Source organism: Pseudomonas sp. Ors-4-3C (genome assembly GCF_055755035.1).
This window is the reverse complement of sequence record NZ_CM146900.1, coordinates 2,534,100-2,640,882: the sequence shown is the minus strand read 5'-3', so window position 1 is coordinate 2,640,882 and position 106,783 is coordinate 2,534,100. Positions and strand designations below refer to the sequence as shown.

Genomic DNA, 106,783 nt, shown 5'->3' with positions numbered 1-106,783 from the left:
GCGACTTGCTCGGCCAGTTCGGACCAGGTCAGTTGTTCGCGCTGGCCGTTTTCCGCCACGGCAATCACCGCGACTGCATCGTCACGACGGCGCAGCAGGTGCTCGGCAAAATTCAGGGTCGCACCGGGAAACCATTCGGCACTGGGCATTTGCGCGCCTTCACGCAGGACGGCGTCGGGCTGGGTGTGGAACCGGATGTCGAAAAAGTCGACGATCGCCTGCCAGAACGCCTCGCGCTGATCCACGCTCCAGCGGTGCAGGTCGGTGTAGCTGCTCAGGGCCAGACCATGACGCTGATTGATATCGCGGCGGAAATTGTCCATGCGCGATTGGGCGATACGCTCGGCATCGGGTTGCCAGAGGATGTCGGACATTGGTTTGCCTCTTGTTGTGTTGTTCAAGCACGCAGGCCAGGGTGCAGCACTTAATTCTGTGGCGAGGGAGCTTGCTCCCGATCGGCTGCGCAGCAGTCGTAAATTGTCGGGGGCGGCTTCGCCACCCAGCGGGAGCGAGCTCCCTCGCCACAGGGGGCCTGCGCTACCTATTGCGCCAACCACCCCCCATCAATATTCCACGCCGCCCCCCGCACCTGACTTCCAGCCTCGCTGCACAGAAACAACACCAATTCCCCCAGATGCTGCGGCGTGACGAACTCCAGCGACGGCTGCTTCTCCGCCAGCAGATCATGCTGCGCCTGCTGCGGGTCGACCCCTTTGGCAGCACGATCATCGATCTGTTTCTGCACCAGCGGCGTCAGCACCCAGCCCGGGCAGATCGCGTTGCAGGTGACATTGCTGGTGGCTGTCTCGAGGCCGACCACTTTGGTCAAACCAATCACCCCATGCTTGGCCGCAACATACGCGGCCTTGCCGGTCGAGCCGACCTGGCCATGCACCGAGGCAATGTTGACAATCCGCCCCCAGCCTTTGGCACGCATGCCCGGCAAGCTGAGGCGGGTGCTGTGGAACACCGATGACAGGTTGATCGCGATGATCGAGTCCCAGCGCTCTACCGGGAACTCCTCCACGGCGGCCACGTGCTGAATTCCGGCGTTGTTGACCAGAATGTCGACGCCGCCAAATTCACGCTCGGCGTAAGCGATCATCTCGGCGATCTGCGCCGGATCGCTGACATCGGCTGGGTGGTGACCGACCTTGCCGCCGAACTGGCCGACTTCGGCGATCACGCTCGACGCATCGCCAAAACCGTTGAGAATCAGATTGGCGCCGGCCTTGGCCAGGCTCAGGGCGATGCCCAGACCGATGCCGCTGGTGGAGCCGGTGACCAGTGCGGTCTTGCCCGAAAGAGTCGTCATGAATACCTCACACAATGCCAGTGGCGTAGAAAGTGCCGATCACTACGAAGACCGCCAGGGTCTTGATCAGCGTAATACAGAAAATGTCTTTATAGGCTTCGCGGTGGGTCAGGCCGGTAACCGCCAGCAGGGTGATCACCGCGCCGTTGTGCGGCAGAGTGTCCATGCCGCCGCTGGCCATCGCGGCCACGCGGTGCAGCACTTCCAGCGGAATGTTCGCCGCGTGCGCCGCCGCAATGAACTGCTCGGACATCGCCGCCAGCGCGATGCTCATGCCGCCCGACGCCGAACCGGTGATACCCGCCAGCAGGGTGACGGTAATCGCTTCGTTGACCAATGGATTGGGGATTTGCTTGAGCCAGTCGGCCAGCACCAGAAAGCCTGGCAACGAAGCGATTACCGCACCGAAGCCGTATTCCGAAGCGGTGTTCATCGCCGCCAGCAACGCACCGCTGACCGCACTTTTGCTGCCCTCGGCGAGTTTGCTGCGGATCGCCTTGAAGCCGAACACCAGCACCATCAGGATGCCGATCAGCAACGCCGCTTGCACCGCCCAGATCGCCGTGAGCTTGGCGATTTCCGTGGTCACCGGCGCGGCCATCCCCGGCAGCGCCAGGCTGTGGGTCTTGCCGTACCACTGCGGAATCCACTGGGTGAACAGCAGGTTCATGATGCCCACCGCCAGCAGTGGCGACAGGGCGATCCATGGATTCGGCAGCTGCAGATCTTCGGCCGTTTCCGGCTCGTTACGCAGTTCGGTGCCGTAGCCTTCACCCGCGCGCTGCGCCTTGTTGCGCTGGCGCTGCAGGAACAGCATGCCGGCGCAGAACACGAAGATCGTGCCGATCACCCCCAGCCACGGCGCGGCCCACGCGGTGGTGTTGAAGAAGGTGCTGGGGATGATGTTCTGGATCTGCGGAGTGCCGGGCAGGGCGTCCATGGTGAAGGAGAACGCGCCGAGGGCGATGGTCGCCGGAATCAGCCGCTTGGGAATGTTGCTCTGGCGGAACATCTCGGCGGCAAACGGATACACCGCAAACACCACCACGAACAGCGATACGCCGCCGTAGGTGAGCAGGGCGCAGACCAGCACGATCACCAGCATCGCCTGTCGGGTGCCGAGCAAGCCAATCGCCGCAGCCACGATCGAACGGGAGAACCCCGACAATTCGATCAACTTGCCGAACACGGCGCCGAGCAGGAATACCGGGAAATACAGTTTGATGAAGCCGACCATTTTCTCCATGAACACCCCGGTGAAGGCAGGGGCGACGGCGGATGGATCGGTGAGCAGGACAGCGCCGAGGGCGGCTATCGGGGCGAAGAGGATAACGCTGTAGCCACGGTAGGCGGCGAGCATCAGCAGCGCGAGGGCTGCCAAGGCAATGATCACACTCATGGTGTGTCTCCAGGGATTGTTATTTTTGTGGGTGAAGCGGGTGTGGGGAGGGCTTTAGCGAGATCTGTGCCAGATATTCAAATCATTGAAATGTAAGGGTTTTATAGGTTTCAGCGTGTTGAGAGTTGAAGGGTTGTCTCTTTCTGGAGATTTTTGTTGAGAGGGCTGACGCCTTCGCGAGCAAGCCCGCTCCCACATTTGGAATGCGTACCCCCCTGTGGGAGCGGGCTTGCTCGCGAAGCTCCTGCTGTTGTCTTTTTTTGGAGACTTAAGTCTCTTTATTGAGACTCGGCAATACCCAGAGCCAGCATCTTCTTGTACAGCGTCGAGCGTCCCAGCCCCAGTCGAGCCGCCGCCTCCGGCACTTTGCCCGCACATTGCGCGAGGGCAGACTGGATCAACTGCCGGTCAAACCGCTGCCGTGCCTCGGCGAATGTCTCCTCGGCCAACGGTTCCAGCGTCGAAACCGACGGACGCTCAACCGGGGTAAACGTGCCGATGGCTGCACGAATATCCTCTTCAGTGAGGATCAGGTCATCGCTGAGCAGCGCCGCGCGCTCCAGCACGTTGCGCAATTCACGAATGTTCCCCGGCCAAGCATGTTGTCCGAGCAGTTCCAACGCCGCGCGGCTGAGTTCATGCTGGCTACGCAACTCTTCAAGGATCGCTTCGCTGAGCGCCGGCAAATCGTCGAGACGCTCGCGCAGCGGCGGAACCTGGATCGGCAGCACGTTGAGGCGGTAATACAGATCGGCGCGGAACTCACCGCGCTTGATCGCGGCTTGCAGATCGGTCGAAGTCGCCGCGATCACTCGCACATCGCTCTGAATCACGTCGTTGGAGCCAACCGGTTCGAATTCCTTTTCCTGCAGCACCCGCAGCAGTTTGCTCTGCAGCGGCAACGGCATGTCACCGATCTCATCGAGAAACAACGTGCCGCCCTGCGCGATCTGCAACTTGCCGGTCCGACCCTTGCGGTCAGCGCCGGTAAACGCACCGGGCGCGGTGCCGAAAAACTCGGCTTCCAGCAGCGCTTCGGGAATCGCCGCACTGTTGATGCTGACGAAGGCTTTGTGCGCCCGGGGCGAAGCGCTGTGAATCGCCTGGGCCAGCAATTCCTTGCCGGTGCCGGTTTCGCCGAGCAGCAACACGGGTGAATCGGTGCTCGCACTGCGGCGGGCGCGGCGTTTGACTTCGAGGCTGGCGCTGCTGGTGCCGATGAAATGGGCGAAGTTGTATTTGGTCTGCCGCGCCCGCAGCAGCGAGCGGGTCGAGGCCAGTTCTTCCTGCATGCTCAGGTAGCGCTTGAGCATCGGTGACAGGCTGCGCAATTCGTCGAACAGGGCAAACCCGATGGCGCCGATCACCGCGCCGGCGTCGTCGTGGATCGGCAGACGCATCACCACCAGCGGCTCTTTCGGCGTGTCCTGCATGTCCAGCAGAATGGGGCGGCCGGTGCGCACCACTTCACGCAGCAGGCTACCGGGGATCACGCTTTCGCAGGGTTTGCCGATGGCTTTTTTCGCCGATTCAAGACCAAAACGCCGTGCATAGCGCTCGTTCATCCAGACGATGTTCGCGTCACGATCGACAATCACCGTGCCTTCGCTGGACTGCTCAATGATCTCGAACAGCGAGCGGATCGCCAGCGTGCGAACGCGTTGGTAGTCCTTGAGGCTTTCGGTGGTGTTCATGCGTGGGTTGATCCGGAGTTTGGGTTGTCTGTAAGGCCCTCTTCGCGAGCAAGCCCGCTCCCACAGGTTTCTCTGGGGTACCCAATATTTGGGTACAACCCGAATCCCTGTGGGAGCGGGCTTGCTCGCGAAGGCCGCGACTCGGTTTCAAGTCAAACAGTGATCATGCCTACCCCGGATGCGCCGCCGCCAACAGCTCCTTGGTGTAAGGATGCTGCGGCGAATCGAACACCTCATGGCTGGCACCGCGTTCAACCACTTTGCCGTCCTTGATCACGATCATGTCATGCGCCAGCGCCCGTACCACCGCCAGGTCGTGGCTGATGAACAGGTAGGTCAGGCCGTGTTTTTCCTGAAGGTCGCGGAGCAGGGCGACCACTTGTTTCTGCACGGTACGGTCAAGGGCCGAAGTCGGTTCGTCGAGCAGGATCAGCGCCGGTTTCAGCACCAGCGCCCGGGCGATGGCGATGCGCTGGCGCTGACCTCCGGAAAATTCGTGCGGGTAGCGATGACGACTCTCCGGGTCCAGGCCAACCTCCTTGAGCACGCGGATCACCTGTGCATCGCACTCTTCGGCGCTGGACTGGCAATGCACCTCCAGCCCTTCACTGATGATTTGCGCCACGGACATCCGTGGACTGAGACTGCCGAACGGGTCCTGAAACACCACCTGCATCTGCCGACGCCACGGCCGCAACTGCTTCTGATCGAGACCGTCGAGGGTCGCGCCCTGGAAGCGGATGCTGCCCTCGGAGTCGAGCAGCCGCAGAATCGCCTGGCCCAGGGTCGATTTACCCGAACCGGACTCGCCGACGATGCCCAGGGTTTTGCCGCGCTGGATATTCAGGCTGATGCCGTCCACCGCCCGCAAATATTGTTTGCGCTGGAACAGCCCGCCACCGACAACGAACTCGACCCGTAGATCATCCACCTCCAGCACGTTCTCGCGCTCGTCCCGGGGCAGGGCTTCGCCCTCCGGTTCGGCATTCAGCAGCACGCAGCTGTAAGGGTGCTTCGGTTCGGTAAACAGGGTTTCGCACGGCGCCTGCTCGACGATCTCGCCAGCCTTCATCACGCACACCCGTTGCGCGATGCTGCGCACCAGATTGAGGTCGTGACTGATCAGCAGCAGCGACATGCCCAGGCGTTGTTGCAAGGACTTGAGCAGCAGCAGGATCTTGCGCTGCACCGTCACATCCAGCGCCGTGGTCGGTTCATCGGCGATCAGCAGTTCCGGCTCGCAAGCCAGGGCCATGGCGATCATCACCCGTTGCCGCTGGCCGCCGGACAGTTGATGCGGATAGGCCTTGAGGCGTTCTTCGGGCTTTTGAATACCCACCAGTTCCAGCAGTTCAAGGATGCGCTGTTGCGCCGCTTTACCGCCCAGTCCTCGATGCACCAGCAGGGTTTCGCCGATCTGCTTTTCGATGGTGTGCAGCGGATTGAGCGAGGTCATCGGCTCCTGGAAGATCATCGCGATGCGGTTGCCACGCAGTTCACGCAAGACCTTGGGGTCGGCGCCGAGCAGTTCCTGACCGCGATAGCGAATGCTGCCGCTGGTTTGCGCATCGCCTTCGGGGAGCAATTGCAGGATCGAATGCGCGGTTACCGACTTGCCCGAGCCCGACTCGCCGACCAGGGCCAGGCACTCGCCGGGGCGGATGTCCAGGCACAGGTTGCGCACCGCCGGCTGGCCATGGAAGGCGACATTCAGGTCACGGATTTCGATCAGGTTATCAGTCATGGTCACACTTCAGGATCGAGGGTCGAACGCGTCACGTAACGCTTCGCCGATGAACACCAGTAAAGAAAGAATCAGCGCCAAAGTGAAAAACGCCGTCAGCCCGAGCCATGGCGCTTGCAGGTTTTGTTTGCCCTGACCGATCAGTTCGCCCAGCGAAGCACTGCCGGCGGGCATGCCGAAACCAAGGAAGTCGAGGGCGGTGAGAGTGGAAATCGCCCCGGTCAGAATGAACGGCAAGTAACTCAGCGTCGCGTTCATCGCATTGGGCAGGATGTGCCGGAAAATCACTTTGCGGTCAGTCAGGCCCAACGCGCGAGCCGCTTTGACATATTCCAGGTTACGTCCGCGCAGAAACTCCGCGCGCACCACATCCACCAGTGCCAGCCACGAAAACAGCGCCATGATCCCCAGCAGCCACCAGAAATTCGGCTCGACGAAACCGGACAGAATGATCAGCAGATACAGCACCGGCAATCCGCTCCAGACCTCCAGCACGCGTTGCCCGAGCAGATCGACCCAGCCGCCGTAATAACCTTGCAGAGCGCCGGCGGCGATGCCAATCAACGCGCTGATAGCGGTCAGCATCAGGGCAAACAGGATCGACACCCGGGCGCCGAAAATCACCCGCGCCAACACATCGCGCGCCTGATCGTCGGTGCCCAGCCAGTTGACCCTGGAGGGCGGGCTCGGCGCGGGTTGGTTGAGATCGTAGTTGGGGGTGTCCTCGCTGAACGGGATCGGCGGGAACAGCAGCCAGCCACCGTCCTTGCGGATCAGGTTCTGCACATACTCACTGCGGTAATCGGCCTGGAACGGCAGTTGCCCGCCAAACTCCTGCTCGGTGTAGCGCTTGAAAACCGGGAAGTAGAGTTGGTTTTGATAGCTGACGACCAGCGGTTTGTCGTTGGCGATCAGTTCACCACCAAGGCTGAGCAGGAACAGGCCGATAAACAGCCACAACGACCACCAGCCTCGGCGGTTTTTCTTGAATCGTGCAAAACGGCGACGGCCCAGAGGCGAGAGCTTGAACATCAGGCGTTCCTCGCGGCGAAGTCGATACGTGGGTCGACCAGGGTGTAGCACAAGTCGCCGATCAGTTTTATCAGCAGGCCGAACAGGGTGAAGATGAACAGCGAGCCGAACACCACCGGATAGTCCCGGGAAACCGCCGCTTCGTAGCTCATGCGGCCGAGGCCGTCGAGGGAAAAGATCACTTCGATCAGCAGCGAACCGGCAAAAAACACGCTGATAAACGCCTGCGGAATTCCCGAAACCACCAGCAGCATCGCGTTGCGGAACACGTGGCCGTAAAGCACACGGCGTTCGCTCAAGCCTTTGGCGCGTGCGGTGACCACATATTGTCGGGTGATTTCATTGAGGAACGAGTTCTTGGTGAGGATCGTCAGCGTGGCGAAACCACCGATGACCAGTGCCGTCACCGGCAACACCAGATGCCAGAAGTAATCGGCGATCTTGCCCAGGGTCGACAGCGATTCGAAGTTGTCGGAGACCAGCCCGCGCACCGGAAACCAGTTCAATGATGTGCCACCGGCAAACACCACGATCAGGAACATCGCGAACAGAAACGCCGGCATCGCGTAGCCAATGATGATCGCAGTGCTGCTCCAGATATCGAAATGGCTGCCGTGATGCACCGCCTTGCGGATGCCCAGCGGGATCGACACCAGATAGGTGATCAGCGTCGCCCACAGGCCGAGGGAAATGGTCACCGGCATTTTTTCCAGAATCAGGTCGGTGACCGTCGCGCCGCGGAAAAAGCTTTTGCCAAAATCCAGCTGCGCGTAGTTCTTGAGCATCAGCCACAGGCGTTCATGCGCCGGTTTGTCGAAACCGTACTGTTTTTCGATGTCCTTGATCAGTTGCGGATCGAGGCCACGGCTGGCACGCGAGGTGCTGCTCATGGTCTCGCTGGAACTGCCGCCGACACTGGCACCGCCGATCCCTTGCAGATGAGCGATGGCCTGTTCGACCGGGCCGCCGGGTGCCGCTTGAATGATCACGAAATTGACCAGCAGAATGATCACCAGCGTCGGAATGATCAGCAGCAGGCGCCGCAGAATGTATGCCCACATCAGTGCGGTCCTCCGGGTCTGCCACGGCCGATTTTTGCGGCGGTCATCTGCTGGTTGGTCAGCGGCGTACTGCTGATTTCCCACCAGCTCTCGATCGCTTCGTCATTGCTGGCCTGTATCGCCGGCATGCCGAAACGGTTCCACCACACGGTGGAGGTGCCCGGCGGGTAATAATTGGGAATCCAGTAGTAATTCCATTGCAACACCCGGTCCAAGGCGTGGGCGTAGTGCAGCATGTCGCTTTGGGTCGAGGCGCGGATCAGGCCATTGATCAAGGTGTCGACCGCCGGATTCTTCAGCACCATATAGTTGTTGGCGCCGGGGTCGTTGGCCGAAATCGAACCGAAGTAATTGAGCAACTCGCCACCCGGAGACGTGGTGACCGGGTAGCCGGTGACGATCATGTCGTAGTCGCGGCTCATCAGGCGATTGACGTATTGCGAGGAGTCGATACGGCGGATATTCAGGTCGATGCCGATCTGTTTCAGCGTGCGCTTGTAAGGCAGGAGCAGACGGTCCATGCCGTTCTGGCTGACCAGAAAGGTGAAACTTAACGGCTCGCCCTCGGCGTTGACCAATTGGTCGCCATCAGGTTTCCAGCCAGCCTGTTCCAGCAATTGCAGGGCTTGCAGTTGCTTGTCGCGGATCAAACCGCTGCCATCGGTTTTCGGCGCTTCGAAGACCTGGGTGAACACCTCTTCTGGAATTTGCCCGCGCAACGGTTCGAGGATTTTCAGCTCGGCGGCATCCGGCAACTCGCGGGCTGCCAGTGCGGAGTTGGAGAAGTAGCTCTGCTGGCGGATGTACATGTTGCGCATCATCTGCCGGTTGCTCCACTCGAAATCCCAGAGCATCGCCAGCGCCTGGCGTACCCGACGATCCTGAAACATCGGTTTCTGCAGGTTGAATACAAAGCCCTGGGCCGATTGCGGGGCTTCGGTGGCGAGGTGGGCTTTCTGCAAGCGGCCGTCACTCAGCGCGGGGCTGTCGTAGCCGATCGAATAGCCGGTCGCGGAAAACTCACGGTTGTAGTCATAGGCACCGCCGCGCAATACCTGACGGGCGACATCGGTGTCGCCGAAATACTCGATGCTGAAGTGATCGAAGTTATACAGGCCGCGACTGACCGGTAGATCCTTGCCCCACCAGTCGGGGTTGCGTTCAAAGGTGATGCTGCGTCCGGAGTCGACCTTGCCGACCCGATACGGGCCGCTGCCCAGTGGCGGTTCATAACCACCACCGCCGGCGAAGTCGCGGGTTTTCCACCAGTGCTCGGGGAATACCGGCAGGGTGGCGATGTCCAGCGGCAAGGTGCGGTTTTCACTGCTCTTGAAAACGAAACGCACGGTCAGCGGCGCTTCCACTTCCACGCCTTTGACGTCGGCGAACTGCGTGCGATAACGCAGGCTGCCCTGGGTCATCAACAGGTCATAGGTGTAACGCACGTCTTCGGCAGTGATCGGTTTGCCGTCAGCGAAGCGTGCCTTGGGATTGATGAAGAAACGCAGCGACAGGCCATCCTCCGAGCGCTCCATCTTTTGCGCCACCAGGCCGTAGACCGTGTAAGGCTCATCCATCGAGCGCTGGGCCAGAGGCGAGTACAGCATGCCGTCGATCTGGGTGACGCCGATGCCTTTGTCTATATAAGGCAGGATGTGATCGAAATGCCCGATCTCTATCGCCGAGCGGCGCATGGTGCCGCCCTTGGGGGCCTGCGGGTTGGTGTAGTCGAAATGGCTGAAACCGGCCGGGTATTTGGCGGGTTCGCCATAGACGGTCAAAGCGTGTTGCGGGGTGGCGTCCACACCAGTGGAGCCCAACAACAGGGCCACGGCAGTGAACAGCAAAGTCGGGAAAGCCAGTCGCATTGTCAGCCTTAAAGCCGGGTGATCGATAAGCGCAATTTGTACGCGAGCGGCGCGTCAGTCGCCAGCCGTATCCTGTAACCAAAACACAACGGCCCACCAAAAGGCGGGCCGTGGCACAGCAAACCGGACGCGGGATCAGTCCTGGCGGCTGGTGACTTCGAGCAGGTGATAACCGAACTGGGTCTTCACCGGGCCTTGCACGACGTTGATCGGCGCGCTGAAGACCACGGTGTCGAATTCCTTGACCATCTGGCCAGGACCGAACGAGCCCAGGTCGCCGCCCTGACGGCTGGACGGGCAGGTAGAGTTGGCCTTGGCGACTTCGGCGAAATCAGCACCGCCTTCGATCTGGGCCTTGAGTTCGTTGCACTTGTCTTCGCTGGAAACCAGGATGTGGCGGGCAGTGGCTTTAGCCATGGGGAAACTCTCCAATCTATTTCAGTAAAGTGTGGAGCCTACCGGATTCAGTAAGCGATTTCTCGGCAAAGTTCCACTCGGCTTATTGGCGTATGTCTACAGTTGTGCGGCTTTCAGGCGCAGAGCGTGCTCGACGTAGAGTTCGACGGGATCAGGGGCGGGGTTTAGTAAGCCGTCTGGTCGCCGCAGGGTAGCGAGGTGGTTGAAGGGGTAGTCGGAGCGGATGACCGAGCCCAAATGCGAGCTGTAGCGGCCCACGAAACCATCGTTCTGTCCGGCTTCCGCGACGAAATGGCCGGACAACGCCCGGCAGACGGCATTTACCGGATCAAGCGGCGCAAGCCATCCTTCCTGCAGCGTGCCGCTCCAGGAGTAGTAGTGAACGTCATTGACCCGTTCCGCGCCTTGGCCGCCCCAGGTAGAAGGCAGGCCTTGAGGATACTTCTTGTTGAATTGGCTGACCGCCTGTGTGGTCAGGGCGTTCAGCGCTGCCACGGCATTCTGCGGCAGGGTCGGTTGACCACTGAGTAGCGAGAGGAAATCAGCGAACCGGGTCGCCACTTGCTCTGCCACCTGCTCCGGCAGGCTCCCCGGAATCAGTGCCTGGCGCAACGTGTCCGCCAGTTCCGAACCGTGGTTGGGCCCACTGACCGACGTGACCGAGGCGACCTTGTGCGGTGCCACTGCTGCGGCGAAACGGCTGGCCAGCGCACCTTGGCTATGTCCAATCAGGTTGACCCTGGCGGCCCCGGTGCCCTGCAGGACCCGTTCAATCTGCAGCAGCAGTTGCTGGCCACGAACTTCGTTGTCATGGGCCGCGGAGAGTTGCGGGACAAACACTTGTCCACCTGCCTCCCTCAGTACTTGCTTGACATCATGAAAAAGCTCGAAACGGCCGATACGGTCAAACCCGAACAGGCCATGGACCAAAAGGATGGGGTAGCGGGTTGTCGCATTCCGTTGCATATTCCTGCCTCTTTTGCAGATGCTTGTCAGTGGTTGGTGCGTGCCACTGTAAAACAGGCCTACGGGTTGGCGATGTCTGAAAAATCCTCGGAGTGAAAGGGAATCTGGACTAAAAATGGTGCGAATTTTCGTTTCTGCTTGAGGGGCTAGTCGGAACATTTGGCAATCTTTTGCCGCGTATCGACAGATTCGTCGCTGTCTGCCTACGTCAGACGGTGTGTTTGCCTCGGGGGTGCGGGGCTTTGGGCTGACTTCGCCGATTCGCTGGATGAGGTTCAATGGATTTCGTTCGACGCTGCCTTGATGGCAGCGTTCTATCCAAGGAATGGAGCTGCGAATGTCTATCTACGAAGTCACTAGCGAGTCTTGTGCAATGCCGCCGGCAAACATTGTCCCCCTGTCGGTTGCCACCGAAGGAGGCGGCCATCTGAGCTTGAAGGTGGACGGTGAAAATTTCGAATTCAGCTATCGACCGGCGTCTGCACCCGCTTCATCGCCGGCCTTGGACCTGTCCGCCCCGACGGTCGAGGTGTTGGAGGGCGGGATGCTTGATCCTTCTCTGAGTCATGCATTCGTCAGGATTGCGCCTTACCCGGACATGATGTGCGGCGACAAACTGGTGCTGAGCTGGCGAGGTCTCGATGACGAAGGGTTGGCTTATAGCCATGAGGCCACCCGCTCGGTAAGTGAAGGCCAGGTGGGCGAGGAAATCGTCTTTGTCATAAAAGGTCTGCACATTGCGCCGCTGGAGCGCGGTTCGCTGGAGCTTTACTGGACGCTGCATAGCGTTGCACTGCCTCAGCCGGTGTCATCCCGTCGCCTGCAACTGGATGTGGGCGATCCAGAGCCTGAGCTGCTTGCACCGATCATTGAAGAAACAGTGGGCGGGACGCTCGATCCGTCCCGTGTTCCACAGGGTACAAGTGTCACTGTGCGCCCCTATGCCCGGATGGCGCCCGGCGACCGGATCAGCCTGTCCTGGCAAGGCGCGGAGGGAGCGCCGGCATTCAGTGATGTGTTGACCGTAGAGCCGTTTGCCGTTGGTGAAGCGCTGTCTTTCTGGATAAACGCCGATTGCATCGCAGCCCATTCCACACAAGAGGTGAGCGTCAGTTACCGGGTCGAATCAGCAGCGGCGCAGGTAAGGAAGTCTGCGAACTCGCGAATTCTGATCGCGCCGTTGATTCGAGGGGATCTCGCGGCGCCGCAGGTGCTGGAAGCGCAAGACGGTGAGCTGGAAGCGGCAGATGCGGTAGACGGGGTTACTGTGGTGATCGGCGATGCCCAGGCCGAGGAGGGAGAACTGGTGTACCTGAAATGCGATGGCGAGTATTTCAGTCATCGCGATGACCGGGACATCACTCGGGAGAACGCTGGGCAACCTTTGGTGTTCATCGTGCCGTACCGCTTCTGGCGCGAGCATCGGGAAACCGTGGTGCAGGTGTCGTATTCGGTGGAGCGACTGGATGATGCCAGTCAGGCTTCCGGCGTTGCCCGGGTCCGAGTACGGGCGTAACTCTGGATTGAGCGATGATCCGACCTTTGCGGGTTACTGATTCAACCCGCAAAGGCTGTTCTGAGCGTCAGGCTTTCAGTCGTTTGGCTGCGTTCGACAGCAACTGCTCCGTCGCGCCGAACCCCAGGCAACCATCGGTGACGGATATGCCATAACGCAGGGCGGGGCTCAAAGGCTGGCAGCCCTCGAACAGATGGGACTCGATCATCATGCCGATCAAGGAGCGATCACCTTGCAGCCGTTGCTCGAGTACCTCGTTGAACACGTCGGGCTGGCGCAGTGGATCCTTGCCGCTGTTGGCGTGGCTGCAATCGACCATGATTCGGCTCGGAATCTTCAAGCGATTCAGGTCGGCATGTACCCGGGCGACGCTTTCGCGATCGTAGTTCGGGCCTTGATGACCACCGCGCAGTACCAGATGAGTGTCGGGGTTGCCCGGTGTCTGAATGATCACCGGGTGCCCTTGGCTGTCGACGCCGAAGTGTCGATGTGGATGGGCTGCCGAACGCATGGCATCGACGGCTACGGTTACGCCACCGTCGGTACCGTTCTTGAAACCGACGGGCATGCTCAGGCCGCTGGCCATTTCCCGGTGGATCTGCGACTCGGTGGTGCGTGCGCCGATGGCAACCCAACTGAGCAGGTCGTCGAAGTAGCCGGCAGCCATTGGCTGCAGCAACTCGGTAGCGATAGGCAGTCCCAGACGGATCATTTCAAGCATCAATTCACGCGACAGGGTCAGGCCGGCGGCCATGTCATCGCTGCCGTCCAGGTGTGGGTCGTAGGCAAGACCTTTCCAGCCAACGGTGGTGCGTGGTTTTTCGACGTAGGCGCGCATCACCAGCAGCATTTCGTTGCTGACTTCATGGGCCAGGCGGGAAAGCTTTTCCGCGTATTCGAGTGCGGAGCGTGGATCGTGAATCGAGCAGGGGCCGACGACGACCAGCAGGCGATGGTCTTCGCCATTGAGAATCGCGCGGACCGCCTGGCGATGGGCTGCGACTTGCTGGGCGAGGGCATTGCTCAGGGGCAATTGCTGTTTGAGCTGCAACGAGCTGGGCAGACGCAGGGTCAGTGCTTCGTTGGCAGAGTTCAGGGTGGTCAGTGGCAGAGCAGAAACAGACGAGTTCATATTCGGAATTCCTGGGCTGGCGGCGGGTGCTTCCCGCTCACTCGGCCCTACTGGGGTGTTCGACAATTGGCCGGATTGGCTGCGTGTGTGTGCTTGCCACCTGTGGGTGACCGATCGGAGGCGGCAGGCTGTCCCGAGCGGAGGCTGCTAAATCGCCAGGCGGTAAAAGTGTCGTAACGGTAATAAGTGGCGTAGTTCATGTCGTGATTCCTCAAAGTGTCTGGTGTGTTGCTGAAAAAGTTATGGGCCTGAAAAAACAAAACCCCCGGTCGGGAGGCCGACCGGGGGTTGAGAATTCTCTGGTAGGCGACCCGTTTTTATGGGCGCCGTGTGGGTATCAGGCGCGCCAGTGGCTAAACCAATACCCAAAATAAAAGCTCGCTGGAGCGCAAACGTCATTCGCCCGGGCAGCCGCAACCGAGCGCAGGGCGCTAGCGGAACGAAGCTGTGAGAGGGCGTTGAACATGGTCTGTCTCCGATGAATGCGCCGAGCTTACTAGAGGCCCATATGCCTGAGCAATCAGAAATTGCTATTGCTCATTCAAGGCGTTACCTATCGCTTGAGTGCCACGGACGTTGTGACACACTGCGTGTTTTGCATCACTCAAGGGATGAATAATGTCGACGTTCACCATCGCTGCCGCCCAATCGTTTTCCGTTGCTGGTGATCTGGCGGCAAACATCACCCGTCATTTGCGTTTCATGGCCACGGCGGCGGAGCAGGGCGTCGAGCTGCTGGTGTTCCCGGAGTTGTCGTTGACAGGCTACGAAGGCCAGATTGCCGCAGACCTGGCAATCGATCCGCAGGATCCGGTGCTGCAACCCTTGCGCGATTGCGCTCGCGAGCTTGGGCTGAGCGCCGTCGTCGGCATGCCGATTCGCCAGAAGGGCAGTCCGCAGGTATTGATCGGCGCTCTGACGTTAGGCAAAGACGGCTCTCTAGAGGTTTACAGCAAACAGCATTTGCACAGCGGCGAAGAGCTTTTCTATGCCCCAGGGACTGGTGGTTCGACCTTGCGCATAGGTCGCGACACCGTCGCGCTCGCGGTCTGCGCTGATTTTTCCCACTCCAGCCACGCGGCAGCGGCCGCCGGTGCTGGCGCCGACCTGTACGCAGCAGGCGTGCTGATTGGCGAAAAAGGCTATGGCGTGGATAGCGCAATACTGCAGGGCTATGCCCAAAGCCACTCAATGGCGGTGCTGATGGCCAATCACGCCGGGCTAACAGGTGGATGGCAGTCGGCGGGGCGCAGCGCGGTCTGGTCTGAAAACGGGGCGCTGGTCATCGCCGCGCCAGGCCCAGGTGAACTCCTGGTGATCGCTCGACGTGATGCTGGCGAATGGATTGGGCGGACAGTCCCTGTGACGGTGGGGCAATGACCTACCATTTGCGTCGCGCTGAGCCGGATGATCGGGAATTTGCCCGCGAACTGACGTGCCGGAACATGCTGCGCTATTACATTGAGCACGATTTGCTGTGGCAGGACGAAGCGTTCGATGTTGCCTGGGATGGGCGGGACAACTGGCTGATCATTCTTGATGAAGTTCTCTTGGGTTTTTTCAGCCTCAGTCGGGATCGTCGGGCGCTGTACATCCGCGAGCTGCAAATAACCGAGGCCTTTCGCAGGCAGGGCGCAGGATCCTGGGCGATTGATCAGGTTATCGCCATGGCCCGCACCGAAGGACTTCCGGCGCTGCGTCTGACAGTATTCAAAAATAATCCGGCACAAAGCCTGTATAAGAGAAAGGGCTTGATCAGGTGTGGCGAGGACGAGTGTTTCCTGAGGATGCAGCTCGATTTCGGTACACCTGTGCTCTGAAACCCACGGCCGGCAAGCCCTCGATGATGAATTGAAACTTTTTAAATGATGCTTGCCGCTAGGTCTGTCTGGCACTTTTTGCTAAGGTGTCCGGCATCCCAATAAGACCATATCGCGAGGTGTCTGCTTGATTAGGGTGCTAGTGGTCGATGACCATGATCTCGTTCGTACAGGCATTACACGTATGCTGGCCGATATCGATGGCTTGCAGGTGGTTGGACAGGCCGAGTCCGGGGAAGAATCCCTGATCAAGGCCCGTGAGTTGAAACCCGATGTAGTCCTGATGGACGTCAAGATGCCCGGTATTGGTGGCCTTGAGGCCACGCGCAAGCTGCTGCGCAGTCATCCGGACATCAAGGTCGTCGCTGTCACTGTGTGCGAGGAAGATCCATTTCCTACGCGCCTGCTGCAGGCGGGCGCCGCCGGCTACCTGACCAAGGGCGCTGGATTGCCGGAGATGGTCCAGGCCATCCGACTGGTGTTTGCCGGGCAGCGTTACATCAGTCCGCAGATTGCCCAGCAACTGGCGATCAAGTCGTTCCAGCCAACCAACGATTCACCTTTTGATGCCTTGTCCGAACGGGAAATCCAGATCGCGTTGATGATTGTCGGCTGCCAGAAGGTGCAGATCATCTCCGACAAACTCTGCCTGTCGCCGAAAACGGTGAACACCTATCGCTACCGGATCTTCGAAAAGCTGTCGATCAGCAGCGACGTTGAGCTGACGCTGTTGGCAGTACGCCACGGCATGGTTGATGCCAGCGCCTGATCATGACTGAAGCATTTGATCCCGGCGCCTTTCTGGCGACTGTCAGTGGGCGTCCCGGCGTCTATCGCATGTTCGACAGCGAGGCGCGCCTGCTGTACGTAGGCAAGGCCAAGAACCTGAAGAAGCGCCTTGCCAGCTATTTTCGCAAGACCGGGCTGGCGCCGAAAACCGCTGCGCTGGTCGGGCGTATCGCGCAGGTCGAAACCACCATCACCGCCAACGAAACCGAGGCGTTGCTGCTTGAACAGACGCTGATCAAGGAGTGGCGGCCGCCGTACAACATTCTGTTGCGCGATGATAAGTCCTACCCTTATGTGTTTCTGTCTGACGGCCAGTTCCCACGCCTGAGCATCCACCGTGGTGCGAAGAAGGCCAAGGGCAAGTATTTCGGCCCGTATCCGAGCGCCGGGGCCATTCGCGAAAGCCTCAGCCTGCTGCAAAAGACCTTTTTCGTCCGCCAGTGCGAAGATAGTTACTACAAGAATCGCACTCGCCCGTGCCTTCAATATCAGATCAAGCGCTGCAAGGCGCCTTGTGTCGGCCTTGTCGAACCAGAGGTCTACGCCGAGGATGTGCGCCATTCGGTGATGTTTCTCGAGGGGCGCAGTCATGCGCTGACCAATGAACTGTCCACGGCAATGGAAGAGGCGGCGATCAATCTTGAATTCGAGCGTGCCGCCGAGTTGCGTGACCAGATTGCCTTGCTGCGCCGGGTCCAGGATCAGCAAAGCATGGAAGGCGGCACGGGCGACATCGATGTCATTGCAGCCTTCGTCAATCCAGGTGGTGCCTGTGTTCATCTGATCAGCGTGCGCGGCGGACGAGTTCTGGGCAGCAAGAACTTCTTTCCTCAGGTCGGTATCGAGGAGGAGGTTGCCGAAGTCATGGCGGCGTTCCTCGGTCAATATTTCATCAGCAGTCCGGAACGCGACCTGCCGAGCGAGTTGATCGTCAACGTAGTTCCTGAAGACGCCACCGCCCTGATCGGAGCGATCCATGAGCTACGTGGTCGTGAACTGAGCATCAGTCACCGGGTGCGTGGCACCCGGGCTCGCTGGCAGCAGTTGGCAGTCACCAATGCCGAGCAGGCGCTGGGTGCACGCCTGGCCAATCGTCAACACACGGCTGCACGCTTCGATGCGCTGGCTGAAGTGCTGAATCTGGATGAGCCACCGCAGCGACTTGAGTGCTATGACATCAGTCACTCCAGTGGTGAGGCTACTGTCGCTTCCTGTGTGGTGTTCGGCCCGGAAGGCGCGATCAAATCCGACTATCGTCGTTACAACATTGAGGGCGTCACTGCGGGCGATGACTATGCGGCCATGCATCAGGCCTTGACTCGCCGCTTCAGCAAACTGAAGGACGGGGAGGGCAAGCTGCCGGACATTCTGCTGGTGGACGGCGGCAAAGGTCAGTTGTCGATGGCGCGTGATGTGCTCAACGAATTGGCGGTGCCGGATCTGATCCTGCTGGGTGTGGCCAAGGGCGCAACACGCAAGGCGGGTTTCGAAACTTTGTATCTTAATGATGCAGCGCATGAGTTCACCTTGCGCGGAGATTCGCCGGCACTGCATCTGATACAGCAGATTCGCGACGAAGCTCACCGCTTCGCGATTACCGGCCACCGTGCGCGGCGGGGCAAGACCCGCCGCACGTCAACGCTGGAAGGCGTTGCGGGCGTCGGGCCAACTCGCCGTCGGGACTTGTTGAAACATTTTGGTGGATTGCAGGAGCTGTCTCGTGCAAGCATCGAAGAGATCGCCAAAGCACCGGGGATCAGTAAAAAGCTCGCAGAGTCGATTTATGCAAACCTGCATAGCGAGTAGAATGCCAACTCACCTCGTAGCCAGTTGTGCCGATGAATATCCCTAATCTGATTACCGTTCTCCGCGTCCTGCTCATACCGATCTTTATTTTGTTGTTTTACTTGCCTTACCAGTGGAGCTATATGGCTTCCGCCTCGGTATTCGCTTTTGCCGCGGCAACTGACTGGCTGGATGGCTACCTGGCCCGCCGCCTGGAACAAAGCACGCCGTTCGGTGCGTTTCTCGATCCGGTTGCTGACAAGTTGATGGTGGCGGTCGCGCTGGTACTTCTGGTGCAGGAACATGGCAACTTGTGGCTGACACTTCCCGCTGCCGTGATCATTGGCCGTGAGATCGTCGTATCGGCCTTGCGCGAATGGATGGCCGAACTCGGCGCTCGCGCGCATGTAGCGGTGTCCAATCTCGGCAAGTGGAAAACCGCGGCGCAAATGCTGGCGCTGGTGATCCTGCTGGCCAATCCGCGTGACTTCAGCTTCTGGGTCTTGCTGGGTTATGCCTTGCTGATGATCTCGGCGGGCCTGACATTGTGGTCGATGGTTCAATACCTGCGGGCCGCTTGGCCGCATCTCAAAACCGACGTTGAAAAGAAATAAAACTTTTTTGAATCAAAGGGTTGACGGGGCTTCTGAAATCTATAGAATGCGCCACACCAAGCGGGAATAGCTCAGTTGGTAGAGCACGACCTTGCCAAGGTCGGGGTCGCGAGTTCGAGTCTCGTTTCCCGCTCCAAGTTTGTACGCGGTTGTTGTTGTGCTACTAAACAGCGATCGTTTGAGGCCGAGTAGCAAAATGGTTATGCAGCGGATTGCAAATCCGCCTACGCCGGTTCGATTCCGACCTCGGCCTCCACTATAAACAAGCTCCGTAGATCCATGATTTACGGAGCTTTTTTATTTCCAGTGCGCTGCAAGATTTAGTCTTGAAATCAGCTACTGTGAACTTGCTTCACCGGGACGTGATGTATATATTTCCCGCTCTGCTTCGCAAGGCTCAACATTGTCAGGCGTGCTGGTCGACTGACATGAGCACTACACCGCGCTACCGCCCGAATGGCGAAACTGGTAGACGCATGGGACTTAAAATCCCCCGCTCGTAAGGGCGTGCCGGTTCGATTCCGGCTTCGGGCACCATCTAAAATCAAGGGTTTGCGGGCGAAAGCTGAGGCAAACCCTTGTTTGTTTCCGGTCCGCCATTTTGGACTTGATCAGCCATTTACCTTGCGGGCACGACCTTTTTGCCCTTGTGATTCAGCTGCTTCAACTCAGTTGCCCTCAGGCCATGTCAAATCTCCTGCGCAGACTTCCGCGCCATGATTTGATCAAGATGGCATTTAGAGCGGGTTCGGCCAGCGCACGAGGTTCTTCAGGCTGTGGGTTTGACACGGAAGGCCAAGTACACCGGCCCGAATGGGAAGGTACTGACTTCCAACTCGTCTAGAGGGGCGAGCGTACGGGTGCGGGTTCCGGCGTTGCTGTAGATCATGTGGCTGTTCGACACTGCAATGTTGATCTTTCCGGCGGCAGCCTGGATTAGTGTCGCCTTGAACCCTTCAATCACATCGTCACCAATCGTCAGCGTGACGTCTGTGTCGCTAATGACCAGGATCGACTTACCTGAATCCGCCATGGTCAGGGGCCTGCTGCTGGTGATAGAGACATTGGTGTGAACGTGGCCGCCGGCGTGGTAGCTGACCATCCTCGGGTCGGCGAAGACGCGTGCGAAGGAGCCGACATAATTCACACTGGCGCGCATGTCATCGAATTGCTCGATCACATAGGTGCCGATGCTGCCCGAGACTTCGCCATTGGGGTCCAGAACCCACTTTCGCCCTACCAACAGCCCGATCTGGGTGTTGGCGCGTACTCCTGCGCGCATTTCTTCGAGAAAAAGTTGGCTGATCTGACCGCCACCGTTGCCCTGAACATAGGTAAATCGTGCAATGGAGTGGCTGTCTCCAGTCGGGCTGCCTTGGGTGGTATCGACTCGATAGTCGACAAAGTCTGCCGATACAGTGGTGGTCGTTGTGTTGGTGTTAGGCGCCCAGGTGAAATCCAAGGCTCTTCCGGTTTTCACCTGCTCCAGCGAGGTGGTGGTCTGTGTGGTAGTAGTCGAGCCTGACTGCTTCAAATCATCGTTCATGATGCTCATCCTTAAGTGAAGTGCGGTAAGCCTGCTACTGAGCGGGGTTTTCATTCATCTGACAGGGGCAGGTGGAAGATTCGGACTGCGCCGGGGACTAAATGCGCAGGCTGTACCAAGCCAGGCAGACGGTCTCCAGTTCTTCTGTAAGACATGTCAATTCGTCGTGAGTGATCATTCCGGATATTTGTAGTGCCTGGTTAAAGCTGATCGAACTGCTCTTCAGCGCAAGAAGCTGAATTTCATCTCGGGCTTCGCTGAGATACCCGAAGTTTGAGCGTGCCATTGCCATGACGGTAATTGCTTCAGTGGGCATAGCCTATTCGATCAATCATTAAAAATGAGAGGTTGCCAGCTATTGTCGCTCTTTAGCCATCAACCAATTGGCAGGGTGTCAATAGCGTGACCCGATGCTTCGCGTCCAGGATGTTGCAATGCGTCTGCTGGAGCTACATTTCGACGATGTCGAGACCAGCATTGGTCATGCCCGTTGCGGACTCGACTGCTGAAGAGATTCTCCAGCAGGTGGATGGGAGGGGACTTAATCAGGTCGAGGTGATTACGTAAGCAAGGCCGCTTCACCCTCTTGAAAAATATTGTGCTGATTGGCAGGAAACAAAAAGCCCGGACGTATCCGGGCCTGTCAGAGGAATCACTCAGCGCGAATTTACTTCTTCCTGAGTCCGGGCAGACGCTCTTTCCCTACGCCGGCGAACCCAGCTGAAGAAAGCGTGAACCGGGTGTAAAAACGCTGCAAGCACGCACAGCAGCATGATGATGAAAATGGCGATCAGCGGGAGGCTTTCGTGCGAGAACATGGTGGGGTACTCCTGTAGGCACTATGTTGGAACCCGCAGGCTAGACGCATTGAGCCATGCTTGCGATGAACGTATGTTCATCCTCGGGCGCTTGAACTGTGCTAAGGAAGGACTCGCCAAAATGATCGATTCTGGAAGTGCGCAAACAGTCGTCGCGCAATCAACCATCGATCTTTTTTCAATACAGTAAGGTTTCGTAACGCGGTAAACCGGCGACGTTTGGCGCCGGCCTTGGTTAAGGCCAACGCCGTGCGTGGAATGATTAAGCAGGTGTCTTGTCAGCCGCGCTTTGGCAGTTTCCAGTTCGGGCGGATGAAGTGGCAGGTGTAGCCATTCGGTATCCGCTCCAGGTAGTCCTGATGCTCCGGTTCCGCTTCCCAGAACGGTCCGGCAGGTTCGATTTCGGTGACCACTCGGCCCGGCCAAAGACCAGAAGCGTCGACGTCGGCGGCGGTGTCCTCGGCGATGTCGCGTTGCTCGTCGCTGAGGTAATAAATCGCCGAACGATAGCTGGGGCCGAGATCGTTGCCTTGGCGGTCAGGCGTGCTGGGGTCGTGGATCTGGAAGAAGAACTCGAGGATCTGCCGGTAGCTGATCACGGCCGGGTCGAAGATGATTTCGATGGCCTCGGCGTGGTTGCCGTGGTTGCGGTAGGTGGCATTCGGCACCTCGCCGCCGGTGTAACCGACGCGGGTTTTCAGCACGCCAGGATAACGCCGCAGCAGGTCCTGCATGCCCCAGAAGCAGCCGCCGGCGAGAATCGCGGTTTCGGTTTGTCCGGTCATGATCTTTTTTGCCTCTCGGTGACTGTAGATACGGTTCTGGTTATGCGGGCGTGTTGGCTATTTGCAAGCCTGATTCAGGATTACGGGCTGCTCGATCCGGTGTTTTCAACAAAAAGCCCTGACGATAAGGCCAGGGCATTTATGGGTTCGAGCTGAATTCGGGCAGTTCACATCGAGTGATGTACTAAAGACACCACATCAAGCGGTTATACAAACGCTTGCCCGAAAAAGCCCCGTGGCAGGCGCTGCGGCCCAGCCAGCGCGGTCAGTCGTTCGATCCACTCCGTACGCCAGTTCGACGCGCCGTGGTCAGCCTTGGTGTGGCGAGCCGCGCGCCGTGCCGCATTGCGCTGGGTTTTGCGCGCTTCCTTGTAGGCATCGGTGTTGCGGCAGCTGCGGCATTTGACGCGATTGAGTTCCAGGCTCGAGGCAAGGTTGTTGCCCTTGTGACCACAAGCCAGATGTCCGTCTGTTTTGAAATGGATAACCATGAACAGTCTCCTGGGTGACGTGTACAGGTTATGACCCCTCACGGCAGCTGGGGTTCGCTGTATCGGCCAAGTGGTAGGCCAGGAGACTGTCGTTTATCGCTGTGCAATCATCTGAAGCGAGGCAACGGCCGTTCGACGGGTTCTAGCGAAGACAGAGTGCGGCGGATCAGCGGCGTGTCTTTTTCGATGTCGTTAAGGCGATCACGGATGCGCAGGGCGGTCGGGTGCCCGCCTTGATGATCGACCCAGTCGGCGATTTCCTTGCAGGCCGCGGCAAGGCGCGCCTGACGGGAGTCGAGCAGGGTGAGGAGGGTGGTGATGGACTCTTTTTCGGACATGGAACACCTCCGTTCAGACAAACCGTTGAGAGGCAGCAAAAAGCTCGCGGGTTGCGAGCTGTCTGCCGTTGGGGCGCTGGTCCGTCAGCTGCCTTGAGTATAGACCCCGCCTGTCAATTGCATCAGCCGGCTGTTTGGCGCGCCAGCATTGGCGAGCTGGCCGCATTGAGCCGTCGGCATTCGTGTCGGGCCTCTTCCTCAAGGTCGTAGCCATCACCGATGAAGCCGCCGGTGCGGGTATCGTTGATCCGAAACCAACTGCTGGCCTCGGCGGGTTCATGCTGGCTTTCCCCGGCGCGCCGGCCGTGAATGATGATCTTGTTGCAGCGCTTCACGACAAATATGTCTTCCATGGCGTCACCACAGCAAATGGGTGTCAGATCAACTATAGAAGCCGTGGCCGATCGTGCAAAAAATAGACAGTCAGTTCGTCGGTTGCAGCCGCCATCCCTCGCGGTTCCCATCCAGGCGATGCGTCGGCCTCAAGGCTTGCAGAAAGTCAGAATCGTGGGAAACCGCGACAATTGCACCGGGAAACGTCTGCAATGCCTGTTCGAAAGCTTGCACCGACGCCAGATCCAGATGATTGCTCGGCTCGTCGAGCAACAACAGTTGCGCGGGCGTCTTGCCCCACAATGCCACCGCCAGTGCGGCTTTCAGGCGTTCTCCACCGCTCAGTGAAACGCTCGGTCGGGTCACCCGTTGCGCGTCCAGTTGCAGATGAGCCAAGTGGCTGCGCAGTGCGCTTTCACTCAACGGGCTCTGCAGCGCGAGCAGTTGCTCGATGACGCTGAGACCGTCGTCCAGCAACTTCAGATGCTGGTCCAGATAAGCCACGGGAATATGGGTGATGCATTCGCCGCTGGCGGGATGCAGTTGGCCCGCGAGCAACCTGAGCAACGTCGATTTGCCGCAGCCGTTCGGACCATTGACGGCGACGCGCACAGGACCACTCAGCGTGAGATTGAACGGTTGCGTCGGTAGCCATGGCACACACGCATCAATCAGCGTACAGACCCTACGCGCGGCAGGCACTGAACTGCCGGGCAGGTTCATCAGCACCACATCGTCCGGGAGCACGTTGGCGTAGGCATCACGCACCTGCGCGTCGAGCTCCGATTTGCGCTGCTGATGACCATGCCGCACCTGGCCCATGATCTGCCTCGCGGCACCTTTGAGGCCTGCGCGCTCGAAACCCGAGACATTGGCGGTTCTGGCGTTGCGCAGTGAGCGGGCAGCATGGCGCTGGATGGTGTCGTGTTCGTTTTGCAAGCGCTGCTGCTCGCGCCGGCGCTCGGTTCTGCTTTGATCCAGCGTCGCTTGCGCCGCCGCCTGATGGATCTGTCGTTGCTGCTGGTAAGTGGAAAAATTGCCGCCGTACACCGTGGCACCCCGCGGCGTCAGCTCGACGATACGCTGCATGCGCTCAAGCAATTGGCGATCGTGGCTGATGACGATCAATCCGCCGCGCCAGTGCTCCAGCCTGTTCATCAGCCAGTCGCGGCCGGGGCCGTCGAGATGGTTGGTCGGTTCATCCAGCACCAACAGATGCGGCGGATTCAGAAATGCCCCGATCAACGCCAATCGCGCTTGCTGGCCGCCGCTCAGCGGTTGGGTCAAATCCGTGGGGGCGACGTCCGGCAGACCGGCGTCATCCAGCCATTGGCGCAGGCGTTCGGGCAGATCCCAGCGTTCGCCGAGGATGTCGAAATCTTTCGGCGACGCCTCGCCGCACTGCAACCGTTGCAATGCGCGAAGCGCGGTAGCGGTGCCCGTGGCGTCGGCCACGGTCTGTCCCGCGTCGGCGGTGAATGTTTGCGCCATATAGGCCAGGGGAACCGAGCAAGTCACGCTGCCGGCAGTCGGTTGCAAGTGTCCGGCAATCAGCTTGGCCAGCACGCTTTTACCGACGCCGTTGCGCCCGACTATTGCGGTGTGGGTGTGATCGAATTGCAGATTCAGCTCGTTGAAAATCGTCTCGCCATTAGCGAACTGAAAAGTCGTTTGATTCAGGGAGACGAGGGCAGGCGTACGCGAGACGTGAGTCATCGGCACCTCCGAAAAATGTCGTGAACACTGACAGGCGCTATTCAGCGCTTATCGCGATTACATTTTCAGAAGGCTTGATTGTTCACTTTCTGCGGTCGTCCTGAAGGGGGATAGGTGGCTAGCCTAGACCACCCATCCAGCGCAGATCAAGGCGCATCCATCATTTGCTCAAGAAACATCGCCAGCGCCACTTCCTCGGAGCGCAAGCCCTTGCGGACTCTCGGGCGTGGTAATTCGGCCAGCGCACCGAGCAGGAAACGCTCGACCACGGCCGGATGGATGTAGCACTTACGGCACACCGCCGGGGTGTTGCCCAATTGTTTGGAGACGCTCTTCACCATCTCCACCACATGCCGTTTCGCCTCGGTTTCCGACTCCCATTGCAGCTCGCGCAATACCGCCAGGGCCAGCGCACTGCCGGCCCAGGTTCGGTAATCCTTGGCAGTGAAGTCGGCGCCGGTGAGGGTTTGCAAGTAGGTGTTGACGTCGTGCGAGCTGACGGAGTGTCGCTCACCGTTTTCGTCCAGGTACTGGAACAGATTCTGTCCGGGGATTTCCAGGCAGCGCTTGATGATGCGCGCCAGACGTCTATCTTTCACGGTGATCTGGTGTTCGATGCCGCTTTTGCCGCGAAACTGGAACAGAATCGCGCTGCCGTTGACCTCGACATGCCGGCTGCGCAGGGTGGTCAGACCGTAGGAGCGGTTGTCCCGTGCGTACTGGGTATTGCCGACGCGGATCAGCGTGGCGTCGAGCAGCGTGATGACGGTGGCCATCACCTTGTCGCGACTGAAGCCGGGAGCATCCAGCAGCGTTTCAAGCTGTTTGCGCAGTTTTGGCAGCGCCAGGCCGAATTCACGCAAGCGCGAGTACTTGTCTGCATCGCGCACCTCGCGCCAGCGTGGGTGATAGCGATACTGCTTGCGGCCACGGGCATCGCGGCCAGTGGCCTGCAAATGGCCACGCGGATCGGCGCAGATCCACACGTCGGTGTAGGCCGGCGGCACTGCCAGCGAATTGATCCGTTTGATCTCATCAGGGTCGGTGATGCGCTGCCCGGCCGGATCGAAATAGGCGAACTTGCCGCGCAGTTTTTTGCGGGTCAGGCCGGGTTGGGTATCGTCGACGTAATGCAGGTCGGGTGGGAGCACGTCGGCTGGCGCGGTGTCGGGCATGGCAGTGTCCTTGGCGAATCGCTCTGTTACAGCGATTGACCGCGCACCATGGCCGTCGTGCCAACGAATTCAGGCCAGTACGGCGACGGCCTTGATCTGCGCCCACAAATGCTGGCCCGGGTGTATGCCGAGCTGATCCCGGGAAAACCGTGTGATCCGCGCCAGCAGCGGTGTGCCGCCGGCATCGAGACGAATCAGCACATGCGCGGCATTGTCCGCCGCAAGCTCGCTGACCACGGTCACCGGCAAGCGATTGAGGATGCTGCTGGCCTCGCTGTTGTGCAGGGCCAGACTGATGTCCCGCGCATGCACCTTGCAACGCAGGGCTTGGCCGACTGCCATTGGCGCGTGAGTCACGCGGATGTTCATGGCGGTGGCCGGCAATTGCAGGCTGAGCAACTGGTACTCGGCATCGTAGGCGCTGACCTGGCCTTCGATGATCACCCCGGCGTCATCGCCCATCGCCATTGGCAGATCCAGCCGGGCGAGGGTTTCGCCAATCGGGCCGCTGGCCAGGGACTTGCCGTCGCTGAGCAACACCAGATGATCGGCCAGGCGAGCCACTTCATCTTGCGCGTGGCTGACGTAGAGCACTGGAATCTCCAGCTCATCGTGCAGACGTTGCAGGTACGGCAGGATTTCGTTTTTGCGTTGGCTGTCGAGGGCGGCCAGCGGCTCATCCATCAGCAACAGTTTCGGGCTGGTCAACAGTGCGCGGGCGATGCCGACACGCTGGCGTTCGCCGCCGGACAGGTGCTGCGGATGGCGCTCCAGCAAATGGCCGATGCCCAGCAGTTCGGTGGCCTGCGCCATGTCGACCCGACGCTGGGCCTTGGCGATGCGTTTGAGGCCGAACTGCAGGTTGGCCAGTACCGACAGGTGCGGAAACAGACTCGCTTCCTGAAACACATAACCGATTGAACGTTTGTGCGGCGGGACAAAAATTCGTCGCTCGCTGTCCTGCCAGACTTCGTCGTTGACCTTGATAAAACCCTGTTCGGCCCGCTCAAGACCGGCGATACAACGCAGGCAGGTGGTCTTGCCTGAGCCGGAATGACCGTAGAGTGCGGTCACGCCGCGTCCCGGCAAATGCAGATCGACATCCAGGCTGAAACCCGAATAAGCGATTTTCAGACGTGCATCAATCATTGATCAGCTCCAGCCCGCGCGGGTCTTGCGGCTGGAGTAGAGCGCCAGCAACACCAGAAACGAAAACACCAGCATCGCCCCGGCCAGCCAATGGGCCTGGGCATATTCCATGGCCTCGACATGGTCGTAGATTTGCACCGAGACCACTCGGGTCTTGTCGGGAATGTTGCCGCCGATCATCAGCACGACGCCGAATTCACCGACGGTGTGCGCGAAGCCGAGGATCGCCGCGGTCACGAAACCGGGGCGGGCCAAAGGCAGGATCACGCTGAAAAAAGTGTCCCATGGATTGGCGCGCAACGTTGCGGCCACTTCCAGTGGGCGGGTGCCGATCGCCGAGAACGCGTTTTGCAACGGTTGCACCACAAACGGCATGGAATAGATCACCGAACCGATCACCAGCCCGGTGAAGCTGAAAGTCAGGGTGCCCAGGCCCAGCCACTGAGTGAAATGGCCGAGAAAGCCGTTGGGCCCCATCGCCAGCAGCAGATAGAAGCCGATCACGGTCGGCGGCAGTACGAGGGGCAGGGCGACGATTGCGCCGATGGGGCCGCGCAGCCAGGAACGGCTGCGCGACAACCACAGGGCAATCGGAGTGCCGACGACCAGCAGGATAGCGGTGGTCAGGGACGCCAGTTTCAGGGTCAGCCAGATCGCCGCGAAGTCGGCACTCGTCAGCGACATTTAGAGCTGGTAACCGTAGGACTTGATCACCGCAGCGGCTTTCGGGCCTTTGAGGTATTCAACCAAGGCTTTGGCGGCGGCGCTGTCCTTGCCTTTGTTCAGAATCACCGCATCCTGTTTGATCGGGTCATGCATGCTCGCTGGAACGATCCACGCCGAACCGCTGGTGACCTTGCCGTCCTTGTAGATCTGCGACAGCGCCACGAAGCCCAGTTCAGCGTTGCCGGTGGACACGAACTGATAGGCCTGAGTGATGTTCTGGCCTTCGACGATCTTGGCTTTGGTCGCCTCAGTCAGCTTGAGTTTTTCCAGCACCTGAGTGGCTGCCAGGCCATATGGCGCGGCTTTCGGATTGGCGATGGACAGGTGCTGGTATTCGTTTTTCTTCAGGACTTCACCCTTCGAATCGACGTAACCTTCTTTCGCCGACCACAGTGCCAGGGTGCCGATGGCGTAGGTGAAGCGCGAGCCTTTGACGGTGTCGCCTTCGGTTTCCAGTTTTGCCGGAGTGGTGTCGTCAGCCGAGAGGAACACTTCGAACGGTGCGCCGTTCTTGATCTGGGTATAGAACTGACCGGTGGCACCGTAGGCGGCGACCAGTTTGTGCCCGGTGTCTTTTTCGAAATCGGCAGCAATTGCCTGGATCGGTGCTGTGAAGTTGGCGGCAACCGCCACCTGCACTTCATCAGCCTGAGCGGCGCCGAAAGCGAATACCGCCAGCAGGGAAGCCAGGCAGGTTGGGGCAAAACGTGAGGCACGAATGGTCATGTAACAGCTCCGTTATGGGCGAGTGCAGAGGGCAGTTATTGTTGTGGGTGGACTGCACCGATGCGAGGGGGTGAAACGCTATATAGCGAAATATATAGCGAAATGCCGCTAAACAGGAAGTGCTGTTGTATACAGGATGAAGCTATGACACGCCTCACCCCGGATCGGATCAGCGACGGACCAATTTTTCCAGCGCGCCTTGCGCCAGTTCCTGGGTCAGTTCGGCGCTGCTCAGCTCCTTGCCCAGCGGGAATGCCTGACCGGCCCAGAGGTTACTGAATTGCGCTTCACTTTTGGCGCGCAATGGCATCAGCGCCCCGCCAGCCAGCGGGAACGCCGGGGCGATGGGCGACATCGGCCCGATTTCGCGCATCACCCGATTGAGAATGCCGCGAGCCGGACGGCCGGTGAACAGGTTGGTCATCGCGGTTTCACTTTCCTTGGCGGTACGCAGCGCCTGGTGATGCGAGGCGCTGACTTTCGCTTCCGGGGTGAACAGATACGCGGTGCCGACCTGTACCGCTGACGCGCCGAGCAGCAACGCCGCGGCCACACCGCGCGCATCGGCGATGGCCCCGGCAGCGATCACCGGCACCTTCACCGCATCAACGATCTGCGGAGCCAGAGCAAAGGTGCCGACCTGGCTGCTCAGGTCATCGCTGAGAAACATCCCGCGATGCCCGCCAGCCTCGTAACCCATGGCGATGATCGCGTCGCAACCGTTTTGCTCAAGCCACACCGCTTCATCGACAGTGGTAGCGGACGAAAGGATTTTCGCACCCGTGGCCTTGACCCGATCCAGCAAGGATTTCTCCGGCAGACCAAAGTGAAAACTCACCACTTCCGGGCGAAACTCGTCCAGCACTTCGCACGCTGCCGCATCGAATGGCGCCCGGTTGGAAACCGGTGTCGGTGCGTCGAAATCGACACCCAGTTCGCGGTAGTACGGCTCCAGCAGATTTTTCCAGTCTTGCGCGAGCTGTTCATTGGCGGCCGGTGGCTGGTGGCAGAAGAAATTGACGTTGAACGGCTTGCGAGTGTGCTCGCGAATGGTCTTCAGCTCTTCGCGCAACTGCTCGATGCTCAGCATCGCGGCTGGCATCGAACCCAAGCCGCCGGCGTTGCACACGGCGATCACCATGGACGAGTTCGTGGCACCGGCCATCGGGGCCTGGATGATCGGCAGCTCGATGCCGAGCAGGTCAAGGATGCGGGTGTCAGGCCATTGGCTCATGGAAGCGGTTCTCCGAACGATGAAGCGGGGCAGGGACGGCAGAACCGGTTTTTTAACAGCTAAGCCGGCCCCAGGGCCAGTCCGATTTTTTCGCACACGGACAGTCGCGCGCCGTCAGCGTCGATGAAAACCACCGCCACCGCCACCGCCGCCTCCAAATGACCGGTTCATGACTTGCGAGGAATTGTGAAAGTTGTTGGTTCGCTGGTTGCCGAAGTTACGTGCGGCCGACTCGCGATTGAGGTTTTGCAACTGGGCATTGTTGTTGACCGGTGCCGTGCGAGTCGGGCTGCCCTTGACCATCGATTGCCAGCCGTTGTCGGTTTTCTTGTAAACGTTGCCGTCGTGCCCGGCGTAGACGTTGTCGCCCACTCGCGCGGCGCCGCCGTTACGTCCTTTCACGCCGCCATATTGTGTGGTCTTGTCAGTGTTGGGGTTGTACACCGCGCCACGATTGGCGGTGACCTGGGTGCCATTGCGAGCATTGCCTGCGGTCACTTTTCCACCGGCGATGGCGCCACCGTTCGGCCCGACCACCTCACCACTGCGCCCGGCCGCGTAATTGCCGTTGTAGACATTGTGTACGGCACCGCGCTGGCCTGCGGCTGCAATGCCGGTGCGCGAGTTGTAGGAGGAGCCGACCTGGCCGGCCCAGCGATTGCCGGTCCAGGCGTTGTATCCGGCGCCATAGCGACTCACCGTCGCGCGGTCGCCCCATTGCCGATAGATATTGCCGGTGGTGCCGGCCCAGCCACCGGGCCCCCAGGCCACGGCGCCCCCGCGATAGCCGTAAGCGGCGCCGCCCCAGGCCAGCGGCGCGGGGTACAGGCGCGGGCCCCAGGCGTAACCCCAGCCGTAATTGCCCCACCATGGATAAGCGCCCCAGCCCCAACCCATCGCCACGGTGTTGCCGCCCCAGCTCCAGCCGAAGCCGAAACCGAAGGTCCAGCCAGTCCACGGCGTGTAGCGCATGGCGACGCCGAAACCGTAGGTCACCGGCGGCCCGTACCAGACGCTGCCGACCCACGGCGTGTAGGGATAACCGGTGCCATAGACCACCACACCCGTGGCCGGATCCAGATTCGATCCTTGATAGCCGGGGGTGTAGCCCACCACCACGGTATCGCCGCTGGATTCATAGACTTTGACGTAGGTGAGGTAATGCATCGGTGAACTCGGCGGGATCGAATAGATCACCGCCGGTACGGAGCTGGCCACGGCCCACGGTCCGTTAACCGAGGTGGCGCTGAACCAGATACCGTTTTCCACCGCATACCAGCTGTCGCTGTCGACCCGAATGATCGGCGTCGCGCTGTTGACCACGTATTGCAGCGGCGTGCTGTTGATCGCCTTCAACTGCGGCTCGCCATCGAACTGCGGCGCGGTCATTTTCACTGCGCTTTTCTTGATCGCCGAGGTTTGCGGAATGGTTGCAGCGATCGCGGCTTCCCTGGCCTGTGGCGTTCCGGCGACCGACGCCTTGACGTTCTCTTTCGGGCTGTCATCCGGGATATTGGCGAAGTCTGCCGGCAGTTTGTCAGCCGGGGTGAAGGTCCATGGGCCTTGCATGTCAGCGGCGCGGAACCAGCGGCCGGAGATCAGCACGTAACTGTTCTGGTCGCCGATTTCCTTGAAGATATGCCCGGTGGTATTGCTCACATACAGCAGACGGGTGCCCTGTATCGGCAGCCACTGCGGCGCGCCGTCGGTGACGATCAGTTCAGTGGGCGTGGTGGCGATGAAGATTTTCGGTTGCGGTGATTTGGCCAGACTCGGAACCTTGTCTTTCGGATCGCTCTGGCCGGTCAGCAGATCGACCTGACGACTCTGGATCGCCGCCTGTTTGGCTTTCTCCAGATCAGCCGGCGGCGTGGCCAGCCGGGTGTATTCGCCGTTCAGGCTACCAGCGACCATCCAGCCGTCGAACACGTGCAGGTAGTGTTTGCCTTCGGCGTCCTTGAGCAATAGCGGACGGGTGTTGATCACCCGTTGCAGCCCGGTGCCCTCGACCGCCCGGTAGACGGCGTCGCCATCGATGTAGACGAGCAGGGCAGGGACGTCGGAACTGATGATCGCGGGCGGGGTATTTTCCAGTGGCGCGCTGTCGGCTTTCTGCTCTGCCGACAGCACGCCGACCGCGGCTTCGAGTTGATCGAGGGATATGGTTTTCTTGCGGCTTTCGGCATCTTTTTGCAGGGCTCCAAGCCAGACGTCGGCCTGACTGGCATCGGCGGGGAAGTCGGCCTTGATGATCTTGTATTGATCCAGCGCGACCCAGCGCGTGGCCTTGTCGACCAGCGTGTGCGCGCTGAACTGGACAATGCCGAAAGTGGGTTTGCCATCGGCTCCGGTGGCTTCGACGGCAGCGCGGGCATTGAGGGTGTAGCCATCCCAACTGTCGAGTTGCGGCTGATACACGGTGAGTCTGGCCTTGCCGCTGGTAATCACTTGCGGCCATGTCGGCGCGCTGCCCGCAGTGTCTTTCGTCGCAGGGGGGGAGGCTGCCCAAGTGTTGCCAATGATCAGCAGGCACAGCATCAGCATCGCTAGCAATGAGCGCGGGTAAGGCATTGTCAGCTCCATCGACAGGGGCCGCTTTCAGCAGGGATGACAGCGAAAGCACGACCGTCGAAAAAGCATAGCCGCCCGCTTCACAATTACTTGGCGGATTTGCGAATTGGCGCAAAGTCGGGTGGGGCAATGTGTTGCTTTGTGTTATTTCAGGGCACGAGGATTTGAAATCATTGATTGAGAGGCAGCCATGTTCAACGGCATTTTGATCGAAAAAGACGACAGCGGTTACCGCGCCAGCCTGCAGCAGATCAGCGAAGCACAGTTGCCCGATGGCGACGTGACGGTGAAGGTCGCGTACAGCACGCTGAACTTCAAGGAAGGTCTGGCGATTACCGGCAGCAGTCCGGTGGTGCGCAAGTTTCCGATGGTGCCGGGGATCGATCTGGCGGGCACGGTGGAAGTCAGTTCGCATCCCGACTACCAGGCCGGTGATCAGGTGCTGCTCAATGGCTGGGGGGTGGGCGAAAGTCACTGGGGCGGGCTGGCGCAGAAGGCGCGGCTCAATGGTGACTGGCTGATTCCGTTGCCCAAAGCCTTTACCGCCGCGCAAGCCATGGCCATCGGTACCGCCGGCTACACGGCGATGCTGTGCATTCTGGCGCTGGAGCGTAACGGCGTGACCCCGGATCAGGGCGAAGTGCTGGTGACCGGCGCCAATGGCGGGGTGGGCAGTTTCGCCATCGCCTTGCTCAGCAAGCTCGGTTATCGCGTGGTGGCGTCCACGGGCCGGGTGTCCGAGCATGAGTACTTGAAACAACTGGGCGCCAGCGAGATCATCGACCGCGCAACCTTGTCGGAGCCGGGCAGACCGCTGGCCAAGGAACGTTGGGCCGGGGTGATCGATTCGGTCGGCAGTCACACCTTGGCCAACGCTTGCGCCAGTACCCGCGCCGAGGGCACCGTCGCTGCCTGCGGTCTGGCTCAGGGCATGGATTTTCCGGCGTCGGTGGCGCCGTTCATTCTGCGCGGCGTGACGCTGGCGGGGATCAACAGCGTAACTCAGCCCAAAGCGCGGCGGATCGAGGCCTGGGCGCGTCTGGCCAAGGATCTGGACTTCGCCCTGTTGCCATTGATCAGTCACGAAATCGCCCTGAGCGATGCCATCGACGCGGCACCTGAGCTGCTTGCCGGACAGCTTCGCGGCAGGGTTGTGGTCGACGTCAATCGCTGACAAAGTAGGCGTCATTGCGGCCCGTGTGGCCGCATTTCTATTCAGGGAGCGGTAATTTCGATGGACTTGAAACGACAGCAAATCGACGCCTTCACCGTTGCCGGCCTGCGCGTGCGTACCACCAACGCCACAGAGCACCAACCCGAAACCGCGAAAATCGGCCCGATGTGGGGCCGGTTTTTCGGCGAGGAATTGGCCGAAACCATCCCGGGCAAGTCAGCCAACTCAGCCATTTATGGCGTGTATTCGGCTTACGAGTCGGATGCCTCGGGCGAGTTCGATGTCACTGCCGGCGTCGCCGTGAATGCCCCGACCAAAGACTTCGAGTCGGTCCTGATCGAGGCGGGCGAGTATCTGGTATTCGAAGCGCAGGGGCCGTTGCCTGACGCGGTCATCTCGACCTGGGGAAAGATCTGGAAGTTCTTTGAGGAGAATCCGCAGATCCAGCGCCGTTACGTTACCGACTTCGAGGCCTATACCGGCCCCGAGTCCGTGTCGGTCTACATCGGCGTGCGCTAAGGCTGTGTTTCGCGCTCCAGCAGTTGGCGCTTGCGCTCTACGCCCCAGCGATACCCCGAGAGATTGCCATCGCTGCGCACCACGCGGTGGCAGGGGATCGCTACGGCCAGACGGTTGGCGCCACACGCCTGCGCCACGGCGCGCATCGAGGTCGGCGCACCAATGCGTTGAGCGATCTCGGCGTAACTGGCGGTGCGGCCCGCCGGGATTTCCCGCAGTGCCTGCCACACCCGTTCCTGAAATGCCGTGCCGCGTACGTCCAGTGGCAAGTCGAGGCCCAGTGCCGGGGCTTCGATGAAACCCACCACCTTGGCAATCAACTGTTCGAAGCCGGTATCGGCGCCAATCAGGTTGGCCAGACGGAACTGATCCTGCAGGTCGCAGACCAGTTGATGTGGATCATCGCCCAAGAGAATCGCGCACACGCCGCGTTCGCTTTGCGCCACCAGAATCGCCCCGAGCGAGCATTGGCCGACGGCGAAATGAATGTCGTTGTTGCGCCCGGCAGCGCGATAGTCTCCGGGCTTCATGCCCAGGACCTTGTCGGCTGATTCGTAAAAGCGACTGTTGGAGTTGAAGCCGGCGTCGTACAGCGCATCAGTGACCGAGCCGCCACCCGCTAGCCGTTCCCGCACCCTGCGCGCGCGATGCGCCGCTGCGTAACCCTTGGGCGTCAGACCGGTAGCGGCCTTGAACACCCGGTGAAAATGGAAAGGACTGAGGCCGGCAGCTTCGGCGAGCTCGCTGAGCGCGGGCGCCGTTTCGCAAGACTCGATCTGGCGGCAAGCCATCGCCACAGTCGCGGCGTGTTGGCTGGCGACGTCAGTCTGATCCTTGCTCGTGCGCTTGCTCGGCCGGTAACCCGCCGCCTCGGCGGCTTCGGCGTTGTCGAAGAATTCGACATTCTGCGGCTTGGGCAACCGCGACAGGCTGCTCGGGCGGCAATAGATGCCGGTGGTCTTCACCGCGTAGACAAACTGCCCGTCAGCCCGAGGATCCCGCGCAACGACGGCAGCCCAGCGTGGATCGGTTTCAACGTTGATGATTGGCGACAGCTTTTTCATGGCGAGTAGTCCGTTGACCTGTTTGATTCAGGTTAACCAGCGGCGATGTTCGTAACACTCCGGGCCTTGCGGTCAAACTTTTCAGGATCATCCAGCAACACGAAAAGTCAGGTTGATCCGCCGTTCGCCCAGACGCGGATGCTGGCCGGGCTTGATCGGCAGCACCCCGTGAAAACGCAGGCGATCGACGCCGCCCCAGATCACCATGTCGCCGTGCAGCAGAGGAATGCGCTGGCTCTTGTCGCTGCGGGCAAAACCACCGAACAGGAACATGGCCGGCAAGCCCAGGGACAGTGAGACGATCGGCGCGGCGTAGGCATTTTCGTCTTTGTCCTGATGCAAAGACATCTTGGCCCCGGGGATATATTGGTTGATCAGGCAGGAATCTGCGCGGAAGTCGGCAAATCCTGCACGCTGCGCCGCTGTCTGTGCCAGCTCGGACAGCACTTGAGGCATCGCAGGCCAGGGCTTACCGGTCAACGGGTCCACTGCGCTATAGCGATAACCGCTGCGGTCGGTGATCCAGCCCAGTGCGCCGCAACTGCTGGTGCCCACCGACATGCTGAAACCGCCCGGCGTCATCATGTGACGCAACGGCGCTGCGGCGAGAACGGCATCCAGCGCCGGCAGCAGTTGATCGAGCACCGGCAGGGCGAAGCCGCGCAACACCCACGATTGATCGCCGATCTGTTCGGTACGGGGTTGCTGCTCGGGTTCGTGGTCGGCGAACAGGTCGAAAGTGGTCGGTTGCATGCTGCTCAGGACGCGTCGTGGAAGATGATGCCTAGGGTATGCCGATTTCCACTGTGCAGGCGACTGACGCCGTGACGCATGGTCACCCGGTAGTCGCCGCGTGTGCCTCTGACCGGGCGCTGGTTCACTGCGAAAAGCACTGCATCACCCTTGTGCAGATCCACGACGTGTGGACGCGACTGCATGCGTGGACGTTGCTCGGTCATGACGAACTCGCCGCCGGTAAAGTCTTGCCCCGGCGCTGACAGAAGAATCGCCACCTGCAGAGGGAAAACCAGTTCTCCATACAGATCCTGATGCAGGCAGTTGTAGTCCTGCGGGCCGTATTGCAACAGCAGTGGCGTCGGTCGCAACTGGCCGGCGGCGTGGCACTGCTGCAAAAACTCGGCATGGGTTGCGGGAAATCGGACGGGCAAATTCATGCGTTCGTACCAGCGATTAGCCAACGGCATCAGGCGTGGGTATAGCGCGTTGCGCAGACGTTCGAGGGTGGTCGGAAGGGGATATCGAAAGTATTTGTACTCCCCGCGACCGAAACCGTGGCGGGCCATGATGACCTGCGAGCGAAACGGTTCGGTCTGTGAATACAGGGCGCTCAAGCGCTCACAGGCTGGCGCCGACAGCAACGAACGGATGATGGCGTAGCCGTATTGATCCAGTTGCTGCTCCAGGCTGGGCCAATCGAGCGCATCCAGCCGTGACGGGGACATTGACATGCTGACTCCTGAACACTTGGTCTAGGCTGTCAGTCTGGGCAAGTCCCTGCTGCAGAACACCCCGCCGCTTGCGGTTGAATTCGACGGACTGGGTTACAGGGCTTTGCTGACGGCGATATCGCTGATCACGTCACCGGTCTGGCCGTGGATGGCATCCAGTGCAGCCTTGGCTTCTTCCACGGTGCCGTGCTCCAGTTGCGCGAACTCGAAGCGGCGATCACCGTTGAGCTTGTATTTGATGACGTATTTGGTCGTTTGGGCCACGGTCGTACTTACCTTGTGTTAGGGCGACTCAGCTGAGTTTGGTGCTGGAGCGGCGGATGATCTTGATCGAGTGGGTCAGGTTCGGTTTGCGCGTGACGCTGATGGCGCGACGGCTGACGGTGTCGATGGTGATGTTCCAGAAGCCGGTGCTCGGCGCGGTGATGCGCGCAGGAAACTTGTCGAAAGCGCCGCCGTGGTAGGTGTGGCGTCCGCCATTCTTGAACGCGCGGAAGTTGGCGTCGTTCATCAAACGGATGTTGCAGGTTTGCGAGCATTGGATGACGACAATGTCGTCTTCGTTGAGGTGCTCGCGCTGGTGAATGAATTTCATGGGCGCCTCCAGAAGGGCTTTTTCTACTAAATCAAAACGATAGCATGTGCGATTGGCGCAGTTTATCAGCCCGAACGGGTTATTATCCCGCCGTCGAGCGCTGCTTTGACAATTAAAAACAGTTATTCGCGATTCGATGCGGGTTTAATGGAGTAAGCCTCGGAGAAAAATGGCATTACTGCTGTCCGAGGGTCTTTATGGGAGGTATTTGTATGAAGTGGGGTGTGGTGTGTCTGCCGTTGATGTTGGTCATGGGTGGTTGCGCGAGTGTTTCCGAAATCAATGAAACCTTGCCGACCATGAGCGTGATTTCCGGCAAGAAACCCCATGAGTATGCTCAGTGCCTTGCGGACAAGCTGGCCAGCAGCCGTGGCGCGCTGCAGATGCAGCCGCACAAGGATGGCGTGCGAGTGATTGTCCCCGGGAAATTTTCCACTGGCGCGGCAGCGGTGTTTGACATCGACGACCGCTCCGGCGGCAGCAGCATCAAGCTGCATGAGCGCATGTCCAATGTGCCGATTCGCCCTCGTGACGTGCAAAACGCCGCCAATGCCTGTATTTCCGGCTGATAGAATAGCGGCCATCAGCACCGATGCCGTCACAGTCATGCTGTGACGGCATTTTCATTTCTGGAGTCGCGCATGAAGCGAGAGCAAGTACGGGAACGGCATGCAGAGGGCCTTATCTCTGCCACGCATGTCATTCAAAATCCGGCGAACCCGGGTGAGTGGATCGTGTTTTTCAAGAAGAGCGCCGGTCGCAGCTATTTCCTGGTGGACGATAACGACGAAGTCGAATCCTTTGGCCGGCTCGACGACTTGATCGAGATCGTGCGTGGGCTCGGGATCAAATTCGCCGAGATTCACATGTAGGGTCTATTTGCAGACCACCACCACGCTACGGTTTTTGTAGTTGCCGACATCGACCCCCAAAGTCTTGTCGCTTTCTTTGGGTGCCGGCGTGCCATCGGTCCCGACAATGCGATAACCGGTGCCGGCACAGGAGGCATCGGCCTTCTCATAGCAGGTGGCCCAGGAGTTGGCCTCGCCCGAGCAATCGATGGTCAGGCCCTGTTCGCCGTTGTTCAGGTAGGTGGTTTGCGAGGTGGCACAGCCACCCAGGGCCAATACCGCGATCAGCGGCAGCAATCTGTTCATGTTCATAGGTGTGTCGTCTTCAGCGATGGAGGGGCTAAACGCTCTGACAGCGCCGGAGTGAAAAGGTTATAGCGATTGGCCACTTGTTTGCGCTGGTGTGCCCGGCAGTCACAAAAAGCCCTGCACAAGGGCAGGGCTCGGGACGTGTCGCAACCGATCAGTCCTGATCTTTGCCACGGCGTTTGGACGATGCCGGTGTGTCGGTGAACACCGACGCTACATCAGTCGCCAACTGCTCGCTGTCGAAAGGCCCGGCGATGTGTTCGCCATTGGTAGTGGTCAGGCTCCACTTGCCGTCTTTCTTGTCGATCACATACCCGTTGATGATTTTTACCGCGGCCATCTATCTGTCTCGTTCGCTGGTTCAAAGGCGCCATGATACCGACAAATCCTCACATTGGGGGACGATGAGCGTATGGTGATGCAGCGCATTTGCGTGTTTGAGCTACTCTGTTTTCGCGGGTCGAAGACGCCAACGGAACTATCGGAGAGAATATTTCTCTATGTTGGCATCGGTTAGCCAGTGCGGGGCATTGTAAGGTGCACGCCGCCTGATTAGACTGCGCCGAAACTCGTACACACAGCCCTTTCAAGGACTTATATGATCAAGAAATGCTTGTTCCCAGCAGCCGGTTACGGTACTCGCTTCCTGCCAGCGACTAAAGCCATGCCCAAAGAAATGCTGCCGGTGGTAAACAAGCCACTGATCCAGTACGGCGTTGAAGAAGCTCTGGATGCTGGCCTGACTGAAATCTCGATCGTGACCGGTCGTGGCAAGCGTGCTCTGGAAGACCACTTCGACATCAGCTATGAGCTGGAAAACCAGATCAAAGGCACCGACAAGGAAAAATACCTGGTCGGCATCCGCAAGCTGCTCGACGAGTGCTCGTTCTCCTACACCCGTCAGACCGAAATGAAAGGCCTGGGCCACGCGATTCTGACCGGTCGCCCACTGATCGGTGACGAGCCGTTCGCCGTGGTACTGGCGGACGACCTGTGCGTCAACCTCGAAGGCGACGGCGTACTGACCCAGATGGTCAAGCTGTACAAGCAGTTCCGCTGCTCGATCATCGCCATTCAGGAAGTCGATCCGCAGGAAACCAGCAAATACGGCGTGATTGCTGGCGAGATGATCCGCGACGACATCTACCGCGTACACAGCATGGTCGAGAAGCCAAAGCCGGAAGACGCTCCGTCGAACCTGGCAATCATTGGTCGTTACATCCTGACCCCGGACATCTTCGATCTGATCGAGCAGACCGAGCCAGGCAAGGGTGGCGAAATCCAGATCACCGACGCCCTGATGAAGCAGGCCCAGAACGGCTGCGTAATGGCTTACAAGTTCAAGGGCAAGCGTTTTGACTGCGGTGGCGCCGAAGGCTACATCGAAGCCACCAACTTCTGCTTCGAGAACTTCTACAAGACCGGCAAGGCTTACTGATAGCGCCGGATCTGCATCGCGACGGGTGTTAAAGCACCCAAGTGAATGTACCCACAAACGCCCCGACCTGTTCGGGGCGTTTGTTTTTGTGCTGGAAAACCCCTTGAGTCCAGCAGTGCGGTTCACTGGTGCGCTCTGAGCGCGCTGGCTGCTTTTTCAAGGGGAGGGCACCTTCGAGCATGCTGGCTGTGCCGATTCCCTTCAGACGGCACAGCAGAGCCCCGCACAAGCGAGCAACCTGTCCGCCCGGAACAAAAAAAGCTCCGTATCTTGCGATACGGAGCTTTTTCTTTATACGTTGCGCCGCTTGCGATCTCTCGAAACCGGCGCCTTCCAGGCCGTTACTGCTGCACGACATTCGCTGCGGCAGGCTCGACCTTTTTCGGCTTCATCAGGCTGAAGTCGATCAGGGCGCGCTGCTCACGCTCGTACGGGTTGCCGATCATCAGCGGACGCGGCTTGAAGCTGTCGCTGACCAGGCTCTTGCTGCGGTCCAGTTCATCGAAACTCAAGCCGGCCATGTCTGCCCAAGTGTGGATCAGGTGCGAGCTGCTGTACGGCCGGCCGAGGTCTGCGGCGAAGTTCCAGTCATGGTTCTCGCGCCATTTCGGCGAAGCCCAGGCCATGAACGGAATGGTGTACATCGGCGCGGTCGGTTTGTTCTCGTTACGGCCGAGGGTGTTGTGGCCGGCGGAGTCGAACACGTCTTCACCGTGGTCGGAGAGGTACAGCAGGAAACCGTTCGGATCGGACTTGGCGTAGTCCTTGATCAGGCTCGACACCACGAAATCGTTGTAGAGCACGGCGTTGTCATAGCTGTTGTAGGTCGGCACCTGGTCATCACGCACGCCGGCCGGCACGCCGGTACGATCCTGGAACTTGTCGAAGGTCGGCGGATAGCGGTACTGGTAGCTCATGTGAGTGCCGAGCAGATGCACGACGATCAGCTTGCGTTGAGCCGGATCAGTCAGCGCCTTGTTGAACGGCTCGATCACGTCACCGTCGTACTGCGCGGCGTTCTGATTACGGTTGTTGTTCAGGTACACCTGCTCGTCGGCCTGTTCGGAGAAGGTCGTGAGCATGGTGTTGCGCTTGGTCATGGTCTGCTGGTTGGTGATCCAGAACGTCTTGTAGCCGGCCTGTTTCATCATGCTGACCAGCGAAGGCGTCGACAGGTACAGATCCGGGTTTTCTTCGTCAGCGAAGGTCAGGACCTGTTGCAGCGCTTCAATGGTGTATGGGCGCGGAGTGATGACGTTGTCGAACACCGCGAGCTGATCCTTTAGCTTGTCCAGCTCCGGCGTGGTCTTGCGCGGATAGCCGTAAAGGCTCATGCGCTGACGGTTGGTCGATTCGCCGATCACCAGCACCAGGGTCGAAGGTTTATCGGCGTCTGCAACCTTGAGGTTATGCAGCGGCGGGACCTTGCTGGTGCTGTGCAGCATCTCTTCCATGCCGGCCAGCGTATCGAGGTAGCGGTGGTAAGCCACCGCCATCTGCCAAGGCACGGCTGGCTCGATGCGGTCTTCGAACTTCTCGAAACCGCCGGCGAAACTGCCGGTGCGCTGGGTTTGTTTGATCAACGGGTAGCCAACCACGGCAATCAGGATCGCCAACGCGGCAATGAAAGCGCGGCCACGGGGCATGTAAACCGGGCGCAGGCGCGTCCACAGGAAGTAGGCGAAAGCGGTATGGGCGAGGAACGCCGGGATCATCCACCACGCGAAGTACTGGGTCATGTACTCGCCTGCCTCAGACACGTTCGACTCGAACATGATGAAGATGACGCTTTGCGAGAATTCCTGCTGATAGATGAAGAAGTAACCCAGGCTGGCCATCGAGCAGGCCCACAGAACCACGCCGATCAACGCGGCGAGCAGTTTGGTGCGCTTGGGGAACGCCAGCATCGGGGCGAGCCAGAGCGCACTCATCACGAAGGCTTGACGGAAACCGCTGAAACCGGAGGTGCCGGTCAGCTGGATCAGCAGTTGGGTGATTCCCGAGAAATACCAGAAGAACGCGAACAGCCAGAGAACACCGGCCCAGTCGAAACCTGTCGCAGTCGTTTTGCTGCGTTTGAACAATGCCATTCAGCACTCCAGCTCATCGTCACTAACCACCGTCGGAGCGCTACATCAAAACCGACGAACGGAAGCCGCGCGCAAACGCACGGCCAGAATGGGCCGGAGTATCACCAAGGCAGTGTGAAAACTTTGTTAGTTGCTGATCAGGGGCGGGGGGGCATCATGTCGGGAACGACAGGTGCCGTTCCCGAAGCTGGCGAGACAGGTCAGGCGTGCGGATTACGCTGGACAACCGGCAGAGGTTTGGGCTGGGCGCCCTGAGTCAGCGAGCGCAGCTGCGCCAGCTCCTGCTTCAACTGGTCGCGCTCGTCTTTCAACTGGCGCAATTCATCACGACGGATCGTGACGTACAGGGTTTGTGGAGGCATTGCTGTGTGTACTGTGCCCATTGCTCACCTCGCAAATGGCGTGTCTCAACTGCAAATCGTCCCCGCGTCGGGGCTACTGACTTGCTATCGGCGCCAATTTTGATTTCTTTTGCACGTGAATGGAACTTTTTTATTTTTCATGGTCGGTGTGTCTTCGGCACGTTTCCCGACGTTATCAGTCTGGATCGGGCACAATGCCCGGAAACTTCCCACCCGACGCTCTGGACTAACCTCCATGGATCACGTTGGGCTATAACCTTTGACACACATTTATTTGCAGTAAGGAGCATCAGCACATGCAACTCGGGATTATTGGACTGGGCCGCATGGGCGGCAATATTGCGCGGCGCCTGATGCTCAACGGTCACACCACCGTTGTTTACGACCGCAATACCGCTTTTGTCGACACCCTGGCCTCCGAGGGCGCTACGGGCGTTGCCGACCTGCCGGCCCTGGTGGCAGGCCTGGCCAAGCCACGCGCCGTGTGGGTCATGCTGCCGGCCGGCGCACCGACCGAAGACACCATCAACACCCTGAGCGACTTGCTGGAAGCCGGTGACACCATCATCGACGGCGGCAACACCAACTATAAGGATGACATCCGCCGGGCCAAGACTCTGTCCGAGAAAGGCCTGCACTACATCGACGTCGGCACCTCCGGCGGCGTCTGGGGCCTGGAGCGCGGCTATTGCATGATGATCGGCGGCGATGCCGAGACCGTCAGCCGTCTTGACCCGCTGTTCGCTGCGCTGGCACCGGGCATGGGCGAGATTCCGCGCACCAAGGACCGCAAGTCCGATGATCACCGTGCCGAGCACGGCTACATTCACGCCGGTCCTGCCGGTGCCGGGCACTTCGTGAAGATGATCCACAACGGCATCGAGTACGGCATGATGGCCGCGTTTGCCGAAGGCTTCGACATCCTCAAGACCAAATCCAGCGAGCGCCTGCCGGAAGACCAGCGTTTCGACCTGAATGTTGCCGACATCGCCGAAGTCTGGCGTCGTGGCAGCGTGGTTTCGTCCTGGCTGCTGGACCTCACCGCCGACGCGCTGGCCAGCGATCCGAAGCTCGACGGTTTCTCCGGTTCGGTGGCTGACAGCGGCGAAGGCCAATGGACCATCGAGGCGGCCATGGAACAGGCAGTGCCGGTGCCGGTGCTGTCGAACTCGTTGTTCTCGCGCTACCGCTCCCGCGGTCAGGGCACCTTTGGCGACAAGATCCTTTCGGCCCAGCGCTTCGGCTTCGGCGGCCATGTGGAGACACCGAAAAAATGACCCATACGATCCGCAGGAAATCCAAGGCAGAACCCGCTCCACCGACCACGCTGTTTCTGTTCGGTGCCCACGGTGACCTGGTCAAGCGCTTGCTGATGCCGGCGCTGTACAACCTGAGTCGCGACGGCCTGCTGAATGATGGCCTGCGGATCGTCGGCGTTGACCACAACGCCATTAGCGATGAAGCCTTCGCGCAAAAACTCGAAGACTTCATCCGTACCGAAGTGGCGGCGAAGGTCGGCAAGGGCGATCAGATGCTTGATCCGGCCTTGTGGGCCAAGCTCGCCAAAGGTATCAGCTACGTCCAGGGTGACTTCCTGGACGACAGCACCTATTCAGCGCTGGCGGCGAAAATAGCCGACAGCGGCACTGGCAATGCGGTGTTCTACTTGGCCACCGCGCCACGTTTCTTCAGTGAAGTGGTGCGCCGTCTCGGCGCGGCCAAACTGCTTGAGGAAACCCCCGAGGCGTTCAGAAGGGTGGTAATCGAGAAGCCGTTCGGCTCCGATCTGCAAACTGCCGAAGCATTGAACGCCTGCCTGCTCAAGGTCATGTCCGAGAAACAGATCTATCGGATCGACCATTACCTGGGCAAGGAAACCGTGCAGAACATTCTGGTCAGCCGGTTCTCCAACAGCCTGTTCGAGGCCTTCTGGAACAACCATTACATCGACCACGTGCAGATCACCGCAGCGGAAACCGTCGGTGTTGAAACCCGTGGCAGTTTTTACGAACACACCGGCGCGTTGCGGGACATGGTGCCCAATCACCTGTTCCAGTTGCTGGCGATGGTCGCCATGGAACCACCGGCCGCGTTCGGCGCTGACGCCGTGCGTGGCGAGAAGGCCAAAGTGGTCGGCGCGATCCGCCCCTGGACGGTCGAGGAGGCGCGAGCCAATTCGGTACGCGGTCAATACAGCGCCGGTGAAGTCGATGGCAAAGCGTTGAACGGTTACCGTCAGGAGCCGAACGTTTCGCCCGACAGCAGCACCGAAACCTACGTCGCGCTGAAAGTCATGATCGACAATTGGCGTTGGGTCGGTGTGCCATTCTATTTGCGCACCGGCAAGCGCATGAGCGTACGCGACACCGAGATCGTCATCTGCTTCAAACCGGCGCCGTACGCGCAGTTCCGTGACACCGAGGTGGACGAGCTGCAGCCAACCTATCTGCGTATCCAGATCCAGCCCAATGAGGGCATGTGGTTCGACCTGCTGGCCAAACGGCCGGGACCGGCGTTGAACATGGCCAACATCGAGCTGGGGTTCGCGTACAAGGACTTCTTCGAGATGCAGCCGTCCACCGGCTACGAAACGCTGATCTATGACTGCCTGACCGGCGATCAGACGCTGTTCCAGCGTGCCGACAACATCGAGAACGGCTGGCGTGCGGTGCAACCGTTCCTCGATGCCTGGCAGCAGGATTCCAGCGTGCAGAGCTACGCTGCCGGTGAAGATGGCCCACAAGCCGCCAATGATCTGCTGACTCGCGATGGTCGCGTCTGGCATGGTCTGGGATGAGTAACTCGATCCGTTTTTTACTGAGTGACATGGACGGCACACTGTTGCAGCCCGATCACAGCCTGAGCCAGCGCACCCTCGACGCGGTTCGCTCGTTGCGCGAGGCGGGCGTGTTCTTCAGCCTGGCCACCGGGCGCCCGCCCAAAGCCATGTTGCAGCAGATCGAAGCCTTGGGTATCGACGTGCCGACAGCGGCGTTCAACGGCGGCACCATCGTCAAGCCTGACGGCACGCTGCTGGCTGCGCACTATCTGCCGGTAACGGTGGCGCTGACGGCTTTGGCGACGTTCATCGATCAGCCAGGTGTGGAAATCTGGGTGTTCAGTGGCGGTGACTGGCTGCTCAAAGACCCCAACGGGCCAATGGTGCCGCGTGAACAGCACGGTCTTGGCTATCCGCCGGTGGTGGTGGAGAGTTTCGAGCCATATTTGCAAAGGATCGACAAGATCGTCGCCACCAGTCAGAACACGGATCTGCTGATTGAACTGGAAGCCCGTTTGTTGACCAAGGTTGAGGGACAGGCGCAGGTTTCACGTTCGCAACCGGTGTATCTGGACGTCACGGCGCTGGAGGCTAACAAGGGTACCGCGCTGTCGACGATTGCCGAGTACCTGAACGTGCCGCTGGAGCACACCGCCGCGATTGGCGATGGCGGTAATGACCCGGCGATGTTCCATCGTGCCGGGTTCTCGATCGCCATGGGGCAGGCGGAAGAAGCGGTGCGACGGCAGGCCGATGCAGTGACCGCGCCAAACACCGACGATGGCGTGGCGCAGGCGATCGAGAAGTACATCCTCGGTCGCTGATTCACCCGGAAACAAACTGTGGGAGCGGGCTTGCTCGCGAATGCGGTGTGTCAGTCAACACATCAAGTGCCTGATACTCCGTCTTCGCGAGCAAGCCCGCTCCCACAGTTTTAATCGCGTGTTGTCAGAGCCAGTAACTCACCGCATACCACCCCAGCAACCCCATCACCACGGTGTATGGCAACGCCATCCACACCATCCGCCCGTACGAAAGGCGCACCAGCGGCGCGATCGCCGAGGTCAGCAGGAACAGGAACGCCGCCTGACCATTCGGCGTCGCCACGCTCGGTAGGTTGGTGCCGGTGTTGATCGCGATCGCCAGTGTCTCGAAATGCTCGCGGCTCATGTGCCCGGACAGGAAAGCCTGTTTCACTTCGGTGATGTAGATGGTGGCGACGAACACGTTGTCGCTGATCGCCGAGAGCAGGCCGTTGGCAATGAACAGCATGCCCGGTTGTTGCTCCGCCGGCAGGGCCAGCACCCACTGGATCAACGGGGCAAACAGCTGTTGATCGTGAATCACCGCGACCACGGCAAAGAACACCACCAGCAATGCAGTGAACGGCATGGCGTCTTTGAAGGCGCTGCCCAGGCGATGCTCGTCGGTGATGCCAGTGAACGCGGTGATCAACACGATCACCATCAGACCGATCAGGCCGACCTCGGCGACATGAAACGCCAGGCAACCTATCAGGATCAACGCAGCAGCGCCTTGCACCAGCAGGGCGGCACGCTGGCGCGGTGTGCGTTCGGCGTTGTCTTCGGCGGCGTAATTGGCTAGCACGGCACGCACGTTGTCCGGCAGCAGGGTGCCGTAGCCAAACCAGCGCAATTTTTCCAGCAGCATGCAGGTCAGCAGGCCCGCCACCAGTACCGGCAGCGACACCGGCGCGACCTTCTGGAAGAACTCTGCGAAGTGCCAGCCCATCTCATGGCCGATCAGCAGGTTCTGCGGCTCGCCCACCAACGTACAGACCCCGCCGAGTGCGGTGCCCACCGCGCCGTGCATCAGCAGGCTGCGCAGGAATGCGCGAAACTGTTCGAGATCGTCATGGTGCAGGGCTGGCAGGTGCCGGTCGTCGCTGAATTCGCTGTCCTGGCGCGGATCGTTGCCCGAGGCTACGCGGTGGTAAACCGAATAGAAACCGACCGCCGCGCTGATGATCACCGCCGTCACGGTCAGCGCATCAAGAAACGCCGACAGAAACGCCGAGAGAAAACAGAACATCAGCGCCAGCAGCGTCTTGGAGCGCACGCCGAGCAGCAGGCGCGAGAACAGAAACAGCAGCAGGTCTTTCATGAAGTAGATGCCTGCGACCATGAACATCAGCAGCAGGATCACCGGAAAGTTGTGCACCAACTCATCGTACAGCGCCTGCGGCGTGGTCATCTTCAGCAGCAGGGCTTCGATCAGCAACAACCCGCCGGGCATCAACGGATAGCACTTGAGGGCCATGGCCAGGGTGAAAATGAACTCGATCACCAGCAGCCAGCCGGCGGCGACCGGGCCGACAGTGAACAGCACCACGGCGTTGAGGATCAGGAACCCGACGATGCACGCCTTGTACCAGCGGGGCGAATGCCCGAGGAAATTGTGCGCGAACGCCTGGGCCAGTGAACCGGACATCGGTTGCTCCTTGTATTAAGAAGCGCGCAAGTTGCCGCAAGTGTCTGGCAAGTTCAAGTCCGCGGGAGTTATTGATTCAGATAGCGCGCGACCATGGCGCGGTAGTTGCCGTCCAGTGAATAGCCGCCAACCAGGATGCGCCCGTCTACCTGCACGGCGAGTGAATTGGCGGTGTCCAGGCTGTGCCCCAGACGCGTGCGTAGCCAGCCGCCGTTGCCGAACTGCGCGTCGAGTCGTCCGTCGAGCAGATAGCGCGCCACGATGAAATCCGCTTCGATCCCGCCAATCGTTGCACCCACCGCGATGATTCGGCCATCAGCCATGCATTGGGCTGCGCTCCACTGGCAACCGCTGGGACCGATTTCCAGCAGATGCGGGAGGCCTGAGTTGTTGCGCAATTCCGGACGACCATTGCGGTGAAGGCTCAGCGCCAGGCAGCGGATCGGATCACGACTGCTGCCAAAGCAGTGCAGATGCTCCTGCGACTCGATGACCTGACTGACCATCGCGCTTTGGCCGTGGGCCTTGAAGGCGAGGAAACCATCCACCGCGAAACGTTCATCAAGGCGCCCGTCAGGCAAATAGCGCGCGACCAGCCCCTCTTGGGGGAAGTCAATTGAGCCAGCGACGAGGATCCGCCCATCTTCCTGCAATACAAGGCTGCTGAGCCAGGTGTTGAGCAGCAGATGGCGGATCATCACGAAGCCGCGGCCATTGAAGCTTGTATCGAGCTCGCCGTCTGGCATCAGGCGGATCAGCATGCCGGCATGGTCGGCAAGTTCGAAGTGGTGATTGGCGATCAGCAGAATGTGCCCGTCGTCTTGCACGGCGATGTCGCAGGCTTCGGCGCCTGGCACACCGGGCGGTAGCCAGGTATCGCGGGAACCGATGGACAGGTCTCCGGGCAGGCGCACTACTTTGCAGCCATTTTCGCCAAAACCCGGGTCGGGAATTCCGTCGGCGCTGAACAGGGCAAGGGCGGGCAGGGTGCGATGGGTGTTTTGATAATGCAGCCCGGCCAGCAGGATTCGCCCGTCGGGCAGCACCTGGACCTTGCCACCCGTGGCTTCAAAACCGCGTTCAAATTCACCGATCACACTGCCTTGCTGTCCAAACGCGAGGTCGGCCGAACCGTCAGCGAGTATTCGCGCCAGACCAAAACGACTGCCTTGGGCAGTGCCGATCTTGGCGGCGACCAACACGCGTCCCTGTCGGTCCAGCGCAACATCCTGGGTCATGCTGGAAACACTGCCGGCGAAATAGACTTGGGCAACGCCAGTGTTGGCAAATTGTTTGTCCAGTTGTCCGCAGGTATTGAGTAGTGCCGGGCGCGCAAAGGCGTTCTCGGAGGACATGCATGCTTCTCCTTGCAAGTTGACCAGGCCCGAATCGGGCGGGTAACTGCATGAGCGGAACATTCAATCCCTGAATACACGCAAGTTCAACTGACAGAACTAACAGGTGGAGGGTCGCACTGTGCCATAACAGTGTCTTTTTGAACCAAATGAAAGCCTGCCAAGCAGTGGCGCCTGACGCTTGAAGGAAAGTTGTACAAAAGTACTGGAGATAAACAGCAGTTTGTAACTAACGAAACACAAAGCGGATGACCTGAATGTCATCCGCATGGCCCTCTGATCAGTGCGGCATCGACCACGACTGCAGCAGGTAACCTTCTTTGCTCAATTCAGCACGGGCCTGTTGCAACAGCAATTCCAGCTGCGCCGGGTCGGAGTAGGCGCTGCTTGGGATCTGCTGGCGGCCGATATGCGAGTTGGTGCGATCGATGACGGTCAGGTTCAGTTCACCGTTGCCGTCTTGTGGGGCCCAGGCCACGCACTGGAAGGGTTTGAACGCGTGGTTGGCAATCAAAAGAGCTTCGTTGATACGGAGCGGGGCGGTCATGGGGTCTTCTCTCTGTCGTGCCCAATCAAATGATCTGCCGTCGGTTGGGCTTACCGTTCGGCTGGTTACTTGTACTGATGCACGCAACCCCGTGGCAGGTCACACACGACTTAAAGAAATTTCAACTTTGTTGCTGAGGCCGGACATTTCGAGCGTTTTTGAAAGCTTGCTGAAAGATAGCAACTCGATAGCTAACTAATAAAATCGCTTCTTATAACTCGTTAGCTTGTATACCTATAAGCAATCGATACAAGGCCCTGTCAATTTCTTGCTAATGTTACAGTCGGGTCTGCCAAATGACTGTTTTTACAATAATTTCCTTAAATTTGGCGCCAAGGAACAGTCATGATCGAAGCGCCAGCGTTACGACGTTTATTGGTAGTCGACCCCTGTGACGACTGCCATCGCCTGTTACCCGGATTGCGCGCGGTGGGCTGGGATGTTGACAGTTGTACCCTGGAAAATGCCGCCGATCGGACATGTGATGTCGGGCTGTTGCGACTGCAACCTTTTCACCTCGAACGCCCCGAAGCGGTCAAGGAACTGATCAGTCGCAGTGGCACCGAGTGGATCGCGGTGTTGAATCAGGAAGTCCTGCGATTACAGAACGTCGGTGACTTCGTCTGCGAATGGTTTTTCGATTTTCATACCTTGCCGTTCGATGTCTCACGCGTACAGGTGACCCTGGGCCGCGCATTCGGCATGGCGCGTTTGCGCGGGCAAGGCACGATTCACGTCGACCAGCCTGAACACGAGTTACTCGGCGACAGCAAGCCGATCCGTGAGCTGCGCAAGTTACTGAGCAAACTGGCGCCGACCGAATCCCCGGTATTGATCCGAGGCGAAAGCGGCACCGGTAAAGAACTGGTCGCACGCACGCTGCACCGCCAGTCCCAACGCCACAGCAAGCCGTTTGTGGCGATCAATTGCGGGGCGATTCCCGAACATTTGATTCAGTCCGAACTGTTTGGCCACGAGAAAGGTGCCTTTACCGGTGCGCATCAGCGCAAGGTCGGGCGCATCGAGGCCGCCAATGGTGGCACGCTGTTTCTCGATGAAATCGGCGATCTGCCACTTGAATTGCAGGCCAACCTGTTGCGTTTTCTCCAGGAAAAACACATCGAGCGCGTCGGCGGCAGTCAGCCGATCCCGGTCGATGTTCGTGTGCTGGCGGCCACCCACGTTGACCTGGAAGCGGCCATCGAGAAAAAGCGTTTTCGCGAAGACCTCTATTACCGCCTCAATGTGCTGCAAGTGGTGACCGCGCCATTGCGCGAACGCCACGGTGATCTGTCGATGCTGGCCAACCATTTTTCTCACTTTTACAGCCACGAGACCGGGCGCCGTCCGCGCAGCTTCAGTGAGGATGCGTTGATCGCCATGGGCAAACACGATTGGCCAGGCAACGTGCGGGAACTGGCCAACCGCGTGCGACGTGGTCTGGTGCTGGCGGAAGGAAGGCAGATCGAAGCACGGGATCTGGGATTACTCAGTCAGCACTCGATTTCGGCGCCGATGGGAACGCTGGAAGACTACAAGACCCGCGCCGAACGCCAGGCGCTGTGCGATGTATTGAACCGGCACAGCGACAACCTCAGTGTCGCGGCGAAGGTGCTGGGCGTGTCGCGGCCGACGTTTTATCGCCTGCTGCACAAGCATCAGATTCGCTAGAGACCAAAGCTCAAAAAGATCGCAGCCTGTGCAGCTCCTGGATGGGGAATCCGTGGAGCTGCCGCAGGCTGCGATCTTTTGCTTTAGAAGTAGTACGGGAATTTCAGGCTGAAGGTGAAGTCCGGCGCATCCGGAGTCATCCCCAGTGACAGGTTGGGCACAATCGTCAGGTTAGGCGTGGCGGCGATGGTCATGCCGATGTTGAAGTAACCGGCGTTGGCATCACTGGAAATCACTGACTGCCAGTCCTGGCCATCAGGCTTGAGGCTGCTGCGGCGCTGAACGAGGTCAGACATCGAGAACGACATACTCATCTTCTCGTTCAGGGCAAATGCTACGCCCATGCCGACCTGGAAACTGTCGCCGATCCTGACCTTGCCCGGGGTTTTCTGATTGACCGTCGAGCTGATATCGCTGAACGACTCCTCCAGGTTGTGGGTGTAGGAGAGGGTGCCGAACAGCACTGCCGGGTCGAAGGTCTTGACCAGCGAGATACCCGGCGTAACCGACCAGACGCCGTTACCGGTCGGCAGGCTTTCAGGTACATAGAGATTGGTGTTGCTTTGCGACTGGATCAGCTTGATGCCAAACGGATCCTTGCCGGTTGGGGCCTTGACGCGCAAGGTGAATACCGCGTCCGGCAGGTTGGCCGATTCGTCGAGGAACTTGTAGGCAATCCCGGCGTTGATGTCGCCAATCGTCGGATCCTGATCAACGTCGCCCTGGGTTGTGACGTTCGCACCGCCGTTGTTGCCACCACCGGACTGGTAAGTCGAGGCGCGATAGACCACGGGCACGTTCAGGTCGAACTGCCAGCGGTTGTTGTAGTTGTAGCGGCCAGTGAGATCCAGCGTGTAGGTGTCAGCCTTGATCCGGTCCAGGTTGATGTTGCCCAGAAAGATCGAGTCCAGTGCGAGGAAGCCGTTGAGTGTCAGTTGGCGAGTGTCGTAGTGGGAATACGTCAGACCGGTCTCGAAACTGAACTTGCCGCCGCCGAAGAAGCCGCTGGCCTCGTCATACAGGTTGGTCACACTTTGCGCCGGTTGCGAATCGTCTGCCAGCGACTGTCCGTAGGACGCACCACTTCCTCCCGCCGCGCCCCCCGACGCTGCGGCTGCACCCGTACCGGTCGCAGCGACCGATTGATTGCTCTTTCTCAGCTCTGCAGGGGATTTGACCAGACGCTTGGGCTGCGGGGTCGCAGGCTGGTCTTCAACCTGCCGAACCCGCTGCTCAAGTACCGCCAATGCCTTTTGCTGCGTCTCGTATCGCTGTTTAAGCTCAAGGAGCTCCTGCTTGAGTGTTTCAACATCCGGATCCGTCGCAGCCTGTAACGCTGCGGCCGGAAAAAGTGTGCTCAAACATACGACTGCGCGCAGTGATGCCGATCGATACATGAAAAAGCCGTCCCTTTAAGCCCAATGATCGAAAATCAGCGTAGTTCAATATCCTGCATTGCGTAGTCCCTTGAGTTGATTAAGATTCTGCGCGGCGCTCGCGGCCGGATTCAGGTTGTTGTTGATCACGACATTGAGCAGGGTCTGGTTGTTGACCAGATTGCTGTTACCCAGCAGGGTGGTGTTTTGCAGCAAGCCGGCCTGAGCCACTTGTTGCAGTGCCGAACCCTGGTTGTTGCTGGCCTGGATGGCCATCTGCACGCCGCCGCTGATGGCCGATACGGCGACGCTGCCGGCGGCGTTGCTGGCGCCGATGGTCTGGCCACTCATCAGGGCCTGACCGGAGGCCGGAGCCATGGTCGGTGCGGTAGTCGATTGCGTCACGTTGATCGCGACGTTGTTGTTGGCACTGTTGCTGTCGCCAGCGGCGCGTACGCTTTGCGTCACGCCTTGCGTATTGCTCAGTCCTGCGCCGCCAATCACGTTGCCGGTGCCTTGGGTATTGTTCGTGGAACCGTTGCCGAGCTGGCTGATGGTGGAGACATAGAATTGGGGTTTTACGGTGGAGGCCTGAATCTGCATCGAGCTGGTTGCCCCTATCAGGTCGCCACTGGCGTTGCGCCAGGTACTGCTCATGACGACGCCGAAGCTGATGATGCGCCCCGGCATGACAAAACGACCGCGTAGCTGGCTGAGTTCCTGGTCGTTGACTTCTATCGGTTTGAATACTTCATTGGCAAAGCTTGACGTACTTGCCGCCAGGCAAGCGGCCGCCAGCCAGTATGAGGCTTTCATCTGCTGCTCCCGGAGCATCCTGCCCCTCTTATCATTATTGGACGCTAAAAGAAGTCGCTCTGAATGAAACCGAATTCCATCAGTTCGGCGTCTCTGACAGGGGCGAACTCATCGAGTTTGTTCTTTGCTGTCAGTGGTGCCGGAGGGTCGCGTAATACGTTGGCTTTGTCGTAACCGGGGCCTACGATGGCAAATACGATGCCGTTCCAGCCGTTGACGAAGTCAGCGTGGCTGTAGCGTTTGTGGCCCAGTACGGGATCGCCGATGTACACCCAGTCCTTGTCTGCCCGCTGCAATACGACGAAGTGTTTGTAGCCGCGGATGTCCATCAGGACTACGACCGGTATCGAAACTGCATCAAGCTTTTCAGGCGGAATCTTGTAGCCCCTGGCGCGCATGCCGATGCTTTCTATGTAGCGTTTCATGTCCAGCATGGAGAAACCCTGTGTACGCACAAGATCCTGGTCTGCGTTGACCAGCATGCCTTTTATGATGTGATCCTCATCGACGTCGAGCCAATAAGCCTGGCGCAACACGGTTGCCAGTGCGGCGGCGCCGCAACTGAAATCGGTTTTTTGCTCGACAATGTCGCTGAACTTTCGCTCACGAATACTTTGTACCTGCTTGTAGACCAGGATGCCGCCAGGAAGGGCGGCTACGGGCATCTGTGCAGCTTGCGTGGCGCCGCACAGGCACAGCAGGACGGTGAGGGCAGTCATACGCATGATCGATACGCCTTGTCGGAGTGTGGAAAAGCCCCGTTGCCGGGGCTTTTGCAGACGGTCGCGATTAATGGCCGGCCGACGAGATGGAAGTTGCGTTGACCTGCATGTTGCCAACGCCTGCCGCACTGTTGAAGCCGACGTTGCCGGACGAGCCGTTCGCTACGTTGGCAACATTGGAGGTGTTGTACACCGGTGCAGTCCAGCCGGTTGGAACCAGCACTTGTTGGGTGGTGGTGCCGGCCAGTGCCAGTTCGCCTACTGCTACGAAGCCAGAAGTGCTGCTGCCACCTTTGCCGCCTTTGTCGCCCCAGCTGCCGTGGCCACCATGATCGTCGCCTTCGGTTTTTGCCACGCCGGCTGCCACGAAGCCACCGGTTGCGCTGAAGGTGCCTTTGAGGGTGTCTTTGGAGTAGGTCTGCACGCCTTGGTTTTCAACAACCAGGTTGGTCGAGGACTGGCTAGCTGCAGAGGCAGCCTGGGCTACACGGCCACCCGACGAAGCGATTGCCAGGTCGTTTTTCTGTTGGTTGAAGTTGCCGGCAGCGGAGTTGGCGTTGATGTTACCCGAGCTGCTGTTGGCGACATTGTTGAGGGTCGACGAGTTGACGGTCGACTGGTTGTTTACATAGTTATTGTTGTTGTATTGGGCCGCGCTGGCGGCGGCGGTCGAGGTGCCGAAGATGAAGCTTTCGTCGGACGAAGCGATCGCTGCCAGGTTGGCTTGCTGGTTGCCGTCACCGGCCGCCGAGTTACCGTTGATGTTGCCGCTGGAACTGTTCATCGCATTGGACATCGACGAATTGTTCTGGGTGCCTTCGTTGTTCACAACGTTGGTGTCGCTGTTTTGGGTATCCACCGAAACGGCGCTGGCGCCTGCACCGATCTGCAGCAGTTGTTCCAGAGTCGGGCCTTTTGGTGGAGGAGGGTTGTGGCCGTGACCGCCTTCATTGCCGCCGCCTGCTTGTGCTGCCATTGCCATCACTGCTGCCAGAGCGAAAACCAGTGGTTTGAGGGCCATTGTAGATTTCATTTTGTTTCCCCTTGCTCATGTGTTGGTTAAGTGTTGGTACTTTCTTGCACTGCAATTGGGTCAGTTAGCGACCCGGATGCTCAGGGTGTTTGAAACCTGATTCCCCACCCCGGCACTCTGGTTCACCTGAATCACTCCCCGGCTGCCGGTGAAGGCCTGGTCGCTGGTAATGACCTGGCGGCTGCCTTTCGAAGTGTCAGTTGCTCCTGAGCTGATTGACGGCGTCACGTTCTGTTGGGAAAGCACGCTGTCGTCGATACTTTGCGGCCCGGTACTGGTGCTGATCCGCACCACGTTGGCCATCTGGTTGCCGGCGCCGGCCGACTGGTTCACGCCCAGTACGCCACTGCCGTTACTGAAAGAGTTGCCGCCAATGGTGGCTGTCGCGTTCATCCGCGGATCGCTGGCCGTGTTGATGTTCTGGTTGATGGTGGTCGTCGCCGAGGCGCTGGGGCCGTTGGCAATGGCCCGGACGTTGGCCTGTTGCGATTGGTCGCCAGCCGCCTGGTTGACGCCGAAGTTGCCGTTGTATTGGGCACCGGAATCCTGGATGTTGGCGCTGTTCTGCACCGGCACACTGGAGTCGGCCATGGCGCTGGTACTGGCCAGCAGGGCAAGGAAGATCAGGGAGCGGTTCATTTCATGGCTCCGCCGAGAGCGCCCAGTGGGGCCAGGCCATTACTGACGGCGCGGTTCACGGTGTTGGAAATGGATGAGCCCATGCCTCCACCGTTGCCGCTTCCACCACCCGCACCCGGCATACCGTTGTTGATGCCATTGAGTGTGTTGACGGCGGAGCCGCCGAACGCGTTGTTCACCGAGTTGGCAATCGAAGAACCGCTGGCGATGCCGGCGAATTCGTTATCGCTCAGTTCGGCATGCGCAGTGGCTGCGTTGACGGTCACTGACGGGTTGGCGTTGACTGTGGTCGGGTAGGGGTCTTTGCCGCCATTGCGGCCAATCGGTATGGGTTGAACTTCCCGATTGAGAACGATCACGCCGTTGCCATCGGCGTGGGCGGTGAAACTGATCAGAGAGCTGGCTGCAGATCCGATCAGCAAGAGGCAGGTCAAGCCTTTATTGATATTCCCCACGGCGGCAATTCCTTCTTTAGTGGGCTGGCTCTTGTCAGCGTTGTGAAGGAGAGAGCGAAAGCTGTGCCGCTTTTGAGTTGTTCTTGACTTTCAATGGGTTAGTGCCGAGCCGTGCAGCGCTGTTACATAATCTGTCTCAGCGCTGAAACAGTCGTGCAGGCGCGTGCGGGGTCAGGGGCGGTGCGAAGCTCTGGAACAAGGGTTTGCGCTGAGGTGTTTCACGGCAGTAACAGATGTCCTGACAGAACGATGAAGGCCATTGAAATGGCTGCTTTGCGCGGGGATGGGTGTTTCAGGAATGGACACTTGAGCCCCGAAAGGAGCCCTTTGACGGTCAAGCAGCCAACAAACGCCTCACTGCATCCAAGGCCTGAGACCGACGTTCATCCCAGTTGCCCTGAATGATTTGCAGCGGTTGCCGGTGTTGTTCCAGCCAGTCGCGGGTGGCTTGAAAGAACGCCATGCGTTCACTGAGTTGCGGCTGGCAGCGTTGGCCGTCGTTGGTCCAGTCGATCTGTTCCGGCGACAACAGCAGGTGCAGGTCGTAATGCCGCGCCAGCAGCTCGGACTCGAGCCAGTGCGGGCAGTCGCCGAACAGCGTCTGGCTCCAGAGGATGTTGCTCAGCAGGTGGGTGTCGAGAATCAGCAGTTCCGGTTGCTGCGCCCGTGCCTGATCCTCCCATTGCAACTGCCCTCGGGCGATGTCGGGGATGTCATTCAGGCAGGTGTCGCGCGGATTCTGCTCGATGAACCAGCGCACGTATTCATCCACCCGCAGGCCACCAAAGTGTTCCTGCAGGCCTGCCGCCAGCCAACTCTTGCCCGTGGATTCCGGGCCGGTCAGTACAACGACTTTCATCGCTGCAACGCCGGATCGGCGCGCCACTCACGCCAACCTTGCACGGCAATCAAGGTGAACAGGGCGTAGAGCGCCGCAGTGAGGTAAAGACCCTTGTAAAGAAACAGACCGACGAAAATCACGTCCAGCACGAACCACAGCGCCCAGCATTGCAAGCGTTTCTGCGCCATCCAGAGTTGTGCGACTAGGCTGAACGCCGTCAGCGCGGCGTCGAGCCACGGCTGCGCCGCATCGGTCCAGTGTGCCATGGCTGCGCCGAGCAGCAGACTGCCGAGCGCTCCGACACTCAGGCCGAGCAGGATCGAGCGCCGGTCCAAACGGGTGACATCGCGTCCGTCATGCATCGTCCCGGCGCGGGTCCATTGCCACCAGCCGTAGACTTGCAGCGCGGCGTAGATCACTTGCAGCAACATGTCCGAGTACAGCTTCACGTCATAGAAGATCCAGCTGTACAGCAACACCATGATCAGGCCGATCGGCCAGCACCATGGATTCTGTTTGACCGTCAGCCAGACGGCGATCACACCGAGGGCGGCGGCAAACAGTTCAAGCCCGGACATGGGGGTTCCTTGGGGGAATTGAGGAGGGAGCGGATTGTACCCAAAAATCTGTAGGAGTGAGCCTGCTCGCGATGGCGGTGGGTCAGCCACTCTTGGTTGACTGATACGACGCTATCGCGAGCAGGCTCACTCCTACAGGGGAGCGCTGTTAGACGCGGAATTGCCGCAGAAGCTGATTCAACTGCTCGCTCAATTGCCCAAGCTTCACGCTCGCCGCGCTCGACTGTTCCGCCGCCAGCGCTGTGCTGTGGGACAGCCCGGCTGCTTGCGTGACGTTCTGATTGATGTCTTCGACCACATGCGCCTGTTGCAGTGTGGCGCTGGCAATCGAGGCGTTCAGGCCATTGAGATTGCGCAGCGCCTGGCCGATGGCGTTGAGGCTGGCGCCGGCGAGGCCGGCCTGTTCGATGGTCAGTTGCGAGGCCTTGCTGCTGTCACCAATGACCTTCACCGCCGCTTCGGAATGATTCTGCAGGCGTTCGATCATGGTCTGGATTTCCGCCGTCGATTTTTGCGTGCGCTGCGCCAACAACCGAACTTCATCGGCCACCACCGCGAAACCACGGCCCTGTTCGCCGGCGCGGGCCGCTTCGATGGCCGCGTTGAGTGCCAGCAGGTTGGTTTGCTCGGCAATCGAGCGGATCACCTCCAGCACACTGCCGATCTGCGTACTTTCCGCCGCCAGGGTGCGAATCACCTCGACCGCCTGATCAATGGTCCCCGACAGTTTATCGATCTGTTGCAGACTGCCGTCGATGTTGATCTGGCCCTGTTGTGCCTGGGCTTCGGCATCGCGCATTTCAGCGGCCGCATGTTCGGCATTCTTCGCTACGTCCTGCACGCCGTAGGTGACTTCGTTGATCGCCGTCGCCACCAGTTCCATCTGCTGCGATTGCTGCTGGCTGCGTTGCTGGGCCTGGGTGGCATCGTTGCCCAGTTCACTTGAGGACTGGCCCAGCGCACTGGCCGAGATCTGCAAATCGCCTATCACCCGGCGCAACTTGGCGGTAAAGGCGTTGAAGTGATGAGCCAGTTGCGTCACTTCGTCCTGGCCGTGGGTGTCGAGACTGCGAGTCAGGTCGCTTTCACCGCTGGCGATGTTGGCCATGGCGTTCACGGTTTCCTGCAGCGGACGCACGATGCTGCGGGCAATCAAAATCACCAGCAGGGCCATGATCACGGCGATCACCAGGCCTATCACCGAAGCCTTGATCACCTGACCCTGGAACTCGCCCTGCACATCGTCGATGTAAACGCCGGAGCCGAGCACCCAGCCCCATGGCTCGAACAGTTTGACGTAAGAGGTTTTCGCCACCGGCTCGCTGGCGCCGGGCTTGGGCCAACGGTAATCGACCATGCCGGCGCCCTTGCTTTTGGCGATTGCGACCATTTCGTTGAACACCGCGAAACCGTCCGGATCACGGATCGCCGAGAGGTTCTGGCCTTCGAGCTTGGGGTTGGTCGGGTGCATGACCATCACAGGCGTGAGGTCGTTGATCCAAAAGTAGTCGCTCTGGTCGTAGCGCAGACCGCGAATGGCGGTCAGCGCCTGTTTCTGTGCGGCGTCGCGGGTGAGGGTGCCGGCGGTTTCGAGGTCGTGGTAGTAGGTCAGCAGGCCGCTGGCGGTCTGCACCACATGCTGGGTTTTCTGCGCCTTGGCGTGATACAGGTCGTCGTGGATCTGCTTGAGCATCAACACGCCCAAGGTCAACAACATGACCACTGCCACAATCAAAATGAGCCACAAGCGTCGGCTGATCGACACACTGCGCAAGCTGTTCATAACGCTGTCACTCCGATTTCTTTTTCTTGTAATAAATCAACGCCAGCATCCAACCACGTTTGGGTGATCGGGCATACGCGACCCAAGTCGAATAACGCCGCAGCACTATTAAGGCTTGTCTGTTAGGATTTCGGCCCCGCGCGTAAAAACCTGAATCCAAGTTGATATTTCACGGAATTTTGACCGTTTCGTGTGGATCCTGTGTGCGCGGAATCGGTACAGCAACAAACAGCTACGCTGAACGCAGTGAACGTAAAAAAATATTATCGGGGCATGCCGCCGTGCATCGCTCTTTGGGGGATTGATGGATCTTTGGACCGCCTTGCAGGCGCTGATTCTTGGAGTTGTAGAGGGGCTGACGGAGTTTTTGCCCATTTCCAGTACCGGACACCAGATCATTGTTGCCGACTTGCTCGACTTCGGCGGCGAAAGGGCCATGGCGTTCAACATCATTATTCAGCTCGGCGCGATCCTCGCGGTGGTGTGGGAGTTTCGCCGCAAGATTCTCGACGTGGTGATCGGCTTGCCGACCCAGCCGAGTGCTCGGCGTTTCACCGCCAACCTGCTGATCGCGTTTCTGCCGGCGGTGGTGTTGGGGGTGATTTTTGCCGATTTGATTCACCAATACCTGTTCAACCCGATCACGGTTGCGACTGCGCTGGTGGTGGGTGGCGTGATCATGTTGTGGGCCGAACGCAGGCAGCATGAAGTGCACGCCGAAACCGTGGACGAGATCACCTGGAAGGACGCGCTGAAAGTCGGCTTCGCGCAATGTCTGGCGATGATTCCCGGCACTTCGCGTTCCGGCTCGACGATCATCGGTGGCCTGCTGTTTGGCCTGTCGCGCAAGACCGCGACCGAGTTCTCGTTCTTCCTGGCCATGCCGACCATGGTCGGTGCGGCGGTGTACTCCGGTTACAAGTATCGCCACCTGTTTGTGCCGGCGGATTTCCCGGTGTTTGCCATCGGCTTCATCACTGCGTTCATCTTCGCCATGATTGCCGTACGCGGTCTGCTCAAGTTCATCGCCAGCCACAGTTACGCAGCGTTTGCCTGGTACCGGATCGTTTTCGGTCTGGTGATTCTGGCGACCTGGCAGTTCGGCTGGGTCGACTGGTCGGCGGCCAAGGCATGAGTGACTCTCGCGCCCGTCGCCCCGAAGGACGTCCATCCGGTGGTGGGATTCAGAACCTCAAGTTGAAACTGATCGTTCTCCTGATCGTTTGCGCAATGCCGCTGTTCGGTTCGGTGTCGATGTGGCTGCGCGGAATCTCGCTGGTGCCGCTGGCCGCCTATGGGATCGTCAGCGTGCTGGCGTTCTTTCTGTATTGGGCTGACAAGCGCAAGGCTCGTGCCGACGCCTGGCGAACGCCGGAGAACGTACTGCACGCGGTGGAGCTGGCGGGTGGCTGGCCGGGTGCGCTGATTGCTCAGCAGGTGTTTCGGCACAAGACGCGCAAGGTTTCGTATCAGATTCTGTTCTGGGTGATTGTGGTGTTGCATCAGGTGTTCTGGATCGACCAGTTGTTTCTGGGTTCGAACCTGATTTCATTGTTCTGAATCACCACAAATCCCCTGTAGGAGTGAGCCTGCTCGCGATGGCGTCGCATCAGTCAAAGAGATGTCGACTGATACACCGCTATCGCGAGCAGGCTCACTCCTACAAGGATCGGGTTTAGAGCAACAATCCGATTTGGGTTTTCTTCGGCAACTTGCTCACCACCAACTGATGCGAACGCTGCAGCAAGCCCTGCAGTTCCTCGGCACCCAGCGGGTAGGGTGGGTGCATGATGATCCACTGCGCCCGCGCCAGATAAGGCGCCGGATGAATGCCCGGGCGGTCGCAATGGCCGAGAAACAGATCCTTGTCGACCTTGAACGCCAATGAGTCCCCACGCAGCCCCTGCAGGGCGAACATCTTGTTGCCGGCAATCGAGAACACCCGCACGCCGCCCCATTTGTAATCTTCCCGCGCGCCCGGCAAGGCCAGGCAGAAGGCGGCGACGTCCGCTTCGTTCATCTTTCCCTGTTTCATAACAAACGCTCCCCGCACGCATTGAACGAATCGACCAGGTGATCGATCCACGCTCGCACCGCCGGCATCACGCCACGCCGATGCGGATACACCGCCTGCAACCAGCCGCCGGGCAACGACCACTCGGGCAACAGTTGCACCAGCGCGCCGCTCTCGAGGTCGGCTTCGCAATACATCATTGGCAGCAGGGTGAAGCCCTGGCCGGCGAGCACACAGGCCTTGCGCACGATGAAGTCGTCGATGCCCAGTCGCGCCTCCATGTTCAGCTCGACGCTGTTGCCTTGCTGGTCGAGCAAGCGCACATGGACCATGCGATCGGCTTCCAGTGCGCCGAGCACCGGCAGATGCTTCAGATCCAGCGGGTGGGCGATGGTTTTGCCCTCGACGAATGCCGGGCTGGCCACCACGACCATTTGCGCCTGACGCAGACGCCGGGTCACCAGCAACGGATCTTCATCACCGAGTTCGCGCACACGCAACGCAACGTCGAAACCTTCGGCGACCAGATCCACCCGGCGATTGAGCAGTACCACTTCCAGTTGCACTTGAGGGAATTTGCCGAGAAATTCGCTGATCACCCACGGCAACATTTCCCGCGCCAGACCGGTAGGGCAGGACACGCGCAAGCGGCCCCGTGGCTCGCTGGACATGCTGGCGACCGCTTCGTCGGCCATTTCCGCTTCCAGCAGCATTGCCTGACAGTGGCGCAAGTAGCGCTCACCGACAGCGGTAAGGTTCAACTGGCGGGTGGTGCGTTGCAGCAATCGGGCTCCGAGGCGTTCTTCGAGTTCGGCGATACGCCGCGACAACCGCGACTTGGGAATGCCCAGCAGACGCCCGGCCGCCGCGAAGCCGCCAGCCTCGACCACCTTGGCGAAATAGTAGAGATCATTGAGATCCTGCATGAGAAGTCCACCGTTCTATCAGTGGGACGAACTATCGCATTGTCAGCGGCTAATCAGCTATTGGTTTCTTCCGTAGGATTGTCTCCATTCCGTCGCCGTCGGCGATTCTTTCCAGGAGATCCCACATGAAACTGCTGCACATCGATTCGAGCATTCTGGGCGACAACTCGGCTTCCCGTCAGTTGAGCAGCCAAGTCGTCAAAGCCTGGCAAGCCGCCGAGCCAACCGCCGTGGTGACCTACCGCGACCTGGCCGCAGACGCCATCAGTCACTTCTCGTCGACCACTTTGGTAGCCGCTGGCACTACCGCTGAACTGCGCGACGCTGCGCAACAGCACGAAGCCGAGCTGAGCGCTTCGACTCTGGCCGAATTCATCGCCGCCGACGCCATCGTCATCGCCGCGCCGATGTACAACTTCACCGTGCCGACCCAACTCAAGGCCTGGATCGACCGCGTTGCCGTTGCCGGCCAGACTTTCCGTTACACCGAAGCCGGCCCGGAAGGCCTGTGCGGTGGCAAGAAAGTAATCATCGTCTCCACCTCCGGCGGCATCCATGCCGGTCAGGCCAGCGGTATCGCTCACGAAGAGTATCTGAAACTGGTCCTGGGCTTCCTCGGCATCACCGACATCGAAATCGTCCGCGCCGAAGGCCTGGCTTACGGTGATGAAGTGCGCAACAACGCGATGAGCGCCGCTCAGGCGAAGATCAGCGAGCAACTGTTCGCCGCTGCGTAAGCATTACGTAAAGACCAGCTGCCGTTCAGGTAGCCCCTCAAAAAACTCTGTATTCTGGTTCTGCAAGGGCCAGATGCGGAGTTTTTTGTTTCTGACTGTTGCATAATCTGGCCCGGGTTATGCAGTCAAACGATCAACGTCTGAGTGCAACGCCGCGCCGGATTACCGAACCACAGGGTTGCGGGCGTGTCGGAACACAAAGGATCTTTCGATTGAGTAACACAGGGTGGGCCATCCCATGATGCGTCTTTGTGCAGCGTTACTGATTTGCCTGCTCGGCAGCCTCGGTTCAGTGCATGCCGCGCCCGGGCGACACCCTGTCTGGAGCGTCGGTTATCACGAGATGACGTTCCTCGATCCGCTGGATCTGCAACCGATGCGTGCCATCGCCTTCTATCCCTCCAGCGACCGCGAACACACCAGCCTGCTTGAGGGCTACACCGTCGAGGCCGGCGCCGACACCAAGGTTGCCATCGGCCGCTTTCCGATGCTGATGCTGTCCCACGGCAACACCGGCACGCCCATTGCGCTGCATGACCTCGCCACCTCGCTGGCGCGCAAGGGGTTTGTGGTGGTCGCGGTAATTCATCCCGGCGACAACTCCAAAGACCACAGCCGCCTCGGCACCCTGAGCAATCTGTACGGGCGGCCGATCCAGATTTCCGAAGCGATCACTGCGACGCTCGGCGACCCGATGCTCTCGCCGTTCGTCAACGCCGATCAGGTCGGGGTGATTGGCTACTCGGCCGGTGGCGAGACTGCGTTGATCCTTTCTGGTGCGCAGCCGGATCTGGACCGCTTGCGCCGTTACTGCCAGGAGCGCCCGGACGACCGCGATGCCTGCAACACTCAGGGCGAATTGATCGTCGACCGTGACGATTTGCAGCCAGTGGCCGACCCCCGGGTGCATGCCTTGCTCCTGATGGCGCCGCTGAGCCTGAAGTTCGGCCGTCACACCCTCGCGGATGTGCATGTGCCAGTGCTGCTTTATAGCGGTGATGGCGACAAATTGGTGGCCTTCGATAAAAACGCCGCTGCACTGGCGCGCAAACTGCCAACCGCACCGGACTTCAAATTACTGGCCGGGGCAGGGCACTTCGTGTTCATGGCGCCGTGCAATGAAGAGCAGATTCGTGCGATGCCGGCGCTGTGCACCGATGCTGACGGCGTGGATCGCGAAGACATCCACCGCAACCTGATCTCCGAAGCCGGGCAGTTCTTCTCGCGGACGCTGGGCAAGCCGAGCCGGGCGGGGATGCAGACCGCGGATCAATAAAAGACGCAACTCCCCTGTGGGAGCGGGCTTGCTCGCGAATGCGGTGGGTCAGTCAATCTAGATAGCGACTGACCCACCGCATTCGCGAGCAAGCCCGCTCCCACAGTGATTTGTACGAAGGTTCAGTTCATCGCCCGGCGTTTGAGCAGCAAGGTCAATCCCAGCCCGATCACCGACAACAGCGCCGCACTGAAAAATATCCACGCATAGCCCAGATTCAACGCCACCGCGCCCATCAACGGCCCGGCAATCGCCAGCGCCAGGTCAAAGAACACCGCATAGGCACCCAACCCCGAGCCAAGGCTGGAACTGGGCACCTGCTTGATCGCCTCGACCCCCAGCGCCGGATACACCAGCGATAGACCAAACCCGGCGAGTCCCGCGCCGATCAAGGCAAACGCGGTAGACGGCGCCAGCCACAGCAGCACCAGCCCAACGGTTTCGATGCTCATGCAGGCAATGGCCGAATTGAAGCCGCCAAAACGGCTGATCGCCGAAATGAACAGCAGCCGCGACACGATGAAGCACATGCCGAAGACCGTCAGGCAATACGCGGCGCCGCTCCAGCCACGGTTGAGGTAATAAAGAGTAATGAAGGTGGTCAGCGTGCCGTAACCGATGGACGCCAGGCTCAAGCTGGCCCCATACGGTGCAATCCGCCCGAAGACTGCCCAAAAAGGCAGCCGTTCGCCGCGCACCACTGGCACCGAAGGTTTATTGCGGATCAATACCAAAGCGCCCGCAGCCAATACCGAAAGGGCGATGCCCAGGCTGGCAAAGCCGTAGTCGGCGACCATGACCACGCCCAGTGGCGCGCCAATCGCAATCGCGCCGTAGGAGGCAATGCCGTTCCAGCCGATTGATCTTGCCGTGTGTTCGACCCCGACCTGGCCCATGCACCAACTGATGGTGCCGACCCCGATCAAGCCCTGTGCCACGCCAAGCAGCAGGCGCCCGACGATCAGAATCATCAGGCTCGGCAACGGAAAATCCTGCAACAGCGTCGAAATCAGTGTCAGCAGCCCGCTGAGGACAATCCCGCACAAGCCATAGACAATCGCCCGTTTGGTGCCCAGCGTATCCGACATGCGCCCGGCCATCGGCCGACTGAGCAGGGTGGCCAGATACTGCGAGCCGATCACCAGACCGGCAACGATCGCGCTGAACCCCAATTGTTCATGCACATAACCGGGCAACACCGCGATTGGCAGGCCGATGCACAGGAAGGCGACAAAGGTGTAGAAAACGATGGAGACGATCTGCAGGGTGATCGTCAGGGAGCTTTGCGGAGGCTGTTGCTGCGCAGACATGTGAACTCGTTCGCGGGCGGCGGTGGGAGAGTCGGCATCATGGCTTGGCGTTGAAATAAAAGGAAGCAGGCTAACTATTTTTCCTGGTCCGGGAGTGATGCGTTGCTGATGGCCTCATCGCGAGCGGGCTCACTCCTACAGTTGAAATGCGTCCCCCCTGTAGGAGTGAGCCTGCTCGCGATGGTGTCGTTACCCGTATAAATACTGGCGCTGGAATGCAAAAAGCCCCGTCACATGGACAGGGCCTTAGCTTGAAGCTAGCAACTCAACACTCGAAGCTGCTCTTAGAACACCACACCCTGACTACGCAGGTAGTCATCATAGGTGCCGCTGAAGTCGGTCACGCCATTCGGACTCAACTCGATGATGCGCGTGGCCAGGGACGATACGAACTCACGGTCGTGGCTGACGAAAATCAGCGTGCCCGGATAGTTTTCCAGCGCCAGGTTCAGCGCCTCGATCGATTCCATGTCCAGGTGGTTGGTCGGTTCGTCCATGATCAGCACGTTCGGCTTTTGCAGGATCAGCTTGCCGAACAGCATGCGACCTTGCTCACCACCGGAAATCACTTTGACCGACTTGAGGATCTCATCGTTGGAGAACAGCATGCGGCCCAAGGTACCGCGAATCATCTGCTCGCCCTGCGTCCACTGACCCATCCAGTCGAACAGCGTGACGTCGTCTTCAAAGTCGTGCGCGTGGTCCTGAGCGTAGTAGCCCAGTTCCGCGGCGTCGGTCCACTTGACGCTACCGGCATCCGGGGTCAGTTCGTTGACCAGGGTGCGCAGCAGGGTGGTCTTGCCGATGCCGTTCGGGCCGATGATCGCTACGCGCTCGCCCGCTTCAACCTGGAAGCTGAAGTCTTTGAACAGTGGCTTGCCGTCGAAACCTTTGGCCATCTTTTCAACCATGACGGCCTGACGGTGCAGCTTTTTGTTCTGCTCGAAGCGGATGAACGGGCTCACGCGACTGGAAGGCTTGACCTCGGCCAGCTGGATCTTGTCGATCGCCTTGGCACGGGAAGTGGCCTGTTTGGCTTTCGAGGCGTTGGCCGAGAAGCGGCTGACGAACGATTGCAGCTCGGAAATCTGCGCTTTCTTCTTGGCGTTGTCCGACAGCAGTTGCTCGCGGGACTGGGTCGCCACGGTCATGTACTCGTCGTAGTTGCCCGGGAACAGGCGCAATTCGCCGTAATCCAGGTCAGCCATGTGGGTGCACACGCTGTTCAGGAAGTGACGGTCGTGAGAGATGATGATCATCAGGCTGTTACGCTGAGTCAGAACGTTTTCCAGCCAGCGAATGGTGTTGATGTCCAGGTGGTTGGTCGGTTCGTCGAGCAACAGCACTTCCGGATCGGAGAACAGCGCCTGAGCCAGCAATACGCGCAGTTTCCAGCCTGGCGAGACTTCGCTCATCGGGCCGAAATGCTGTTCCAGCGGAATACCCAGACCCAGCAACAGTTCACCCGCGCGGGATTCGGCGGTGTAGCCATCCATCTCGGCGAACTCGGTTTCCAGCTCGGCCACGGCCATGCCGTCTTCTTCCGACATTTCTGCCAGCGAGTAGATGCGGTCGCGCTCTGCCTTGACCTTCCACAGCTCTTCGTGACCCATGATCACGGTGTCGATCACGGTGAATTCTTCGTAGGCGAACTGGTCCTGGCGCAATTTACCCAGGCGCACGTTCGGCTCGAGCATGACCTGACCGCCGGACGGGTCGAGGTCGCCACCGAGGATTTTCATGAAGGTCGACTTGCCGCAACCGTTGGCGCCGATCAGGCCGTAGCGGTTACCCGCGCCGAATTTGACCGAAACGTTTTCGAAGAGCGGCTTGGCGCCGAACTGCATCGTGATATTTGCTGTGGAGATCAATTACTTTACCTATCAATGGGTTGCGAGCCGCACATTTGGCGCTTGGGCCATTCCTGGGGCATTTTGGAGCTTTTCCATCTCGCCCCAGTCACCGCTGGAATTCAGCCAGCGGGCATAGGTCGAGAGCAGCATTTGGACGCTGTGTCCAAGCTGTTGGGCAATAAAGGCGGGATTCATGCCAGACATTATGCATATTGTCGCATAAGTATGACGGCAGTTGTACGGCGGCCGATAACGAACCTTCAGCCTTTCCAGTGCCGGCCCCCATTGTTTGTGCAGGTCCGAGGTCTGCTTGACGTGCTGGCTCATCTTGGAAGGGGGGAACACGTAGGGGAAATCCTTGATCGCCCCGGCCCCAGCCTTCCGGCGCTCCGCGTACTGCTCAGCAAACGCCAGAGCGTGCAATGCGCGATCATTGAGCAGCACATACCGATTTTTCTTCGTCTTGGTGCGCTCCTTGATCACGCCTTGGGCGATCGCGCGACAGACGTGAGCCTGGCGCTTCACCCTGTCCACGGCATCCCAGCGGAGGGCGATGATCTCCTGCGGCCTCATGCCAGTGAAGAAAGCGAACTCGAAGAAAGCCGCGTAAATCGAACTGGGCCAATGCTCAGTGCTGTATAGCTCCGCGATTATCTTGTTGGCCTCTTCCAGCGTGAACGGATCAGGCTCACCCTTCTTGCGCTTCGGCGCGTCCAATAGCTCGGCCGGGTTCTTCCCGATGAGCTCTTCTCGTACAGCATCATCCAGAATGGTGCTCAGTCGGACGATGGCGTTACGTTTCACGCCTGGCGACGACCACTCAATCTCCCCTACGATTTTTCGCAGCAGCATCGTGCTGATCGCCGTCAAGCGAGTGAGTGCCAGGTATGGCATCCAGTACAGGTTCAGCGCGCTTTTGTAATTGAGGTGCGTGCCTTCCTCAATTTCCCTACCGCTCAGCCACGCCTGCGCATACTCCCCGAACAAAACCTCCTTGCCCCCGGACAATGCCGACCCGGGGAACAGTTCTGCGTATTTCGCTTCGTCGAGCAGGCCATGCTTGATCAGGCTGACTACTTGATCTCTAAGACTGGTGGCAGCCTTGATGCCCGCTTTCGTGGTGGGAAGCGTGAGTGTTTCGGATCGACGCTTACCGTCCCAACTAAAACGGATCCGGATGGTGTCGCCCCTGATTTCCAACCCGGCGGGCAAACCCAAAGGCTTTCGAGCCATTCGTCGTATCTCCTGATGCTGTACATGATGTTGTGCCCGAACTTGTTCCATACCCCTTCGGGGATCTGGTTTCTGCTGCGTCGGGTCTGCAGGGCCTTCATGGTTGTACCGAGGCGTTCGGCCATTTGCTTTTCGGTGATTTTGTCGGGGTCTGGTGCTTGTAGAACTTGCAGCTCTCCAGGCATAGCGGTGTCCTCTGCCCGGGGCGGGCGGTATTGCTCCATGCCGCGCGTGGCGGCAGAAGGTGGTTATTCGGTGCGGAAGACTTCGGCTCGAACCGCACGCCATTCCTGTTTTGTGGTAACCGGTTCGCGGCCAAACCATTGCTCGGCCTCTTTCGCAAGATCCTCGCGGGCCTGGCCCCATCCGCCACCGAGGCGAAGCGCCAGAACTCGCACTTGATCGCCTAGCGACTTGCACCGCCCGATCTTGGTTTCTGCGCAAATAAACATGCGTGCACCTCGCCCGCCGTACACCGGCAGGCTGTTGAGTTGGGGGAGGGGTTACTGCTGGATGAGTTCGGCGGGGACGCTCACCGTGGCGCCGCGCTTGGCGAAGACCACCGCGCGGAACACGGCGATGGTTCGGGTTTCGCCGGGCTGGCGGTTGAACGGGTCGTTCGTCGCGTCGGCCAGCCACGCGTGCCGGTGGCCAACATCGACCCAGACGCCGTACTTCGTGATCAGTTGATCGGCATCGGGCAGGGCGAAGAGTTGCAGCTGACCGGTACCGGGCTGCTGATCACCCTCGATCGCGTTGATTACCCAGTCCAGCGCCGGCCCGGCCAGTTCCTCGGTGCGGACGCTGACCATGCGCTTCATGGGACGAGTTCGGCGGGCACGCTGACGACCATTCCAAGCCTGTCTGCGACTATGGCGCGACAGATAGCAACCAGCGGCTCGTCAGCGTTCAACCATTCGGTAGGCGCATTCGGGCGATGCGGGTGCGCCACCCATCCACCACGGACTGGACCGAAACCAATTTTGATGTTGGCGATCAGCGGGCCGCACTGGCTCCAGTCGCTGGATGGCTCGTACAGGTTGGTCCAGCAACCGCTGCCGTCTGACATTTCATAGATACAGGCAATGGCATCGCTCTTCAGAACGATATCGCCACAGCCGGCAGCGGTTGCCACGGCCCAATCCAGCGCCTGTCCCGACAAATCTTGCGTTTTCACTTTGATCATATTCATCGCCACGGCCCCCTGTAGATCAGGTAGGCCATGTAGAGCGGGGCGAAGATCATAGTAGGTCTGCTCCTGCTTCAAGTAGGGCGTCGCGGTCTTCACGCAGGTTGGCGAGCTCGGCCTTGAGTTGGTCGCGCTCCCTGATCAAAGCCTTGATGGCCGTCGAGATGTTGTGGTGACCCAGCGTGATGGTGATGGCCTGGGCCTCGTCGAACAGCTTGACCTTCTGGTCTCGGTCGTCCGCTGCTCGTGCGGCCAGTTCTTTTTCGTGGATCTTGAGGCAGCGCTTGCAGGTGACGTATCGCCAGTCATTGGTGAGCTGATCGTCGGCCATGTCGCCGTCTGTGCCGCAATAGACGTGCTCTGGCGGATCCTGATCAGCTTCGGTGCCGCCGTCCCACGGGTAAAGGTGAACCGCGCGCTTGGTCATGGCGTCACCTCGCGGCGTGCCCACCAGCAGACCGGGCCATCGTCGGTGTCGTGGATCGACAGGCAGAACCAGCCTTCACCATCTGGACGATCCGGCTCCCAATAGCTGCAATCCGGATCGTGGGAGTCGAAGTAGCGCTCCGATATCTCGTCCGGCGCATCCTCAATACTTGTCATCTTCACGACCAGGTGCTGCTCGGCGAGCCACTTCTTGCACTTCTCGCCATCACCTTCATCAAATGGCGGCAGTTCCGGGTGCCAGAACATGCCGTTTTCATCGCGCACAACCGGTGCCGGCTGAATCAGTTTTATCGTTTCCATGGGCGAGCTCGTCCTTGCCGCTATAGCGGCTGACTTTGAAGGGGGAGGGAGTTAAGGCTTAGCGTGAATTTCGAGGAGGTGTTCGACTTGGTTCGACATCTGGCCACCGTCTTGCGCAGCCTCAACAAGTTCGAGCGCCCAGTCTTCCAGCCAGTTGCGCGGCACGCCGATAATCTGGGTGTCCGGTGCATCGGAGCAATCCAGCGGCCACGCCCTGAGAACCTTGTACCCGGTGTAGGTCAGCAGGGGCTCACCGGTTTCTTTGTCAGTCCACTTGCCGTCTGCGTCGAGCATCGCGAACGTCAGCACTACATCACGTTCGCCGTCCCAGTTGTCGATGTGGCGAACAGCGTAGAGACCTGGCTTGTAGGAAGGCGGCTTGCCGTCCGTGCCGAGCGCTTTCGCCGCGATATCCCTGATCATGTCAACGGAGGCGATCAGCATGCTGCGTCCGTCTTCGGCAAAGGCGTTAGCTCGGTCGTGGATCCGCATCAGCGCGACTCGCTGCTCGGAGATCAGCTGATCCGCTGCGTTCAGGCGCTGCTGCAGGGCGGCATTCTCGGCGGTGACCCGGTCGAGTTCGGCGCGATTAATCAGCTCGACGTAAACGTCATCGGTGCCGGTGACCAGGCGCTGCTGAAGCTCTTCGATCAGTTTCATGTCCGGCTGAATGTCGTTCTCGCCAAGCTCGGTTGCGTCGAACGCGCCGCCGAGTACCAGAGTTGCCAGCGTTTGTATTCCGCTCATCATGCAATCCTTTTCAGTTGTCGGTGCCGGTGTAGGTGCGCCAAGGCACCTTCACGCCGTTTACGAGGAATCCCCAGTCACCGCGCCACTTGCTGGTGATGAAGAGGGTGATGACGCCGCCGGGTGATACCTGGTCGATGCGGTGGTATTCGCCGTGGTTGAGGCGGGCGGTGTCGCCTTCGGAGCGTTTCAGCCACTCGCAGGCGTCCTTCATGAGCCACTCAACGATCCTTGGATCTGGATTCGGAACCATCGTCGACCTGACCGCTTTCTTCCACCAATCGCTCGCCGGTCGCTGCTCGTTGTACCAACCGCGCAGGATGATGGTTCTGGCGTTCCACGGATGATCGTGCAGATCCCGATCTTCGTCCGGCCGCAGGATGTGGTGAATGCGGAACGACCACGGGCACCACCACAGCGCAGGCTTGTGCGTCTCCCGGCTGTACGGGTTGAACAGCCACCAGCGGCCCATGTACATCTCGGTGCCGTCGGCGGACATGATGTGCTGGTACGGGGTGAGCTTGGCGCGGGCGATGAGCCAGTCGGCGATGGCCGGGCGCGCGAGTACCTTGGCGATGAATCGCCACAAGATGTTCAGCATGGATGGCGTCCTATGCCGGGGCATACCCGGACAGTTGAAGGTTGTTATGCCGCGGCGAGGTAGGCTTCTATTACTCGCTGTCCAGCCAGCGGCGGCACCGCATTCCCGGCCATGTGCACTGTCAGGCGATGGTTGTCAGGTCGCTTCGTGTCGGCGGGGAATGACATGGCAAGCAGGTTCTCATCGGCGGATAGCATTCGCATTTTGTCGCCGTTGACGATGGCCCAGCGATCCCGCGTTGTGATGGTGCCGATCGGCCGGGACAACGAGCGACCGCTCTTCGTGTTGCCGTAGTAGCTGAAGATGAACTGGTCGCCGTAGGTCGCACGCCCGGCCTTAACTCGCTCGAGTGTTGCGGTGGCGCGTCCTGGCTTTTCGATTGGCGTCCAACTACCGGCATTGAGATCAAGGAATGTGGAGGCTGGAATGTGCAGCCTCCGCTGAAGGTCGAGGATCAGCGGGGCTTTGCTTTTGGTGAGCACCAGAAACAGGCGAACACGGTTTTGTGGGACGCCGAGGTCTGCACAGTCGACGATATGTGGCGAGACCTGGTACCCAAGAGCTTGAATGGCTGCGAGCCAAGCGGGATACAGAGCCCAGCTCAAGAACTCAGGGACGTTCTCGAGCAAACCCCCTGCTGGTCGGTGAAACTCCAGAGCCGAAACAACTGCCCACGCGGTTGAGCGGCTGGCGTCATGCTGCGGATTGCCCGAAGACTTGCCTCGCGCTTTGGAATGCCCTTGGCAGCACGGGGAAGCAAGAAGCAGATCATGCCCAGGCACGTTTTCCCACTGCGCCTGGTGCAGATCTTGGCAGACGTGCTGAGTATGCGGATGGTTAGCGCCGTGCCACTTGACCGCCTCCGGCCAGTGGTTGGCAGCCCAAAGAACTTCGACGCCCGAATCGCGCGCACCGGTGCTCCATCCGCCGAGGCCGGCGAACAAATCAATTGCTGTTGTCATGATGGTTACTCGCCGGCGATTACCGGTCGCTGGATGGTGATCAGGCGGCGTGAGCTGGAGATGGGTGCCAATCGGCAAAGCCGACTTTGGCTGCGCCAGTTTTTGGGTTGATGATCGGCTTGTTTTTTGCGTCAACCAGCACTGCCTTCGTCCTGATCTTCAGGTCGCGACAAACGATGCTCGCCCTCGCCATTTCGATGAACTGCTGGGCGTACTGAGGAGCGTCAAACATTGGAGAGAGACGCACACTCTTTTTGCTGGCCATGATCCTTGCTACCTCTGCCGCAACCGCTTCCTCCCACTCAGGGATTGTTCGCTCAACCAGTTTCCCACCTTCCATTTTGTGGGTGCTGGTGGTCTCCTTGGCCTCTTCGCGAGCCCAGCTTTCACTCATTCCAAACACGGCAAAAGTAGTCATTGGATCACTCCAGGCAGTCGAGGGCTTTTTGAAGAAGGATGTGCACTGACAGTTCTTCATTCTCGTCACGATTCATCGCGCGCCGGATCAGCTCGCAAGCCTCCTCAGCACTGTCGCGCAGGTTGTCCAGCTCTTCAGATTCATCCTCGGCATGGCTCTCCAGTCGGCGGATGTCTTCGCGAAGGCCTTCAAGCTCTGCGCTCGGGTCGATGCATTGCGCGGTAAGGCGTCGGGTCAGCTCGGCAGCGGCGGACGGTTCTAGCGCGGCGTAGTGCAGACACTCTTCGTCGCTCAGGGCATTTGCGGGAATGCTCATTGGCAGTCCTCCAGGCATACGCCTGCCTCGCCGGCTGGCGTGATTCGTAGAAGTGGGGTATTTGTGTTCGGCCCGGCATGGGCTGGAACATGGAGTGAGCGGATGAACGATTTAGATCTTCACCAGATGAGGCTGAAGGGGCTCGAAAAGGATGAAGCCGACTGCAATAGGCTCAATATCCTGCACCGCTTCATGCACATGTCGGCGCTTTCGCCTTCAACACGGACTTCGCATGCTCAACGCAGCGGTGAATTGTTCACTGCTGACGAGATAAGAGATTGGATGAGCCGCGACGATAATAGCATCTGCTGCAAATGCTCGTTCACTCTGGTTTTGGTGGATGAGTTAGGTAATCCACGCTCATCTGGACTTGTGCAAAGGGTCGTGTCAGCGAGGGAAGAATTTCTAGCCCGCCGCAATCAATCTGCCTGACAGATTCAAAGATCAGGTCATGCTCGCCGGACTTTGAAATGCAGCATCGCCCTGATGCTGTGGCAGTAATCCTGAAGCCGCTCGTAGGCCTTGTACTTTGCTTGGCCTCGAGTAGCAGCCCATACCCTGACCAAGTCTTCGCGGGCTTCCCGGTTCCAGTCGAGGTCATCCCAGTCATGCTTGAACGGTAAGACCAGCCACTCCTTGAGCGGTAAAGTGTCGGCCATTTCGCCGTATTGCATTTCATGGGTTGGGTGGTAGTTGCTGATCCGCTTCTTCGGGTCTTCGTCCAGCACCACACCGATGTAGTGGCCGCGATCAGCCAGGATGACGCCGGGCTTCCCGTAGGCGATGACGCGGCGGCCAATTTCGGCGGGCACCTGATAGTGCTGCCGGACGTATGCGCAGTTGTGGCTCATGGATTTTCTCCAGTCAGGCGCCGCCCTCCGTGACCGGTGGTGGCAATTTGGTTTGGGTTGGGGTATTACGGGTGACCGGCAAGGGGCCGGATCAGGGAGAAGAAGATGAATCTCAGCAGCAAGCCACAGGAAGAGCTCTCAGAACTATTGGAGCAAGGCGCCTCGATCGAAATTGCTGTGGGAGCCAGACCAATCGCAGAGCTGATCATGCTCGCTGTTCATGCGAAACAGGGTGGCGGACAGCTAATTCTGAAGGCGACGTCCAATATTGATCATCAGGGTTTTGTTTCCCTCTCCGTATACGGAAAAGGTCACATCCTGTTTAAGGACTGATCCTGGTCGACAACTTCGTCATCTTGCTCGCCGGGATGCTTGGCTAAGTGGAGCAGCCCGGCAGCTCTCAACTGTCGCGACACCTTTTCGGTAACAACATAAGGTGTCGTGACACAGCGAAGCATCTTTGCCTGCGTTTCGAAGTCGGCGGCGATCAGGTTCCGAAGCAGGTTCTGATACACCTCCTGCTGGTTGTTGAAGCCGTGGGCGGCCATGACCCGCTTGAGGTCAGGCTTGAAAACACCGGCCACTTCAACCGTAAACTTCTCGACGCCCAAAGCAGCGTCCTTTGCTGCCGCCTTCTCGCGCTTTTTCTTCTGCTTGATGGCTTCCTTCGTCGGCTCCTGTTCTTCGGCCATGGCCTACCTCTTCAATACCGCTGGCCGGCAAGTCCAGCCAGGTCTGTCGGCGGCGCGTGGCCGCCCGGTTGATGGTTCGTCTCACGCTGCAACCTTCACCTGATGCCAGGCGCCGGCGGCGTAGAACAGCTTCGCGGCTTGGGCTTCATCCATCGAAACCTCGTCCGGAATGGCGATCCAGCCTGACGCGACCAGATGGTTCGGGTTCGCGCTGTTGCGCAGCTCCAGGTAGTAATGCTCGATGGCGTCCGTCAGGCGCTCGACCTTGTAGATGCCCTCAGGCGAGATCTCGACCGACTTGATGTACTCGGCGCCGCGGTCGTCGCGACACATGGCGCCGATGTAGATCGTCCAGCGGTAGGAGAAGTCGAAGATCGCGTTGGCGATCGCCAAACTGCGGATCTGTTTGCAGCTCTTCCAGTTCGCCATGATCTGGCTTCCGCTGGGGTCGATATTTACCACCGCGACGTGGTTGGTGCGCAGTAGAGCTCGGCAACTGCGTTCGGCCCGGGCAAAACCATTGTTGGGTTTGCGTTTCGACTTCATAGCGAGTCCGCCATTTTGCGCAGCGCCTTGCGGTCGGCGGCCGATATCGGCTTCGGGCGCCGCTTGAGGACCGTTTCAGGGTCTATTCGAGTCGAGCGGGGCGGTGGCAGCGGATTGCGCGGCGGACTTTTCAGTTGGTCGATCCGCCCGCCAGCGGCGAGGTACTGGGCAACCTGCGCCGATATCGCCTCGGCACTTTGTCGCTGCTGCTCGACCAGGTTGAGGTGGTTGCTGATCATGCTGGCCTCACTTGATCCGGATCGAGCTGTCGCCGCGCTCCAAATGCGCGTAGGCAGGTTCTTCGATCAGTTCGTGTTCTGCGTCTTCGCCGGCGGCCATGCGCTTTCGCACAGCTTCGTTGTGCTCGCGAATTTCCTTGAGCTTGGCGGCGATCGCGTTCTTGTCAGGAGTGATGCTGGTGCTGACCGCTGTGAGCTCGTCCGGCACCGCGTCCTCGTTGTCGACGATGACCTTCTCCTTTCCCAGTGCCAGGGTGATGGTGAACAGCGGGCGCTTGATCGACTTGAGGTTGGCCGCTTCCATGTTCCGACGCAGGTAATCGCTGATCTGCGCAACGCTGTTGGACTTGATGCGCTTGAGCTCTTTCAGGCGCTCAATCTCCGTGTCTATGGCGGTTACGTCGCTTTCGATGTTGCGGCGCAGCATGACGATGTTGTCGGCCTTCACCTCAAACTCGCCTTGGATCTCGTCCATTGCGTGCTGCAGGGCTTCTTTCAGGCCCTCGTCGTCGGTGTCTGCCATTCCCTGAAGTTCGGCGAGTTTGCCGGTCAGTGCGTATAGCTGGGTCATGCTGCATTCTCCTTGCCAGGCTCAAGTGCCGCTTTGCGCTCTTCAAAAGCGCGAGTGATTCGGCCGATGAATGTCGGCTCGTTGCGGCGGGTCGCCTCGCGGATGTATTTCACGTTCAGCATCTTCAGTTCGTGGGCGGTGACGGCCTTGCCCATCGTTTCCACCGCAGAATTCAGCCAGTCCAGTCGCTCCTGCTTCTGACGAAGGATCTCGGCGTCCTTGTCCACTGCCTGCTCGATCGCCTGTTCTTCCTTAAGCTGCTCGACGTAGGTCTCATCATCGAACAATCCAAGGAACACATCCGCGCTGAACCCAAGCATGGAAAGTGCTTTCTTGATTGCGTCAGTCAGCGACTTCTTCGGCGCCTCGCCATCGGTGGTCATGCCATAGCTGGTCTTGTACTGGTACCGAGTGCAGCCGTATTGCTCGATCTCGCCGCGCTGGCCGTCCTGCATGAACCAGAGAGCAATTTTCAGCGTGTGCCCGATCTCGCGACCGATGCAGGTACGCTTATCGCCTTCGCCGGTAAAGATTTCATGGCCGTCATCGAACCGCTCTTCGATGATTTTCCAGCCCCAGCCGATGCCAACCGGGCCGAACAGCTCGGTGGCCTTCATAACCATCGCGGTGCCGCTCAGGCTGGTGATGTCCTGGCCGTTCACCTTGGCTTTTTTGGTGAACCGGGTGTCTGTCTTCTCGACCTGGGACCAAATCTGCATGTTCGTGGACATCACTTGTTCCTCCAGTCGTCAGCGCGCTTGACCAGCTCCTTGAAGGAAGCTGCCGGCAGCCTGCTCATATATTTCTTGTTGTCGCGATACCATTCTTCCAGCGCCGCTTTCGGCGTCTGGATGGCAACGACGTGGGCGACCTGTTGCTTGTATGAGGTCGAGTTCGAAACTTGAGAGTGAAAGGTTCTGCTCACCACCACGGTGTTGGTCATGCCTTGCTTGACCAGACTGTTCAGCTCTTCCTGGGATTGAACGGCGATTGCGCCAGGATGTTTCTGCTGGAACAGTTTGTAGCAAGCTTCTTTCACAAGCTCAGTGCTGCCGTACTCGACGTACTCGACATCGGGAATGCCGGCCTCAATCATCGTTGCCACGTCTTCCAGCCGCTCAGTGTCGATCCAGGCGTTCTTCGAGACCTGTTTCAGGTCCCAGCCGCACACGGTTTGACGATCACGCTCAAGCTGCAGGTGTTCAGGAAGGATGTCGTAGCCGTAGGTCAGCTCGGTGTCGCACACGAAGAGCGTGCCGACGTAAAGCTTCCCGGGGCGGGATGGCAGAATATGGCCGTATTTTGTGCCGATTACGTCACTCATCGGTGGTTGCATCCGCAGGCACATGCTGCGAATTTCGGCCTCGTCATCTTCGGTAAGCCCCGAAACTATGAATTCAACGCCCTGATTCTGGCGGTGAGCCGGTGTCTCGTTGATGCACAGCACCTCTGCATCGAACTGATCGCTATGCCGGAACTCGGGCACCCACTGCTTATTCCCGTTGAGAACCTTCACGTCGTAACCATTGCGGGTTAGCACCAGTAGGGCAATTTTGTAGCCTTCGCCAAAGCTGCCGATGGCATCAGTCCGGTCTGTTTTGGTGGTGCTGCCCAGCACAAGTGTGCTGGCTTCGAGTCTTGCAAATCGGCTGGTGATGAAAAGCTGGCGATCGGCGAAGGCGTATTCGAACGGCGATTCACTATCCAGAGCGTTCTGGACAAGCTCCCGAATTGCCTCTTTCAAGCCCCAGTGCCGGACGTAATCACGGGAGAGGGGAAGTTCGTAGGACTTGGAACGGATGCGATCTGCAATTGCTGCGAGCATGACGGTCTCCCGCGCCATCCTTGCGGGGCGCTGAAATTTTAGTGTTATTGACTGATGCGATCGGCGAGGGCGCTGAGCAGCATCAGGAAGGTGAAAACGCCGAGGGAGGAGAACGCGCCGCGCCAGATGATCAGACGGCGCGCCCATTGGCGGCTGGTCACTGGAACGCTTTGTAGGTGGTCGACTGCGGCGGCTGGCATGTGCTGGAGGAATCGCGCGCCACGTTGTAGCTGGCCATCACGATCAGCAAGCCGCCGGCGAGAACCCAAAACATGATCTTCATGGCCGAGCCCTCACCACGATTCGGCCATCCTGCAGGGACGACTCCAAGTGTTTTGGCAGCCTGGCCACAGGAAACTCCCGAGGAGCCAGCTCTTCCGGAACAGCAACGAATCCAAGCACCTGAAGCTTTCGGTCAATGTCCTCGACCAGTTCGTCGATCAGGCTTTTTACCGGTGGCGTGGTCATGCTGCCAGCTCCTTGCGCTGCCGACTGATCTTCAGCAGGCGGGCGCTGTAGTGTTTGAATTCTTCTGCGGTGATGGCGTTGGCCGTGAAGTGCTGGATGATCAGCCCCTCGGCCAGGGTTTCGTCGATCTGGCGGGCGCCGGCGTGTTCAGCAGCCTCCAGCGCCTGATCGATGGCGATGTGTGCGCTCATAGATCGCTGTCCACGTCGTCTTCTGCCGCTTCGCGCTCGGCGGTCACCGCATCGGCGGCGTGCGGGCGCAGGAAGTTGGCGGCGATCGCCTCCAGTTGAGCGACCGGGCTGTTACTGCCCAATAGGTGCTTGGCGTATGTCAGCGCCTCGGCTTGGCTGCCAACCACGACGGCCAGCACCAGGTTGGCGAACGAGTCACGATCATCCAGCCCGTCGATCTGCCGCTGATTCAGGTGATGCTGCAGGTGTTCGGCGTACTCCGCCGAGGTCACCTTCCGCACCGGGCCAAACCGGCGCTTCCATTCAACATCCGAGCCGCACACCAGCTCTTCGGCGGCGCTTTCCAGCCATTCCCGCTGATCGTCTGGCTCGCTCACCGCCGGAGGCAACTGCGCGTCGTACATGGCCTGACAGAGTTTCAGTGCTGCGTTCATGGCTGTGTCCTCGATGCCTGCGCTCGGTAACGGCGCATGAGTCCGTCAGTGAGGCGTTTGATGATTCTTGGATAGCGGTCGGGGTGATGCAGGCGGCAGGGCAATTCCTCACGCCCCCACATCTCGTGGTCGCAGTAATCGCAATCGCAGTGCTTATTCAGCAGGGCGCGTGCTTCGGCCTTACAGGCTGCGCGGAGCGTGAACCACCGGCGTCCACCGCCACGGAATACTTCGGCGCTTTCGGTCGTGACGTTCATGGTCGCCTCCAAAGTGGCGGGTATTGATCCAACAAAACTCGGATGCACTCATTCGCTCCGCTGGTTGCCGTTGGGCGCGGAGGGGAGTGCATTCGGGATTGGTCGGGGAGGGGATGCCGGTTACGTCTCCGGCGCCAGCCTCTGCTGGCCGTGGCCCAGGGTTTTGAGTCCCTGTGCTACTGGGCTCTACGGGACTTGATGCAGGCGACCGGAGCTGATCCCGGCATATGGGTAGATTATTCCGCTACCCCATCAAGCGGTGTCGGCGCATCAGCCTGCGCATTCATCCGCATCGGGGTGTGATCTGCATGACGTTTGCCTGACATTGCTCTCACGCAGCCAGACGGTACTCAGATCACACCCCGATGCGCTCTCATAGAGAGGATCGGGCAGTTAACGACAGGCTGTCGTGGCGCTGATTGTTCAGTCGTAGATGCCGTAGCTCAGGTCATCTGTGTCGCAGTCGATCAACAGAATGGCGTTCCCGAAGTACAGGGACGCCAACATACGCTCCCACTTCGAATACACCTGCATGTCGATGGCGATCTTCTTGTCGTCCAGCTTGGCGCTGTAGACTTCACCAAACGCCATGTTCGGTTTCCAGCGGTCACCGGTTTCACGCTCGCCCTTGATACTGACGTGCAGTGCGTGTTTCAGGCTGTAGTTGCTGCGCGCGGAAGACGAGTAATGGCTGCTCCGGAAACTGTCTTCCGGCTCTGGATCGAAGTAGATGTGGATCGTCTTGTGGGAATAGCTGCCGTCGCCTTCTTCGACGCGAATTTCCGGACGCTCCCATCCGCCTTCGGCGGCGTTCTCTTTGTGGCGCTCCACGAATTCGTCGAGCAGTGTCTTCAGCGAAACCTCGCCAGTCAGCAGCCCCTCACCGGTGAGCACATCAGCTATGGACTTTTCGGCGCGCTCCAAGATGAGCGAACCCATGGCCGCCTGTTCCCAGCGCTGGCCCAGGGCGTTGGCGACGAGGGCGTTGTAGCGCTGAAGCTCGAACATGTCGGTGACGTTAGCCGGCAGTGCGGACTTGACGGCTTCCTTGATTGCCCCGCCGAAGTCGCCGTAGGAGCGAAAAGTGTCACTCACAACTTCTTTGAACAACTTATCGATGCCCTCGTCGATCAGCTCGCGAGGTCGATCAGAAAGGGCGTAGGTGCTGACGCGTTCGGCCAGCAGTTGCTGAAGCGTTTGTTCGCTCATTTGATGCTCCGTGCTTGATCGGTTGATTTCCCGTCTGGCCCTGTCGCCAAGGCCAGCCAGTGAAATCAGTCGTTGAACCCTGGCTTTTCACCGAGGCGCTTTTTGCGCTCAGCCACCAGAGCCTCTGCATAGTCAAATGCGTTAACAGCGACCTCATCAGGGGAAAGAGGCGTCTGGTTCGCCAGCAGGCCGAGCATTGCTGCGATGGCGATGCCTTCTTTGTCTTCAAATTCAGCGCGAGTCATGTTGTTGCTCCGTTCGGTTGTTTTCCCAATGCACCCGTCACCAGGTGCATCAGTGAAAAATTCCGCTGATCCTTCGGCGCTACTGGCGCGGTACAGATCGATTCAAATTGTTCCTCCAGCCGCGGGCCTTTCGGCTTGTTCTCCCGCTGGATAACTGCTTTCGACGTTTTACGCTGCACGCCCGGGTCAGTTGCCAACCCTCTGAACCGTTGAGGCCGGTTCATCGCTGCCTTCGAATCTGGGCCGGTGGTGATCCGGCAAGGGGTGTCGCTAAAGAGCGGCGGGTCTGTTGAGGCCCTTCGCAGTGGCTGTGTGTCGCTGCGATGGGTGAACGATAAGCCAATGCCTAATCTCTGTAAATAGGTAATGCCTAATTATTTTCATGATTTTTTTCTGCGCGTGAACTGGTCGGGAAGGGATTGCTTTTCCAAGGTAAGCCGTTAAGCTTCGCCTAACCTGTATGGATATACAGCATTGTTCAGGAGGTTTTATGGCGCAGCAAAGCAATAAGAAAGAGTCAGGAATTCGACCGATGCACTCGATGGAGCGGCTTCAGCTGCGCGTGTCGTCGATGATCAATCACCCGATCGCCCAAGAGCGGCGCGAAGTGCGGATCCATCGGCTTGACACGGACGGGGAGAGGGAGTGGTCGGAAATACTGGGCGCATTATCTGAAGCCGACGGCATCGCTATGACGCGTCACAATGAAGACGACTCTGTCACGCTGCGCTGGGAGCCCTCATCAGAAGAGGAACGGATGGTGCCGGTAGAAGAAGAGCCTGCAATGGAAGAGGCGCCTTTCTAAAAGACACAAAAAAGCCCGCTCATTCGGCGGGCTTTTGCATGATCGGGCGCTATACCAAGTTCGCATTCCAAACCAGCAGAACACGCGCCTGAATGTACGTCTCCTCGAGCCAGATGTCCTCTGCTTTGTGCTTGCGGTTGTCAGAAATCATCTTGAATTTATCCTTTCCCTTCATCTGCAGGCGCTTGATGTACTGAAAGCCCTGGTACGAGAAAAAGTAAATTCCATCACCGATGAAATCCTTGACGCTTATGTCCACGAGCAGCGGGTCGCCGTGCTTGATCGTAGGCGCCATCGACTGTCCCCAGCCGGTGATCATTTTCAGGTGGAAGTGTTCTTTGAACTCGACACCCATTGCGCGCAGTTGGGAAGGGCTGACGCGCACATCCTGTAGCAGCTCGGGGTAGTCGTGATTGACCTCGCCGCCCCCCATCGCCCCACGAATGTCATAGTGGGCAATCCAGACCTCATCGCCGACCTTGCCGGGCCGATAGGCGTCCTGCACCAGGGCGCCGCCTGATTCTTCGAGCGCGTCGTTCTCGGCGATCGCGAGCAACCTCGTCAACTTGCCTTCGTCGAGCCTTTTGCCGGCCAGCATCGCGCGAAACTTATCGGCAGCAGTCGATCCTGTTTCAGGCTCTTCGACAACAAGCCCATTTCCCAATCCTTCGCCGAGGCTTTCATACGTGAAGCCTGGCCGCATTCCCCAGTGGGAAGGGCCAACTACGTCTGAGAAATATGCGATCACGTCCATCAGTTTGGACTTGTCGATCCTGCCGTTTTTCACCCACCCCTGTACCGACGGAGGCTTCACGGAGAAGTCGTCTGCGAGCTGTTTCTTGGATACGCCTTTGGCGATCCGCGCGGCCTCGATGGCGGCGCCTAATTCTGGGCCGGTAAGCATTGCCTAATTTAGCCTTTCGAACAGTTGGTTAGGCAATGGCTTGTTTGAGATAAGGTAATGCCTTATATTCATCGCAACATCTCCAGGAGAGAACTCATGAAACCAGCAGAAGCAGCCAAAGAAGCATCCCGCTTGCTCGGCAGCCAAGCGGAAATGGCGCGCCGCCTGCGGGTTGCTGCGCCAACAGTGAACCAGTGGTGTTCCGGAGAGCGCGCCGTTCCTGCCAAGCGCGCGATCGAAATCGAGGCATTGACCGGAGGCGCAGTTGATCGCGCCGACCTCTGCCCATCTTTTCCTTGGGCGCAGATCCAGTCTGCGCCCAGCCAAGCACTTTCAGCTGCATAACCAATTTCAACAGCCAGGAGCATCGAAGCATGTACATGGACCCCAATCAAAAGCGCGCCATCCCGGTGAAGGTTCGATTCGAACCAGTGCTTGATCGGATTCTGCGTAAAGCCGCGACCAAAACCCGTATGCAGCATGCCACCTACCTCTACGAAATCATCGAGTGGGCAGTGGCCAATGGCGTGATCGAGGAACTCATGCAGGACAAACAAGAAGATATCGCGGGCTGAAGCCCCTTTGGAGGGCCAAATGACCGTAGAGCTTGAAAGGCTGCCTCCGCGTACTCGACAGCGAGTGGAGGAACTGATGCGCGTAAACGGCTGGAGCTTCAGCCGTGCGATCAACGAAATGACGGAAACCGCCATCGCGAGTGGGGCGCTTTCCGAGGTGGGAAGGAAGAAGGCGCCAGTCCTTCAACTGGTGACCCCAATGAGGGCCTCTAGCAGGGACTCTTCGGGGTAATCCAGAGGGCCTCTGCCAAATTCGAGACGAAAAAAAGCCGGGGTAGTGACCCGGCTCTCTTAAAACGCTTGTGGAGCAAATCATGCACCAATCAATCCAAACGATCAATACCCCGGCCAGTGTCGCGACACAATTTGGCAACGGTGAAAACGTGTCGCGTGAAAAAATGAGCAGCTTCGACTTGCTCGACCTGGTCAACGCGGCCCGAAAGGAATTTGGCGAAAGCGAAGTTCGTCGCAATGATTTCACCGCGCGGTGCCGCGACGAGCTGGACGGCGAATACTACGAAACTTTCGTAGTAAGGAATCAGCGCGGCCCAGCCTCTGAGGCGTTGATGCTGACCAAGGATCAGTGCCTTTTGATCTCGATGCGGGAATCGAAAGCAGTTCGCCGCTCGGTCGTCTCCAAGATCAATGCTCTGTCTCAGCCACGCGAACTCTCCCGCATGGATCTTATCCAGATCGCGTTCGAAGCTGAGCAGCAGCGCCTGCAACTGACAATCCAAGTCGAAGCCCAAGCCTCGAAAATCCACTCCATGGAGAACCTGTTCAAGGAAGGGATGACGCACACCCAATTCTGCAAGGGCCTCAATGGGGTCAACGTCATGCAGGTGGGCAAGTTCCTCGAAGGTCGCAACTGGCTCTACAACGAGAGCAAATCCGGGCTGCGCTTCCGTGTGGCGTCATACGCCCGCGACAAGTACATGACCGAGCATCAGCACGAAGTCACTCCCCACGGCAAAGAGCCGTTCGTTTCCTTCACGCCCGTCCTGCTCAAGAAGGGCGCCGTGCGCCTGTACGACCTGTACCTGGCCGGCGAGCTGCCAATGAAGAAGACCTGGGACGGGCTGTTCACCCATGACAAAGCACTGAGGGCCGCGTAATGGCCGGGGACTGGATCAAAATGCGAATCGACCTTCAGACACATCCGAAAGTTTTCCGCATGGTGTCCGCATTGAAAGCGGACAGACTTCGGATCATTGGCGGACTGCACATTGCGTGGAGCATCTTCGACACCCATTCCGACGACGGTGTGCTGCACGGCTACAGCGTCGATGCGATGGATGCAGTGGTTGGCTGGCCGGGCTTTACCCAGGCCATGATCGAGGTTGAATGGGCGTCTATTCAGGACGACGGAAGCCTTGTAATGCCCCGCTTTGACGAGCACAACGGAGCCAGTGCAAAGCGCCGGGCCAACGACAGCGAGCGCAAGCGTAACGACCGCAAAAACAACTCTGTCCGCAATGTGTCCGCAAGCGATGCGGACAAATCTCGGACCAGAGAAGAGAAGAGAAGAGAAGAGAAGAAAGAGCAAGATCAAAAGCATGGTGCTGGCGCACCGGCGAAGTCTGGCAAATTCGATCCGCTCACTGCCAAGCCCGAGAACGTGTCCGAAAAGGCTTGGGCCGACTGGTGCCAGCATCGTAAGGAAATCCGCAAGCCGCTGACCGCCAAGAGTTGTGAGCAGCAGGCCAAGGCACTGCTGGGTCATGCTGCGCCGGACCAGGTGCTCGCCACCTCGATCTCCAACGGTTGGACCGGCATCTTCCCGGACAAGGTCGCCAGCAACGTGCACCCGTTCCCGCAATCCCGCCACACCGGCTTCGCCGATCGCGATTACACATCAGGCCTGAAGATGCGGGAGGACGGCAGCTATGCGCTCTGAGCCAGTCCAAGCCACGCCGGAACTGCCGCCGGGCACTCGCATTCAGCCAGCCGAGTGCGAAACCCACGGCGCTTACGAGCAGCGGGTTTTCTCCGTGCTGAACAGGGAGCTCAGGAGTAACTGCCCTGAGTGCACTCGCATCGCCCGCGAGAAGTCCGAAGCCGCTGAGCAGGCCAACAAAGCGATGGAGCTGCGCATGTCTCTCGCTCGCAAGCTGGGCGATGCGCTGATCCCGAAACGCTTTAGCACTCGCACCCTGGGTAACTACCAGGCCGAGAACGACGGCCAGCGTAAGGCCCTTCGGTTCTGCCAGCACTACGTGCAGATCTTTGACGAGATCCTCAAGACGGGACGCTGCATGGTGCTGATCGGCAAGCCCGGTACCGGAAAAACGCACCTCGGCGCTGGCATGGCCAACGAGCTGCTGCACAACACGTCTCGCACGGCCGTGTACCGCACTGTGGGCGCAATCCTTCAGGCAATCCGCTCCACGTACGACAAGCACAGCGAACGCAGCGAGGCCGAGATTCTGTCGAGCCTGATCGATCCCGATCTGCTGGTGCTGGACGAGGTGGGCGTGAGCAAGGAGCAGCCGAGCGACTTCGAGCTGACGACCCTGTTCGCAATCATCAACGGCCGATACGAGCAGGAGCGCCCGACGGTGGTGATCTCCAACCTCGAAGCCAGCCAGTTGCCGGCCGCCATGGGTGACCGCTGCGTCGACCGTTTGCGCGAGGGCGGAATGATCGTGGTCCCGTTCGATTGGGAATCGCAACGCGGCAAGGAGGGTTTCTGACATGACCATCGATAAACAAAAACTCCAGAAGCTGCTGTGGGCCGAAGCCGCGTCATTCCGTGCCGACTGCGCTGACTGGAAGCGCAACACCGAGGCGCTGCAGGAATTCCTCGGGGAGAAGACCGTGGAGGAGGTGGCGCTTGAGCTGCTGGCCGAGAACGAGCGGCTGAAGACGCTGCGTAGCACAACCGAGCGAGATCTTGCGCAAGAGCTTGAGGTTTGGAAGCACGGTCCATCCTGCTGGAATTGCGGAGATACAGGTGACGTGCATGACATGGTCGGCGAATGGCGTGGCCAGTGCGATTGCAACGCAGCCAAGTTGATTGATGTTTCCAGCGAGCGCGACCAGCTCAAGGCTGAGAATGAGGCGCTGCGCAAAGCGATCGCCGACATCGAGGGCGCGCTGGAGCGTGAATACTGGAGTGAGTACGCCGGACTAGAAGAGACTCGCGCCATTCTCGACGCCACCCTGAGCAAGGAGGTGCAGCCATGAATCCGCTGATCGTTCGGCAGATGCAACCTTGCCCGGTGAGCTGCGTTTCAACGTGCCTCGCGATGCTTGCCGGTCGACCTGCTGCTGAGGTCATCGACGAGTTGCACAAGTCTTACCGCGAGGGCGAATTGACCATGCGCGAAATGCTCGAATACCTCGGGATCAAATACACGGCGTTTTTCAGTGTCGACAACCCGCCGCTGGCGGACGAGGGCGTTTATCTCTGCACGGCGCCGTCGCTCAATATCGAGGCTGGCAATCACCAGATCCTGATTGAGGTGACCGATGAGGGTTACTTCGTGATCGACCCGGTCCAAGGCCGCGAGGATCGCAAGTATTACGTGCCGCGCGGCCAGGGCAACGGTGATCCGCTCGCAATCGATCTCGGAGGGTTCGTCGTCGATGCGTTCGTCTCACGTTCCCACCTGGTGGAGAAATACACGAACGCTATGGCGACGGAGGTTGCGGCATGAACGAGTTCGCAATTCGCAGCCAGCGCGATATCAGCCGCCTCATGGGCGTCCTCCACGCCACCGATTTCACCAAGCCGAAAATCGTGGTCATCAAGGACGAGAAACGCCCTGACGTCTGCAACCGCAAGATGTGGGCAATGCTCAAGGACGTATCCGAGCAGGTCATCTGGCACGGCAAAAAGCTGAGCAGTGAAGACTGGAAGTGCCTTTTCAGTGCCTCGCTGGAGAAGCAGCGCGCGGAGCCTGGTCTCGACGGTGGCTTCGTCGTGATGGCCGTATCGACCCGCAAGCAGTCGCTGAAGTGGTTCAGCGATCTGTTCGAGCTGATGCATGCCTTCGGTGCCGAACATGACGTGCGCTGGACAGAGCAGGACAAGTGGGGAGGGCGGTATTGATGACTCCAGCAGAGCAATTCTGGATTGTGATTTTCCTCTCCTTGGTTGTCGGGGTGATTGCTGGGCATTTCATCGAGCGCCGCCGCAAGCAATCGCTCGCAGAGTTCGAACGCAAGCGCAAAGCCCGAAAGGAAGAAGTAGAGCGAGCTGCAAGGAAAGCACTATGAACCTCACTGTGAAGCGGTCCCGCCCGAAGAAATGCCGAGTCGCCGAATGCCGAGCCACATTCGTCCCTGCGCAGCCATTTCAAACCTGGTGTTCGCCTGACTGTGCAGTAGCGATCATCCGTCAGCGACAGGAGAAGCAGCGCAAGTCGTTCGCCCAGCGCGAACGCCGCGAGATCCAGGTGCGCAAGGAGAAGCTGAAGAGCAGGGCGGATCACCTGCGCGAGGCCCAGGCCGCAGTGAACGAATACGTCCGCCTGCGTGACGCACATCAGCCGTGCATCAGCTGCGACTCGATGCCGAACGACAACGACCTGATGACGGGCAGCCGCTGGGACGCTGGGCACTACCGATCCGTCGGCGCCTGTCCTGAGCTGCGCTTCGAACCCCTGAACATTCACCGCCAGTGCGTGAAGTGCAACCGCAACCTGTCCGGAAACGCGGTCGAATACCGCATCCGGTTGGTTCTGCGCATCGGCGCCGAAACCGTGGCATGGCTCGAAGGGCCTCATGAGCCCCGCAAGTACACCGTCGAAGAAATCAAAACCATCAAGGCTGAATACAGGGCCAAGACCCGCGAACTGAAGAGGGCTGCAGCATGAACTACCACAATGTGATTTCCGCAGTAGTCCGGGCCTTGGCCGCCGAGACGATCAACAGTTCCGGCGGATGCAACGTCGAGCCCCGGGTGCAGGCCAGCAAGCTCAAGGGCGAGATATCCGGGAAGGATGCCGCGCTGTTGGCTGACTGCATCGTGCACAAGCTCCTGCACGCCCAGCTTTCCCCGAGGCACTGGAACGCCCTGGTCGCGAAGTACAGCACCCACCGTGGCCGCAAGATCGACTCCATCGGCCGGCTGGTCGCCGTGGTGAAGACCCCAGCACCGCAGCGCTTTACGCAACAGGCCGTTCTGGTTTGGGCGGTACCGCAGCAGGTGAGGGGCATTCAGCGCGCGGTAACCCAGATCAAGGCGCCGAAGCACCGGGAGAACAAGGAGGAGGGGCAGTGGGATTGGCGCAACGCGGCAGCAGACGCTGACGTTGCCAGGGCCAACAAGCATGCGCGCGCCGTAGCAGAGGAAAAGCCAGGCGAGATGATCGTCCTGGCCGACTCGAACTACGACATGACGAATTGGGATTCCCAAGGGCTTACAGAGCGCACTTACCAGCGCTGGAACAAGGCCATCAAGGACGGGCTGGAGTCACTTGTGAACGAGGCTCTGGTCGAGGCGCAACACATGCTTGAAGCAGTCGGAGTGCTGGAAAGCGAGGCGGCCTAAAAAAGGGCCTCAAAAGGGCTTGCAATGTCATGTCGCCATGTCGCATTATTCACCCATCCTGTCATTCCTGCGCGTGTAGGACTGACGAAAGAAACCCGGCCACCGTGCCGGGTTTTTTATTGCCTCGAATTTACCTGTAGCCAGGGCAGCCTTCGGGAAGGCCTGGACGTCGATAGCCGGATAGTGCGACGCACGGATCAACGCCGGCAGCCCGTGCACTCTGACCTCACAATGCTTTCAGGGTGGCGCGAGACAGGAACAGCGAGATCGATGCAAAGGGGCGTCGACGCTGGGAAAGTCTTTGGCCGACAGCTCGGAAAGACGAGCGCACCTATTCAGGGCCTCTGCATTCGCTGAGGCTTTTTCGTTTTCGGCTCCCCACACCCATAGCCCCGAGCTGGGAGTGCAGCGGACGCCGACCTATTCACATGCACCCACGGAGTCGAGCGCATGGAGTTATTGCAGCGCCTGCTCGACAGGTTCGACAGGCTTGAATTGCTGATCGCAGGACTGATCGGTGCTGTCGTCGCGAGCTGGTGGCATAAAGACGACCTGACAGACTGGCGTGCATGGCTGTTCTTCCTGACCACAGGGCTGGCTTGCGCCGTGTACCTCACTGGCATGGTGACCGCATACCTCGGAGTGACAGAGCCGAATATAGTGGTTGGTGTGGGCTTCTTGCTCGGCACCTTCGGCGGGTCACTGCTGGCAGCCATCAACCGAGCCATCAAAGCCGCTGACCTCTGGGCGCTTATTCGCCAGCGGTTCGGGGGAGGCAATCCACCATGAGTCTTGAACTAATCAACTCCATCGCATGCGGCTTGATTGCCTTCTGGGCGACCTGGTGTGTTCTCAGTGGCCGAGTGCGGGACGGCGTCATTGGCAAGCTGATCTACTCGGCTGTGGCCATTAGCGGGTTCGTCGTGATGACGCGTAGCCAGAACATCTTCTTCGGTCCAACCACCGCAGGCCTGACGTTGCATATGTCGCTTGCGCTGGCCGGGCTACGCCACATCTTCATGGTCATCTGGTGGCTGAGGGTGAAAGCTTGGCTGTGCCGCACCATGAACTGCGAACACTGCATGGGCTGCGACCGCCCGATCGTGACAGGTAAATCTGGAGAGGCTCCAGATAGGAAGCGCCCTTGAGCGGACTCATTCGGCTGATACCAATCTGGCTGTGGGTTGTTCTCGCCGCTGCAGGCTCAATCTGTTATCTCGCGATCCGCCTGGATAGCGTAAAGGACGATCGAGCAGCAATCACCGCCCAGCTCGATACCGCCACCGCCCGCGTGGACTCTCTCACCAACACGCTCCGCATTCAGCGCGAGATCACCAATGACATCAACCGAGTCTCCGATGATGCGAAAGCCAAGACTGAGCATGTGTCGGCTGCCGTTGTTGTTGCTGATGACCGGGCTCGCAGCCTGCAGCAACAAATCACCGATCTCCTCGCCAAGCGAAAGTCTTGTGCTGCCGAGGTTGCCAGCGGAAGCCAGGCAAGAGCCGACCTTGCCGTTCTGCTCGCCGACCTGCGTAGAAGCGCTGACGAAGAGGCGGGAAGACTGGCAGAAGCGCTTGATCGAAGTCGAATAGCTGGCTTTGCGTGTGAGGCTGCATACGCCGCCGCACAGAAGAGCAAGTAGGTCGCGACACGTGTCGTGAGAGTGCAAATTGTGTCGCGACACTGGTCAGGAGCCAATGCCTCTCTTGTATTGAACATGAAGCTGCTTGAGCGCTCCCTGATATTCGGAAGCAGTGAGCTTGGACTTAAGCCTGACCATGACGTCCTGAGCGGTTGAGCTTACCGTCTCGGTGTTCCTCCCGGTTCGCTCCGCCCATTCTGATGCGGCCTTCACCACAGCTGTTTCATCAATGCGATGGCTCACTTACGGATTTCCCTGGTTGAGTGCAACTGATCTTAGTTGAGTGGGCGGATGGATATGAAATGAATCGACCAATGCCGCCTGAATCACTACTCAACCTGTCTGAGCTGTCCAGCTTCGGTATTCGCCTGATACCCGCGCCTGAGGTGTGGGAATGGCTCCAATCCGAGATTCTCGCCGACACCGGCAGCGTCCACAACGAAGACCACGCCCATCTGATCGATGCGGACGTGAGAGTGATGTGGGCGTCTGCCGCCTTCACGAAGAAGGGGCGCACGGTGGTAGGCCAGGCCGAACAGGTAGCGTTCCGCGCTGGTGGGTGGCAGAAGGCTCGCATGGAACAGCAGATGCTGGATTGGTTCGGCGACGTGCCGGCCTACATCATCACCTTGGCTGCCGACTACTGCGCTCAATGCTCGGACGCTGACTTCTGCGCACTGGTCGAGCATGAGCTGTACCACATCGCTCAGGCGACCGATCAGTACGGCGCACCCAAGTTCACCCAGGAAGGATTGCCCAAGCTTGAGATGCGCGGACACGACGTTGAAGAGTTCGTCGGTGTTGTGCGTCGGTATGGGGCAAGCCCTCAAGTGCAAGAGCTGGTGGACGCTGCAAACAATCCTGCCGAGGTGGGGAAATTGAACATATCGAGGGCCTGCGGAACCTGTCTGCTCAAGTCGGCCTGACTTTGACAGTACTTTGACGGATGCCCACTTATGGCCGCACTCAGAGACGAGGTGAAAGCCTTTGTCGTACAGGCTCTCGCCTGCTTTGACACGCCATCTCAAGTGGTGGCGTCCGTCAAAGAAAGATTTGGGCTCGAAGTTACCCGCCAACAGTGCGAGGCATACGACCCAACCAAGTACGTTGGACGCAACCTGCACGTGAAGTGGCAGACGCTGTTCAACGACACCCGCAAGAGGTTCCGCGAAGAGACGGCGGAGATCCCGATCGCCAACCGAGCGTATCGACTTCGCACCTTGGGACGCATGGCCGAGAAGGCCGAGAACATGAAGAACATGGCGCTGACCGCCCAGTTGCTGGAGCAGGCAGCCAAAGAAGTGGGCGACGTTTACGTGAATCGTCGCCTCGAACCTGAAAAACCTCTGGGCTCCCAAGCGGACCAGCAGCACGCGGTTGCTGAGTACACCCTGGAGCCTGATGAGAATGTCCCCGCTACCCCGTACCTATGACCCGCCGGTAAAACTGACTCCCAAACAGGCAAACATTTACTGCTGGGGCTTCCAGCCTCAGGCGCGCTTTCGCGATGCGGTGTGTGGTCGGCGGTTCGGCAAGACATTCCTCGGCAAGGCTGAGATGCGCCGAGCTGCTCGACTGGCTGCTGAGTGGGGCGTGAGCGTCGAGGACGAGATCTGGTACGGCGCGCCGACGTTTAAGCAGGCCAAGCGCGTGTTCTGGCGACGGCTGAAGCAGGCGATCCCCGAAGCCTGGCGTGCACACCGCCCGAACGAGACGGAATGCTCGATCACGCTCAAGTCTGGCCACGTCATGCGCGTGGTTGGGCTCGACAACTACGACAATCTGCGCGGCTCCGGTCTGTTCTTCGTCCTGGTGGATGAATGGGCGGACTGCCCATGGGAAGCATGGGAAGAAGTCCTCCGCCCGATGCTTTCGACCTGCCAATACTCGATACCGGGCATCGGCATGCGGAAAGGTGGTCACGCGTTACGCATCGGGACGCCCAAAGGGTTCAATCACTGCTACGACACGTTTCAGGATGGCCGGCCCGGTAACGAGCCTGATCACAAGAGCTGGCTCTACACCTCAGTGGATGGGGGCAACGTCCCTCCGGAAGAGATCGAAGCGGCACGCCGCAAGATGGACCCGCGCACATTCCGCCAGGAATACGAGGCGAGCTTCGAGAACTATCAAGGCGTCGTTTACTACACCTTCAACCGAGACGAGTGCCGCACCACCGAGAGGATCAAGCCCGGTGAAGCACTGCACATCGGCATCGACTTCAACGTCATGAAGATGTCGGCGGTCGTCAATGTGGTCCGTAACGGCCTGCCTCTGGCGCTCGACGAATTCCATACGGTGCGCGACACGCCCGAGATGATCGAGAAGATCAAGGCACGGTTCCCCGGGCACAGCATCGCGGTGTATCCCGATGCCAGCGGCCAGAACACCAGCAGCAAAAACGCGAGCGAGTCCGATCTGTCGCTGCTTCGCACAGCAGGCTTTGCCGTGTACGTCGATTCGACGAACCCGGGCGTGAAAGACCGCGTGAACGCAGTCAACGCCATGTTCCTGAACGCCTACGGCGAGCGCCGCTACAAGGTCAACATTGACCAGTGTCCGAAGCTGACTCAGTGCCTTGAACGGCAGGTTTACGACAAGAAAGGCGACCCTGACAAGAAAGGCGGGTTCGACCACATGGTGGATGCGATGGGCTACATGATCGCCCAGCGGTACGGCCTCGCAAACTCCTACACACTCGCAAACGTGAGCGGCCAATGAGCGCATTCACTTATCTGAAAGACAGCCTGCAGAACCTGGTCGCAGGACTGGGTACTGCGCGCGACAAGGCATCGCACTCGCACTACGCGCTTCCGGTGATGGACGATCAGCAACTGCTGAACGCCTTTCGTGGATCGTGGACCGCGCAGAAGGGCGTGAGCATCCCGGCCGTTGATGCGTGCCGCAACTGGCGCAACTGGCAGGCCGACAAGGCTCAAATCGAGCTGATCGAAGCCGAAGAGGATCGCCTGAACGTCAAGGGCAAGATTCTGGAGGCCCTATTGAAGGCCCGGCTGTTCGGTGGGGCTGCGGTGTTCATCGGCACCGGTGAGCGTGACACGGCATCTGAGCTGAAGCCGGATCGAGTCGGGAAAGGTGGCATCAAGTACCTGACGGTGATGACCCGCCGCCAACTCAGCGCCACGGAGATCGAGCAGGACCCGCAAAGCCCGCGCTTCGGCAAGCCAAAGGCGTACCGGTTGCCCGGCTCGACGGTGGAGATTCACCCGTCCCGACTGGTGATATTCGTCGGCGTGCCGCATCCAGACTCTGAGCTTGCCGTAGGCACTGGCTTCGGCTGGGGCGACTCGGTGCTGCTGTCGGCTATGCCGGCGGTGCGTCACTACGACGAGACGGTCGCCAACGTGGTCAGCCTGGTCTACGAGGCCAAGATCGACGTCATCAACATCCCGAACCTGATGTCGAGCATGCAGGACAAGAACTACGAGCGCCTGCTGCTGGAGCGCTTGCGTCTTGCTGCTACTGCCAAAGGCATCAACGGCACACTGATTCTCGACGGGCAAGAGACGCACAGTTCCAAGTCGGCCAGTTTCGGCAACCTGCCGGAGGTGATCGCCAAGACAGAGCAGGGCGTCGCCGGCGCGTTCGACATCCCCGGCACCCGCATGTTCGGTCAGTCCTCGACGGGGCTGGGCGCGAACGGTGAAGAGAACACCCGCAACTACTACGACAACGTCGCTTCACGCCAGAAGCTGGAGATCAAGCCAGCCATGAGCGTGCTGGATGAGGGCTTGATTCGCTCAGCGCTCGGCATTCGGCCGAAAGAGGTGCACTACACCTGGGCGCCACTCTGGCAGGCCACAGCGAAAGAGCGGGCCGATATCGGCAAGACCACGGCGGACACCATCAAGGCGCTGAAAGACTCCGGCCTGTTCCCGGAGGATGCGCTTTCGACCGCCGCAGTGAACCTGCTGGTCGAGCTGAGCGTAATGCCGGGTCTGGAAGCAGCGATCGAGAAGTTCGGCCGCGAGCTGCCCGATGACGACGATGACGACGCCGATCTGCCGGGCACCGCTGCGGATCAGCCGGTGGCGAAGAAAGCGATCACTGACGCCGCGCCTCGCTCCCTGTATGTGTCCCGCAAGGTCATCAATGGCACCGAGATCATCGCGTGGGCCAAGTCACAGGGCTTTGAATCCACCGTCCCTGCTATTGACCTGCACGTCACCGTTGCCTACAGCCGCAATCCAGTCGATTGGATGAAGGTCGGCGAGTCGTGGTCGGGCGATGGCAAGGGCCAGCTCAAGATTGCACCAGGTGGCGCACGGCTGATCGACAAGTTCGGCGAAGGCGCGGTGGTGCTGCTGTTCAACAGCTCCGAACTGGCTTGGCGGCACGTCTCCATCGTTGAGGCTGGCGCCTCTTGGGACTGGCCGGACTATCAGCCCCACATCACCTTCACCTACGAACCCGGCAGCGTCGATATCGACAAGGTCGAGCCATACCGTGGCGCGATTGAGCTGGGTCCTGAGATCTTCGAGGAGCTCGCCCCATGATCTTCACCGACTCCGTGCCAGTCACGGGAGTGCGGCGCACCGAGGACGGCTATCTGGTGGCCGAGGCAAGGGTAGCGCGCACCGGTATTCAGGATTATCTGGGTACCGAGATCGACCCGGACAACGAACATGGCCTGCGGGATAAGCCAATCGTTCGTGTGTACCGGCCGGAAAGCGCGGTATTCCACGCTGACGCCATGCACTCGTACGCATACCGGCCAATGACCAACGGCCACCCAGGCGGCGACGGCGTCACTTCAAAGAACTGGAAAGACGTCGCGATCGGCCAAACCGGTGGCGAGGTTGTCCGCGACGGGCAGTTCGTCAAGGTGCCGCTGGTGCTGATGGACGCCAAGGCGATCGAGGACTACGAGTCCGGCAAGCGCGAGCTGTCCATGGGCTACGGCGCCGAGGTCGTGTTTCAAGATGGCGTTTCCCCCGAGGGCGAGCAGTACGACTGCTTCCTCGGCCCTATGAAAATGAATCACCTCAGCCTTGAGCATCGCGCTCGGGGTGGCGAGCACCTTCGCATCGGTGACCATAAACCACACACCCCCCAAGGAGGCCATGACATGGCTGATTCACTGCGTACGGTCATCGTTGATGGCCTGTCCGTCCAGACGACCGACCAAGGCGCCCAGGCGATCGACAAGCTGACCAAGCAGCTGGCCGATGCCGGGGTAAATATCAAATCCCTGACCGACGCGCATACCGCTGCGCTGGCGCTGAAGGATGGCGAGCTGGCGAAGAAAGACGCTGAGATCGACGCCCTCAAGGCCAAGCAGCTCAGCGATGCCGATATCGACAAGCGCGTCACCGCCCGCGCTGACCTGATCAGCAAGGCTAAGGCGATCGCTGACGCTGACTACACCGGCAAGACCGACGCTGACATCCGCAAGGCTGTCGTGGTCGCCAAGCTGGGTGATGCGGCCGTGGCCGGCAAGGCTGATGCGTACATCGACGCCCGCTTCGAGATCCTGGTCGAGGACGCTGCCAAGAACCCGGCCAATGACCCGTTCCGGCAGCACATGATCCATCAGGACAGTAAGCCCGGCGAAAACCCGGCCGAAGTCGCCCGCGCGAAGATGCTGGCCGACTTCAACTCCACTCAGCCCGCCAAGTAAGGAGCCATCATGGCCGCTTATCAAACGACTTACCCTGATCGTCCAGCCAAGGGCCTGCACGGCGCCTCGGCGAACGAAGAGATCAAGAACGACATCAGCCGCACCATCGAAAACGCTGCCGGTGTTCGCTTCGGCGAGCCAGTCCAGCGCGGCGCCGGCGACCACGGCGTTGTTCCATTCGCAGCCGGCGGCAAGTTCGTTGGCATCGCCAAGCTGACCCCGGCTGTCCCTGCCGTGAAAGCAGGCTCGACCCTGATCGACGGCTACCCGCAGTATTTCACCGCGTCCATTCGTGAGCGCGGCCAGATGTACGTGACGGTCAGCACGCCCGTGGTCGATGGCGATCCGGTCTACTACGTGACCGCCACCAATACCTACACCAACGCTGCCGGCACCGGCATTGTTGGCCCGATCCCGAGCGCGTTCTTCGACACCACTGGTGCCGCCGGCGACATCGTAGAAATCTCCCTCAAGAACCGGAGCGCATAACATGCGACAAGCATTCGCAGACGCTCAAGCAGCGTTGCCATTCGTTGTAGCCCAGGGCCGCAACATCGAAACCGCAATCTATGAAGCTCGCTACCCGGAATACAGCTATCGCGACCTGATGCCTGTCGTCACCGAAGGCAACCAGTGGGCGATCGGCACTCAGTTCTACAGCATGCAACTCGCGGGCGAGGCCAAGTTCCTGTCCGGCGCCGCCAATGACATGCCGTTCAACAACGTTTCGTGGGGCGAAGGCTCGCACGACTACGCGATGATCGGCTCCGGCTGGGAGTGGAATCTGGAAGAGGTCAATCAGGCCGCTCTGTATGGCCGCAACCTGAACGACCTGAAAGCCATGTCGGCAAGTCGCTCGACCGAGCGCCTGCTCTACGACATCGCCACCACCGGCAGCACCGAGAAAAACTGGCGTGGCTTTGTCAACCAGTCCAACGTGCAGACCATCACCGCTGCGGCCACAGGCACGGGCAGTTCCACGCTCTTCGTCGACAAGACACCGCAACAGGTTCTGAACGACCTCAACACCTTGCTCAAGGTGGTGCCGCAGGCGTCGAACAACGTAGAGCTGGCCGATACTCTGGCCTTGCCTCTCGAAGTGATGGACTACATCTCGACCGTCTTCGTCGGTACCGAAGCGAACAGTCCGACCATCCTGGAGCGCTTCCGCACTTCCAACGTGTACACCGCGCGCACCGGTCGCCCGCTGACCATCCTGACGGCTGACTCGCTGTCGACCGCAGGCGCTGGTGGCGGTGGTCGTATCGCCGCGTACCGTCGCGCTCTGGACGTGATCCGCTTCCACCTGCCAATGCCTCGCATGGTGCTGCCGGTTCATCAGAAGACCATCATGGGCTTCGAGACCGGCATCATCGCGCGTACCGGCGGTGTTGAAGTACGCCTGCCAGGCGCCATGGCGTACATGGACGGCGTTTCCGAGCCTGCATAAGGGGGTTGTCATGAAAGTGAAAGTCACTAACAGCGGCACCTGCCCGCGCGGCCTCTGGTCCATGGGCGCGATCAAGATGATCGGCATCGGTGCAAGCCGGGAGCTTACCCTGACAGAGGCAGAGCTCGAGCAGGCCAAGAAAATCGATGTCCTCAGTTTCGAGGCTGTCGAGGCTCCGTCCGGCGACGAAAAGGCCGAACTGCTCGCCAAGCTGAAGGCGCTGGGGATTGATGCTGCTGGTAATAGCAAAGTCGAAACCCTGCGCAAGAAGCTGGAAGAGGCCGAGGCTGCTGCCGCTGCCGAAAAGCAGAAGGTCATCGACGATCTGAAGGCGCTGAACGTTGAGTTCGATGCCGAAGCAAATCTGGAAGCCCTGCAGGCCGCACTCGCTGCCGCCAAGGCGTAACACCCCGCAAAACCGGAGCGCATGACGCTCCACCTATTCGAGATATCCCGATGCCAGACTTTTACGGAACCGTCGCAGCCGCCGACGCCTATCACGCTGCGCGCGCGAATGCCGCGTGGACTGGCGATGACGTGGCGAAGCAGGCCGCGCTGATCCGGGCATCGGTCTACATCGACGGCCGCTATCGGAAGCTGCTGGCTTCTGGGGTGTGGCAGTCATTGTTTCCCGGCGTGAAGACCGAGGGCAGGGGGCAAGCCAGGGAATGGCCGCGCACCGGTGCTGAGGATTACGAGGGGCATGCAATCCCATCCGATCAAGTGCCGGTTGAGGTTGAGCAGGCAACGTACGAAGCCGCACTGCGTGAGCTGGTCGAGCCTGGCAGCCTGAGTCCTGACTTCGTGGCCGCGTCCACGGTGAAACGCCAGAAGGTCGGCCCGATCGAGGAGGAATTCTCGGTTGCGGCAGGCGCAGATGGGGCGGAGTCGGTCAGGCCGGTGATCAGCATCATCGACGAGATGATCGCTCCTGTGCTGGTAGCTCGCTACACGCTGCCTGCGGTGTTCGTGGTATGACCCCGGCGCAGATCATCCAGGCCATCGAGGGAATGGAGCCTGCGATGCAGAAGGCCTACCTGGACCAGATCAAGCTGGTGGTAGGCGCGGCAAAGGTGGCTGAAGTTGAGCGGCTGATAGCCGAAGAGGACGAAAACGGGCTGGCAGCGCTGCTGAGCCTGGGCGCGCTGGCGGCTTTCCTCGAGCTGGCTCGAAATGTGTACCTAGCAGGCGCCAAGTTCGAGATCAAGGCGATCGCAATCCCCAAGGATCTGGGGCGATTTGAATTCGACGTCCGCAAGCCTGAGCCAGAGCAGTGGCTGGTGGAAAAAGCCGCCGAGATTCGACGCGACGCTGACGTGAATGTGCGCGAGGCCATTCGGGCCGTTATCGGCTCGCGCAGCCGCGCTGTAGCTACGCCGTCGCTGCAGGTCGAAGTAGGCGCCACGCCGATGACCCGCAGCCCACGGCAGGCTGCGCTCGATTTACTTGGACGAGTAAGCGCGCAAACAGGATCCCGCTCAGGCGGTGTGATTGGCCTACCCGGGAACTACGCGCAATACGTCATCAATGCCCGCCGGCAGTTGCTGAGCGGAAACCCAGACGAGATGCGCAGCTATTTGCAGCGCAAGCGCCGGGATCGCCGCTTCGATGGCATCGTGAATCGCGCCATCAGTGCGGGCAAGCCCGTTGCCCAGGCTGACGTCGACAAGATCGCCGGTCGGTATGCTGATCGGCTGATGAAGACCTACGCCGAGATGCTTTCCAAGGCTGAGGCGCTGGAATCCTTCGGCGCCGGTCGGGATCAGGTTTACGAGCAGTTGATTGCTCAGGGGCTTGATCGCGATTCAGTGACCAAGACATGGCGCGATCGGGCCGACAAGAAGGTCCGGCACACGCATTCGGTCATGGGCGGGCAGGAAGTGCAGAAGGATCAGCCTTTTCAAAGCCCGAACGGCGCGCTGCTTCGTTACCCGGGCGATTCTGCGCTGGGTGCTGGGTGGAGTGAGCGCGCCAACTGTCGGTGCTCAGCGATCTACAGAATAAGGCGGAAGTGATGGCAGATATTTATGACCGCGCCAAGGCCACGGCGACCCGCATGCTCGCGCCGCGCAGCAAGGGTGGAAAAGGGCTCGAGTTGGTCTTGCGCCGCGAGATCGTCGGCGAATATGACCCAGATGCGCCGCCTGCACCCAGCGAGCTGGTCGTGAACGGCTCAGGCTTCCGCGAGGAGTACGACAACCAGTACATCGATGGGACGCTGATCGTTCGCGGTGACGTGAGGCTGCTGGTGTCGCCGGTTCAATTGACTGGCGAAGACATGCCGGCACCGCAGAGCAACGACAAGATCACATTCGACGGCACCGTGTACACGGTGATAGCCGTTGCTCCGTGGAACTTCGCCGGTCTGGCGGTCGGCTTCGAACTGCAGGTGCGCAAGTAATGGCGAATCACATGACCAGCCGCTACGGCGGCCAGCAGGGAAGTTTTGCTGAAAGCCTGGCGCAATTCGCCGAGCAGGCGAAAGACGCAATCGACGAGGTGTTTCGCGAAGTCGTTATCGAACTTGGAACCTCTGTCATTCGCCTCTCGCCCGTCGACACAGGCCGATTCAAAGGCAACTGGCACCTCTCGATCGACAACATCGAGAGCGTAACCTTCGAAGAGGTCGATCCGACCGGCCAGGATGCGATCGCCTCACTGATTGCTTCTGCCAGCGACCTTACGGCGGGGCAGGCGGCGTACATCCTGAATAACCTGCCGTATGCGATTCCACTCGAATATGGGCACTCTGCCAAGGCCCCGGCCGGCATGGTGCAGATAACGCTGGCTCGCTTCCAGCAGATCGTCGAAGAAGCCATCAGGAACAACCAGGTATGAGCCACAACATCATTGCTGCGGCCTTCGAGTCGCGCCTGCTGACTTGGGCCAAGGCTCGCGCCAAGCCGATCAAGGTTGTGGTCGAGAACGAAACTTACACGCCAGCGACGGGCGAGACGTACCTGCGCGCTTTCACGCTACCAGCGGTCACGGCCAGCAATACGCTGAACGGCGATCACCGGGTCTACGCCGGTGTGTTCCAGATCAACATCGTGACGGCCTCCGGCAAGTACCGAACCGAGGCAAGCGGCATCGTTGATGAACTGGCCGCGCTGTTCCCGCTGAACCTGCGTATTCCCCGCGCCGGGCTTGTCGCGCTGGTGATGACGCCGGTGGCGCCCGGGCCCGGGATACCAGACGGCAACACCTTCACGGTATCGGCCTCGTTCCAATACCGATCCGACACCAACTAATTCGCCCGTTGGGCAAACCCAGAACCCGCCACCGAGCGGGTTTTGTCATTTCTGCACAGAGGAAACACAACCATGGGCTTTCGACTCCCCAACGGCGCCACCCTTCAAATTGCTTCGGCGTATGGCGCTGCCATTCCTGTAACCGCACTGAGCAATGCCAATCCTGCCGTAGCGACGGCAGCGGCACATGGTCTCAGCGATGGCGACATCCTCGCCGTGACCTCGGGCTGGACTCGCCTCAATGACCGTGCAGCGCGCGTCTCGGACAGCCTGACCGGTTCTTTCGCACTGGAAAACATCAACACCACCAACTTGCAGCCATACCCGGCTGGCTCCGGCGTCGGCTCTGTACGCGAGGTGACCGGCTTCGTCGAGATCTCGCAAATCACTGACGTGACCACCAGCGGCGGCGATCAGCAGTTCCTGACGTTCGGCTTCCTGGCTGACGATGACGACCGCCAGATCCCGACCACGAAGAACCCGATCAGCATGTCGGTGACGGTTGCAGATGACCCGGCTCTGCCGTACGTGCCTGTGGTTGAGGCTGCTGACGAGGACAAGGTCACCCGCGTATTGCGCCTGAACCTGCCGAATGGCGACGTCATTCTGTACAACGCCTACGTGACGATCACCTCGACCCCCGCACTGTCCCGCAACAACCTGATGACCCGCGTTATCAGTCTGTCGCTGGCTGGTCGTCCAACCCGCTACTCGGCGGTGGTGTAATCCATGGCCAAGATCAAAATCTCCCAGAGCCCGACCTTCAAGGCGAAGGTCGCGATTCCACGCGTTGGCGCTGAGCCGGTCAGCGTTGAGTTCGAATTCAAGTACATGGATCGGCTGGCCCTGGCCGCGCACTTCGATAAGTGGAACGCCGCACGCGACGAGCATGCCAAGAAAGTGCAGGAAGACGAACTGAACTGGCAGGAAGCTACAGGCGCCGAAATCGCGCTTCAGGTCGGCCAGCTCAAGGACATCATCGAGGGCTGGGGCTTCGACGAGAAGCTCTCGGACGAGTCGCTTACTGCTTTGGTCACCACCTGCATTGGCGCACCCCAGGCTGTGCTTTCCGCGTACCAGAGCGCCTATCAACCGGCCCGCCTGGGAAACTGACCGGCGCCGCCCGCGTCCTGTACGAGCCCGGGCCGTCCGAAGCTGATTTGGCAGCCTTCGGCATGACGCTCGCCGACATCCCCGAAGAAGAGTATGAGGTCTGGCCAGACAACTGGCCGGCCTTCCTGCTGTTCGAGGCGATGTCCACGCAGTGGCGCGTAGGCATGGGCGGGGCTACCGGGCTGGACTACAACGCCTTGCCGCCGGTGGCCTCGATGCTGGGCATGAAGCGGCGCGAAATCCCTGAAGTCTTCCACGACATCCGTGTCATGGAAGCAGAAGCCATGCTCGTGATGAGCGAATCGAAATAACGGAGCCCGCATGACTTCAATTGCTGAACTCGGCATCAAGGTCGATTCGACCGATGCTGCGCAGGCGAGCTCCGACCTCGACAAGCTCACGGCGGCTGGCGACCGCGCCGAAAAGGCGGCTGAGCGAGTCGCTAAGGGCACGAAAAAGGCTTCCGCTGCGATAAAAGAGCAGAAAGACGAGCTTGCTGAATTGCTCGGCGAGATTGACCCCACTGTCAAAGCGCTGGGTCGTCTGGATGATCTTGAAACAAAGCTGGCGAAGCAGAAGAAGCTCGGCGCGCTTGATGCGTCGACCTTCAGCGATTACCAGGCGAAGATTGATCAGTCCCGGGCAAATCTGACCCGTTTTGACGACAGCCTGACCCGCACTGGCAACACCGCCAAGCAGACAGCCGCTGCACTTCGTGGCGTGCCTGCGCAGTTCACGGATATCGCAGTGTCGCTGCAAGGCGGCCAGGCTCCGCTGACCGTGCTGCTCCAACAGGGCGGACAGCTCAAAGATATGTTCGGCGGCATCGGCCCGGCTGCGAAAGCACTGGGCGGTTACGTGCTCGGCCTGATCAACCCGTTTACTGTCGCTGCTGCGGCTGTCGGCGCGCTGACGCTTGCTTATTACAAGGGCAGTCAGGAGGCCGACGAGTACAACAAGGCGATCATCTTCACCGGCAACTCCGCCGGAACAAGCGCTACTCAGTTGGCATCGATGGCGCAGCAGGTGAGCGCAACTGTCGGCACCACTGGCGCGGCTGCTGAGGTGCTGGCCAAGCTCGCGGGCAACGGCAAGATCGCAAGCGGCAGTTTCGAAGAGATCACCGAAGCCGCTCTGCAGATGGAAAAGGCCACCGGCAAGTCTATCGACGAGACGATTGCCGAGTTCGCGAAGATTGCCAAGGACCCCGTCTCTGCTGCCAAGGAGTTGAACGACCAGTACAACTTCCTCACTGCCTCGGTCTACTCGCAGATCGTGGCGCTGAAAGAGCAGGGCGACACAATTGGGGCGGCGAAGCTGCTCACCGACACATACGCCAATACCATCGAAGAGCGCACCGGGCAGGTCACTCAGAACCTCGGCCTGATCGAGAGCGCCTGGAACAAAATCAAGCAAGCAGCCTCTGGCGCGCTGGATGCCGCGAAAGAAATTGGCCGGATTCAAACCTTGGAGCAGCAGGCTGAGGTCATCCGCCAAAGACTCCAGACGAATCAGGGGCGAGGCGGGCGCGCTGCTGCTCTGGGGCTGGAAACGCGGGATGTCGCAAAGGATCGCGGAGAGCTGGCGTTCCTCGAATTACAGATCGACGCGGAAAAGTCCCGTACGAAGTTCATTGGCGACCGGGTAGCCATCGAGCGAGGCGGGATTGACGCTGCGATCAGGCTGAAATCCATCAGTGACTCGAACCTCACCAACGAGGAGAAGCGCAACAAGCTGATTAAGGAGTACAAGCGCGACGTCGAAGCGCTGCGCAAGGCGAACCCGAACGATCCGCTGGTGCAGGAAGCGGTTGTCTCGAAGACGATCCAGAACATCCGCGACAAGAACAAGGATCCGAAAGCCGCGACCTCAGCGGTAAACTTGACCGAGTTCAACGACTCGAAAAACCAGCTCTCGCTGATCCTCGGTGAATATAAAAACGCCCAGAAGGAGCTGGAAGCCGCGCAGAAAGCTGGGCTGGTCACGCAGGAGGACTATCTGCTCAAGCGCCAGTCGCTGATCGGCAACGAGCGAGACGAGGTAACCGCCGCGTATCAGGCTGAAATCAGTTCGCTGGAGGCCGCGAAGGGCAAGGCCAGCACCTCTGCTGCGCAGCGTATCCAGCTCGACCAGAAGATCGCCGATGCCAGGGCCAATATGGTCAAGGCCCAGAAGGAAGCCGACAGTGAGCTCGAAGTCATCGCGACGAACGAGCAGGGCCGGCTCGCCAAGCAGGCGCAGGCGATCAAGGTCTACACCGATGCCCTCGACCAGCAGAGCGTCGCCCTGCGGCGCGCTGGCGGCCGTGCAGCGGATGGCGTTGGCCGTGGCGACCGGGAGAACGCCATCAATGGCGAACTGAACGGCGTTGCCGATCGAGCCAACCAGCAGCGTCTGGATCTGGCGCGCGACCGGGCCGACAAGGCGCGCAACATGAGCGCCGAGGAGTACCAGGCAAAGCTCGACGCGATCAACAGAAGCGAGATGGACCTGAGCGAAACAGTGCTCAGCAACTACGAGCAGATGTCGGCCGCGCAAAGCGATTGGCGCAACGGGGCAACCTCGGCGTTCAGCAACTATCTGGAGAGCGCGCGTAACATCGCCGGCCAGACTCGCGACCTGTTCAGCAATGCCTTCAGCTCGATGGAAGACGCAGTCGTCAACTTCGCCATGACCGGGAAGCTGTCGTTTGCTGACTTCACCAAGTCGATTCTGGCGGACATGGCGCGGATCGCGACCCGTCAGGCAAGTTCGGCGTTGCTGAGCAGTCTGGTTGGCGCTGGCGCAAGCTACTTCGGTGGCGGCGGCACAGGTAATGGGTTGGCGGCAGGATCCGCTGGCGCAACGTCATCCAACCTCGGGGCCTCGCAGGCTGGTTACTCGTCCGCCTATTTTCAGGCTGACGGCGGGGCTTGGGCCAATGGCGTGCAGATGTTCGCCAATGGCGCTGCGTTCACCAACTCCGTTGTGAGCAAGCCGACAGCCTTCGGGATGGCAGGCGGGCAGACTGGCGTCATGGGCGAGGCGGGGCCAGAGGCGATCATGCCACTGACCCGCACGGCCGGCGGGCAGCTGGGCGTTCGAGCAATCAGTGGCGGCGGGAGTGGGGGCGGCAACGTCTACAACTTCCCCGTCGCAGTGTCGGTACAAACCCAAGGCGCTGGCGGCGCGGCCAGCGCAGAAGACACCTCGCAGCTTGGCAAGGGAATTCAGCAAGCGGCGAAAGCCGAAGCTGAAACCGCCATCGCGCGAGCGCTGCAGCCCGGCGGCTCAATCTGGAAACTCACGAATGGGAGGGGCTGATGGCCATCGAGACATTCACATGGCCAACCCAGCACGGTGACGCGCCCGAGATCTTGTATCGGGTGCGCACCTCGCAGTTTGGCGGCGGCTACAAACAGGAAGTTGGCGATGGACCGAACAACAAGGAGGACGCGTACCCGATCACCTACAGCGGCCCTCAAGCCAAGGTGCTGGAGATCATGGCGTTCCTTGATCGGCATGCGGGCGCGAAAGCCTTCCTGTGGACCACACCTTTGGGCCAGCTTGGCCTGTTCACCTGCAAGAACCCCGTGCCCACTCCGGTGGGCGGCGGCGTTTTCAAACTCACCGCCACGTTCGAGCGGGCATTCCATCCATAAGGGGCAATCATGCCGCTGATCAGTGACATCCAGATCCTTGAGCCTGGCAGCGAAGTGCTGCTCTTTGAATTGGACGGCACGGACTATGGCGCGGACGTTCTGCGCTTCCACGGGCACGCAATACCGCACACACCGGCCGAGTTGATTGCCGCCGGCGCCGATGCTGACCAGCTGCCGGCCAAGGCGATCTACTGGCAGGGCAACGAGTACAGCGCTTGGCCGATGCAGATCGACGGCATCGAGGCGAACGGCGACGGCACTGCGGTTCGTCCGACTCTGTCGGTTGGCAACGTCAACGGGCGCATCACCGCACTCTGTCTGGCGTTCGAGGATCTGCTCGAATTCAAGCTGACGATGCGGCATACGCTCGGCAGCTACCTCGACGCGGCAAACTTCCCGGCCGGCAACCCTACAGCAGACCCAACCCAAGAGACGATCGAGGTCTGGTACATCGACCAGAAGACGAACGAGGACGGCGAAACGGTCAGCTGGGAGCTGGCCAGCCCTGGCGATGTCGGCAATGAATCAATCGGCCGACAAGCCACAACCCTTTGCCATTGGTGTCTCACCGGCGGATATCGCGGGCCGAACTGCAGCTACACCGGACCGTACGTCACGAAGGACGGCGTCATCACCGATAACCCTGAACTGGACCAATGCGACGCCACGCTGGGCAGGGGCTGCATTCCGCGCTTCGGCGAGGGTAACCCACTGCCGTTTGGCGGCT

Annotated in this window: 130 protein-coding genes and 3 tRNA genes (2 of these 133 only partly in view); 58 read left to right on the top strand and 75 right to left on the bottom strand. The window is 59.7% G+C overall.

Annotated features, from left to right (window positions below; translation table 11 throughout):
• The 10 genes from ACVHNU_RS11815 to ACVHNU_RS11770 form a co-directional block, all read right to left on the bottom strand.
• Positions 1–374, bottom strand: the 5' end (the start) of a protein-coding gene (locus ACVHNU_RS11815; RefSeq protein WP_473019803.1) for an acetoacetate--CoA ligase. 1,582 nt of this gene lie to the left of the window's left edge; the window shows 374 of its 1,956 coding nt (coding positions 1–374); its start codon is at positions 372–374; the stop codon falls past the left edge of the window.
• A 167-nt stretch (positions 375–541) separates the two neighbouring features.
• Positions 542–1,315 (bottom strand): 3-hydroxybutyrate dehydrogenase, encoded by a 774-nt coding sequence (hbdH, locus tag ACVHNU_RS11810; protein ID WP_027612662.1) that lies wholly within the window; start codon positions 1,313–1,315, stop codon positions 542–544.
• Between the two features lie 7 nt (positions 1,316–1,322).
• On the bottom strand, positions 1,323–2,714 hold the full coding sequence (locus tag ACVHNU_RS11805) for a GntP family permease (RefSeq protein ID WP_226499206.1): 1,392 nt from the start codon (positions 2,712–2,714) through the stop codon (positions 1,323–1,325).
• Positions 2,715–2,992: 278 nt separating this feature from the next.
• Entirely contained in the window at positions 2,993–4,408 is a 1,416-nt protein-coding gene (locus tag ACVHNU_RS11800) for a sigma-54 interaction domain-containing protein (protein ID WP_400505396.1), read from the bottom strand.
• Positions 4,409–4,577: 169 nt separating this feature from the next.
• The gene (locus tag ACVHNU_RS11795) at positions 4,578–6,152 is read right to left on the bottom strand and encodes an ABC transporter ATP-binding protein (RefSeq protein ID WP_473019802.1); all 1,575 of its coding nucleotides are present in this window, start codon (positions 6,150–6,152) and stop codon (positions 4,578–4,580) included.
• Positions 6,153–6,161: 9 nt separating this feature from the next.
• A complete protein-coding gene (locus ACVHNU_RS11790) occupies positions 6,162–7,184 on the bottom strand; it encodes an ABC transporter permease (RefSeq protein WP_201137476.1) in 1,023 nt (340 codons plus the stop codon).
• Entirely contained in the window at positions 7,184–8,245 is a 1,062-nt protein-coding gene (locus ACVHNU_RS11785) for a microcin C ABC transporter permease YejB (RefSeq protein WP_003225430.1), read from the bottom strand. Before ACVHNU_RS11785 ends, ACVHNU_RS11790 begins: the two co-directional genes overlap by 1 nt.
• Positions 8,245–10,113, bottom strand: coding sequence for an extracellular solute-binding protein (locus ACVHNU_RS11780; RefSeq protein ID WP_473019801.1), 1,869 nt, complete (start codon positions 10,111–10,113; stop codon positions 8,245–8,247). Before ACVHNU_RS11780 ends, ACVHNU_RS11785 begins: the two co-directional genes overlap by 1 nt.
• Positions 10,114–10,248: 135 nt before the next feature.
• Positions 10,249–10,530, bottom strand: a complete 282-nt coding sequence (locus ACVHNU_RS11775; protein ID WP_007912303.1) for a peptidylprolyl isomerase — start codon at positions 10,528–10,530, stop codon at positions 10,249–10,251.
• A 96-nt stretch (positions 10,531–10,626) separates the two neighbouring features.
• Positions 10,627–11,496: an esterase/lipase family protein gene (locus ACVHNU_RS11770; RefSeq protein WP_473019800.1), complete on the bottom strand. Its 870-nt coding sequence runs from the start codon at positions 11,494–11,496 to the stop codon at positions 10,627–10,629.
• Positions 11,497–11,833: 337 nt separating this feature from the next.
• Here ACVHNU_RS11770 and ACVHNU_RS11765 point away from each other — a divergent pair, with 337 nt between their 5' ends.
• On the top strand, positions 11,834–13,012 hold the full coding sequence (locus ACVHNU_RS11765; protein ID WP_473019799.1) for a hypothetical protein: 1,179 nt from the start codon (positions 11,834–11,836) through the stop codon (positions 13,010–13,012).
• Between the two features lie 67 nt (positions 13,013–13,079).
• Here ACVHNU_RS11765 and ACVHNU_RS11760 read toward each other — a convergent pair whose 3' ends face one another.
• Positions 13,080–14,144: a 3-deoxy-7-phosphoheptulonate synthase gene (locus tag ACVHNU_RS11760; protein WP_473019798.1), complete on the bottom strand. Its 1,065-nt coding sequence runs from the start codon at positions 14,142–14,144 to the stop codon at positions 13,080–13,082.
• Positions 14,145–14,762: 618 nt separating this feature from the next.
• Here ACVHNU_RS11760 and ACVHNU_RS11755 point away from each other — a divergent pair.
• The 8 genes from ACVHNU_RS11755 to ACVHNU_RS11720 all read left to right on the top strand — a co-directional run bounded on the left by ACVHNU_RS11755 (position 14,763) and on the right by ACVHNU_RS11720 (position 19,689).
• A complete protein-coding gene (locus ACVHNU_RS11755) occupies positions 14,763–15,524 on the top strand; it encodes a carbon-nitrogen hydrolase family protein (RefSeq protein WP_473019797.1) in 762 nt (253 codons plus the stop codon).
• Positions 15,521–15,964, top strand: a complete 444-nt coding sequence (locus tag ACVHNU_RS11750; RefSeq protein WP_226499216.1) for a GNAT family N-acetyltransferase — start codon at positions 15,521–15,523, stop codon at positions 15,962–15,964. The genes ACVHNU_RS11755 and ACVHNU_RS11750 overlap by 4 nt, the downstream gene beginning before the upstream one ends.
• A gap of 127 nt (positions 15,965–16,091) precedes the next feature.
• Positions 16,092–16,733, top strand: coding sequence for a response regulator transcription factor GacA (gene gacA, locus ACVHNU_RS11745; RefSeq protein ID WP_024012761.1), 642 nt, complete (start codon positions 16,092–16,094; stop codon positions 16,731–16,733).
• A 2-nt stretch (positions 16,734–16,735) separates the two neighbouring features.
• Entirely contained in the window at positions 16,736–18,559 is a 1,824-nt protein-coding gene (uvrC, locus tag ACVHNU_RS11740) for an excinuclease ABC subunit UvrC (protein WP_473019796.1), read from the top strand.
• A gap of 32 nt (positions 18,560–18,591) precedes the next feature.
• Positions 18,592–19,152 carry a CDP-diacylglycerol--glycerol-3-phosphate 3-phosphatidyltransferase gene (pgsA, locus tag ACVHNU_RS11735; protein WP_003225417.1) on the top strand — a complete coding sequence of 187 codons (561 nt, stop codon included), beginning with the start codon at positions 18,592–18,594 and terminating at the stop codon, positions 19,150–19,152.
• Between the two features lie 60 nt (positions 19,153–19,212).
• Positions 19,213–19,288, top strand: a tRNA-Gly gene (locus ACVHNU_RS11730).
• A 46-nt stretch (positions 19,289–19,334) separates the two neighbouring features.
• Positions 19,335–19,408: transfer RNA gene (locus ACVHNU_RS11725), tRNA-Cys, on the top strand.
• Between the two features lie 194 nt (positions 19,409–19,602).
• A tRNA-Leu gene (locus ACVHNU_RS11720) sits at positions 19,603–19,689 on the top strand.
• A 232-nt stretch (positions 19,690–19,921) separates the two neighbouring features.
• Here the strand turns inward: ACVHNU_RS11720 and ACVHNU_RS11715 are convergent.
• The 14 genes from ACVHNU_RS11715 to ACVHNU_RS11650 all read right to left on the bottom strand — a co-directional run bounded on the left by ACVHNU_RS11715 (position 19,922) and on the right by ACVHNU_RS11650 (position 32,760).
• Entirely contained in the window at positions 19,922–20,698 is a 777-nt protein-coding gene (locus ACVHNU_RS11715; protein ID WP_473019795.1) for a hypothetical protein, read from the bottom strand.
• A gap of 97 nt (positions 20,699–20,795) precedes the next feature.
• A complete protein-coding gene (locus ACVHNU_RS11710; protein WP_045122476.1) occupies positions 20,796–21,014 on the bottom strand; it encodes a hypothetical protein in 219 nt (72 codons plus the stop codon).
• A 340-nt stretch (positions 21,015–21,354) separates the two neighbouring features.
• Positions 21,355–21,516: a hypothetical protein gene (locus tag ACVHNU_RS11705; protein ID WP_003225415.1), complete on the bottom strand. Its 162-nt coding sequence runs from the start codon at positions 21,514–21,516 to the stop codon at positions 21,355–21,357.
• Between the two features lie 278 nt (positions 21,517–21,794).
• Complete coding sequence (gene msrA / locus ACVHNU_RS11700; RefSeq protein WP_473019794.1) at positions 21,795–22,301, bottom strand: peptide-methionine (S)-S-oxide reductase MsrA; 507 nt, start codon at positions 22,299–22,301, stop codon at positions 21,795–21,797.
• Positions 22,302–22,507: 206 nt separating this feature from the next.
• Entirely contained in the window at positions 22,508–22,792 is a 285-nt protein-coding gene (locus tag ACVHNU_RS11695; RefSeq protein WP_003225413.1) for a hypothetical protein, read from the bottom strand.
• A 107-nt stretch (positions 22,793–22,899) separates the two neighbouring features.
• Positions 22,900–23,130 (bottom strand): hypothetical protein, encoded by a 231-nt coding sequence (locus tag ACVHNU_RS11690; RefSeq protein ID WP_003225412.1) that lies wholly within the window; start codon positions 23,128–23,130, stop codon positions 22,900–22,902.
• A 122-nt stretch (positions 23,131–23,252) separates the two neighbouring features.
• Positions 23,253–23,483, bottom strand: coding sequence for a hypothetical protein (locus ACVHNU_RS11685; protein WP_003225411.1), 231 nt, complete (start codon positions 23,481–23,483; stop codon positions 23,253–23,255).
• Between the two features lie 70 nt (positions 23,484–23,553).
• Complete coding sequence (locus ACVHNU_RS11680; protein WP_473019793.1) at positions 23,554–25,179, bottom strand: ABC-F family ATP-binding cassette domain-containing protein; 1,626 nt, start codon at positions 25,177–25,179, stop codon at positions 23,554–23,556.
• Between the two features lie 146 nt (positions 25,180–25,325).
• Complete coding sequence (locus ACVHNU_RS11675; protein WP_473019792.1) at positions 25,326–26,354, bottom strand: DNA topoisomerase IB; 1,029 nt, start codon at positions 26,352–26,354, stop codon at positions 25,326–25,328.
• A gap of 69 nt (positions 26,355–26,423) precedes the next feature.
• On the bottom strand, positions 26,424–27,503 hold the full coding sequence (gene modC / locus ACVHNU_RS11670; RefSeq protein ID WP_473019791.1) for a molybdenum ABC transporter ATP-binding protein: 1,080 nt from the start codon (positions 27,501–27,503) through the stop codon (positions 26,424–26,426).
• A gap of 3 nt (positions 27,504–27,506) precedes the next feature.
• The gene (gene modB / locus ACVHNU_RS11665; RefSeq protein WP_003225407.1) at positions 27,507–28,187 is read right to left on the bottom strand and encodes a molybdate ABC transporter permease subunit; all 681 of its coding nucleotides are present in this window, start codon (positions 28,185–28,187) and stop codon (positions 27,507–27,509) included.
• On the bottom strand, positions 28,188–28,955 hold the full coding sequence (gene modA / locus ACVHNU_RS11660; RefSeq protein ID WP_003225406.1) for a molybdate ABC transporter substrate-binding protein: 768 nt from the start codon (positions 28,953–28,955) through the stop codon (positions 28,188–28,190).
• 169 nt (positions 28,956–29,124) lie between these two features.
• Positions 29,125–30,189, bottom strand: coding sequence for an NAD(P)H-dependent flavin oxidoreductase (locus tag ACVHNU_RS11655; protein WP_473019790.1), 1,065 nt, complete (start codon positions 30,187–30,189; stop codon positions 29,125–29,127).
• A gap of 114 nt (positions 30,190–30,303) precedes the next feature.
• Positions 30,304–32,760 (bottom strand): autotransporter, encoded by a 2,457-nt coding sequence (locus tag ACVHNU_RS11650; RefSeq protein ID WP_473019789.1) that lies wholly within the window; start codon positions 32,758–32,760, stop codon positions 30,304–30,306.
• 190 nt (positions 32,761–32,950) lie between these two features.
• Between ACVHNU_RS11650 and acuI the strand changes: the two genes are divergently transcribed.
• Entirely contained in the window at positions 32,951–33,934 is a 984-nt protein-coding gene (acuI, locus tag ACVHNU_RS11645; RefSeq protein ID WP_473019788.1) for an acrylyl-CoA reductase (NADPH), read from the top strand.
• A gap of 60 nt (positions 33,935–33,994) precedes the next feature.
• On the top strand, positions 33,995–34,453 hold the full coding sequence (locus ACVHNU_RS11640) for a GyrI-like domain-containing protein (protein WP_473019787.1): 459 nt from the start codon (positions 33,995–33,997) through the stop codon (positions 34,451–34,453).
• On the opposite strand, the gene ada is transcribed toward ACVHNU_RS11640, so the two are convergent.
• The 5 genes from ada to ACVHNU_RS11615 form a co-directional block, all read right to left on the bottom strand.
• On the bottom strand, positions 34,450–35,517 hold the full coding sequence (ada, locus tag ACVHNU_RS11635) for a bifunctional DNA-binding transcriptional regulator/O6-methylguanine-DNA methyltransferase Ada (protein ID WP_473019786.1): 1,068 nt from the start codon (positions 35,515–35,517) through the stop codon (positions 34,450–34,452). The two genes, ACVHNU_RS11640 and ada, sit on opposite strands and share 4 nt — an antisense overlap.
• Before the next feature lie 87 nt (positions 35,518–35,604).
• Complete coding sequence (gene alkB / locus ACVHNU_RS11630; protein WP_473019785.1) at positions 35,605–36,270, bottom strand: DNA oxidative demethylase AlkB; 666 nt, start codon at positions 36,268–36,270, stop codon at positions 35,605–35,607.
• 5 nt (positions 36,271–36,275) lie between these two features.
• Positions 36,276–36,986, bottom strand: coding sequence for a 2OG-Fe(II) oxygenase (locus ACVHNU_RS11625; protein WP_003225399.1), 711 nt, complete (start codon positions 36,984–36,986; stop codon positions 36,276–36,278).
• 93 nt (positions 36,987–37,079) lie between these two features.
• A complete protein-coding gene (locus ACVHNU_RS11620) occupies positions 37,080–37,250 on the bottom strand; it encodes a hypothetical protein (RefSeq protein WP_473019784.1) in 171 nt (56 codons plus the stop codon).
• A gap of 28 nt (positions 37,251–37,278) precedes the next feature.
• Positions 37,279–37,581: a DUF1883 domain-containing protein gene (locus tag ACVHNU_RS11615; protein WP_003225394.1), complete on the bottom strand. Its 303-nt coding sequence runs from the start codon at positions 37,579–37,581 to the stop codon at positions 37,279–37,281.
• Between the two features lie 212 nt (positions 37,582–37,793).
• Here ACVHNU_RS11615 and ACVHNU_RS11610 point away from each other — a divergent pair, with 212 nt between their 5' ends.
• Together ACVHNU_RS11610 and ACVHNU_RS11605 are read left to right on the top strand one after the other, a co-directional pair.
• Complete coding sequence (locus ACVHNU_RS11610; protein ID WP_262141107.1) at positions 37,794–38,150, top strand: hypothetical protein; 357 nt, start codon at positions 37,794–37,796, stop codon at positions 38,148–38,150.
• Between the two features lie 72 nt (positions 38,151–38,222).
• Entirely contained in the window at positions 38,223–38,453 is a 231-nt protein-coding gene (locus tag ACVHNU_RS11605) for a hypothetical protein (RefSeq protein WP_473019783.1), read from the top strand.
• Positions 38,454–38,456: 3 nt separating this feature from the next.
• On the opposite strand, the gene ACVHNU_RS11600 is transcribed toward ACVHNU_RS11605, so the two are convergent.
• Both ACVHNU_RS11600 and ACVHNU_RS11595 read right to left on the bottom strand, forming a co-directional pair.
• Positions 38,457–38,744 carry a hypothetical protein gene (locus ACVHNU_RS11600; RefSeq protein WP_003225390.1) on the bottom strand — a complete coding sequence of 96 codons (288 nt, stop codon included), beginning with the start codon at positions 38,742–38,744 and terminating at the stop codon, positions 38,457–38,459.
• 151 nt (positions 38,745–38,895) lie between these two features.
• Positions 38,896–39,081: a hypothetical protein gene (locus ACVHNU_RS11595; RefSeq protein ID WP_401061806.1), complete on the bottom strand. Its 186-nt coding sequence runs from the start codon at positions 39,079–39,081 to the stop codon at positions 38,896–38,898.
• A 258-nt stretch (positions 39,082–39,339) separates the two neighbouring features.
• Here ACVHNU_RS11595 and galU point away from each other — a divergent pair, with 258 nt between their 5' ends.
• Positions 39,340–40,179 (top strand): UTP--glucose-1-phosphate uridylyltransferase GalU, encoded by an 840-nt coding sequence (gene galU, locus ACVHNU_RS11590; RefSeq protein ID WP_007912230.1) that lies wholly within the window; start codon positions 39,340–39,342, stop codon positions 40,177–40,179.
• A gap of 341 nt (positions 40,180–40,520) precedes the next feature.
• Here galU and ACVHNU_RS11585 read toward each other — a convergent pair whose 3' ends face one another.
• Both ACVHNU_RS11585 and ACVHNU_RS11580 read right to left on the bottom strand, forming a co-directional pair.
• Positions 40,521–42,269: a phosphoethanolamine transferase CptA gene (locus tag ACVHNU_RS11585; protein WP_473019782.1), complete on the bottom strand. Its 1,749-nt coding sequence runs from the start codon at positions 42,267–42,269 to the stop codon at positions 40,521–40,523.
• A gap of 200 nt (positions 42,270–42,469) precedes the next feature.
• Entirely contained in the window at positions 42,470–42,652 is a 183-nt protein-coding gene (locus tag ACVHNU_RS11580) for a DUF6026 family protein (RefSeq protein WP_003225385.1), read from the bottom strand.
• 251 nt (positions 42,653–42,903) lie between these two features.
• On the opposite strand from ACVHNU_RS11580, the gene gnd reads away from it, so the two are divergent.
• From gnd to ACVHNU_RS11565, 3 genes are read left to right on the top strand one after another with little or no spacing between them, the layout of a single operon-like run.
• Positions 42,904–43,908, top strand: a complete 1,005-nt coding sequence (gene gnd, locus ACVHNU_RS11575) for a phosphogluconate dehydrogenase (NAD(+)-dependent, decarboxylating) (protein WP_473020065.1) — start codon at positions 42,904–42,906, stop codon at positions 43,906–43,908.
• Positions 43,905–45,428, top strand: a complete 1,524-nt coding sequence (gene zwf, locus ACVHNU_RS11570; protein ID WP_003225382.1) for a glucose-6-phosphate dehydrogenase — start codon at positions 43,905–43,907, stop codon at positions 45,426–45,428. Before gnd ends, zwf begins: the two co-directional genes overlap by 4 nt.
• Positions 45,425–46,234 carry an HAD family hydrolase gene (locus ACVHNU_RS11565; protein WP_473019781.1) on the top strand — a complete coding sequence of 270 codons (810 nt, stop codon included), beginning with the start codon at positions 45,425–45,427 and terminating at the stop codon, positions 46,232–46,234. Before zwf ends, ACVHNU_RS11565 begins: the two co-directional genes overlap by 4 nt.
• A 124-nt stretch (positions 46,235–46,358) precedes the next feature.
• Here ACVHNU_RS11565 and nhaB read toward each other — a convergent pair whose 3' ends face one another.
• From nhaB to ACVHNU_RS11550, 3 genes are all read right to left on the bottom strand, one after another.
• Positions 46,359–47,861, bottom strand: coding sequence for a sodium/proton antiporter NhaB (gene nhaB, locus ACVHNU_RS11560; protein ID WP_473019780.1), 1,503 nt, complete (start codon positions 47,859–47,861; stop codon positions 46,359–46,361).
• Between the two features lie 68 nt (positions 47,862–47,929).
• The gene (locus ACVHNU_RS11555; protein WP_003225376.1) at positions 47,930–49,216 is read right to left on the bottom strand and encodes an NHL repeat-containing protein; all 1,287 of its coding nucleotides are present in this window, start codon (positions 49,214–49,216) and stop codon (positions 47,930–47,932) included.
• Between the two features lie 280 nt (positions 49,217–49,496).
• Positions 49,497–49,763 (bottom strand): hypothetical protein, encoded by a 267-nt coding sequence (locus tag ACVHNU_RS11550; RefSeq protein ID WP_003225374.1) that lies wholly within the window; start codon positions 49,761–49,763, stop codon positions 49,497–49,499.
• A gap of 345 nt (positions 49,764–50,108) precedes the next feature.
• On the opposite strand from ACVHNU_RS11550, the gene ACVHNU_RS11545 reads away from it, so the two are divergent.
• Positions 50,109–51,434 carry a sigma-54 dependent transcriptional regulator gene (locus ACVHNU_RS11545; protein ID WP_003225372.1) on the top strand — a complete coding sequence of 442 codons (1,326 nt, stop codon included), beginning with the start codon at positions 50,109–50,111 and terminating at the stop codon, positions 51,432–51,434.
• 83 nt (positions 51,435–51,517) lie between these two features.
• Here ACVHNU_RS11545 and ACVHNU_RS11540 read toward each other — a convergent pair whose 3' ends face one another.
• From ACVHNU_RS11540 to ACVHNU_RS11500, 9 genes are all read right to left on the bottom strand, one after another.
• The gene (locus ACVHNU_RS11540; RefSeq protein WP_262141103.1) at positions 51,518–52,831 is read right to left on the bottom strand and encodes a coiled-coil domain-containing protein; all 1,314 of its coding nucleotides are present in this window, start codon (positions 52,829–52,831) and stop codon (positions 51,518–51,520) included.
• A 45-nt stretch (positions 52,832–52,876) separates the two neighbouring features.
• Positions 52,877–53,626 carry a hypothetical protein gene (locus ACVHNU_RS11535; RefSeq protein ID WP_473019779.1) on the bottom strand — a complete coding sequence of 250 codons (750 nt, stop codon included), beginning with the start codon at positions 53,624–53,626 and terminating at the stop codon, positions 52,877–52,879.
• A gap of 44 nt (positions 53,627–53,670) precedes the next feature.
• Positions 53,671–54,351 (bottom strand): C39 family peptidase, encoded by a 681-nt coding sequence (locus ACVHNU_RS11530; protein ID WP_003225366.1) that lies wholly within the window; start codon positions 54,349–54,351, stop codon positions 53,671–53,673.
• Positions 54,352–54,415: 64 nt separating this feature from the next.
• Positions 54,416–55,381 carry a heme utilization protein gene (locus ACVHNU_RS11525; RefSeq protein WP_473019778.1) on the bottom strand — a complete coding sequence of 322 codons (966 nt, stop codon included), beginning with the start codon at positions 55,379–55,381 and terminating at the stop codon, positions 54,416–54,418.
• Between the two features lie 60 nt (positions 55,382–55,441).
• Complete coding sequence (locus tag ACVHNU_RS11520) at positions 55,442–56,020, bottom strand: hypothetical protein (RefSeq protein ID WP_003225363.1); 579 nt, start codon at positions 56,018–56,020, stop codon at positions 55,442–55,444.
• Entirely contained in the window at positions 56,017–56,475 is a 459-nt protein-coding gene (locus tag ACVHNU_RS11515; RefSeq protein WP_003225361.1) for a hypothetical protein, read from the bottom strand. Before ACVHNU_RS11515 ends, ACVHNU_RS11520 begins: the two co-directional genes overlap by 4 nt.
• Positions 56,476–56,809: 334 nt before the next feature.
• Positions 56,810–57,334 (bottom strand): AAA family ATPase, encoded by a 525-nt coding sequence (locus ACVHNU_RS11510; RefSeq protein ID WP_473019777.1) that lies wholly within the window; start codon positions 57,332–57,334, stop codon positions 56,810–56,812.
• Positions 57,331–57,894: a nicotinamide riboside transporter PnuC gene (pnuC, locus tag ACVHNU_RS11505; RefSeq protein WP_473019776.1), complete on the bottom strand. Its 564-nt coding sequence runs from the start codon at positions 57,892–57,894 to the stop codon at positions 57,331–57,333. The genes ACVHNU_RS11510 and pnuC overlap by 4 nt, the downstream gene beginning before the upstream one ends.
• Before the next feature lie 148 nt (positions 57,895–58,042).
• Complete coding sequence (locus tag ACVHNU_RS11500) at positions 58,043–59,677, bottom strand: methyl-accepting chemotaxis protein (protein WP_473019775.1); 1,635 nt, start codon at positions 59,675–59,677, stop codon at positions 58,043–58,045.
• Between the two features lie 304 nt (positions 59,678–59,981).
• Between ACVHNU_RS11500 and ACVHNU_RS11495 the strand changes: the two genes are divergently transcribed.
• A complete protein-coding gene (locus tag ACVHNU_RS11495; RefSeq protein ID WP_103485119.1) occupies positions 59,982–60,812 on the top strand; it encodes an undecaprenyl-diphosphate phosphatase in 831 nt (276 codons plus the stop codon).
• Positions 60,809–61,237 (top strand): DUF1294 domain-containing protein, encoded by a 429-nt coding sequence (locus ACVHNU_RS11490; RefSeq protein WP_473019774.1) that lies wholly within the window; start codon positions 60,809–60,811, stop codon positions 61,235–61,237. The genes ACVHNU_RS11495 and ACVHNU_RS11490 overlap by 4 nt, the downstream gene beginning before the upstream one ends.
• A 115-nt stretch (positions 61,238–61,352) precedes the next feature.
• Here ACVHNU_RS11490 and ACVHNU_RS11485 read toward each other — a convergent pair whose 3' ends face one another.
• On the bottom strand, positions 61,353–61,712 hold the full coding sequence (locus ACVHNU_RS11485; protein WP_003225351.1) for an MmcQ/YjbR family DNA-binding protein: 360 nt from the start codon (positions 61,710–61,712) through the stop codon (positions 61,353–61,355).
• Entirely contained in the window at positions 61,709–62,617 is a 909-nt protein-coding gene (locus tag ACVHNU_RS11480; protein WP_103485116.1) for a LysR substrate-binding domain-containing protein, read from the bottom strand. The genes ACVHNU_RS11485 and ACVHNU_RS11480 overlap by 4 nt, the downstream gene beginning before the upstream one ends.
• 125 nt (positions 62,618–62,742) lie before the next feature.
• On the opposite strand from ACVHNU_RS11480, the gene ACVHNU_RS11475 reads away from it, so the two are divergent.
• Positions 62,743–63,354, top strand: coding sequence for an FMN-dependent NADH-azoreductase (locus ACVHNU_RS11475; RefSeq protein ID WP_003225349.1), 612 nt, complete (start codon positions 62,743–62,745; stop codon positions 63,352–63,354).
• A 238-nt stretch (positions 63,355–63,592) separates the two neighbouring features.
• On the top strand, positions 63,593–64,630 hold the full coding sequence (locus ACVHNU_RS11470; RefSeq protein ID WP_003225347.1) for an alpha/beta hydrolase family protein: 1,038 nt from the start codon (positions 63,593–63,595) through the stop codon (positions 64,628–64,630).
• Positions 64,631–64,752: 122 nt separating this feature from the next.
• Here the strand turns inward: ACVHNU_RS11470 and ACVHNU_RS11465 are convergent, their stop codons facing one another.
• The 12 genes from ACVHNU_RS11465 to ACVHNU_RS11410 form a co-directional block, all read right to left on the bottom strand.
• On the bottom strand, positions 64,753–65,940 hold the full coding sequence (locus tag ACVHNU_RS11465; RefSeq protein ID WP_473019773.1) for an MFS transporter: 1,188 nt from the start codon (positions 65,938–65,940) through the stop codon (positions 64,753–64,755).
• Between the two features lie 284 nt (positions 65,941–66,224).
• A complete protein-coding gene (locus ACVHNU_RS11460) occupies positions 66,225–67,811 on the bottom strand; it encodes an ABC-F family ATPase (RefSeq protein ID WP_080593251.1) in 1,587 nt (528 codons plus the stop codon).
• Positions 67,812–67,823: 12 nt separating this feature from the next.
• Positions 67,824–69,026, bottom strand: coding sequence for a tyrosine-type recombinase/integrase (locus tag ACVHNU_RS11455; RefSeq protein ID WP_473019772.1), 1,203 nt, complete (start codon positions 69,024–69,026; stop codon positions 67,824–67,826).
• 503 nt (positions 69,027–69,529) lie between these two features.
• Positions 69,530–69,847, bottom strand: coding sequence for a hypothetical protein (locus tag ACVHNU_RS11450; RefSeq protein ID WP_473019771.1), 318 nt, complete (start codon positions 69,845–69,847; stop codon positions 69,530–69,532).
• Entirely contained in the window at positions 69,844–70,218 is a 375-nt protein-coding gene (locus ACVHNU_RS11445; protein ID WP_473019770.1) for a phage protein NinX family protein, read from the bottom strand. Before ACVHNU_RS11445 ends, ACVHNU_RS11450 begins: the two co-directional genes overlap by 4 nt.
• 49 nt (positions 70,219–70,267) lie before the next feature.
• The gene (locus tag ACVHNU_RS11440) at positions 70,268–70,642 is read right to left on the bottom strand and encodes a hypothetical protein (protein WP_473019769.1); all 375 of its coding nucleotides are present in this window, start codon (positions 70,640–70,642) and stop codon (positions 70,268–70,270) included.
• On the bottom strand, positions 70,639–70,962 hold the full coding sequence (locus ACVHNU_RS11435) for a hypothetical protein (RefSeq protein ID WP_473019768.1): 324 nt from the start codon (positions 70,960–70,962) through the stop codon (positions 70,639–70,641). Before ACVHNU_RS11435 ends, ACVHNU_RS11440 begins: the two co-directional genes overlap by 4 nt.
• Before the next feature lie 51 nt (positions 70,963–71,013).
• On the bottom strand, positions 71,014–71,709 hold the full coding sequence (locus ACVHNU_RS11430; protein ID WP_473019767.1) for a hypothetical protein: 696 nt from the start codon (positions 71,707–71,709) through the stop codon (positions 71,014–71,016).
• A 13-nt stretch (positions 71,710–71,722) separates the two neighbouring features.
• Positions 71,723–72,310: a hypothetical protein gene (locus ACVHNU_RS11425; RefSeq protein ID WP_473019766.1), complete on the bottom strand. Its 588-nt coding sequence runs from the start codon at positions 72,308–72,310 to the stop codon at positions 71,723–71,725.
• A 44-nt stretch (positions 72,311–72,354) separates the two neighbouring features.
• Positions 72,355–73,272: a DNA cytosine methyltransferase gene (locus tag ACVHNU_RS11420; RefSeq protein WP_473019765.1), complete on the bottom strand. Its 918-nt coding sequence runs from the start codon at positions 73,270–73,272 to the stop codon at positions 72,355–72,357.
• A 40-nt stretch (positions 73,273–73,312) separates the two neighbouring features.
• Complete coding sequence (locus ACVHNU_RS11415) at positions 73,313–73,690, bottom strand: hypothetical protein (RefSeq protein ID WP_473019764.1); 378 nt, start codon at positions 73,688–73,690, stop codon at positions 73,313–73,315.
• Between the two features lie 4 nt (positions 73,691–73,694).
• Positions 73,695–74,006, bottom strand: coding sequence for a hypothetical protein (locus ACVHNU_RS11410; protein ID WP_473019763.1), 312 nt, complete (start codon positions 74,004–74,006; stop codon positions 73,695–73,697).
• 102 nt (positions 74,007–74,108) lie between these two features.
• Between ACVHNU_RS11410 and ACVHNU_RS11405 the strand changes: the two genes are divergently transcribed.
• Positions 74,109–74,438 carry a hypothetical protein gene (locus ACVHNU_RS11405; RefSeq protein WP_473019762.1) on the top strand — a complete coding sequence of 110 codons (330 nt, stop codon included), beginning with the start codon at positions 74,109–74,111 and terminating at the stop codon, positions 74,436–74,438.
• Positions 74,439–74,455: 17 nt separating this feature from the next.
• Here ACVHNU_RS11405 and ACVHNU_RS11400 read toward each other — a convergent pair whose 3' ends face one another.
• Positions 74,456–74,857, bottom strand: a complete 402-nt coding sequence (locus tag ACVHNU_RS11400; RefSeq protein ID WP_473019761.1) for a hypothetical protein — start codon at positions 74,855–74,857, stop codon at positions 74,456–74,458.
• Positions 74,858–74,962: 105 nt separating this feature from the next.
• On the opposite strand from ACVHNU_RS11400, the gene ACVHNU_RS11395 reads away from it, so the two are divergent.
• Positions 74,963–75,190, top strand: coding sequence for a hypothetical protein (locus tag ACVHNU_RS11395; RefSeq protein ID WP_473019760.1), 228 nt, complete (start codon positions 74,963–74,965; stop codon positions 75,188–75,190).
• Here ACVHNU_RS11395 and ACVHNU_RS11390 read toward each other — a convergent pair.
• The 13 genes from ACVHNU_RS11390 to ACVHNU_RS11330 form a co-directional block, all read right to left on the bottom strand.
• Positions 75,169–75,549 (bottom strand): hypothetical protein, encoded by a 381-nt coding sequence (locus ACVHNU_RS11390; protein WP_473019759.1) that lies wholly within the window; start codon positions 75,547–75,549, stop codon positions 75,169–75,171. The two genes, ACVHNU_RS11395 and ACVHNU_RS11390, sit on opposite strands and share 22 nt — an antisense overlap.
• 81 nt (positions 75,550–75,630) lie before the next feature.
• Positions 75,631–76,095, bottom strand: a complete 465-nt coding sequence (locus ACVHNU_RS11385) for a hypothetical protein (protein WP_473019758.1) — start codon at positions 76,093–76,095, stop codon at positions 75,631–75,633.
• Complete coding sequence (locus ACVHNU_RS11380; protein ID WP_473019757.1) at positions 76,092–76,334, bottom strand: hypothetical protein; 243 nt, start codon at positions 76,332–76,334, stop codon at positions 76,092–76,094. Before ACVHNU_RS11380 ends, ACVHNU_RS11385 begins: the two co-directional genes overlap by 4 nt.
• A 7-nt stretch (positions 76,335–76,341) precedes the next feature.
• The gene (locus ACVHNU_RS11375) at positions 76,342–76,905 is read right to left on the bottom strand and encodes a siphovirus Gp157 family protein (protein ID WP_473019756.1); all 564 of its coding nucleotides are present in this window, start codon (positions 76,903–76,905) and stop codon (positions 76,342–76,344) included.
• On the bottom strand, positions 76,902–77,639 hold the full coding sequence (locus ACVHNU_RS11370; RefSeq protein ID WP_473019755.1) for a hypothetical protein: 738 nt from the start codon (positions 77,637–77,639) through the stop codon (positions 76,902–76,904). The genes ACVHNU_RS11375 and ACVHNU_RS11370 overlap by 4 nt, the downstream gene beginning before the upstream one ends.
• The gene (locus tag ACVHNU_RS11365; protein WP_473019754.1) at positions 77,636–78,730 is read right to left on the bottom strand and encodes a hypothetical protein; all 1,095 of its coding nucleotides are present in this window, start codon (positions 78,728–78,730) and stop codon (positions 77,636–77,638) included. Before ACVHNU_RS11365 ends, ACVHNU_RS11370 begins: the two co-directional genes overlap by 4 nt.
• Positions 78,731–78,887: 157 nt before the next feature.
• Positions 78,888–79,013: a hypothetical protein gene (locus tag ACVHNU_RS11360; RefSeq protein WP_473019753.1), complete on the bottom strand. Its 126-nt coding sequence runs from the start codon at positions 79,011–79,013 to the stop codon at positions 78,888–78,890.
• Entirely contained in the window at positions 79,010–79,198 is a 189-nt protein-coding gene (locus tag ACVHNU_RS11355) for a hypothetical protein (RefSeq protein ID WP_473019752.1), read from the bottom strand. Before ACVHNU_RS11355 ends, ACVHNU_RS11360 begins: the two co-directional genes overlap by 4 nt.
• Positions 79,195–79,389: a hypothetical protein gene (locus ACVHNU_RS11350; RefSeq protein WP_473019751.1), complete on the bottom strand. Its 195-nt coding sequence runs from the start codon at positions 79,387–79,389 to the stop codon at positions 79,195–79,197. Before ACVHNU_RS11350 ends, ACVHNU_RS11355 begins: the two co-directional genes overlap by 4 nt.
• A complete protein-coding gene (locus ACVHNU_RS11345) occupies positions 79,386–79,823 on the bottom strand; it encodes a hypothetical protein (RefSeq protein ID WP_473019750.1) in 438 nt (145 codons plus the stop codon). The genes ACVHNU_RS11350 and ACVHNU_RS11345 overlap by 4 nt, the downstream gene beginning before the upstream one ends.
• A complete protein-coding gene (locus ACVHNU_RS11340) occupies positions 79,820–80,080 on the bottom strand; it encodes a hypothetical protein (protein ID WP_223007868.1) in 261 nt (86 codons plus the stop codon). Before ACVHNU_RS11340 ends, ACVHNU_RS11345 begins: the two co-directional genes overlap by 4 nt.
• Positions 80,081–80,503: 423 nt before the next feature.
• Positions 80,504–81,289, bottom strand: coding sequence for a hypothetical protein (locus ACVHNU_RS11335; protein ID WP_473019749.1), 786 nt, complete (start codon positions 81,287–81,289; stop codon positions 80,504–80,506).
• A gap of 65 nt (positions 81,290–81,354) precedes the next feature.
• A complete protein-coding gene (locus ACVHNU_RS11330; protein WP_473019748.1) occupies positions 81,355–81,534 on the bottom strand; it encodes a hypothetical protein in 180 nt (59 codons plus the stop codon).
• Between the two features lie 490 nt (positions 81,535–82,024).
• On the opposite strand from ACVHNU_RS11330, the gene ACVHNU_RS11325 reads away from it, so the two are divergent.
• Positions 82,025–82,339 (top strand): DUF1654 domain-containing protein, encoded by a 315-nt coding sequence (locus tag ACVHNU_RS11325; RefSeq protein WP_473019747.1) that lies wholly within the window; start codon positions 82,025–82,027, stop codon positions 82,337–82,339.
• Positions 82,340–82,388: 49 nt separating this feature from the next.
• On the opposite strand, the gene ACVHNU_RS11320 is transcribed toward ACVHNU_RS11325, so the two are convergent.
• A complete protein-coding gene (locus tag ACVHNU_RS11320; RefSeq protein WP_473019746.1) occupies positions 82,389–83,243 on the bottom strand; it encodes a S24 family peptidase in 855 nt (284 codons plus the stop codon).
• A 96-nt stretch (positions 83,244–83,339) separates the two neighbouring features.
• Here ACVHNU_RS11320 and ACVHNU_RS11315 point away from each other — a divergent pair, with 96 nt between their 5' ends.
• From ACVHNU_RS11315 to ACVHNU_RS11155, 33 genes are all read left to right on the top strand, one after another.
• Positions 83,340–83,588 (top strand): transcriptional regulator, encoded by a 249-nt coding sequence (locus tag ACVHNU_RS11315; protein ID WP_131671955.1) that lies wholly within the window; start codon positions 83,340–83,342, stop codon positions 83,586–83,588.
• A gap of 29 nt (positions 83,589–83,617) precedes the next feature.
• The gene (locus ACVHNU_RS11310; protein ID WP_039012569.1) at positions 83,618–83,818 is read left to right on the top strand and encodes a hypothetical protein; all 201 of its coding nucleotides are present in this window, start codon (positions 83,618–83,620) and stop codon (positions 83,816–83,818) included.
• Positions 83,819–84,132: 314 nt separating this feature from the next.
• Positions 84,133–84,933 (top strand): Rha family transcriptional regulator, encoded by an 801-nt coding sequence (locus tag ACVHNU_RS11305; protein WP_473019745.1) that lies wholly within the window; start codon positions 84,133–84,135, stop codon positions 84,931–84,933.
• Complete coding sequence (locus ACVHNU_RS11300) at positions 84,933–85,715, top strand: Pyocin large subunit-like protein (RefSeq protein WP_473019744.1); 783 nt, start codon at positions 84,933–84,935, stop codon at positions 85,713–85,715. Before ACVHNU_RS11305 ends, ACVHNU_RS11300 begins: the two co-directional genes overlap by 1 nt.
• Complete coding sequence (locus ACVHNU_RS11295; protein ID WP_473019743.1) at positions 85,705–86,511, top strand: ATP-binding protein; 807 nt, start codon at positions 85,705–85,707, stop codon at positions 86,509–86,511. The genes ACVHNU_RS11300 and ACVHNU_RS11295 overlap by 11 nt, the downstream gene beginning before the upstream one ends.
• A 1-nt stretch (position 86,512) precedes the next feature.
• Positions 86,513–87,004 (top strand): hypothetical protein, encoded by a 492-nt coding sequence (locus ACVHNU_RS11290; protein WP_473019742.1) that lies wholly within the window; start codon positions 86,513–86,515, stop codon positions 87,002–87,004.
• Positions 87,001–87,477 (top strand): hypothetical protein, encoded by a 477-nt coding sequence (locus tag ACVHNU_RS11285; protein ID WP_473019741.1) that lies wholly within the window; start codon positions 87,001–87,003, stop codon positions 87,475–87,477. Before ACVHNU_RS11290 ends, ACVHNU_RS11285 begins: the two co-directional genes overlap by 4 nt.
• Complete coding sequence (locus ACVHNU_RS11280; RefSeq protein ID WP_473019740.1) at positions 87,474–87,872, top strand: recombination protein NinB; 399 nt, start codon at positions 87,474–87,476, stop codon at positions 87,870–87,872. Before ACVHNU_RS11285 ends, ACVHNU_RS11280 begins: the two co-directional genes overlap by 4 nt.
• Complete coding sequence (locus tag ACVHNU_RS11275; protein ID WP_156497535.1) at positions 87,872–88,039, top strand: Z-ring associated ZapG family protein; 168 nt, start codon at positions 87,872–87,874, stop codon at positions 88,037–88,039. Before ACVHNU_RS11280 ends, ACVHNU_RS11275 begins: the two co-directional genes overlap by 1 nt.
• A complete protein-coding gene (locus ACVHNU_RS11270; RefSeq protein ID WP_473019739.1) occupies positions 88,036–88,638 on the top strand; it encodes a recombination protein NinG in 603 nt (200 codons plus the stop codon). The genes ACVHNU_RS11275 and ACVHNU_RS11270 overlap by 4 nt, the downstream gene beginning before the upstream one ends.
• Positions 88,635–89,315: a hypothetical protein gene (locus ACVHNU_RS11265; RefSeq protein ID WP_473019738.1), complete on the top strand. Its 681-nt coding sequence runs from the start codon at positions 88,635–88,637 to the stop codon at positions 89,313–89,315. The genes ACVHNU_RS11270 and ACVHNU_RS11265 overlap by 4 nt, the downstream gene beginning before the upstream one ends.
• Positions 89,316–89,765: 450 nt before the next feature.
• On the top strand, positions 89,766–90,104 hold the full coding sequence (locus ACVHNU_RS11260; protein ID WP_150616615.1) for an MFS transporter: 339 nt from the start codon (positions 89,766–89,768) through the stop codon (positions 90,102–90,104).
• A complete protein-coding gene (locus ACVHNU_RS11255; RefSeq protein ID WP_130927929.1) occupies positions 90,101–90,463 on the top strand; it encodes a hypothetical protein in 363 nt (120 codons plus the stop codon). The genes ACVHNU_RS11260 and ACVHNU_RS11255 overlap by 4 nt, the downstream gene beginning before the upstream one ends.
• Positions 90,460–90,960, top strand: coding sequence for a DUF2514 family protein (locus ACVHNU_RS11250; RefSeq protein WP_473019737.1), 501 nt, complete (start codon positions 90,460–90,462; stop codon positions 90,958–90,960). Before ACVHNU_RS11255 ends, ACVHNU_RS11250 begins: the two co-directional genes overlap by 4 nt.
• 302 nt (positions 90,961–91,262) lie before the next feature.
• Entirely contained in the window at positions 91,263–91,886 is a 624-nt protein-coding gene (locus ACVHNU_RS11245; RefSeq protein WP_122602499.1) for a putative metallopeptidase, read from the top strand.
• Between the two features lie 30 nt (positions 91,887–91,916).
• Positions 91,917–92,393, top strand: a complete 477-nt coding sequence (locus tag ACVHNU_RS11240) for a DUF2280 domain-containing protein (protein ID WP_056785392.1) — start codon at positions 91,917–91,919, stop codon at positions 92,391–92,393.
• Entirely contained in the window at positions 92,368–93,681 is a 1,314-nt protein-coding gene (locus tag ACVHNU_RS11235; RefSeq protein WP_339100223.1) for a phage terminase large subunit family protein, read from the top strand. Before ACVHNU_RS11240 ends, ACVHNU_RS11235 begins: the two co-directional genes overlap by 26 nt.
• Positions 93,678–95,477 carry an anti-CBASS protein Acb1 family protein gene (locus tag ACVHNU_RS11230; RefSeq protein WP_473019736.1) on the top strand — a complete coding sequence of 600 codons (1,800 nt, stop codon included), beginning with the start codon at positions 93,678–93,680 and terminating at the stop codon, positions 95,475–95,477. The genes ACVHNU_RS11235 and ACVHNU_RS11230 overlap by 4 nt, the downstream gene beginning before the upstream one ends.
• Positions 95,474–96,601 (top strand): DUF2213 domain-containing protein, encoded by a 1,128-nt coding sequence (locus ACVHNU_RS11225; RefSeq protein ID WP_473019735.1) that lies wholly within the window; start codon positions 95,474–95,476, stop codon positions 96,599–96,601. The genes ACVHNU_RS11230 and ACVHNU_RS11225 overlap by 4 nt, the downstream gene beginning before the upstream one ends.
• A gap of 9 nt (positions 96,602–96,610) precedes the next feature.
• Entirely contained in the window at positions 96,611–97,090 is a 480-nt protein-coding gene (locus ACVHNU_RS11220; RefSeq protein WP_473019734.1) for a structural cement protein Gp24, read from the top strand.
• 1 nt (position 97,091) lies between these two features.
• Positions 97,092–98,051 carry a major capsid family protein gene (locus ACVHNU_RS11215; RefSeq protein ID WP_122602503.1) on the top strand — a complete coding sequence of 320 codons (960 nt, stop codon included), beginning with the start codon at positions 97,092–97,094 and terminating at the stop codon, positions 98,049–98,051.
• Positions 98,052–98,061: 10 nt separating this feature from the next.
• Entirely contained in the window at positions 98,062–98,457 is a 396-nt protein-coding gene (locus tag ACVHNU_RS11210) for a hypothetical protein (RefSeq protein ID WP_473019733.1), read from the top strand.
• Positions 98,458–98,507: 50 nt separating this feature from the next.
• A complete protein-coding gene (locus ACVHNU_RS11205) occupies positions 98,508–99,029 on the top strand; it encodes a DnaT-like ssDNA-binding protein (RefSeq protein WP_473019732.1) in 522 nt (173 codons plus the stop codon).
• Positions 99,026–100,066: a structural protein gene (locus ACVHNU_RS11200; protein ID WP_473019731.1), complete on the top strand. Its 1,041-nt coding sequence runs from the start codon at positions 99,026–99,028 to the stop codon at positions 100,064–100,066. The genes ACVHNU_RS11205 and ACVHNU_RS11200 overlap by 4 nt, the downstream gene beginning before the upstream one ends.
• Positions 100,066–100,452 (top strand): hypothetical protein, encoded by a 387-nt coding sequence (locus ACVHNU_RS11195; RefSeq protein ID WP_473019730.1) that lies wholly within the window; start codon positions 100,066–100,068, stop codon positions 100,450–100,452. Before ACVHNU_RS11200 ends, ACVHNU_RS11195 begins: the two co-directional genes overlap by 1 nt.
• 11 nt (positions 100,453–100,463) lie before the next feature.
• Positions 100,464–100,889, top strand: coding sequence for an HK97 gp10 family phage protein (locus ACVHNU_RS11190; protein ID WP_329517251.1), 426 nt, complete (start codon positions 100,464–100,466; stop codon positions 100,887–100,889).
• Positions 100,886–101,302 (top strand): phage tail terminator-like protein, encoded by a 417-nt coding sequence (locus ACVHNU_RS11185; RefSeq protein ID WP_473019729.1) that lies wholly within the window; start codon positions 100,886–100,888, stop codon positions 101,300–101,302. Before ACVHNU_RS11190 ends, ACVHNU_RS11185 begins: the two co-directional genes overlap by 4 nt.
• A gap of 72 nt (positions 101,303–101,374) precedes the next feature.
• A complete protein-coding gene (locus ACVHNU_RS11180) occupies positions 101,375–102,028 on the top strand; it encodes a phage tail protein (RefSeq protein WP_473019728.1) in 654 nt (217 codons plus the stop codon).
• Between the two features lie 3 nt (positions 102,029–102,031).
• Entirely contained in the window at positions 102,032–102,415 is a 384-nt protein-coding gene (locus tag ACVHNU_RS11175) for a phage tail assembly chaperone (RefSeq protein ID WP_473019727.1), read from the top strand.
• Positions 102,416–102,477: 62 nt separating this feature from the next.
• A complete protein-coding gene (locus ACVHNU_RS11170; protein ID WP_150635463.1) occupies positions 102,478–102,726 on the top strand; it encodes a DUF1799 domain-containing protein in 249 nt (82 codons plus the stop codon).
• A gap of 10 nt (positions 102,727–102,736) precedes the next feature.
• Positions 102,737–105,718 carry a phage tail tape measure protein gene (locus ACVHNU_RS11165; protein ID WP_473019726.1) on the top strand — a complete coding sequence of 994 codons (2,982 nt, stop codon included), beginning with the start codon at positions 102,737–102,739 and terminating at the stop codon, positions 105,716–105,718.
• The gene (locus ACVHNU_RS11160; protein WP_122706997.1) at positions 105,718–106,056 is read left to right on the top strand and encodes a phage tail protein; all 339 of its coding nucleotides are present in this window, start codon (positions 105,718–105,720) and stop codon (positions 106,054–106,056) included. The genes ACVHNU_RS11165 and ACVHNU_RS11160 overlap by 1 nt, the downstream gene beginning before the upstream one ends.
• 9 nt (positions 106,057–106,065) lie before the next feature.
• Positions 106,066–106,783 carry the 5' portion of a phage minor tail protein L gene (locus tag ACVHNU_RS11155; RefSeq protein ID WP_473019725.1) on the top strand. 32 nt of this gene lie beyond the right edge of the window, so the window shows 718 of its 750 coding nt (coding positions 1–718); it begins with the start codon at positions 106,066–106,068; its stop codon lies beyond the right edge, outside the window.

Excerpts from the sequence above, each read along its gene's own strand:
- ACVHNU_RS11330 (WP_473019748.1), bottom strand. The coding sequence starts at position 81,534 with ATGACTCGCGCTGAATTTGAAGACAAAGAAGGCATCGCCATCGCAGCA.
- nhaB (WP_473019780.1), bottom strand. The coding sequence starts at position 47,861 with ATGTCCGGTTCACTGGCCCAGGCGTTCGCGCACAATTTCCTCGGGCAT.
- ACVHNU_RS11710 (WP_045122476.1), bottom strand. The coding sequence starts at position 21,014 with ATGCCCACTGAAGCAATTACCGTCATGGCAATGGCACGCTCAAACTTC.
- ACVHNU_RS11230 (WP_473019736.1), top strand. The coding sequence starts at position 93,678 with ATGAGCGCATTCACTTATCTGAAAGACAGCCTGCAGAACCTGGTCGCA.
- ACVHNU_RS11315 (WP_131671955.1), top strand. The coding sequence starts at position 83,340 with ATGAAACCAGCAGAAGCAGCCAAAGAAGCATCCCGCTTGCTCGGCAGC.
- ACVHNU_RS11320 (WP_473019746.1), bottom strand. The coding sequence starts at position 83,243 with ATGCTTACCGGCCCAGAATTAGGCGCCGCCATCGAGGCCGCGCGGATC.
- ACVHNU_RS11750 (WP_226499216.1), top strand. The coding sequence starts at position 15,521 with ATGACCTACCATTTGCGTCGCGCTGAGCCGGATGATCGGGAATTTGCC.
- ACVHNU_RS11265 (WP_473019738.1), top strand. The coding sequence starts at position 88,635 with ATGAACTACCACAATGTGATTTCCGCAGTAGTCCGGGCCTTGGCCGCC.
- ACVHNU_RS11495 (WP_103485119.1), top strand. The coding sequence starts at position 59,982 with ATGGATCTTTGGACCGCCTTGCAGGCGCTGATTCTTGGAGTTGTAGAG.
- ACVHNU_RS11545 (WP_003225372.1), top strand. The coding sequence starts at position 50,109 with ATGATCGAAGCGCCAGCGTTACGACGTTTATTGGTAGTCGACCCCTGT.
- ACVHNU_RS11375 (WP_473019756.1), bottom strand. The coding sequence starts at position 76,905 with ATGACCCAGCTATACGCACTGACCGGCAAACTCGCCGAACTTCAGGGA.
- ACVHNU_RS11455 (WP_473019772.1), bottom strand. The coding sequence starts at position 69,026 with ATGGCTCGAAAGCCTTTGGGTTTGCCCGCCGGGTTGGAAATCAGGGGC.
- pgsA (WP_003225417.1), top strand. The coding sequence starts at position 18,592 with ATGAATATCCCTAATCTGATTACCGTTCTCCGCGTCCTGCTCATACCG.
- ACVHNU_RS11170 (WP_150635463.1), top strand. The coding sequence starts at position 102,478 with ATGACGCTCGCCGACATCCCCGAAGAAGAGTATGAGGTCTGGCCAGAC.
- ACVHNU_RS11800 (WP_400505396.1), bottom strand. The coding sequence starts at position 4,408 with ATGAACACCACCGAAAGCCTCAAGGACTACCAACGCGTTCGCACGCTG.
- ACVHNU_RS11390 (WP_473019759.1), bottom strand. The coding sequence starts at position 75,549 with ATGGCCGAAGAACAGGAGCCGACGAAGGAAGCCATCAAGCAGAAGAAA.
- ACVHNU_RS11365 (WP_473019754.1), bottom strand. The coding sequence starts at position 78,730 with ATGCTCGCAGCAATTGCAGATCGCATCCGTTCCAAGTCCTACGAACTT.
- ACVHNU_RS11160 (WP_122706997.1), top strand. The coding sequence starts at position 105,718 with ATGGCCATCGAGACATTCACATGGCCAACCCAGCACGGTGACGCGCCC.
- ACVHNU_RS11255 (WP_130927929.1), top strand. The coding sequence starts at position 90,101 with ATGAGTCTTGAACTAATCAACTCCATCGCATGCGGCTTGATTGCCTTC.
- ACVHNU_RS11535 (WP_473019779.1), bottom strand. The coding sequence starts at position 53,626 with ATGAAAGCCTCATACTGGCTGGCGGCCGCTTGCCTGGCGGCAAGTACG.
- galU (WP_007912230.1), top strand. The coding sequence starts at position 39,340 with ATGATCAAGAAATGCTTGTTCCCAGCAGCCGGTTACGGTACTCGCTTC.
- ACVHNU_RS11300 (WP_473019744.1), top strand. The coding sequence starts at position 84,933 with ATGGCCGGGGACTGGATCAAAATGCGAATCGACCTTCAGACACATCCG.
- ACVHNU_RS11425 (WP_473019766.1), bottom strand. The coding sequence starts at position 72,310 with ATGCTGAACATCTTGTGGCGATTCATCGCCAAGGTACTCGCGCGCCCG.
- ACVHNU_RS11395 (WP_473019760.1), top strand. The coding sequence starts at position 74,963 with ATGAATCTCAGCAGCAAGCCACAGGAAGAGCTCTCAGAACTATTGGAG.
- ACVHNU_RS11350 (WP_473019751.1), bottom strand. The coding sequence starts at position 79,389 with ATGAGCGCACACATCGCCATCGATCAGGCGCTGGAGGCTGCTGAACAC.
- ACVHNU_RS11530 (WP_003225366.1), bottom strand. The coding sequence starts at position 54,351 with ATGCGTATGACTGCCCTCACCGTCCTGCTGTGCCTGTGCGGCGCCACG.
- ACVHNU_RS11790 (WP_201137476.1), bottom strand. The coding sequence starts at position 7,184 with ATGTTCAAGCTCTCGCCTCTGGGCCGTCGCCGTTTTGCACGATTCAAG.
- ACVHNU_RS11450 (WP_473019771.1), bottom strand. The coding sequence starts at position 69,847 with ATGAAGCGCATGGTCAGCGTCCGCACCGAGGAACTGGCCGGGCCGGCG.
- ACVHNU_RS11770 (WP_473019800.1), bottom strand. The coding sequence starts at position 11,496 with ATGCAACGGAATGCGACAACCCGCTACCCCATCCTTTTGGTCCATGGC.
- ACVHNU_RS11180 (WP_473019728.1), top strand. The coding sequence starts at position 101,375 with ATGGGCTTTCGACTCCCCAACGGCGCCACCCTTCAAATTGCTTCGGCG.
- ACVHNU_RS11410 (WP_473019763.1), bottom strand. The coding sequence starts at position 74,006 with ATGAGCATTCCCGCAAATGCCCTGAGCGACGAAGAGTGTCTGCACTAC.
- ACVHNU_RS11685 (WP_003225411.1), bottom strand. The coding sequence starts at position 23,483 with ATGGAAGACATATTTGTCGTGAAGCGCTGCAACAAGATCATCATTCAC.
- ACVHNU_RS11195 (WP_473019730.1), top strand. The coding sequence starts at position 100,066 with ATGGCAGATATTTATGACCGCGCCAAGGCCACGGCGACCCGCATGCTC.
- ACVHNU_RS11480 (WP_103485116.1), bottom strand. The coding sequence starts at position 62,617 with ATGCAGGATCTCAATGATCTCTACTATTTCGCCAAGGTGGTCGAGGCT.
- ACVHNU_RS11260 (WP_150616615.1), top strand. The coding sequence starts at position 89,766 with ATGGAGTTATTGCAGCGCCTGCTCGACAGGTTCGACAGGCTTGAATTG.
- ACVHNU_RS11440 (WP_473019769.1), bottom strand. The coding sequence starts at position 70,642 with ATGACCAAGCGCGCGGTTCACCTTTACCCGTGGGACGGCGGCACCGAA.
- ACVHNU_RS11775 (WP_007912303.1), bottom strand. The coding sequence starts at position 10,530 with ATGGCTAAAGCCACTGCCCGCCACATCCTGGTTTCCAGCGAAGACAAG.
- modB (WP_003225407.1), bottom strand. The coding sequence starts at position 28,187 with ATGTCGCTGACGAGTGCCGACTTCGCGGCGATCTGGCTGACCCTGAAA.
- ACVHNU_RS11555 (WP_003225376.1), bottom strand. The coding sequence starts at position 49,216 with ATGTCCTCCGAGAACGCCTTTGCGCGCCCGGCACTACTCAATACCTGC.
- ACVHNU_RS11355 (WP_473019752.1), bottom strand. The coding sequence starts at position 79,198 with ATGACCACGCCACCGGTAAAAAGCCTGATCGACGAACTGGTCGAGGAC.
- ACVHNU_RS11695 (WP_003225413.1), bottom strand. The coding sequence starts at position 22,792 with ATGGTTATCCATTTCAAAACAGACGGACATCTGGCTTGTGGTCACAAG.
- ACVHNU_RS11360 (WP_473019753.1), bottom strand. The coding sequence starts at position 79,013 with ATGAAGATCATGTTTTGGGTTCTCGCCGGCGGCTTGCTGATCGTGATG.
- ACVHNU_RS11780 (WP_473019801.1), bottom strand. The coding sequence starts at position 10,113 with ATGCGACTGGCTTTCCCGACTTTGCTGTTCACTGCCGTGGCCCTGTTG.
- ACVHNU_RS11185 (WP_473019729.1), top strand. The coding sequence starts at position 100,886 with ATGAGCCACAACATCATTGCTGCGGCCTTCGAGTCGCGCCTGCTGACT.
- ACVHNU_RS11615 (WP_003225394.1), bottom strand. The coding sequence starts at position 37,581 with ATGAAATTCATTCACCAGCGCGAGCACCTCAACGAAGACGACATTGTC.
- ACVHNU_RS11280 (WP_473019740.1), top strand. The coding sequence starts at position 87,474 with ATGAACGAGTTCGCAATTCGCAGCCAGCGCGATATCAGCCGCCTCATG.
- ACVHNU_RS11165 (WP_473019726.1), top strand. The coding sequence starts at position 102,737 with ATGACTTCAATTGCTGAACTCGGCATCAAGGTCGATTCGACCGATGCT.
- ACVHNU_RS11680 (WP_473019793.1), bottom strand. The coding sequence starts at position 25,179 with ATGACTCACGTCTCGCGTACGCCTGCCCTCGTCTCCCTGAATCAAACG.
- ACVHNU_RS11690 (WP_003225412.1), bottom strand. The coding sequence starts at position 23,130 with ATGTCCGAAAAAGAGTCCATCACCACCCTCCTCACCCTGCTCGACTCC.
- ACVHNU_RS11595 (WP_401061806.1), bottom strand. The coding sequence starts at position 39,081 with ATGGCCGCGGTAAAAATCATCAACGGGTATGTGATCGACAAGAAAGAC.
- ACVHNU_RS11240 (WP_056785392.1), top strand. The coding sequence starts at position 91,917 with ATGGCCGCACTCAGAGACGAGGTGAAAGCCTTTGTCGTACAGGCTCTC.
- ACVHNU_RS11485 (WP_003225351.1), bottom strand. The coding sequence starts at position 61,712 with ATGAAACAGGGAAAGATGAACGAAGCGGACGTCGCCGCCTTCTGCCTG.
- ACVHNU_RS11715 (WP_473019795.1), bottom strand. The coding sequence starts at position 20,698 with ATGAACGATGATTTGAAGCAGTCAGGCTCGACTACTACCACACAGACC.
- ACVHNU_RS11610 (WP_262141107.1), top strand. The coding sequence starts at position 37,794 with ATGAAGTGGGGTGTGGTGTGTCTGCCGTTGATGTTGGTCATGGGTGGT.
- ACVHNU_RS11310 (WP_039012569.1), top strand. The coding sequence starts at position 83,618 with ATGTACATGGACCCCAATCAAAAGCGCGCCATCCCGGTGAAGGTTCGA.
- ACVHNU_RS11420 (WP_473019765.1), bottom strand. The coding sequence starts at position 73,272 with ATGACAACAGCAATTGATTTGTTCGCCGGCCTCGGCGGATGGAGCACC.
- ACVHNU_RS11490 (WP_473019774.1), top strand. The coding sequence starts at position 60,809 with ATGAGTGACTCTCGCGCCCGTCGCCCCGAAGGACGTCCATCCGGTGGT.
- ACVHNU_RS11235 (WP_339100223.1), top strand. The coding sequence starts at position 92,368 with ATGTCCCCGCTACCCCGTACCTATGACCCGCCGGTAAAACTGACTCCC.
- zwf (WP_003225382.1), top strand. The coding sequence starts at position 43,905 with ATGACCCATACGATCCGCAGGAAATCCAAGGCAGAACCCGCTCCACCG.
- ACVHNU_RS11585 (WP_473019782.1), bottom strand. The coding sequence starts at position 42,269 with ATGGCATTGTTCAAACGCAGCAAAACGACTGCGACAGGTTTCGACTGG.
- ACVHNU_RS11445 (WP_473019770.1), bottom strand. The coding sequence starts at position 70,218 with ATGAATATGATCAAAGTGAAAACGCAAGATTTGTCGGGACAGGCGCTG.
- ACVHNU_RS11190 (WP_329517251.1), top strand. The coding sequence starts at position 100,464 with ATGACCAGCCGCTACGGCGGCCAGCAGGGAAGTTTTGCTGAAAGCCTG.
- ACVHNU_RS11335 (WP_473019749.1), bottom strand. The coding sequence starts at position 81,289 with ATGAGCGAACAAACGCTTCAGCAACTGCTGGCCGAACGCGTCAGCACC.
- ACVHNU_RS11340 (WP_223007868.1), bottom strand. The coding sequence starts at position 80,080 with ATGAACGTCACGACCGAAAGCGCCGAAGTATTCCGTGGCGGTGGACGC.
- ACVHNU_RS11290 (WP_473019742.1), top strand. The coding sequence starts at position 86,513 with ATGACCATCGATAAACAAAAACTCCAGAAGCTGCTGTGGGCCGAAGCC.
- ACVHNU_RS11500 (WP_473019775.1), bottom strand. The coding sequence starts at position 59,677 with ATGAACAGCTTGCGCAGTGTGTCGATCAGCCGACGCTTGTGGCTCATT.
- modA (WP_003225406.1), bottom strand. The coding sequence starts at position 28,955 with ATGACCATTCGTGCCTCACGTTTTGCCCCAACCTGCCTGGCTTCCCTG.
- ACVHNU_RS11430 (WP_473019767.1), bottom strand. The coding sequence starts at position 71,709 with ATGAGCGGAATACAAACGCTGGCAACTCTGGTACTCGGCGGCGCGTTC.
- alkB (WP_473019785.1), bottom strand. The coding sequence starts at position 36,270 with ATGCAACCGACCACTTTCGACCTGTTCGCCGACCACGAACCCGAGCAG.
- ACVHNU_RS11580 (WP_003225385.1), bottom strand. The coding sequence starts at position 42,652 with ATGGGCACAGTACACACAGCAATGCCTCCACAAACCCTGTACGTCACG.
- uvrC (WP_473019796.1), top strand. The coding sequence starts at position 16,736 with ATGACTGAAGCATTTGATCCCGGCGCCTTTCTGGCGACTGTCAGTGGG.
- ACVHNU_RS11345 (WP_473019750.1), bottom strand. The coding sequence starts at position 79,823 with ATGAACGCAGCACTGAAACTCTGTCAGGCCATGTACGACGCGCAGTTG.
- ACVHNU_RS11380 (WP_473019757.1), bottom strand. The coding sequence starts at position 76,334 with ATGATCAGCAACCACCTCAACCTGGTCGAGCAGCAGCGACAAAGTGCC.
- ACVHNU_RS11565 (WP_473019781.1), top strand. The coding sequence starts at position 45,425 with ATGAGTAACTCGATCCGTTTTTTACTGAGTGACATGGACGGCACACTG.
- ACVHNU_RS11655 (WP_473019790.1), bottom strand. The coding sequence starts at position 30,189 with ATGAGCCAATGGCCTGACACCCGCATCCTTGACCTGCTCGGCATCGAG.
- msrA (WP_473019794.1), bottom strand. The coding sequence starts at position 22,301 with ATGACCGGACAAACCGAAACCGCGATTCTCGCCGGCGGCTGCTTCTGG.
- ACVHNU_RS11325 (WP_473019747.1), top strand. The coding sequence starts at position 82,025 with ATGGCGCAGCAAAGCAATAAGAAAGAGTCAGGAATTCGACCGATGCAC.
- ACVHNU_RS11755 (WP_473019797.1), top strand. The coding sequence starts at position 14,763 with ATGTCGACGTTCACCATCGCTGCCGCCCAATCGTTTTCCGTTGCTGGT.
- ACVHNU_RS11470 (WP_003225347.1), top strand. The coding sequence starts at position 63,593 with ATGATGCGTCTTTGTGCAGCGTTACTGATTTGCCTGCTCGGCAGCCTC.
- ACVHNU_RS11520 (WP_003225363.1), bottom strand. The coding sequence starts at position 56,020 with ATGAACCGCTCCCTGATCTTCCTTGCCCTGCTGGCCAGTACCAGCGCC.
- ACVHNU_RS11705 (WP_003225415.1), bottom strand. The coding sequence starts at position 21,516 with ATGTTCTCGCACGAAAGCCTCCCGCTGATCGCCATTTTCATCATCATG.
- ACVHNU_RS11275 (WP_156497535.1), top strand. The coding sequence starts at position 87,872 with ATGACTCCAGCAGAGCAATTCTGGATTGTGATTTTCCTCTCCTTGGTT.
- ada (WP_473019786.1), bottom strand. The coding sequence starts at position 35,517 with ATGAAAAAGCTGTCGCCAATCATCAACGTTGAAACCGATCCACGCTGG.
- hbdH (WP_027612662.1), bottom strand. The coding sequence starts at position 1,315 with ATGACGACTCTTTCGGGCAAGACCGCACTGGTCACCGGCTCCACCAGC.
- modC (WP_473019791.1), bottom strand. The coding sequence starts at position 27,503 with ATGATTGATGCACGTCTGAAAATCGCTTATTCGGGTTTCAGCCTGGAT.
- ACVHNU_RS11525 (WP_473019778.1), bottom strand. The coding sequence starts at position 55,381 with ATGAAATCTACAATGGCCCTCAAACCACTGGTTTTCGCTCTGGCAGCA.
- ACVHNU_RS11175 (WP_473019727.1), top strand. The coding sequence starts at position 102,032 with ATGGCCAAGATCAAAATCTCCCAGAGCCCGACCTTCAAGGCGAAGGTC.
- ACVHNU_RS11675 (WP_473019792.1), bottom strand. The coding sequence starts at position 26,354 with ATGCCCGACACCGCGCCAGCCGACGTGCTCCCACCCGACCTGCATTAC.
- ACVHNU_RS11270 (WP_473019739.1), top strand. The coding sequence starts at position 88,036 with ATGAACCTCACTGTGAAGCGGTCCCGCCCGAAGAAATGCCGAGTCGCC.
- ACVHNU_RS11465 (WP_473019773.1), bottom strand. The coding sequence starts at position 65,940 with ATGTCTGCGCAGCAACAGCCTCCGCAAAGCTCCCTGACGATCACCCTG.
- ACVHNU_RS11305 (WP_473019745.1), top strand. The coding sequence starts at position 84,133 with ATGCACCAATCAATCCAAACGATCAATACCCCGGCCAGTGTCGCGACA.
- ACVHNU_RS11600 (WP_003225390.1), bottom strand. The coding sequence starts at position 38,744 with ATGAACATGAACAGATTGCTGCCGCTGATCGCGGTATTGGCCCTGGGT.
- ACVHNU_RS11400 (WP_473019761.1), bottom strand. The coding sequence starts at position 74,857 with ATGAGCCACAACTGCGCATACGTCCGGCAGCACTATCAGGTGCCCGCC.
- ACVHNU_RS11295 (WP_473019743.1), top strand. The coding sequence starts at position 85,705 with ATGCGCTCTGAGCCAGTCCAAGCCACGCCGGAACTGCCGCCGGGCACT.
- ACVHNU_RS11805 (WP_226499206.1), bottom strand. The coding sequence starts at position 2,714 with ATGAGTGTGATCATTGCCTTGGCAGCCCTCGCGCTGCTGATGCTCGCC.
- ACVHNU_RS11405 (WP_473019762.1), top strand. The coding sequence starts at position 74,109 with ATGAACGATTTAGATCTTCACCAGATGAGGCTGAAGGGGCTCGAAAAG.
- ACVHNU_RS11760 (WP_473019798.1), bottom strand. The coding sequence starts at position 14,144 with ATGAACTCGTCTGTTTCTGCTCTGCCACTGACCACCCTGAACTCTGCC.
- acuI (WP_473019788.1), top strand. The coding sequence starts at position 32,951 with ATGTTCAACGGCATTTTGATCGAAAAAGACGACAGCGGTTACCGCGCC.
- ACVHNU_RS11215 (WP_122602503.1), top strand. The coding sequence starts at position 97,092 with ATGCGACAAGCATTCGCAGACGCTCAAGCAGCGTTGCCATTCGTTGTA.
- ACVHNU_RS11435 (WP_473019768.1), bottom strand. The coding sequence starts at position 70,962 with ATGGAAACGATAAAACTGATTCAGCCGGCACCGGTTGTGCGCGATGAA.
- ACVHNU_RS11795 (WP_473019802.1), bottom strand. The coding sequence starts at position 6,152 with ATGACTGATAACCTGATCGAAATCCGTGACCTGAATGTCGCCTTCCAT.
- ACVHNU_RS11225 (WP_473019735.1), top strand. The coding sequence starts at position 95,474 with ATGATCTTCACCGACTCCGTGCCAGTCACGGGAGTGCGGCGCACCGAG.
- ACVHNU_RS11285 (WP_473019741.1), top strand. The coding sequence starts at position 87,001 with ATGAATCCGCTGATCGTTCGGCAGATGCAACCTTGCCCGGTGAGCTGC.
- ACVHNU_RS11550 (WP_003225374.1), bottom strand. The coding sequence starts at position 49,763 with ATGACCGCCCCGCTCCGTATCAACGAAGCTCTTTTGATTGCCAACCAC.
- ACVHNU_RS11210 (WP_473019733.1), top strand. The coding sequence starts at position 98,062 with ATGAAAGTGAAAGTCACTAACAGCGGCACCTGCCCGCGCGGCCTCTGG.
- ACVHNU_RS11475 (WP_003225349.1), top strand. The coding sequence starts at position 62,743 with ATGAAACTGCTGCACATCGATTCGAGCATTCTGGGCGACAACTCGGCT.
- ACVHNU_RS11200 (WP_473019731.1), top strand. The coding sequence starts at position 99,026 with ATGACCCCGGCGCAGATCATCCAGGCCATCGAGGGAATGGAGCCTGCG.
- ACVHNU_RS11605 (WP_473019783.1), top strand. The coding sequence starts at position 38,223 with ATGAAGCGAGAGCAAGTACGGGAACGGCATGCAGAGGGCCTTATCTCT.
- ACVHNU_RS11245 (WP_122602499.1), top strand. The coding sequence starts at position 91,263 with ATGAATCGACCAATGCCGCCTGAATCACTACTCAACCTGTCTGAGCTG.
- ACVHNU_RS11220 (WP_473019734.1), top strand. The coding sequence starts at position 96,611 with ATGGCCGCTTATCAAACGACTTACCCTGATCGTCCAGCCAAGGGCCTG.
- ACVHNU_RS11415 (WP_473019764.1), bottom strand. The coding sequence starts at position 73,690 with ATGACTACTTTTGCCGTGTTTGGAATGAGTGAAAGCTGGGCTCGCGAA.
- ACVHNU_RS11205 (WP_473019732.1), top strand. The coding sequence starts at position 98,508 with ATGCCAGACTTTTACGGAACCGTCGCAGCCGCCGACGCCTATCACGCT.
- pnuC (WP_473019776.1), bottom strand. The coding sequence starts at position 57,894 with ATGTCCGGGCTTGAACTGTTTGCCGCCGCCCTCGGTGTGATCGCCGTC.
- ACVHNU_RS11510 (WP_473019777.1), bottom strand. The coding sequence starts at position 57,334 with ATGAAAGTCGTTGTACTGACCGGCCCGGAATCCACGGGCAAGAGTTGG.
- ACVHNU_RS11650 (WP_473019789.1), bottom strand. The coding sequence starts at position 32,760 with ATGCCTTACCCGCGCTCATTGCTAGCGATGCTGATGCTGTGCCTGCTG.
- ACVHNU_RS11385 (WP_473019758.1), bottom strand. The coding sequence starts at position 76,095 with ATGAAGTCGAAACGCAAACCCAACAATGGTTTTGCCCGGGCCGAACGC.
- ACVHNU_RS11765 (WP_473019799.1), top strand. The coding sequence starts at position 11,834 with ATGTCTATCTACGAAGTCACTAGCGAGTCTTGTGCAATGCCGCCGGCA.
- ACVHNU_RS11625 (WP_003225399.1), bottom strand. The coding sequence starts at position 36,986 with ATGTCAATGTCCCCGTCACGGCTGGATGCGCTCGATTGGCCCAGCCTG.
- ACVHNU_RS11540 (WP_262141103.1), bottom strand. The coding sequence starts at position 52,831 with ATGTATCGATCGGCATCACTGCGCGCAGTCGTATGTTTGAGCACACTT.
- ACVHNU_RS11785 (WP_003225430.1), bottom strand. The coding sequence starts at position 8,245 with ATGTGGGCATACATTCTGCGGCGCCTGCTGCTGATCATTCCGACGCTG.
- ACVHNU_RS11640 (WP_473019787.1), top strand. The coding sequence starts at position 33,995 with ATGGACTTGAAACGACAGCAAATCGACGCCTTCACCGTTGCCGGCCTG.